This is a genomic window from Roseovarius indicus, assembly GCF_008728195.1.
Taxonomy (GTDB): domain Bacteria; phylum Pseudomonadota; class Alphaproteobacteria; order Rhodobacterales; family Rhodobacteraceae; genus Roseovarius; species Roseovarius indicus.
The window spans coordinates 3,754,453-3,861,760 of the sequence record NZ_CP031598.1; the positions used below are offsets into that span (position 1 = coordinate 3,754,453).

The following is a 107,308-nucleotide window of genomic DNA, read 5'->3' on the forward strand; positions in this document are numbered from 1 at the left end:
CCGCCATCCCCGGGCAGGATTTCACCCTGCGCGACGACGGCTCGATCGATTACGAGCTGACGGTGTCGCCGGTGCGCCCCTCGGCGCTGGCCAACGGCCAGGCCTTCGCCAATGCCATCCTCGGCCCGTCGCACAATTACGAGCCGCCGCACTACACGCTCGAGGACGGCTCGACGGTGACGCCCGACGAGATCGAGGCGCTGCGGGAACTTGCCGAAAGCTGCACGGTCGAAATCAACTGGCAGGACGGCGACATCGCGGTCATCGACAACACCCGCGTCATGCATGGCCGCCGCGCGATCAAGGACGCGGACCGCGAGCTGTTCATCGGCATGGGCCGCGTCTGAGTGAAGTGGTCCCGGAAATCCGGACAGCTCAGCGGCTGAACCAAGGCGTATCAAAAATCGGTGGGCCAAACCTTCGATGAACTGGAACGGCGCGGTCTAATCCGAATGGAGAAACGGTAGCACCTTGGTTCAGAAGGATTTGGCAAAGCCGCTCACTGGGCGCTCTGCGAAAGGCCAACCGATGACGGCAGACCGTCTGACCACAGCTTCCGACACTGGACCGAGGAAGAGCAAACCCCCCGCACACATATCGTGCCTATGCGTCACAGAAACCGTGCAGCCGGGTGACGTGAACCACCGTGCGGGCCGTGCACCGTCACAAGAATTGTGACATATCGGCCCGCGCAACCGTCGCAAGAAACAGGACGTGTATGCATTTAGCCATGGGCATTAGCTCTTACCAAAGACTTACGCCCGTTACCAACCGTTACCATTCACGGTTGGTAGCGCGGTCATGCTGCCGTTACGTCCGTTACCACCCCTTACAGGGGGTAACGGCGGCAACGCTGACCCCAGCCGGACGACCGGCAATGACTTCATGGCCCCGTAAGATGATATTGACGCTAACCCACTGAAAACTTAAGAAATGACTATCATCAAGGTGCATAACATATGGCTAAGGTACATGAGATTGGGCAATATACTGTCCACGAGAGTATAGATGGCAAGGGACCCGTTTTCATCACCTTCGCACCGTTGAGGCTGGCAAGTAAGCAAACTCCCTTTGGCGCGGAAATCTTCAAGAAGCATGGGTTAAATTATCTTGCGGTCGTGCCGGAAAGTAATTGCTGGTATCAGCACAGAGAAATCACTGACGTCATTTCACTTCTGGATGATTTGGCAGGTGACCGAAAGCGCATTGGATATGGGTCATCGATGGGCGGCTTTGCTGCCTTGAACTGGTCGGACATGCTCAAACTCGATAGGGTTGTAGCTGTCGTTCCACAATTTTCCATTCAGTCTAACCGGGCGCCCTGGGAGAATAGATGGAGAGAGGCAGCGGCCAAGCTGCAATTTTTTCACGACCGCATTGGTACGTTTGAGATCAACATCCCGGTGAGCGTACATTGCAGCAAAGAGGTGCGGGATCAGCGGCACGCAAGGCACATAGCAAAGCATGCACCTAACATGGAACTGCATCATTATCCCGAGTCACCGCACAATGTTCTTGGATATTTGAAGCAGACAGGACGTTTGTCCCAGTTTGTACGGGATGAAATTCTCAATTGTTGAAGCCTGTAACCTACAACCTGACTTGTTGAGCTCAGGATCAATAGCCAGTTGAGCCTCCCCATCTGAATTGGTCCACCGTCATGGTCAGGAAGGGGAGGACAGAAAATGGCGAACACGCGACACAAGCCAGGGGAAACAGGTCAGAAGCTGAGGCAGATTGAGGTGCCCCTGGATTTGTAGACGCTTTGCCCCCTTACTTTGAGGCGAGGAAGCCGAGATGGGGACAAGCACCTAAAGCGACAAGTTCAAGCGGGACTTCGAACACCAAAAGCATCAATACCTTTCAAGATGTCAGGCGAATTCCCCTCGAACGAAGAAGGTATGGTGCCCCCAGAGAGACTCGAACTCCCGACCTACTGATTACAAATCACTGTCAAGATGAATGATTTCAATGACTTAGCAGTTTTCTAGTGATTTAAGACTGTGTTGGATATCAATAGCTTAGGGAAACTAGTCCGAAAGCAAACTCTCTACAGCATCCACCCGCGCCGACGCCTCAGCTTCGAGCCGCGCAATCTCGGCCTCGTCGCCGTGCGCAACGGCCCGGCTATATGCCCGCTCATCTTCGTCCGACCCGAAGGACGCCTCCGCACGCATGAAGCTGCGTTTCTGCGCCTGGTGCATAGCCGCGCGCTCTTCGGGGGTCATGGCCTTCACACGCTCGGCGGCATCGGCCATCATTTCTTCAAGTGTTGCCATCGGTCGGCCTCCATTACTGAGATTGGCCAAGATCGGCGCCGCACCTGATGCATGACACGCTCTCGTCAAGCTTGGCCTTCATCGGAACGTGGTCGCCACGCTCACACATCGCGCGATGCTTCTTGACCAGATACTGCGGATCGGTGCGCATTGCCTCGTATTCCTGCGGAGTGATCATCGGTCGGCCTCCCCGTAGATCTCGTCGTGTATCCGCTCCACGTCCTCCTTGGTCACGTTTGGTGCGCTGTCCATCATCTGACCGTAGGCGAAGCTGATCCTCTGGTCGCGGATTTCAGCGGCAGTCATTCGACCTCGCCGCCGCGCCATTCTTAGATATTTGATGAGTGCGCGTGAGCGCTTTGGACGGTCTTTAAATATCACGATTGGGCCCCTCCTTAACTGAGATTTAGATCGTGAAACGCCTTAAGAAACTTGCGCTTTGCGGTCTGCGGCGACCAAGGATCAATACTGATCCCAAGGCGCGGCTCCGGCAGGCACCAATCACGGGGTGGGCTCGCCATGATCTGCGCCGCTTCATCCGCGAGAATTGCGCTATCAACACGCTTCACTTCAACTGGGATTGGCCATGTCAAGCCGAACGCCTCAGCGACTGCGCGTTCAACAGATTCTTCTGCCTCCTTGTAGCCACCAATAAACGGCTTCACGGGGCGAGGAACATCAACTAAGTACGCCTCAGATGCGTCATGTAGTAGTCCCCAAAGTCGAAACTCCTTCGGCACATTCCTGGACACAAGAACGGAGTGTTGCGCCACCGAGTAGAACTCACGACAGTGACCAGCATACCGGCACAGGTTCGACAGCGCGTGCGCGATATCTTCAATCTTGACCTCGGACGGCCTAGGGTCCATTGGCCAGAACGCCAACCCGGTAGCCGTTTGCATCCAGTCGCCTCGTCTCTGCTCGCCCATATCTTCTTCTCCTAGTGTGGTTCTGTAGAAATGCCGGCCCAGTGATCCGGCTTCGCCCGCTGCGCGGTTCCGACATACTTTATCACAAGATCGCGCACCCACGAGGTTTTCAGTGTGCCAGTCTCAAGACCAAGAATGCCCTCGGCCGTCTTTACCACTTCGCGCGGCGGCCGCTTCGGGACGGCGTGCCACTCGCGAATGATCGCGTCCGCCTGCTTGTCGGTGTACTGGATTGTCGCGGGCCGGCCGTGTGTCTGCACTACCGGCACGTCCAATGTGCGCGGCTTCTGCCGGCGAAACTCTGAAAGCTTCGCATCGCTGTCGCAGATGACGGGCTCGTGACCGATGACCTGGAAGGCGATGCCCCCGCCCTCGGCAGCTGACAGGATCGAGGTCATGTCGCTTTTCTTCATCAGGCCAGGCTGGGCGAAAATCACGGTGTCGCCATCGCGGATCGCGAGGCCGGGATACTTCACAAGAAACGGCAGATCATCAGGCGCATAGACCTGTTCGGCCCCCGCCACGAGAAGCGATGCGCGCTGCTCTTTCGTCCCGAATCCAACTTTCATGGGCGGACGATAGCCGGGTTTTTCTACAGGTTGCAGCATTTTCTACAGTTTCCGAATTGACTTGTAGAAAAGGTACTGTAGATTGTAGATAAGTCAACTGTAGAAAAGTAGAGGACACTCAGATGCCGAAGACACACGCAGAAGCCGCCACTGAGCCGCATGCCACTGTGCCGCTCTCAACGCTCCGCTGGTGGCGCGAGTTGGTTGACCTGAACCCAGCCGATCTGGCTCCCCGCCTAGACGCTCAGATCGAGCGCCTTGAGCAATCCAAGTAGAGGGAACCCAAATGCCTGACCAATCCCGAGGACTATACAATAAATTCCACGTCGAGCGGACGGACGGCAAGTCCGCCCCCGGTGAGGAGCATGACGGCTGCGAGTATTTCGTGCTGGACATCACGCATGACAAATTCGCCCGCGCTGCCCTGTCCGCTTATGCCGATGCCTGCGAGGCGGATTACCCGCTTTTGGCCCGCGACATTCGCGCCAACTATCTCGATTGAATCAGAGGACGGTCCTGCAATCAGGGCCGACACCCGTGTTCTTCGCAGGCTATCAGCGTTTCCGCCAGCCATCCCGCGAACGGCCGTTCATTCTCGATCAGGTAGTCGACAGTGCTTTCGTCAATCTTGGGCGGCTGGCGCTGCACGTCCTTGAACTGCGCCGGGCTGCCAGGCCGTTCCTCGACATCGAACCAGTCAGCGCAGCCAGTCAAGAAGCACATCGCGCAGGCTATCGTCGTCCATCGCGTCCACATCGTTCCGTCTCCTGTCGCCTTCCTCAAGCGTCTGTAAGCGCCCCTGAGCGCCCTCAACAGCCTCGCGGGCCTCATGGTCCCGCACGGCGTCTGAACGCAGCCACGCGGCGCCTGTGGCGGCGAGGGCCAGCATTCCGGCCACCACCCCCGCCAGTACTATGCCGCGTGATACGCCCAAGGCGCTGGCGAGCTGGGCAATCAATGCCAGCCCCGCCAAAGCAGGTATGCCGCAAAGGCGATGATCGCCAAGACGGCCGCAGTCTGGGCGACGGGCGCCAGATCGCCAAGCAGTTGGGTTGCGGCCGGTACGTTTTCGATGGCCACGGCCGTGGCGGCCGAAGCGACGGCGCCGGTGGCGGCTTTTACCGGCGGCTTGCGTGTATTTTCGTTGGGCAGATTGGTGGCCGTTTGCTTCCAACGTGTGCCCCACTCCCGACGCGGCCCCATGTCGATGTGCATGAAGCCCGAGGCCGGATAGAAACCGAAGCCCTGGAAGCCGACGGCGCGGGCAGCTTCCTCGAACCGGATGGGATCGTGATTGTCCATCCTGATGTCAAAGGCTTCTCCCAGCATGTGCTTTGAGTGCTTTGCCCCACCAACTGCGCGATTGTGTTCCGGGCTCCGATAGGCGCTTACGACAATGAGCGGCCGGCCGAGCTGATTGCGCAGCTGCTGCAGCATGTCCATTGCCCGCGTGTTGAGCTTCAGCTCGCCCTCGCGCTTGCTCGCCATTTCCCGCGGCGAGAAGTTAGCCCAGGGCCATTCATCTTCCGGCCATTGGGTGAAGTGGTCATAGGATTTCAGCATGTCAGCCTCCTGTGCCGAAGATCAGTTGATGAATTTGCTCACGAAAAAAGAGCAAGGCATTGATGATGACGAGCCCAACAAAACTGAAGACGGTGAACGCTGGGCGGGCTGCGCCACGCCAGGGTGCGTTCTGGGTCATCTTCCTTGCCTCAATAGCTGCTTGATATCCTCGGAAATGATGTCCAGCTTGCCGGTGATCTCCGCCTTGTCTTCGGCACGGCCCTTTTCCAGCCGAGCCACCTCCTCGCGACGCCGATCCTCTTCGCGCTTGATGTCCCTGCTGTTGAGTGCACCTCTTGCCTCGAGGCGGAATAGCCACCCGAGCGATACGACCGCCGCTGCGATGACATGCCAGAATTTGCTGATGAACTCTTCCATATTAAAGCGTCTCTTCGAAGCTGAGCAGGGGAATGCGGATCGTGTCGGGCACGTCCTGGTATCCAAACCAGTTACGCCAGACGCTCTTGACGCCGGTATCAAGGTAGAACGGATGCCGCGAGCCTGACCAGTTGTCGCCGTCGTTCAGCTCTTCACTCCGCCCGAGCGACACGATTTCGGTGCCGGCGGAGCCTGGGTCGCTCGCGAGGGTCAGAGTAAATTCCAAGCCCTCGCCATTCCCGCCGCTTTCCGTTCCTACCGACACCGTGTCGATAGTTTGTTCAACGCCATTGTAGAAGAAACGGAAGCCTTTCTGGGCAATGGCAGGCATTTCGGAAGTCGGAACCTCTTCGATCTGAACAAGCTCAATATCATCGTCGCCTGTCAGCCTGATACTGGTTGAGTTGACCGTCACAGTGACGGTATCGCCCGACCGGGACGCCGTGACCGTAAACCCCGGTGCCTGGAACGTGCCCCCGAGCTTGACCGTTCGGTAAGCAACGCTCGCCGCGTCTGCCGTCATCATCTTGCCCGGCCTGCCAAGGTGAACATTGTCCTTCTCGGGGTAACAGGCCATGTTGGTGAACAGGATCACGTTGCTGTCGCTTTGCGCGAGGCTCCGCTGTTCCTCCGGGATGCCCTCGGCACTCCCCAATATGCCGCTGTCCTTGTTGCCAACCTGGAACATGAACCAAAGCGGGTCGCCGGACTGGCCGGTTTCCGTCTTCAGATCGGCAATCATAGCCGTCTTGATCGCAGCCCACTTCGAGGCAAACAGGTTGTTGTCGGTCTCATCGACGCCGTTGACGCCGTTGGTGCCTTGGAAGGCCCAGACCGCATCCACCTCAAGGTCACGACCGTAGCCTGACGCAAGTGTTTGGATCGCTCCGGCCGCGGTGATCACGTTGTCGTAGGCGTTGGTTGCCTCTTCGAAGGCGACTGTCGCTTCACCGCCTTCCGCAACGCGAAAGCATACGGTGCCCGGCGTGCCTTCAAGGTTCATTGCGCCGTACCGTCGTTCAAGGTACTCGGTCGCAATAGCAATAAGGTTGATCGGGCATTGCTTGTTGGCGATCAGGTCGCCGTCGTCCAGAGGTTCCAGCCCTGTCAACTCCGCGCCCGTCGAAACGGTCGTGTCGAAGAAACGCTCGCCGCTGGTTGTCAAGATGTGGTTTGGATACGGCTGGCCTTTGAACGGAGGGACAACAGTGCCGTCCTCCATATTGGTCGTAAGGTCTTGCATGTGGCTCTCACCGTAGCCCATGAAGAGCCTAAGCGGGCGCGCATCGTCCACAACCGCAGTATCATCCGATCCGACACGGGCCTGTTTCACCTGAACGGTGCGACCGTCAGCATCGCTCGCCAAAGCGTGTACATAGTCGTGGCCGGATCGGATATTGAAATACCGCCCGTTGTCGTTCCCTCGAAAGCTTGTCGAAATCCCTTCAATGCTGCGGTGCAAATCGAGAATATTGACATACCGGGTCGCCCCGCTATCGCTCTGATCCTGCACGATCATTTTATCCGCAGCGCCAAGCTCAGACACTTGCGTGAGCGTGTCGATCAATATCTTGGCGTTTGCCGCAGTCATGACCGAATTGATTAATGTGAGAAAGTTCGCCTTTCTGGTGACGCTCCCATTGCTGGCGTCCAAGAACAGCAGAACGTCGGAAACGCCGAAGGAGCTTTCCAGCGTTTGTCCGTCGATGAACGCCTTCATATATGCATCGCTTAGGATCGCGTTTTTCAAACTGAGGAAGTTGACGGTTTTAGGGTCGGAGCTATCGCTCGCGTCCAGGAACGTGAAGCGGTCAGACACGCCAAGCACCGTTTCGGCTGTCAGGCCATTAATGATGGATTTCAAATTCGTGCTGGTCATGAGCGCATCGCGCAAAGCCGCGAAGTTCACAGACCTTGCCGCACCTTCGCTCGCGTCTCGAAATACGAACTTGTCTGAAACCCCGAGAGACGTTTCGGCGTCTTGAGCGTCAATTAACTCTTCAAGATCAAGCGCGGCGAGGATCGTATTTTGTAGCGTGGCAAGTGTTACACGTTTGGGCGTATCCAAGTCGTCCGCGTCGAGGACCGTAAATTCGTCAGAGGCCCCAAGCGTTCCGTTCGCCGTCATAGATTGTATAAGATTTCGCAGCGACGCTATGGTCAGCAATGCCGGTGCGGCTTCTGCTTTTCGCGCCCAATGCTTGGCCGAATACTGATCGGTTTCGACTTCAACGTCTTCGTCTTCTTCAGCCCATTGTTCGGCCTTATCTCGCGCAACTGCTGCGGCTGCGGCAAATGCTTGCGCGCTCGCAATATCGCTCGCAGCAGGTCCAGATTGGAAGCGATTATCTTTCCAGAGCAATGTGACGTCATCTTTTCCACTCAAATCAAGCGGGCGATGGGCTGTGGTCGTGCGCAGCGACCGACGTGACCAATACAACGCTTCTTGCACCGACTGCACGGTGCGGTCCATCTGGACCTCAACGCCCCTCTCACGGCTGTTGCCGCCGCTCCAACCCTGCTCGATTGGCGTCTCACGATAGATCCTCAGTGTCCGGCCATCATGCGTCGTCGCCGCACCTGCGGATAGTGTCAGGTTGCCGCTGTCACCGCTTTCTGCGCTGAGAGAAAAATCATCACTGTCCAACGCCGTTTCGACGCCCTCGATCACGACGAAGGGGGCAACGGCGTTCTGCGTGAACTCGTGGTTGATGGCATAGGGTCCGGTGCCGCTGACGGTGTATTCCTCGGGGCCGGGATAAGCTTCTGTGGTCATTGACCGCCTCCAAGTGCGTTTGAATAATTGGGCCAACGCGAGGGCAGCACCTCGCCGCGCTTCCACCAAAGCGATGTGCCGTAATCCTGCTCGGCGCGGCGGGTCGCGCGGCGAAAGGCGATGTCGGCCTCAGGATCGAGCAAGAGCTGCAGCTGGTCGCCTACCCAGGCATCGAAGGGACGACGCAAATACCAGAGGCTTGACGCCACCGGCGTGTTGAAGCGAACGAAGTTGGCGATGTCGCGACCAAGCAAAAGGTCTTCACCTTGCGCGGCTCGACTGACGTTGCTGGAAATCGGAACCGCGATGTCAGCCACCAGTCCCGCAACCGGCCCGGCCAGGGTTTCCGGAATGCCGCCGCCGAACCGGTTGGTGCCGGCCGCGAAGAAGTCGCCGAAGATGCCGAGCCCCCCGCCCTGCAGGCCGGCCGCCGCCCAGAATTTCATGTTGTCCATCGGCCGTGGGTCGCGTCCCTTGGCCAATTCCTTGAGCTGCACCGCAACAGCCCCCATCAGCGTGAGACTGGCGCCGAGTTTGACGGCATAGGCGACGCGGGCCAGCGGTGTGGGTTGCGCCCAGAAGCGGCGCATCTGGTTGATCATGAGCGACATGGCGAAGCTCTTGAACATGACGCCAGACCGGGCCAGCTCGCCCAAGAACGTGCCGGGCTGCGCGGTGTCCTGAAAGGCCACGCGACCGGCGAGGTTCACCGAGGGGATGGCGAATTCCTGCTGTTCCTCGAAGATCGCCTGCAGGCGCATCGCCAACCCCTCGGCCTGGTCGCGGGGCAGCTTGGTCTGGTGTTCCAGCCACCATTGCGGCGACAGGAAACTCGCGCCGTTGGGCGCGGTCATGAGGCTGGCGGGATCGCGGAGGATGTCCCATTCGGCGGCGGTGATGCCCCGCCCTTCCAGAAGCGCGCGCAGCTTGGGATCAACATCCTGCAGCGTGCGGCCGGCATTGGTGGCCAGGTAACCCGACAGCTCCATCTTGAAGGCCGTTCGGCCCATGTCGGTCCAGAAGTTGAGGCCCGACGCACGCAGGGTGAAATCGGCCAGTCGGCGGGTGACCTCCGGCGAGAAGGTTTCGCCGAGATAGCGTGCGGCGCCGGCGCCGGTGGTGGCCAGGGTGTCGGCCACCCATCCCATCTGCGCGGCCGTCTCGCGGGTGGCCGAGCTGGCCATCAGCTCGACATGCCGGGTCAGGATGCGGCCGCCCCCCATGCCGATGGTCTGCGCGGCAATCTCCATGGTCGCCGTGTCGGTGACCGACGACGCAAGCGCGGAGCCCAGCTTGGTCGCAACAATGTACTGGCGGGTTGCGCCGAAGAAAGCGGCAGATGCTTCGTAGCCTTTGGCGGGCATGTTCGCGGTGCCATCAGCCTGCGCCAGCATCGCCTTCGTGCGCGTGATCGAGCGCTCTGTTAGCTTGTCGATATCGTTCTTGAGGCCAAGAATGTTGCGGTTCCGCTGGCCTTTCGCATGAAGCTCCTGGGCGCGCTTCTCGGCGGTCTGCGCGGCGAACTCGAAACCGGCATTTGGGTTCGGCCCCAGCACGCGCATCAGCGCCACGTCGCGCGCCAGCCCGTGCAACCCGCCCACGGCCGACGAAAACGGATCGCCGGTGCCGAACGTCTTGTTATAGGCCAGCCAGTCGCTGCCAGATTTGAAGTGCAGCACGCGGGCCTCTGCGCGCTGGTTGTAGAGCGCCTTGCCGGTCGCCATCATCTTGGGATAGCGGTTCTGCCAGCCCATCGAGGTGACGTTGCCGTAGATTTCATCGAGCATGGCGCGCGCATCGGCCAGATCGCCGCCGGCGAGGCGCTGGCCGGGCTGGGCGGCGAAAGGGCGGCCGGTGCGCTTGTTGACGATCCGCGACCAGTCGAGCGGCGAGGTCGCGCCGTCGTCGCTCAGAAGGCTGCGGCGCCACGCGTCCTTGCCGGCCTTCCGCATCGCCATCGGATCGTGCGTGTGCATGATCCCGTAATCAGACAGCTCGCCGATGTCGCCGCCGCGCGCGTTGAACTCGCGCCGCATGCGCTGCTGTTGGGCGCGCACCGCGTCGGCCAACTGCTTGGCCTGGGCGTTGCCGGTCGCCTCGGCATGCAACTCGCGGATCACGTGATCCAGAAGCTTGGGATCCCGACTACCGCCACGTTTGCGAATGCCCGTTTCTTTCAGGAAGTCGCGAATGCCGCTGTTGATCGAGGTGATGTACGCGCGCTGCAGTGAGGCCACGCTTTCGCCGGTGTAGCCCGATCCCTCGACATACTCGACCATGGATTGCAGGTGCAAATCCGGCCGGTCGCTCTGCGCCAGAAGGGCATGGATGCGGCGCATGGTCTGCAGCTGGTTGGTGACGGCATGAAACCGGCTGTGTTTGGCGCGGCGGGTGGCCTCGCCCAGGTCTTTCTTGGCGAGCATCTGCGCCTGCGCATCGGGCATCACGGTGCGATACCGATCGTAAAGCTCGGTATAGACGTTCTTGGCCGCCTGCGCCTTGGCTTGCGCCGATGCGCCGTTGAGCTGGCCCGAGTTGACCGCCGCGTCGATACAGTCGTGCATGTTAGCCATGATCGCCCTCCCGGTTGGGACGAAGCCGCCTTGTCTGCGACGCCTCTTTCGCTTGTGACAAGGGGCTTCGTCCCGCCGCGCGCAGCGTCTTCGCGTGAACTACACGCCGCGCGCGGAACTTGGCCCGGGCGGTCATGCGTCCGCTCCCCGGGCAATACAGGCCGACACGACGGTATCGAGCACGTCGTCGGCATCCAGATCATCCAGCATTTCGCTTGCCATGACGGTTTCGCCGTTGCCCAGCGGAACCTCGAAATCGCCATCGGCGAGCAACTGGCCTCGGGCGGTTTGCGCTTGCGTCGGGGCAGCTTCCGGCGCGTAACCATCCTCAAGCGCGCGCTCAATTGCAGACAGCTTTGTTTCAGCGTCTATGTGACCCGATGGCTTCCCGTCCTCGCCAAAGGTGGTGACACGCCATTTCCCGGGCCGATCTGCAGCGGGTGAAATCAGGGCCGCGCCGTTTGCAGCCCGCATGCGAACCGGCTTGTCATCCTCAGCAAGCCGCGCGGCCGTCGCTGTTCGTTCGGCCCGTCGTTCGCGGGCCTCGGCAAGCAACTGCCGCACATCTTCTTTAGGCGGAGTGCGATCTTTGGCCACCGCCTCGCGCAGATCGTCCTCGGCTGTGCGCGCGGCCTCAATGGCGTCCTCGCTCATGGCCCCGTCGGCATAGGCGCCTTCAGGCACGGTGTCGCGCACGTCTGGCTCCGGCTGGCGCGACTGGCCGCGTGGCCGGCCCAGGTCATCGCCCAGATCGGCGAAACCCTCGGCATCGAGGGTGCGCAGCACGTCCGGCACGGTGGGCGCCTGGTCGAACAGGCCGGCATCGGTGCGTCCGACCTTGCGCGCCTCGGCGGCGTAGCGGTCGAGGAAGCCGGCGATCTTGCTTTTCGGGGCGGCCTTACCGTCTTTCCAGAACATGCCAACCAGCGCCCGCGTCAGCGGCGACACGGCCCCTTCGATCAGGTCAATCTCGTCCAGCAGCTCGGCCAGCACATGGCCGGTTTTGATCCCGTCCGCATTGGCCATGCGCCTGGCAGTGGCGATGATCCGCATGGCCTCGGTGACATGGCCGGTGATGTCGAATTCTGGCTTCACCTGGCCGTCGGCCACCTCGCCCGTCAGCCGGGCCCAGCCGGGGGCGGCCTCGAACAGCGCATCGAGAAGGCTGCGCAGCTCGGCCGCATCCTGTTCGGTGAAGCGCCGCAGGAGCTCGGCATCCTGATAGGCGCGTGCGAACAGGGCGCGTTCCAGCGCCTTGCGGCCGTCGGCATTCAAGCGGCCTTCGGGGGTGGTGAAGGCATTGCGTTCGGTACGGGGCAGACGGTCGAGGGCGGCGCGGATGAAATCGCCGTTGCCCGGATCGGTCAGGGGCAGGCTCGGATCGAGCCGCGACAGGGTGCCGGCATCGAGCATGGCCGCCTCGGCCCGGGCGCGCTCCACGGCCGTCATCCGGGCCACGCCGCTGTCTTGTGCCTCGACCACGAAAGCGCGCCGGGCGTCATCATCCATCTGGCTTGTGCGCCGTGCGACCAGCACAGGATCACGCACCTCGTCGGGTATGTCGAAGCCGGCGGCCTCGATCTGCTGGCGGTACGCATCGGCGCGGTCAGGGTGACGCTCATAGGCGCGCTCGATGGCGGCGAACCGGCCGTTGCCACTTTCAACGATGTTGTCGGGGCCAACGATAGGGGCGCCGCGGTCGGCGGTAGGGGCCGGCATAAGAAGCACTGGGTCGAGCGTGGCGGCGATGTTGGCCACCTGCTCGTCAGAATTGCCCAGGGTGCGGTCACGGGGCTGCAGGTCGCCGCTGGCGCGCTGCAGAGTGGAGCGGTCAACCACTTCGTACTCGACATCGACGCGCGTGCCGGCAGCGGTGCGCACCTGGCCGGTCTGGGTATAGCCCGCGCGGGTGGTGGTATTCACCGGCACATAGTCTGTCGGCGCCACACTACCCCCGCGCGGCACGGCGCCGCCCTCGTACTGGTCGATCACGGCACGGGCATGGCCGATGCGGCGATTGAGGTGGGGAACGCCGGGACGCTCGAACAGGGTTGAAATCAGCTCGGCGGCTTCCTCGGCCGACCGCGCCTGTCGGATGCGCGCCCAGGCGCTTGCCTCGGACGTGTGAAGCTCGTGAAACAGGAAGTCGATTTGCGTGTCGATGTCGGCCGGGTCTTTGCCCTGCGACTGGGCAAAACGATTGAGGGCGTGCCGGCGCGGCCCGTTCCATTGCCATAGACCAAAGGCGTTGCCACCGTCGCCCACGGCGCGGGGGTTCAATGCGGTGCCGCTCTCGACCATTGCATTGCCGAGCCAACCGGCCGCGATATGGGGCGACAGGCCCCGCTCAAGAAGGCGCCCGAAAATGTAGCCGGCCCGGTTTGTGCGCGGGCTGGCGTTGCCGGTCAGCGAAAAATCAAAATCCGGCACCGTGGGCGTGTCCTGCTCGCCAGCGCGGCGCTGGCCCTCGCGGGTGCCGTCGGCGTCCAGCTCGTCGCGCAGGATGGTTTCGGCCTCGGCGACCGCGTCTTCATGCATGGCCTGTGGCATGCCCTCCGGCTTGCCAGCCTTCCGCACGCGCTGGCGCACCTTGTAGGCTTGCGCTCCGCGCACGATGGCAAGGAAGCCGGCGCCCAACACACCGCTGGCCAGCGCCTCGGTGCCAATACGAGACAGCGCGTCGGGCTTTGGCAGGTCCAGCTCGTCAGCAACAGCGTATTCACGCGGCAGGTTGAGCCCCGCCGCGACCCCGCCCAGCACGGTTTCGGCCACGAAGGTGCGCAGGATACCGCCCTGCACGCCCACGGGGGCCAGGGCAAGGTTGATCGGGTCGACCAGATCGCGGGACAGGCCGCCAAGAAAGCCGCCTACGCCGGGGCCGTCGATGGCAATCAGGTCGCTTGCTTCGCGGTACTGGTCTTTGCGCTCGGCCGTGATCTGCGCCTGAAACTCGTCTTCGCTTGCCGGCATCTTGGCCAGCGCCGGATCACCGGCCGGGCCAAGTTCCTTGATGGCGCGGACTTCCTGCAGGAGCTTTTCGCGGTAGAGCGCGTGCCGGTCGAGGTTGACGCCGGCGGTCCCGTGAAGCCGGTTGAATTCCTCATCCATCCGGGCTTTCGCCTCGGGCGGCAGGGCATCGTAAATGTCATTCTGCGCCTGCGCTTCAAGCCTTCGGGTATAGCCCCAGCCATCGTCTTCCAGCGTGCCCATACGCCACATTGCGGCGAAGCGTTCTGCTTGGCTCGGCACTTCCGTCGTCGCCGTCATGCCGTTCACTTCCGTGGGCGGGCCGGCATCCGGCTGCTTCTTGCTTTCGTCGGTTTCTGGCAAGGTCAGATCGGTCACGGCCGCCTCCCCTGCACAAGCTTGCGCAAGCTGAATTCGTACCGCTGGCCGTTTTCGTCTTTCAGGGCAATGTCCTGCCCGCCGACACGACGTACAAAGGTGTAGCGGTCAGTTGGGCGACCACCAACCCAAATCGGCACGATCTTCGCGTCACTCAGAACGACATCGGCATCCATTCCCCCGAAGTCCGGGGCGGCGCCGCTGAGTGAAATTGCGGCCAGTCGCGAGGTATCCCCCGGAATGACCGACCCGCCCATTTCGATATGGCCCTGATCGTCGCGGCTGCGCTTGTCCGAGACGGAACCGTAAAGGTCGAAAAGGGCTTGATTGACATCATCACCGCGCACGCCCGGCGGCAATGGAACCTCATGCTGATTGAACGCGCCCGGCGGGTTGATCGTGGCAAGCCCGCCCAGCTGATCGCCATCGCCGCCCAGGGCGCGACTGATGGCCTTGCGAGCCTCACCGCTGTCAACGCTGGTGCTGTCCGCGATGGGGTTGCTTTCCACGTAAAGGGCCTCTGCCGTGGCCATGATCCGGGCTTCCAGCTCGGGCTGGTCGCGAAACTGGCCGGCCGTCACGTCGGTGAAAGTTTCGCGGAATTTCGCCTCGCTCGGCCGGGTGGCGGTGCCGTCCTTGATGCGCTTCTGAGCGGTCAGGATGTCTTCGACCGCATCGGCCGGCGCCCCCCAGCCAATCAGCGTGGCCGCATGGGCGACAACCCGGTCGCCGGTCGCTTGCATCAACACCCGCTCGGCATCCGGTCCCAGCTGGCGGGTGAACCCCTCCACCAGCATGCGGCGCTGGGTCGGATCGGCCTCGTCATCCAGCTGCGCCTTGATCGCCTTGCGTTCGTCAGGGTCCAGAATGACCGGCTGGGTGGTGTAGCCGTTTTTCCGCATCCAGTCGGAATTGCGCCGGCGGCCGGCAAGCCCTGCCTCGAACGCCTTCTGCCCCTCGTCAAGCGGCAGCTCGGGCACGTCAAGGCCAATGTCCTTCATGTGCTTCAGCGGATTGGTGTCAAGCGCCTTCTGCTTGTCGGCCAGAAGGTCTTCCAGCACGTCCAGGCGTTCTTCCTGGTAGGGGTGCCGAACCTTCTTGCTGCGCTCAACCTCGATGGCGCGCTGCAGGGCGGCCGGGTTCATGAGGCGATAAACGGTTTCGTCTTCATCGAGCGAAACCCGGGCCTGCGCCTTGCGCAGGGCCAGCTGCACGTCTTCGTCGTCCTTGGCGAGCTGGGCAATGCCCGGATCGTCCAGAAGGGCGCGGTCGGTCGGATCGAGACGTTCGGTGTTGTCGAGGCTCGAAATCCTGTCGAGGTTATCGACAATGCGATCCCGATGTTCCTCGGCGGCCTTGTCCGCGTCTTTCTGTGCCTTCTCGGCCGCTTTGCGCAGGGCGTCCGTGGCGGTGTTGCGCATGCGCGCTTGGGTCTCGGGCGCCAGACCGGAAAACTCGCCGGCCTCCATCCGGTCGAGAAAGCCGGCCGGGTCGTCGTTCAGCACCTGCAATGCTGCAGCTCCGTCCAGATCGCCGCGAACGTCCTGGCGAAGGCGTTCTGCCTGCTCGGCGTTGATGACCCCGTTTTGCAGAAGGCCCGCAATGTGGTCGTCGGCCGTCTGCGCCAACGTGGCCCGGGTATCGGCGTCGGCGTTCATGGCTGCGCGCGATGCCTCGTACATGTAACTGTCGAAGGTCGCCATGCGCTCAGACATGCGCAGTTCGAGATTGCGCTTGCCGACGGCGAAAGTATTGGCGTTAGCCAGTTGATCGAAGGTCAGCTCGAAGTCGGGCACGTTGCTGGGGTGCAGCACTTCCGATTGCCCGCTTTCGCTGCCGAGGTATTTCGCGCGCAGATTGCTAACACCCTGTTGCCAAGCGGTATCTGCCTGATCCGGGTCGCCGATTTCCTCGACCTGCAGGCGCAGATCGTTCATGTCGCGGGTCAGATCGACCTGCGCGCGCTTCTTGTTGCGGTCGAGCTTTTCCGCCCCGAGACGATAGAGCGCATCACCAAGTTGACCAAGCTCCTGACCAGCCGTGTTGACGGGTTGCTCGACGGTGCGGGGTGCGCGGCCCGGGCTGGTGCCCGCCTGGGGAAGGGTGAGCGTCATGCCAAAAGCTCCGGCCAGAGGTCGGGGGCGCGGTCGAGAAGACCGCCCGCGGCACTGAGGCCACCTTTAAGCAGGCCGATGCGGCCACGCGACCGGGCGGCTTGTGCTTGCGCCGTCAGCTCGGCCCGCTCGGCAAGGCCGGTCTGGCGCACCGACTGCGAGGCAAAGGTCATTTCCTTGGCCGCCGACTGACCCAGGTAGACGGCTGACGGACTGGAAAGATCGACACCGCGAGCAACCAGCTCAGCACGTTGCGCGGCAATCTGGCGCGTGAATTTCTTGCGAACGCGCTGATCCTCGATGGAATTCAGGATCGCCTTTGTGTTGCGCTCGCGCTCAAGCGCATCGGCGGTCGCCTCTCCTTGCTGGTAAGCGGCAAAGCCGGTTGCCAGCGTTCCGGCAACCGACGCGATGGTGCCGATGGTCTGCAGCGTCGTCGCACCTGCCGCAGCGGTAGCACCGGCAGCGGTAGCACCGGCGCCCCCCAAAGCGGGAATTGCTGCGAGTAGAGCGGGAACGCACATTACGGGCCTGCCTCGTCCATGTTTGGAATGATCGCGGTGACGGTCATGGGCTTGAGGCCGTCGGGGATGAACTCGAGAGCGACTTCATCCGCATGCCCGGTAGATACGTCTATGCGGCGCAACCCGGTTTCGGCTTTCACTTCGTCTGAAAGGAAGCTCTCCCCGAAGATGTCCTGATAGGAACCGATCTGTTCGGCTTGCCCCCATACCTTTTCGATACTGCGGACGGTGCCCCCAGCCGTCTTGTGGAGGCCGAGCCCGGTTTCGCCTTCAAGACGTCTGAGACGGCCGCGTGTATCGCCATTTCGGCCCTGTGCCTGCAATGGCAGGGTGCGCGCTCTGTGTGTGCCGTCGACCAATCCGATGACGGCCCGGCTCACGCTATCGGGAAGATAGACATAGCCGCCGGGCTGAACCGTCAGCGGGCCGAATTGCCCTTTATCGGTCCAGGCATAGACCGCCTGGCCAATCAGATGCGGAACGAAAAACGTGTCGTCGGCCGGGTCAGGCTCGAAAACGGCGCTGGCATAGGCGTGGTTGAAATGCGTGGCGGGTACAGCCCCCAGCATTGCCGGCCGGTTGTTGGCCAGTTCCTCGACATAGCGCACCGTCTCCCCGTCGATTTCGCGGCGCACGATGAGCGTGACGACATCATAGGTGCCGTCGGCACTCACGGTCACGTCCATGTCCTCCACGAAACCACCCGCCAGCGGCACGGGTGCCATGCCCAGCACGTCCTGTTCGGGATCATATGCAAGACAGGCCAGCGTGCCATCGGAACGCCTGATCCAACCATGACGCTCAGGGACGGACTGCCACACGATCTGCTCGAAGGTTGCGGCGCCCAGGTGCTGCGAAGGCAGCGACAGCTCAACAGGTTTCTGGCGATCTGACTGGAAATCGTATCGGATCTCAAACAGACGGGTCTTGTCTGCACTGATGAAGATGACGAACCCGTAAGGCACGATAGGTTCTGTCGGGGCGGCCCCGTCGCTCGATGCAAGGTTCGTGTCGAAGGTCGTGGGACCAAGGCCCTTGGTGCTGTCGTTGGAAAACGCAATATAGACCTCGCCGGCACCGCCGATGTAGATGCCGCGCAAACCGGCTTTCAGCCAGCTGATTTCATTGCGAGAGCGATCGCCGGAAATCTCGTAACCGAGGGCGCCATCCGGCAAGTCGCTCGGTTCAAAATCTGTCAACAGCCCGATGGTTGACCCCCAAAGCAAGCGCGGCTCGGAGGGCGTGTTGGCCAGGAACATGCGGCGGCGATGAAGGGCGAGCCGCGACGGGTATCCGAACCGTTGCGACCACGCACCGCGCGCCCAGCGATAGGTTGGATCGTCGGTGCAGGGTTTCGGAATGGCCAGCGTTACCGTGCCGGTGATATTGCGGGCATCGGTTACGCTGTCGATCCGCAAGATACCGGTATCCGTCGAACGAAACGCCCACTCGATCCCGTCGACGCCATAAGCTTGTGTGCCCTCGGTGTGCGTGGGCGGTGTTAAACCCGTTGAGGCTCCGGCAACGCTTTCGTAAATCTTGTCGTCATAGCGAAAAAATTTGTTGGCCGCGGTGCTTTTCTGGCCCACCCAAACCGGCACATCCTTAAAGTCGAGGGGCTTTACAAGGAACAGCGAGCCGACATCATCGGCGGTGAAGATGTCGGCATTCGCAGCGATTGTCACTTCGTCATCGACATTGATCTCGTCGGCGGCGCCGGTCGCCGTTACCTGGACCGTGACGTCCTTGTCGAGGTTTTGATTGCGAAATGGGCCGTTGACGAATTCCGTCGCCCCGATTTCCCAGTCATCGAGGGCAAGGCGAGACAGCTTTTGCACCGGCCTCTGCCCATCGGCAATATAGGTCAGGTCAGCATCCTGCACCCATTCGAGCGCGCCAAGATCGGCTTCCTGAAACGGCACGGCAAGCTCGAAAGGGCTCGCGCCATCCATCACCAGTTGGCCATAACGCCAAACGCGCATCAGCTCGTCGGTGAATTCCAGTGACAGGCTGTCGTTCCGGGCAAACTGGAAGGGAAGCCGGCGCGCCTTTTTGTTGTCCTTGGTCGTGCCGCGAAAGATCGTTCCGGGCGCGCGAGTAAAGGCGCCTTGGCGCAGAGGCAAAAAGCCGATGGATTTTTCCAGCCCGGTCTGAAACCGCTGGAAGTCGGTGCGTTCGCGAAGGAGCGGGTCAAGCTCGGCGCTGGAAAACGCGTTCTGCAAGGGGCGCGATTGTGTCACCAGATCGCCTCCGTCGCCCAGTCGCCAGAATTCGGGCGCCCGTCGATGCGTGTCGAGCTGGCCGTGTGGGCGTCGTTCGTTTTGGCAGCGCTGACGGCGTCCGCCACGGCGGTCTGCAGGCGCTCTTGCTTGGCACGCGTGGTCACGTATTTGGGCGCCAGAAGCAGGGCGAGCTGACCGGCAATGGCCGTCTGAAACATGCGCGGAAGATACTTTTCCTTGTTGTTGCGGAACGTGTAGCGGACGGTGACGGGCGGCTCGGTGTCCAGCCGGATCATGCGCTGATCCTGTCGCCAGCGAACGCAGGACGAGACATAGACCTTGCGCAAGGCCAGACAGTCATCTGGCAACTGAACCGTATAGGGCAGCTCGGGATCGGCAATGTCGGGTGGTTTCGGGTCGTATTCGGCGAGGCTGACAACACGACGGGCGAATGACCAGTCATATCCTTCGAGCGTGGTATCGAGCGCCGCGTCGTAGACGGCCGCGGCATCGTTGGCCTTGGGGCTGTCATCGCCAAACGACGTCGGCGGGGTGACTTCCATGAACAGGAACGCCTGCCGCAGCACGTAGTCAATGGCAATGGCGTCGGTCATGGAAGGCCCCTCGGGTCAGATAGGCCCGGGGCCGCGACAGGAGCGGCCCCGGCGGCGGTTAGCGGCTATCGAGCGAAACGATGCGGAACGGCATCGAGCCGGCGCCCGTGGCCCCAGCTTCAGCATGGATGTAAATGCCAATCTCGCCGCCGGGGTCTTCCGACATCCCAAGTGCCTCCCACCACGTCTTCCCGTGGTTTGCATCGCCGACGGCAAAGGGCGTGACAGTGTTTTCAGTGGCAAGCGTCTGATCGACCAGCGCATCGGTGTCTTCGCGCGTGCCAATCACAATTTGCGCGAAACCCCAGTTTTCCACGTCGAAGAACGTGTCTTCGTGAACGATTGCATCCGAAGGCACGTCGGCCAGGTGATACATGGAACCGCTGCTGTCGCTTGATGCGTTGGCGACGGTGCCTGTCAGCGCACGGTATTCGCCCTGTTGGGCGGCAGGCGACGGCGGTTCGCTGGTACTGTCCAGATAGTCATGGATGAGGTTGGATTTTCCTTCGACAACGGCCATTTCCGGCCCTCCTGTCTTGTTCGTTGGGGAAAAAGAGCAGGCCTGCTATTGCCGGCCTGTCAGGATCAGCTTTCGGAACAGCGGATGACCCGAACGCCGCCATCTTCGACACGCACGCAATCCACGAAGACCGACGTGTAGTAGTAGGGCAGGTTCTGCTGGCTGGTGTCGTTCCAGATTTGCCCTTCGACATCCTGCCAGAAGCCGCAAACGATATTCCGCTTCGACCAGACCGGACAAAGACGGTAGCCGTTGCTGTCCGTCGGCAAGCGGTTGGTGGCGATCCACGTAAAGCCCATCAACTCGGTCGGTTTTCCGCTCCTCAACTGCTCGACAGCGAAGGCGTTAAGCGACTGGTTGGTGGCGGCGGCAATGCCGATCAAGTCGTCAACCTGCTTGGGGGTGATGGCGGCATAGAAAGGATCATCGTCCTCCATACCGAACTCGGCCTGGTTTAGGTCGAGCTTGACCTTGCGCAGCTTGTCGAGCGACAGGCCATTTCCGCCCGAACCGTAGTTGTAAGCGATGAAGTTGCCGGTCGGCAGCGGCGTGGTGGACGTGCCGCGCTTGCCTTCGGTCGCCACCCCCATGATGCCGGAATTGGCAATTTTGAAGCCGGTGTTAGTTTCCTCGATCCCCAGAATGGTGTCGAAGACGCCGCGCTCGACGGTGATCACGCTGTCGCGAACCAGGTGGCTCGTCGGGTCCATCGCCATGTCGAACTTGTCGGCCTTGTCGATGATGTCGCCGTCATGGATCACTTCGGGCCGTACCAGCCACCTGCGCGAGCGATCCGCGCGGTTGCGCGGATTGGACCGGTCGTAGGTCGAACCGCGAATGTACTTCTTCTTGCCCAGGAGATCGGCAACGGAATGCGCCTCGCCGGTCAGCCCATTCATGATGGTGACGGCCGGGCGCAGTCGGTTTTTCCGCTGCTGGGCCACCGATTGCACGTTGTCGCTGTAAGTCAGCTTGTGGTGGTCTTCCACCTTTTGGGAATAGGACATTATTGCCCCTCCGTTTCCAAAAAATCAGCATGTGGTGAGATTTCGGAGGGGTCGCCCGGCCTGATACCGGACCCACACCTAGCCTTGTCGGGGCCTTTGGCGCCGGGACTTACCCGGATCAGACGGACCCAGAAACCGGGGTCGCCCGTCGACAGCGATTTGATCCCCAGTTTCGTGCGAAAGTCAAGCCTTGACACGAATTATGCCCCACGATGCGGGTTCGTGGGGCATATCTGCAAATTTATTTCGGTGAAGTTAACTGGTGGCAATCTTCGTGAGCTGCAGTTTGCGCTGATGAAGGCGGTCAAACTCCGCATCGGAGCCGTTTTCCTGTTTGCGCTTCATAGCCTGCATGTACTCACTGTCGGCCTTCTTCATGGCCTCAATCTCCGACCTTGCATCAGCCGGTGTCATGGCAAGGGTGCTGCCCTTGGCATTCAAGCCACCAGCGTGATCCTCGCCCAGCATTTCGCCGATCTTTGCGAAGAACCGGATGGTATTGGCATCGCCCGTCTTTGCCGAAAGGACCGACCGCAGGTTTTCCATCTGCGTGGCGTCCATGCCGATCTGCTCGGCCATGACGCTCGACGCCTGTTGCGCCAGTGAAATCCTGCTGTTCAGCTGGTCGCCCCAGTCCTTCTTGAGGTCATCCATCATCGCCGCCGTCGCACTCTGCAGCTCGCTCTCGGCCCCGCTCAGCATACCGGCCACCTTGCCGGCATAAAGCTGTGTCATGCGTTGCAGGGCCTTTGTGGGGATACCTTCCTCGTGGGCGATCTTCCGGGCCTCAGCCTCGAAATCCGTATCCCATTCCGCCTCTTTCGGCCAGTCTTCTGGGGGCTTGATGTCGTACTTCTCCGGCGCTTCGGGAATGCCGAACAGTTCGCCGTTCTGGCGCAACCACTCGCCCACGTCCTGCCCCTCGCCGGGCTTTTCCATGAGCTGATTGACCCCCTTGCCAAGTTTCGCCTTGGCGTTCTTCTCCATGCCCGCCAGCGACTTCACGGCATCGAGGGGATCGTCGACGGTCAGACCAAGCGCTTTCAGCTGCGACTGGGTGTCGGTGTCGAACCGTTTGTCTTCCCACCACTTTGCGTCGCTTTTCGGCGGGTCAGCCGGCGGGTCAGCCGGCGGATCAGCCGGCGGATCAGCCGGCGGGTCAGCGGGCGGATCGGCTGGCGGATCAGCCGGCGGGTCAGCGGGCGTACCACCCGGCGGGTCGGCGGGCGCCCGCACGAGCGTCTTCCAAAACAGTTCAATCGTCATAGTCATCCTCCATTAGCTGATTGAGGTCTTCGTGGGTCAGGCCCCCAAGGGCCAGTATTTGCAGGGCCAGCTCGCGCCGGCCCTCGTCGCGGCCGCACTGGTACAGGTCGCGTGTCGGTGCGTGCGGCTGGCCATTGACAAGCTGCACCGGCGGGGCAGCGAAGACGCCCCCCAGGTTGGCGATGTCGACGGCAAATTTCGGGTTGCGGGCCATGATGGCGGTCATGCGCAGGCCCATGCTGTGGGCCGAGGCCCGCGCACCGGGATTACCCCGGAATGCGCCGAACAGGCCCTGCAGGACGCCAATGCGGTGAAAAATCATGGGACTTCTCCTGTTGCTTCGGAACGTGCGATGGCATTGGCAATCGATGTGGCACGGTTCCGGCAGTCGCGCTGGCCGTGGATCAGTGCGATGACGACATGTTCATCCTCGGCTGCCAGCTTTCCGTTGAGATATCCGATCAGCGCGCGTTCCAGCCCCTCCTGGTCATGCAGCGCGTCGGCGATATCCTCGGAACGGTCGAAAATGATCTGATCCAGCATCATGCGCCCTCCCCGTCGAGCAAGGACCACGGCAGCACGAGGCCCCGTGTTACCACACCGCTCAGCGAACGCGCGGTGGTGTCCGGCGTCACGCCAGGAAGCGCCAGCAGCGCCGCCTTGTGCGCTCTCGCACCCCAATCGGTGCCCTCGAAAAGCGCCAGGGCGAAATTGGCGACGAACAAACCATCGGGCAGAACGCGCATACCGTCATCCGCCAGAACGCGCCCGGCAAGCTCGCTGCCCTCGCGCGCTTTGCCGATCATGTCGCCCACCTGGTCGAGAAGATGGGCGAGGCAGGCGCGCCCTTGTGCGGGATCTACCGCGGGCGACGTCGGCCCGTCCGTCAGCACGGGCAACGGCGAGCGATCCCAAAGCCGGATCGCCGCCCGGCGGCCGCGCGTCAGCCGCGCCTCGCGCACGGATTGCAGCCACAGCTCGGCCTCGCGGAACGTCATGCCGAGAAAATCACCGTCTCCGGCAACGTCGGACGAGCGAGCGCCCGGAAGCTCGTAGCGGCCATGCCGGCGGATCGCCGGCAGAACTTCGGCGGTGATCCACTTGCGGAACCGCTTGGCTTGCTCTTTGCGGCTGGTCAGGACGAGGGCGTAGAGGCCGCTTTCGTTGATGAGGTTGGTTGGGCGGTGATTACCCTCGATAGTATCTAGGGTAACTTCGTCCTCATCGAGCCGTTTTACCACGTCAGTTGCGTTCTGAATTTCCAAAACGCGGCAGACATCGGCTGCTACGAACCACGGGTCTTCACCGCGCATCACGACACGCACGGCCTGTTCTTCAAAGTCGAATGGGATAATCTCGGCGCTCATGACTGGCACCTCCTCAGGATCGAGTGAACCCGACCACTGGGGTGCAAATCCCGGGTGGCCGGACGAACAGGGTTTGCACTACCGCCCTGAGGAGCGGCCCACCTTGCGGTGGCCCCATCCGCCCGACCATAGAAAAAGCCGCGCATGGGTGGCGCGGCTTTCGGGCGCCTCAGGGTTGACGGGGTGCAAATCCCGGCAAACCGATTTCCGATCTGCACGGAAAGGTTGCCAGATGCGGTAGCGAGTGTCAACTTCAATGAGATTAATCTGCCTCGGAGACCTTTATGAGACAATTTTCTATCCCGTTCGCCGCGCTCGGCTTTGCGCTCACAATCAGCAGCTGTGGTCCCAGTGTGGTAAGCCTCCCTGTTGTCGGAAAACTTAGCAACGGAGAAACTGCCCAGGGCAGCGTCCTGCTGGACCTTTCGACGAAGCGCGGCGAGTTCGACATGGTGACGTTGAGCGGCCTCAGCTGCGAAGGCACCTACAACACCAGCCTTGCTGTCTCCACAATCACAATTCCAGTAGCGTGCAACAACGGCAGCAAGGGACGAGTGATCGCCACGCGCGATGCTTCTGGTGTCGCAGGCACCGCCATCGGAAGGCTCAGCAATGGAATGACCGGTCGGTTCTTGTTCGGAAACGTCAGTGCGCAGATGCAGGCTGACTTTCTCAACGAATGAGTGGAGTTTAGGATGCGTTCGTTGATCTTTATCGCCTTGCTTTTTGACGCCACAGCCGCTCGCAGCGCCGAGATCATCCCTTCTGGTATTGGCAATGTCGAAGAAGCAATGTTTACAGATTACCTTTTTTATCAAGGAATTTGCGATGAACACCTTCCAGGGCTCACAGCGGAAACCGGTTGTGCCTTGAGAGATCTCATGGGTTTTTATCTGAACTGGGCTGGATGGTGCACCGTTCCTCACGTTTTTTATGATGTTGGCTGGTTTCCGTGCGCGGATCGCTCTTTCAGATTTTCCCGCCCCGGGGTTCAGGAGTAGCATCATCAACCACCCCCTTCCTGCCCGCCGCCCTGCCCGGCCGTTACGGCTTGCGCGATGTCGCGCGCGCCAGCGCCACCTGTCTTGGCCAGCTCGGCCATCTGCTGGGCCTGCTGGGCTTGCAGCTCTGCTTCATACGACTGCTGAGCCTGCTCGCGGCTGACCAGCAACCGCTGCGGCAGCGTCGGGCTGGCCTCGTGCAGGATTTCGGCATAGTCGTGGGCGCTGATCCGGTGCCGCAGCTCGGGCTTGATTTCCATCATGGGCGCCAAGTCAGCCATGTATCGCCGCACCGCCGTAGCCTCGCTCGCGCGCAGGGCCAGCGCCGCCGCGCTCTGATAGCGGATTTGCAGTTTGGCATCCGACGGTGTGCCTTCGGGCACTGGGTCGATCTGGCCGGCCTTGAACAGCATCATGTAGCGCCGCTCGAACTTCCGGGCCGCGTATTCCTCCATCACCCTGTCGGCATGCGGCGCCCAGTTGCGCAGGCGCGCTTCCTCGATCACGGCGTTTTCTTCGTCGCTGATCCCGGTGCGGCCGGTCAGGCTCATGACGGAGTAGTAGAACGCCTCTTTCACTTCCTCGACCTTGGCGCGCTTTTCCTCCTGGGTGAGGCCGATGTTGCGCACGAAATCGAGCGTGCCCACCTGTTGCTGACCGTTGCGCATGGCGCCATAGATCGCCCCACCCGGCCGCCATGTCCCTTCGAGCGGTGCGACGTTCCGGTCAGGCAGAAGGCGGGCCGGGTCGGCCGCCCATTGCGCGGCTCGGATCGTGGCGTCTTCCATGTTGTGATTGGTCCGCGCGCTGGCCAGTGCCACGTATCCCACGCCCGTGCCATAGGTCATGCCGGTATCCACGTCCCAGCGGGGGTAGTAGAAGGGCATTTGGTCGTAGCCGCTTTCGCGCAGAAGGGTGTTTTTTTCCTCGCAGACATGCCGCGACAACCACCGCTTGCCGCGCGGCCCCAGCCCGCCCGCTGCGAAATTGTCGTTTCTCAGGACGTGCTGGTAATAGACTTGCTTGTCGGTCCCACCCTTTTCCAGTTGCTTCTGGATCGCCTCGGGCAGGGCATCCTTGCCGAAGAAGCCGGCAGCCTGCCGTGCGGTCAGCCGCATGCGCCGCACGGCCTCGACCACCCGCCCGAAATAGTCGATGTCGACCACCACATCGGCCAGGCTGACGGTCACGTCGATGAACCGCCTGGTATCGCGCTCAAGCTCGTCGTAGCCGGCCGCATTCCCGAAACAGGCGAGGTCGCCATAGGCCTGGTACGTGGCCGGGTAAAAGCTGGACATTGAAGGGCTGAAACTGTTGTGAACCTTGCGTGTCTGGCGGTCGAGCCAGTCCGCGAAGGGCGGCCACTTGTTCAGATCCTCGTCGGGCGTCGTCAGGCCGCCCCAGCGGGTGGCCGGGTTGGTAATCCCGGCATAGATGCCTGCCGCGAAATTGCCCTGCGCGATGATGGGCGCACTTGACAACGGCTTGACCAGCTCGCGGCTGGCCGGGTCGGACAGACCGAACCCGCCCCGCTGTGGCCGGAACAGTTTCGCGATGGTTTCCCAGTCTCGCTCGGACGAGCTGCGTTCGGATTTCAGCTCGCCCCACCGGTCGACGGCGGCTTTCGCGCGCTCATCTTGCTCCATGATGGGCTGATGTTTCATGCCGGTGCTCCCAGTTGACGGGTGGACGGGATGCCGCGCGCGCTGGTCAGCACCGCATTGGCGGCCCCACCGCGCCGGCGGCGCAGAAGGGCCTCGGCATCGGCCGCCGCGCTTTCCTCCTGGCTTGACTGGTTGGCGAGAATGGGCGTGCTGGGCACTTTCGGTTTTTTGAAGATACACATGGTCTTACGATCCTTGTCGGTTGGGGTTGATCCACGCGAATTGAGTGAAGACGGTGCGGCCGTCATTCCCGAAACCGGGCATGTCGGCTTCGCGGACAAAACCGCAGTGGCGCAGGAAGGCGGGCGCCGTGGGGTGATCTTTCCAGCATCGGGCCTCGATGCGACGCACGCCCCATTGATCGCAGAAGCCCGGCATTTCAGCTCTGATGCGGGTGCCGGCCCTGGCCAGCGCGCGACGGAAGGTGAGATGATTTCGCGAAAGAAAGGCTGCCTGTGCCACGCCAGCCTGCCCGGTATGGGAGACCGCCAACACGGCGAAGGGCTTGCCCCCCCGGCTTTCGTCCTTGACCACGAGCGATAGAAGCGCGTGCGCCTGTATTCCGCGCCAATCGCAGAAAATGTCAAGGTGATCCGCCGCACGGCCGCGCACAAGCTGGGCCTCAATGTGGTCATTCACATCGAGGTGGCTCAAGACGGCCATGCCGGCGAGATTGTCGAAGGGGGCAAGCTCGATCATGCGTGGTCAGCCCTCCGCCGCGGCGACGGCGCGCCGGGCCTTGTTCGCCCAGATTTTCAGGGCCATCTGCCGGGTGCTTTGCGGCCGGGTTTTCAGGCCACCGATGGTTGCCACCCAGCGGCCGCTGCCCTTCGGGCTCTCGTTGAGGGTCATGCCGTGATCATCCTTCAGCTGCTGAATGAACCACTGCGGGATTTCGTGATTGAACTCGGCGATCTGCGCGGCGATGCTCGCGAAGCGCTTCAGTTGCGGCCCGGAAAACGTCTTCTTCCCGGCCGGCTTGGCCTTGGTCTTGGTCATAGTAATCCTCCATAGGGGTCAGTGACATCGTGTCGGAACGACAGGCCGCTGTTTCTGTCCGACAAGGGCGGCCCGCCATTGTGGCCCATCTGGCCACGTCTCTTGTCGTCCATCCGGTCCATGTACGGGCTCAAGCCATCCGCGCGGTGCTGACCCAAAAGCAGGTACTGCAGCGCGTCCATGACGTTGGCCTCGGTGTATTCCTTTTCGGGAACCTTGCGCTTGTCACCGTGGCGATCGGTTTCATCTTTCCAGACGTACCGAGCCTCAAAGCCCCGGATCAGGAATTTGCAGCTGGGGTCGACCAACAGGCCGGGCTGCCCCGCCTCGATGGGGGCTTCCAACGCCGCGCGCACGGCTTCGAGCCTCGGCTGAATGCGGTTTGTGCCAATGGTCTGCGGGCGGATGATGAACCCCGCCGCGCGACCGACCAACAGGTTCCAAGTGTCGTTTTCTTCCGCGGCGGTGCTTGAACCATGCTCGCCGGCCATGTCGCCCCAGCCGGCCTCGATGCCAAGCCCGGGCCAGCGGTCCTCGATCATGGCGGCCAAGCGCTGGCCGAACACATGCGCCATCAGGCGTTCTTTCGGGAAGTGCAGCTCGCCCAGGATACGCCAGCGCATCCAATCGGCCAGTTGAGCCACGACAGCCGCACCCTTGAAGCCTTGGTCGAGCCCGACCAGAAGCGGAAGGCGAGGATCTGGTTGAATGGTTGCCTCGGCGACATGCAGGCGCCGGCTGAACTCGCGCAAAAAGACGGGTTCCCCGACCCGCATGTTCGTGACCTTGTTGTAGACAAGGCGCTGCACCATATCGCCCCGGCCGCTGGCCTTCATCGTGGCGATCTGGCGGGGATAATAGCCTGGGGAAAGGTTCTGCAGGTTTTCGCATCCTGCCTCACCGAAACCCGGCTGGTTGGTGAAGTCGATGATGATCGGTCGGACCTGGCCGGGCTCCCGTCCCTCGCGTTTGGCGGCCGCCATTTCGTCCTGTTCCATCGCCTTGGTCAGCTCGCCGGTCAGCTCCTTGCGCTTTTCCTCGTTGTGGAAAATGTCATGCGTCCAGTTGTCTTCCTCGGGCGCGTTCATGTCGCCCACGACCTGGCCGTAGCTGCGCAGCTGCGGCGGCAGGCCCGCGAAGTGCTGCCGGCCGGGCCAGCGGTCGATCCGGCCGATACCGACGGTCAGAACGTCGACGGGCATGGTATCGCCTTCGTTCATCACGATGTCGGTCGTTTGAACGCCCCGCATCGAGGCGATGATGTTGTCGCCGAAGGCCATGAACTCGGCGATGAATTCGATCTTTCCGTAATCGTCCTCGAACTCGATTACGTGGGTGACAGGATCGCCGCGGCCGCCAGACCACGTGCCAAGCTCTTTGGGGAAGACTTCGAGATAGCTTGGAATGCTGGTGGACCACAGCTGCCGGTAGGTTTCGCGGATGAACAGCACCTTGTAGCGCCGCACCCCGTCGAGCACCGAGCGGGGCATCATCACGGCCCGGCGAAGGCGCGATTTCATCAGCGTCGTGGTTTTCCCGCTGCCCACCGGGCCTTGGATGAAATGCACGTCGGCATCGGAGGCGTAGAACTCCATCGCCAACGGCCCCGGGAATGTAGGTTCCTGCAGGTCATCGAGGGGGTTGCCAGTGGCAAACTCGCCGTCTAAGCTCGCCAGTGCCTCTTTCGCGCTCAGACTTCCCCAGTCCGCGCCGCCACCCGATGCTGCCCCCGACCCCGTGTCGGGCATCGTCAAGACGCTCCCCCGACCCCATTGCCGCATGTCAGGTGTTACGCGCATTTCCGAACCTCCGGTTGCCCTAAATTCATCAATGGGGTCGGAGCCAGGGGCAGTAGGAACCGGGCGGGCATCCCCCCCCGGGGGGTCGCGCGCGAATTGCGCGCCGGCGCGGGCGACCGCGATGGCGCGAGGGCGCGACTGTCCGACTGATTTTCAATCAGTAGGCACGACGGTATTTTTGCCAGTGTTTTCAATCGCTTGCCTCATCCGTCCGATTTTCAGCGTCCGAATTACCGTTTTCGGTTTCGCTAAGCTGTTGTTTTCGCTCATTTTCTGCCGCCACGTCCGCAGGCATCATCCAGTTTGGATTTCGGGCGGGTTGCGGCGTCACATTGCGGGCGCTGGCGGCCGGATCGGCGGGCGCTGACTGGGCGCCGGGCATGACGACAAAGACCGGCGGCCGGCTATCCTCGTTGCCGGCCGCCTTGGCGGCGACATAGGGCAAGATCGCCTCGGCCGCGCGCAGGATCGTGGCATATTGCCCCTCGAACACGCTCAGCCGCTGTGTGGGTGTCGCCTTGTCCGGTGATCCCTTCACCTTGGCGGCGCCATCGTAAGCCCATGCCAGGATGCGCTCGGTGCGCTCCATCGCCAGCGTGATGGCGTCATCCCGGCTGCGCAGCCCCGCGACCTCGGCCACCACGTCCTCGGGCATGCGGCAACCCTTCGAGGCCAGCCACTCGCGCAGCTGCGAGCTGCCCTTGTTCTTCGCACCCTTCGGCCGGCCGATCTGCTGGGGCGCGTCGACCTGCTCGGCCTCGCCCGGAACGCCCTCGGGCCGCTCGTCGGGCAGGAAGGTCAGCTGATGGCCCATATCGCGCTGCCGCTCGATCCGCTCAGCCGCTTCGCGGGCTTCCTTCTGCCATTGGTGGTCAGCTTTCGGCATAAAAACCCCCTTTTTTATTGTTTTTCAGAGGGTTAGGCCAAGCCACAACGGCGCCACAACGGATTTCAGGGCCTGTTGTGGCTTGCGTTGTGGGCAAAAGGGCAATGATTTCAGATAGATAGTATATATCCACAACGGCACAACGGATATAGATAGATAGATAATCGTGCGCGCGCGCGGGCGTGCGCGCACATGTAGGGGGGCGCATTTCCGCGTTGTGGCGTTGTGGAATTTGATAAGTGTTTGTTTTCGTGGGTTTTTCGCCCACAACAGAGGCCACAACAGGGGGTGTTCGTTTTGTTGTGGCGTTGTGACCCGCACCCGTCGCTGCGCGGCCCTGAACCGCGTTAATCATGGCATAAGACCGGGTGCGGGGAAAGCGCGAAGAAAGACGGATTTCCAGTGGGTTACAGGGTGCGGGCGTCATTTGAAATCTTCCAGATCGTCGGAGGGTGGCGGGGCGCCGTCTTCGCGCGCGTGATCCATCGGCAGGGACAACAGGCCCGGAATGGATTTCAACGGCATATAGACGCCGCGCGATGTGATGCCGGCCAACGTGTTGGCGCTGTCTGACGGCATCGCTTCGGGCACACGCTTTGCCGACTGCTGCCAAACGCCATCGGCCCAGTCCGAGCCGTGGAATAGCTCCCTGAGGCCCTGCACCGGCTTATTCATGATGAACAGGCGGGCGCCGTGCTGCTTGTCGTCGTAGACGCGCAAACCGACGCTGGCGAGCATCTGGTTTGCAATCTTCTGGCGCTCGCGCTTTTCGTAATTGCCCTTATCGTCGCCCGAATACAGCTGCTGCTTCAATCCATCCGGCGCGGCCGGCAAACCTGCCGCGGCCATAACCCATTGCGCAATCGTGTAGCGCTGACCCTTCCGCCACGGGTCGAACACCTGCGACATCAGGCGCAGCAACATGGCCTCGGCGTCGTTGGTCGTGTCGCTGCGGTCGGCGTTCACTTGGAATGCGACCTTCTTTGCCCAGTTGGCGCGGGCATCCTCGGGCGCCACGTCGTCGGCCTCGGCCATGTCGGCCATTGCCATGACAGTTGCCCAGTTGTCCGCATCGCGGCCGGTGACGCCGGCGGCCTCCAAGCTGTGGCGCCACTGGGCCAGCCGCTCGGGCCAGCCGGGCCACCTTCGGATAAGCAAGGCTTTAAGACGGGCGCCACGGGCGCGCCATGTGCGGGGGTCGAGCCCCAGACCCTTGGCGCCCTTCTGCAACGGGTTCATTTCCAAGCGAATGAGGCGCTGCACGTCCTGCGATTTCATGACGCCGGGAATGAGTATCGAGGAAAACAGGAACGCGCTATACACCTTCCCGCCGACGCCGCTTTGATCCGCGCTACCCCTGAACCATTGGCCACCACTGGCGGCGACACGGGCCAACATGATGATGTCGCGTTCCTTGGTGCTGCGCTCGTCGCCGGGTTCGAGCTCGTCAACGGCAACGGGGCGGCTGGAATGTCCGAGCTGGCTTGTGATCCCGCTTTTCGTGGCGTCCGTCGATTGTACAAGGCCGTCGTCGCCGTGCAGGTAGCGCAAGAGCTTCTGAAACTCCGACTTGCCCGACGCGGCCGGCGCCAGCAACCAGAACACCGGGCGCCAGTCGAGAGCGCCGCCCAGCATCTGCACGCCCAGCAAACCAAGCGCCGCCTGCGTATGCAGCGCCGGCTGGGTCCAGTTCCAGCTTTCCAAGGCTTCCCGAATGGGCGGGGCAGGATCGGCGAAACTGTCGCCCATAGCAGGGTGCGGGATGGGCGAGGCGGCCGGATAGATGCGGCCGTCGATCCGCCCAGGCGCGCGCAACTCGCCCTGGTGCAGCACCTTGTCGCCCATGTGGTACACTAAGGCCCCGTCGTCGTCGGCCCATGCACCAACGCCGCGAACGCTGTTGTCGGGGTTGAATACGCCGCATTCGCTCGCGGCCTCCCATAGCACCATCGACGCAAAGGCATGGTCGATCTTCTTCGGATCGCGGTCCCAAACGGCCGGGTCGCCCTTCTCGGCCGTGTTGATCCAGATCGGAAAATTCCAGCGAAGCTTGTTGATCTGGTGGCCAAAGATGCTCTGCAGAAACTGCACCTTGATTTCCTTCGAGCGTCGCATCTGCCCATTCACATCGAGGAAATAGGCAAAGTCGCCATTCACGCCCAAGGGGGTAACTGGGCAATCGTCGAAGATTTCCCGGCGCCGGCGGCCCTGCCCTCCGCCATCGTCGCCATTCTCGGCGCCGGGCGCCTCTGGCGCATTGGCGAGCTGGTCGGCCAGCTCCGCTTCCGTCGGCCTGTTCAGGTCTGTCATTTTTGCCTCGCCTGTCCCTCAATCCCGGCTCTTGCGTCCGGCGTCATGCCGCGTTTGCGACAATCCGATTGGCCTCGATGGCCAGGTGTTCCAGGTAAGATTTGCGAAGGTCGCTGTTGGCTGTCCCGAAATAGGATCGGTTCATTCGCAACCTGGTCATGGCACCAGCCTTGCGGGCGATGTTCTGGGCTTCCCACCGATCGGCGTAGTCAACTGGGTCGCAGAGCAAGCTGCAGATCGTACCCAGATGGTCATAGGTGAGGTAGCTGTCGGCGCCGAAGAACAGCACCCAGTCGCCCGAGGCGGGGCTGGCTTCGACGCGGAAGTTCATGACAACCGCCCCTCATTTTTCAACGCCACCGCCTCAGCCAGGTCGGCTGCGTCGGACATGTCGCGGGCGATCTTGCGCGCAACGTGGGGGAGCAAGCAGGCGGCGGCGTATGGCTCTCCATCGTCGTCGTAGAACCAGACATGCACCGACTGACAGGGGCAATCCTGCGTGCAGTTCATTACCTGCAAGGTCGAGGCGTGGGGCAGATCATCAGTCATCGGAAAATCCGCTCCCCCTCCATTCGGCGCAACGCGTCGAGCATGGTTTCGCCGGGGCGCAGATCATACCCACAACCGATGGTGCCGCCCTTCCATGAGCCCGTGCGCTCGCCCACCTCGCCGTCAAACTCGACGTCGATGCTTTCCTTGATCCAGAAAGGCCAGCCAAGAGACTTGAACGCTCGCCATGTGAGGACGTGGCGGCGCTTTGAAACCGTGGCAACCCGCTCTTGCACCGTTCCGTTTTTCAACGTGTAGGTGTACGGGTGATGCTCTTTGTAGGGCTCGGCCTCGCGATTGAAGACATCGACCCAAGCGCCCTCATCGTCTGGGCCAATTTGCTTTTCGTGCTTGGGTAGCTGCATTTCATAGGCCAGCGTGTGCCAGTCCCACGGCCAATCGAACGACTTGCGCCGCAACCCCCAATGGAACGTCAGGCCAAACTCCTTGGACGCATAGGCAGACCATTGTGGACCGTCCATTGCCGGCCAGGGATGGTCGATAACGCCAAGCGGAAGAACAACGGTCAGGCGCCAGAACTTCAGGAACAGCATCCTGTCGCCCCTGTCCTCGTCGTTCGAGTGGACATGGACCCCGCCGCCAAAATCCCAGCCGTGCTTCGAGGTGCTGATTTCGACGCTTTGGCCGTTTTTCAGCCAGCCGCGCCAAAGACCGGGTTCCGATGATGTGTGCTTGAAGATCATGCGTCTTCATCCTCCTTGCCGACTTCGTCCTCGTCCTTTTTCACCAGCGCCAGTTTCAGCGCGTCGTTCAGATCCTTTCCGCCGAACGAGTTTTGCCAAAGGCGCACGTCCCGGCCCTTGGCGCGGTGGGCGGCAATGGCGCGATGCAGCGCCTTGCGGGCGTCCTCGTTTTCATCGAGGTCGGCGACCAGCGTGATGCGCGCGACATTCTCAGGCAGCTGCAGCTGGGCCAGGTTCCCCAGACTGACGGCCGCCAGCACGCGCGCCTCGGGGTTCAACAGCACCATCGACAGCGCGTCCTCGATCCCCTCGGTGACGAATACGTGGGTATTCTTCGGGCACTGGGGCAGGCTGGCGGGCTTACCGCCGCGCGGGCCGATCCCGCGCCAAAGGTTCACGGCCGCGCCACCATACTGGCCCAGCACCTTCTTGGGCTGGCGCACGCCGGCCTTTGCCCACTGCCCCGCCGCGTCAAGGCCCAGATAGGTGCGATGCAGCGCAACCTGCTGGCCCTTAGCGTTGCTGATGATCGCCGCCATCGCGGGCAGCTTCGCCTCGATCACTTCCCCGGTTTCCGGGTCTTCGTCGTAGTAGCTGCACTCGGGCAGATAGCGCAGGGCGCCGGGTTGACGGCCCAAGCGGGTCAAGTCGATGCCGCGGCCTTTCAGGTAGTAGTCGACGGGCGTGCCCCGCAGATGCTCTTGCCCACTGAGCCAGATGGCCAGCGCGGCCTTCGATTTCCGGGCCTGTTTCTCGCGCTCGTCGCTCTCGCGTTGCCGGCGCTGCACGTCCAGCCGGCGCTGGCGTTCCTTTCGCTGCGCCTCGGTTTCCGGGTTTTGGGTAGACAGGCCCAGAAATCGGCGAGCCTCGGCCAACGCCTCGCGACGGGTGCAGCCAAGGCTAAGCTCGATCAGGTCGATGAGGTCGCCACCCTCACGAATAGCGTAATCGTTCCATCGGCCACGCTTGGCGCCGGCCAGGTGAACGCAGAAGCTGCCGACGGTGCGATCCGCGCGGCCGGGGTTCAAGGTGAAGTAACGCCCCTGCGCCTTGTACCAGCCGCCGCGCGGGGGCGCGTAATGCTCCGCCACGTCCTCAACCCGGTCGTTGAGCATGTGCTTGATTTCTTCCAGGCTGTAGGTTTGGCGGGGCATGTCGTCAGCTGTCCGCTGCAATTTTCTCTTGGTGGATGGTGCTGCGGCGTTCGAGCGACAGCCCCATGCGCCACTTGTGAAAGGTGATGAGTTGCTGGCGGGCGTCATGTGTAACGCGCAGATGGGGGCCACTGCCCGGCGTCGTTTTCAGTATCCTGTCGGCCGCCTTTCGCAGCGCCAGCGCATGGGGGTGGATGATGTTGCGCGGTTCGGTCACACATTTTTCCATCGTGTCGCGCAGAACCGTTTCCCAGCCTTCCTCGGGCGCAATGCTCAACAGGTGGATGCTCAGCGCGTGCGCCAGCGCGTGATCGGTCGGCGTCATAAGCGCATCCCAGCTTACTTCGATGTCAGCCATGCACGTCTTTCCTGTCCTGGCCCGGGGGCACCGGGACGTTTGACTTTTCGATGAAATCTTCGAGGCGCTGGCCCAGCTTTTTCAGCTGTTCGGCGTCGTGGTGGTGCAGCTCGTACTGGGTGACGAACCCAAGAACGGCGCGGCGCAGCGGGTCGTTGCCATCTTCGAGGTTGCGCTCGGCCACCATGCGCAGCTCGTCAACGTCGGTCTGCGGCAGGTCATTGACCTTCGCTTGCAGCGCGACCTGGAAGGCCGCGAGCTTGACGCTGACAACCGGGTCATAGGACACGGGCCACCTCCGAAACCTCGGGGGATGCGGGCCGCCGATGAAACTCGGGAAACTCCGACGGCCCGCCCCACTGCCACCCCGGGATGCTGCCTGCTGAGGACGGGGTGACATGCTCGATATTTGAATGGCGCGGGACGGGGCAGGTGAGCCGCCCCGCGCCAAACTTCCGTACGCGCACAGGTTGCGCACAGGCAAGCGCGCGCCCATTGGGGACAACGCGCGCGGAAACAGGGCGAGCCGGCTCCGGCAGGGAGGTTTGGCTCCGCCCGCCCATCACTCGGCCGCCATCCCGTCGACCTTGCCGGGCGTCTGCAAGGCGGGTTTCAGGCGGTCGCGCAGATGCTGCGGCATGGTCTTCCCCATGCCCTCGACCAGCTTGTCGATTTCTTTCCAGTCCGCACCCCAAAGCAGATGGTCTGCTGTCAGCGGGATTTTTCTGGCCGCCGCATGGGCGTGAATGCGGCGCATCGCGTGATGCGGAATGTCGCCGGCCGCACGGTACTGACTTTCGCGACGCCAGTTATAGGGCGCCTTGTCATTCAGCCCCGCGATTTTGCCCAACTCCCCAATCGGGGCAACAAGGCATTCAACCACTTCAATTGGTGTTAGGTGCGTACTCATGACACAACCGATAGCGTTGAGCCCTAGATGTTGCAACTAAAATTTTCAGTTAAACTGACGTGATTTGTGAGTGCGTGGTGCTTACTTGGCGAACGGTGGATGACAAGTGGTTCAAAAAACGTCAAAAAGAGGTTGGCGTCACCGCCGAGGATATTGCGCGGGAAATGGGGCGGACACGCTCCAATGTCTCTCACATTTACTCAGGAGACCAGCGTATGTCGCTGGATTGGGCTCGCGCGTTTGCCAAGGTGCTGCAGGTTCCCCTCGAAGAGGTGCTGAAGCGCGCCGGGGTGAGTGAGCCTGCCGAGGCTCAAAGGCTCACACCCGGTTTTTCGGAAAGCGATGCCGCACCATTTGTTTCTGATGGGTCGGCAGCAGATAATGCCCGCAAAATTGCCGCACTTCTAGGGGGCGACAAGCCAGGAGTTGACATCTGGACCGTGCGAACGGATGCCCTGATGCTGGAAGGTTACCGGCGCGGTGATCTCATCCTGGTTGATACCCATCAGAGCGAAAGATGCCGGGCCGGGGACATGGTAATCGCACAACTTTACAACTGGAAATCGGGATCAGTGGAAACAGTGTTGCGGCTTTTTGAACCACCCGTTTTGATTGCCGTGAGCGCGACCGTTAGCGGTGGCCGAACCCATGTGGTTGATGGCAATAATGTCGTGATCCGCGGAAAGGTGATTGCGTCATGGCGGACGAACTGACCCCTCCACGAACGCACAAAGAACAGCTTGAGCTTGAGGCGATCTATACTCGCACACAAAACGTCGTGAGGGTATTTGCCTTTGCATCACCGTTTCTTCTGTTTTTAGCCTGGGAATGGCTTGCTCGAATGCTCGGATACTCCGGCACGCTTATGTTTTTGTTTATTATGCAATTTTTCCTCATGGCGTGGCTTCCGGAGCGACCGGCGTATTGGCTTGCCGAAAAGAAATTCTACAAGAAGAACAGCTCAAACTAACCTCATTGGTTAGTAAAACTAAAATTTTTAGTTGACAGTGCGCACCGCGCACCCATAACTCTTGTGCCAGTACAGGCAACAGGAGTTTAGACAGGTGACACAGGCAAGAAACCAATCGCCCTTCTCGATCCCGCACACGCGGGCGGGCAAGATCACGGATGAAACTCTGGATCAAATAACGGCCATCGCCGAGAAGGCCCAGAAGGGTATCGAGCTGTCCCACACAGAGGCATGCTTGATGCTGCTGACCGCCCCGCAGGTCTGCTTCGAGCTGCGCCAGCGGCGCGCGGCGATGGACTTGATCAGCGACTGCACCGATCTGGACAACGTGAGTTTCATTCACTGCGACCGGGCGCCGGCATGAGCGACGGGCAGGACATCACGCTGCGCACCATGACGGCCGACGAACTGCGGGGGTTTAACTATGCGCTTGATTGCATGGAGACATGGGCGCGGCAGCTCGAAGCCGGCGCAGCCGACATACCCGAGACGGGGCCGACCGTCCCGCTCGGTGTGCAGATCGTGAATTCCGCTCGCATGACGCGCGACCTTACCCGGGCAATGCGCGCCGGGTTCGGGCCGCCACCGCCGCCCCGAATTTAGTTTCCGACGGGGCCGTTCGGGCGCACCGATCTGCTCGCCGCCCGCCCCAGCCACCACTCCGACCCCCGCCAGCGAACGGCACGGCGGGGGCAACGAGGTCTAGAGCATGGTAGCTACTGGCATTTTGGCGGGGCTGTTTGTCGTTTTCATGGTGGGGGTCTACGCCGTCGCATCTGTTTTTGGGGCGATGGACGACACCCAGCACGATCCGCAAAGTTACGACACGGAATTCGACGTTTCGATCCGCAACTGGGCACAAATGCAAGATCGGTGGTCGGAATGACGGTTTTCATTCAGGCCCCCGAGGTCGCACGCATGGTCGGGTTTTATTCTGCCGATGCGTTTCTGATGAACCGCCATCGCCTTGAAGACGAGGAAGGCTTTCCGATGCCGCTACCTACGTCGCGGCGGCCGCTGAAATGGCGCCGCACGGAAGTGCAGGCGTGGGTCGACGGCATGGGGCGGCCAAAGCCCCATCTGCCGGACACGGCCGGCATGGGCGCCAACGTCGTGCTGCTGGCGGAAGCGAGGCGCGGCTGATGTGCGGCTTCATCAGCATTCACGGTGCAGCTCAAGCCGCTAAAGCGGAATACGACCGGCAACGCATTGAAGCTACGGTGCTGTCGCCGATCTTCGCGGCGGTCGAACACAAGGGCCGCTGGCTCCCCGTCTATGAAGGGCGCAGCAATATTCCAAGAGTGGAAAGGAAGGGGGCGTGATGGACGAAACCATCGCTAAATTGCTGGCAGCCGCATCACAAGCGCAAGGTGCAGCTGGGGACATGATCGAGGCGGTGCGCGAAGGAAGCATTACGCCGCATGACAATGTTGGCTCGGGAGACACCGCGACGATCCTGGCCGACGGGCTGCGCATTCTGATCGAGCTGACCGAAAGCGATACCGGGTCCGCCGGCCAGCTGCACGGCGCCCTGATCCGGTTCCTGGAGGATCGCGTATGACCGACACCGACGCCACCCTGGCCGACGATTACATGACCAAGCTCCCGCTGGTGATGAAGGCCAAGGCCAAGCTGATCGCGCGCGGCCTGACACGCGGCCGAGCACGGTGCAGCTGCAGCCCCAAGGGCACCCGCACGCTGCGCGTCAGGATCGCCGGCCGCAAGAACCACGCCCGCGCGGCCTGCGAGGCGTGCGGCTTCTGGCTGGTGGAGTGAGCGGGATGGCCCTGCCCTACAAGACGCGCGAGACGATGCGCGTCGTGCAGGCGCCGAACGTCTATGCCGGCGAAACGTGCGACCAGCACGAACCGCGCTGGATCGGATCGGCCGAGGGCGACAAGGATGGAGCTGGTCCGGTCGGGCTCGAAGATGCCCTGATGCTGAGCGCAACAACCTTCCCGCCCGGAACGATAGTCACCATCCACGAGCCCGAATGCCCGCAGTGCCACACGGTGCCGACATGGATGGGTGGCCGCTGGGAATGCGAATGCGACCTCGACTGGCGAGGGTTCGCGGAAGACCACTTTTCTTGAGAAGGAGCGAACAGTGATCCACCTTAACCACTCCGTAACCGGTGGCCAAATCGGCGCCGAGCTGGCGAATGACGAAGAAGAACTTGCCTATGCCCTGGTGGCCATCGCCGAGGCCGGGCCGTCGGATACCGAGATTGCAGACCATCTGCACGGCAGCGACCGGGAGGCCGTCAGAGATTTCTGCAATGCCCTCGCGATCACGCTGGCCGACGATTGATCAGAGGGCACCTGGATTATGAGGAACCGCGCGCATCTGCTTGAAATTATCCGCGAAGAACAGAGGCGCGGAGAGGCCTGCCCCTGCGGCGGGTCAAACGAAATGTGTGGGTGTCAAAACCGACCGAACCGGAAAGAGCCATGCGGCGAGTGCCATCTGCAGCCAGGCGAAACGTGTGACATTTGCGGCGCGCAAGAACTGGCAAAAGGGTCGGTATGACGCACCCGGCTTTTCACTCAATTTCAGATGCCATTGAGGCGCTTGAAGCTGCACTGGAAAGCGCGAACCTCACCCTCATTCAGCGACAGGTTCTTTCCGACATGCGAGACGATCTGCACGGAGTGAACGAAATCGACACGTTTTCCGACGTGTGCAAATTGGCGATCTTGCGCGCCCAACGTGGACATTTTTTCTAGAGGAACGCTCTGATGCCGAAACCCATCCGCGAAAAGGTCAAGGGCCTCCGCCAGCGCGAGCGCAGCGATGGCACCTGGCGCGTGTGGTGGGAACCCACGGGCGCCGAAAAGAAGCTCGGGCTGGAAGCCGTCAACCTCGATGCCGACCGGCCGGCCTGGTCGATCCGCGAGGCCGAGGCCCAGAACAGGGCGGTGCGCCGGGCGCTGAACGGCGAAACCACCAAGGCCCGGCAACAGACGGCGCGCACCATCGACGCGCTCATCGAAACCTATCGCGATCACAAGTGGTATCAGAAGCGGGCGGCGGGCACCAAGCGCGGCTATAAGACCCTGCTGAATGCGATCAGCAAGAAGTGGGGCGGATACAAGGTCAGCGATTTTGACAGCGACGTGATGCAGGCGTGGCATGACACGCTGGCCGACAGCTCGGGCGCCAACTACGCCACCAAGATGACCGTCATGATGTCGATGTTGTTCAAGCTGGCCGAACGCCTTCGCTGGCGTCCCAAGGGCTCGAACCCCTGCATCGGTCTGGAACGCGAGAAGGCAAAACCCCGCTCCCGCTATGCCAGCTGGGAGGAATTCGACGCGCTCCTGGCCGCGGCCGAGGATCTGGGTATGCCCTCGCTCGGCGCGGCCGTGGCGCTGTCTTTCCTGCAGGGCCAGCGCCAGACGGATATCTTGGCGGCGCGCGTGTGCGAGTTTGTGCAGGTGTCGATGGTGCTGCCGAGCGAGGATGAAGATTTCCCCCGCAAGGTTTGGGTCTGGGATTTCAAACGCTCGAAGAATGACAAGGACGGCACCGTGCCGCTGCATGACGAGGCCGTGGCATGGGTCCAGCGCATGGCCGACCTGCGCAGGGGCGCCGATGATCCGCTGCTGGTCGATGAGCGTGTCGGCCGGGCCTATGACCTCGATCTGTTCCAGCACCGGTGGAGCGACCTGCGCGCCAGGGCGGCCAAGGCGTGCCCGTCGCTGCTGGCGGCAGGCCAGGTACTGCAGTTCCGCGACCTGCGCCGCTCGGCCAGCACCTGGGCGCGGATCGGCGGCGCGAGCCACGAGGATGTGGGCGACCTGCTGGGCAATACCGTCGCTGATAACCCGGTGCTGGCGGCCACCTACATGCCGGCGAACTTCTACACCGCCGCCCGCGCCGTCAGCGCGATCCGTCGGCCAGGATCGAAAGAAAGGAAGAAAGCGTGACACCCATTCAAACAATCGTCGCCCATCTAGCCAGCCTGGAACCTATCGCTAGCTCGACCGATGCCAAGCGCGATCTGGAAGAAGCGGCCAAGGCCATTGATGACGAACTGCAATATCTGCGCCAAGAAGTGATCCGGCTGTCGAACCCGGGAGCACGGTGATGGAAATCCGCGGCGCCGGCTGCAGCTGGGCGGTTTACGACGGGGATCGTCCGATAGCCAAGGCCAGCCACTACGACGTGGCATGTGCCAAGGCCAATCGGCTGGAACGCGAACGTCATCTGAGCGTGCGCATCTGCCTTGGCTGCGGTTGCGGCTTCCCCTCGACGGGGCCAGGTCATCGCCGTTGTGATAGCTGCCAGAAACAGCGTCCGAATTCGGACGGTTCGGACGCTCGGACGCACGAAAAGCCCGTTTCCCTAAAAATGCCTTTTGAACAGTGGGTTAATGGTGCCCCCAGACGGATTCGAACCGCCGACCTACTGATTACAAATCAGTTGCTCTACCAGCTGAGCTATAGGGGCTGAGGCTGCGGTCGAGCCTCGTGCGTCCGGGCGCGGGGCGGCCGGGCTGCTTCGCCCTAATGCCAAAGCTCTGGCGCGGATGCAACTGCGAATGAGCGTCGGCGGGCGGCCTGCTTCACATTCCGGGTGCGGCGGGGCTAAGCTGGCGCGAACCGATCGCAGGGGCAGGCAACGGATGCGGATACTCGTCCATCCCGGATTTCACAAGACCGGCACCACCAGCGTGCAATACGGGCTGGATCGCAATGCCGCGGTTCTGGCCGACCGGGTGCGCGTGCTGCAGGCGAACGACTTCCCCAAGGCGATCACCGCCGCGCGGCGGCACACCGCACAGCCGGCGCCGCGGCGGCTGCGGAATTACGCGTCGGGGTTTGCCGAGGCGGTGGCGCCGCTCGACCCCGCCGATGCGCGGCCGCTGCTGATCAGCTCGGAAAAGCTGCTGGGCTGGATCCCGGGGCGGCGCGAGAACTGGGGCTATGCCGACACGCCGGATTTCATGGAACGGCTGGCGGATGTGCTGATCGGGCATTTCGGCGAGGCGGCGGAGATCACCTTCTGTTTCACCACGCGGGCCGCCGAAGACTGGCAGCGCAGCGTCTACTGGCAGAACCTGCGGTCGATGCGGATCACCGAGGATTTCGAGACCTACCGGGCGCGGCTGGCCGAAGGCGCGCAGCTTGACGCGGTGGTCGCGGCGGTGCGGGCGCGGCTCGGGGGCCGGGCCCGGGTGATGGCCCGGCCCATCGAAGAGTTATCGGGCGAGCCGCAGGGGCCGCTGGGCGCCATCCTGCGGGAGCTGGGCGTTGCGGCCGACGACCTTGTGCCCTTCAAGTCGTACAACATGCAGCCCGCGGGCGCGGCGGAGGAGCTGTTGCGCCTCAACCGGTCGGATCTCGACGATGCCGCGCTGACCGAGACCAAGCGCAAGCTGCTGCAGGACTACCAGGAGGCCGGGCTGACCCGGCAGGCGGCGGAGCGGTCGGGCGGCGGCTGAGCGCCCTGCCCTGCCCGCGACACTCCCCCGCGCAACACCTCGCGGCCGAGGGGTCGAAAGCTGTTTAACTGCTTGCAAAACCCTCTATATTGGCGACCGATCACAAAGCCGGGACAGGATATTTCATGCAGGTCGTTCTTCACGCAGGCGCCCATGTGACCGACGAGGACAGGCTGATCACCTGCCTTGTCGACAATGCCGGGATGCTGGCGGCGCGGGGCACCATCGTGCCGAAGCCGGACGATTACCGCATCCTTCTGCGCGACATCGTCAACGCCGCCACGCAGAACGGGGTGAGCCCCGAGGCGCGCGACGTGATCCTCGACGCGGTGCTGCCCGGCGAGGAGGAGGCCGAGCGGGTGATCCTGTCGAATGACAGCTTCTTCGGCACGCACAAGATGGCGGTGAAGCGGATGTTCTACCCCGCCGCCTGTGCCCGGCTCGAGGCGATGCGGAAGATCTTTCCCGACGACGAGGTCGAGCTGTTCTTTGCCGTGCGCAACCCGGCGACCTTCATGCCGGCGCTGCTGGCGATGACCAATTTCAACACGATCGACGACGTGTTCCGGGGCTATGACCCGTTCAGTTTCCGCTGGTCGGAGCTGTTCGAGCGGATCCGGGCGCAGGTGCCGGACATTCCGATCACCGTCTGGTGCAACGAGGATACGCCGCTGATCTGGGGCGAGGTGGTGCGCGAGATGGCGGCGCTCGACGCGACCGTGGGCTTCGAGGGCGAATTCTCGCTTCTGTCCGAGATCATGACCGAAACGGGCATGAAACGCTTCCACGCCTATATGGGCGAGCATCCGGGGATGAGCGAGATCCAGAAGCGGCGGGTGATCTCGGCCTTTCTCGACAAGTATGCCGATGAAGAGGCGGTCGAGGAGGAATACGACATCGACGGCTGGACCGAGGACAAGATCAACCAGCTGACCGATATCTACGAAGACGACATCATGGCCATTCCGCAGGTGCCGGGCGTGACGATGATCACGCCCTGAGCGACGGGGTCAGAGCGTCAGCAGCCCCCGCAGCACCGCCAGCGCCAGCGTCTCGTCACGCGAGCCCGCACGCATCTTGCCCGACGCGCTGGCGATCACCCGCAGCACGTCGGCCTCGCTCAGCCCGACCCGTTCGGCGATGTCGTCCTCGGTCATGCCCTGGGCAAGCCGCGACAGGATTTCGGTCTCGCGCGGGTCGAGCAGCTGCCAGGAGGTGCCGAAGGCCCGGCCATCGGGCGTGCCCGCCCCCGGCGGCTCCATCCGGCAGGACAGCATCGCCGCCACCGCCGAGAAGGCCCGGTCGGTGCCGGGGCCGAACAGGTGCGTCGGGTCATCCTCGCAGCCCAGCACCAGGCACTTGTTCTCGGTGCCCTGCGTCCAGCTGTGGGTGATCATGTAGCGGTAGCCATAGCCCATCATGCTGCCATGCAGCTGACGATAGCGGCTTCCCGGGGGGCCGAGCCTTTGCTGGAATTCCACGTCGTAGAGGCGCGGCGGCTCGCCCGCCATCGAGGCCTTGAGCAGCGGGTCGACCTCGTGCAGCGCGTCGCCCGCGTATTCCTCGAGCCAGGCGGGGTTCATGGTGCTGCGCATCCAGGCGATCGAGCCGGTGCCGGTCAGGAAGACACCGGCGTTGACCGACTTGGCCCGCAGCCGGGTGGCCACCGCGCTGATCGCCTCCCAGGCCGCGTCGGCATCGCGGGCCTCGGCCAGCTTGTCGGCCGTGTCGATCAACAGGTTCGCAAAGCGCGTCGTCACCATTCACGTCTTCAAATCACTTGCGGCGCCCGGAACAAGGGGCCGCGTGCCCTTTGCGTCACTCTAAAGGCCCGGTGCGCGGTTGTGCAATGCCCCGGCTCCGGGGGGTGCGGCGCGTCTGCATGTCGGGGCACAGGACCGGGGGGCGGCCCGATCGTCGGGAGCGGGCGACGCCGGGCAGGACGTGCAGCTTTTCGAGCGGCCCCGCCGGGGCCGCTGAAACGCGCGCCGTCAGGCCATGCCCAGCGCTTCCTTGTACATCTCGAGCACCGCCTCTTCCTCGGCGATGTCGTCCTTGTCGCGCTTGCGCAGGGCGATCACCTTGCGCATGACCTTGGTGTCGTAGCCCCGCGCCTTGGCCTCGGCCATCACCTCTTTCTGCTGGTCGGCAAGGTCTTTCTTCTCGATCTCCAGACGCTCGAACCGCTCGATGAACTGGCGAAGCTCGTCAGCGGTCACACGGTAGCTGGCATCGGTATTCACGTCGGTCATGGCATCCTCTCCGCTTGGGCCGGGCCCTTTTCCTAATGGCGGGGCGAGGACCCTGCAAGGGCCAACCGCGCGCCCCGCGGCTTGCGCGCGGGGCGCGGGTGCGCTAGGCGGCACACTGCCCATGGATGAACCGCGAAAGGAGCGTGCCGATGGACGTGCTGATCTGGATTGGAGCCGGCGTTTCGGTGGCCGGGCTTGCGGGGCTCGTCTGGTGCATCCTGCGGATCCTGAAGGCGCGGAAGGCCGGCCTGAGCGACGAAGAGCTGCGGGCCGAGTTGCAGAAGGTGGTGCCGATGAACACCGGCGCCCTGCTGCTGTCGGTGCTGGGGCTGATGATCGTGGTGATGGGCATCGCCCTCGGCTAGGCCGCGCCGGTCAGAAGAAGCTGCGCCCGTTCTTGACCATCTCGTCGAGCAGCGAGGTCGGAGACCAGAGCGCGGGGGCAACCTCGCGCAGGGGGCGCATCGCCCGCACGAGCCCGAGCAGGCCGCGAATGTCCGACTGCAGCAAGGGCCCGCCGCTTGAGCGTGCCATCCCGAAGCCGCGCACCATCACGAGATCGGGGTCGGAGCGGCGCTGAACCGCGCGGGTCTCGATCAGGCGGGCGGCCTCGTTCACCAGGGCGGCGTGAAGCGCGACCGCCGGGTCGGTGCCGGGCCATGCGACAGCCTGCGCGGCCTGCGCCTCGCGCCATCCGGCGACCCAGTCGGCCAGCCCGGCGTCGGGCTCGAGCGACTGCCCGGCGGGCACGTGGAAGGCCAGCGCGCGGGCCGGGTCGGCGCCCACATCGATGATCCGGTCGGACAGGATGCGCAGCGGGGCGGGCGAGATCTGCCGCGCCTCGAAGATGCGCCGCATCCGGGCCAGCGTGCTCTGGGCGCCCAGCTCGTCGATCAGGCGGAACGGGCCGTGGCCCAGGCCCAGCCCGCGCGCCGCCGCGTCGATCTGCCCCGCCGGCACGCCGCCCGCCAGCATCACCAGCGCCGCCCCGAAAAGCGCCGCGCCCATCACGTCGCTCAGGAACCCCGTCGCCTCCGACGACAGCAGGACCGAGCGGCCGTTATTCGAAAACGCGCGATGCACCCCCGCGGCCAGCCCGGCCGGGGTGTCGGGGGGCGTGGCCACCTCAACGAGCCGCGCCGCCGGCCCGCCCAGCGGCAGGCGCAGACGCACCAGCCGCCCCTCGGCGCCGGTGCTGCTGGCGCGAGCCGCCGCGCTGGTATCGTCATCGAGCAGCGCCCACACCGCCGGTTGCCCCGGCCCCACCGGCCGGTCGAAGGACAGGGCGCCGAGGTCGAGCACCAGGTCCACCGCGCCAAGCCCGTCGGGCGTCTCAAGCACCGAGAGGCGCGCCAGCCGCCGGTCGCGCGTCGCTTCCGCCAGCTTGCCCGACCGGACGGCGTGATCGAGCCCGGCCTGCACCTCGTCGATCACCTCTGCGGCCTTATCGGTTCCGCCGGTGAAGACCTGCACCGCCAGGCCCGCCGACAGGCAGACCAGCGCCAGCCCGGCAAGGCGCGGGCCCGTGCCGACAAGCGCCGCCGTGCGGAGCTGCGGCGCCGTCTCGGCCAGCTGTTTCGGCAGGGCCGCCGCCCGCCGCTCGGCGGTGAAGACATGCCGGATGCCGCGTGCCTCGGGGCGCGCCAGGCGCTCGGCGAAACGCTCCTGTTCGAAGATCAGGCCCTGCTCGAACGGCAGAAGCTGCGCCGCCTCGACACAGGCCAGGATGTCGGCCTCGGCCGAGCCGTCGTCGCGTATCCGCGCGGCAGCGGCGGCGATGGCCGACTGGTAGGCCCGCGCATCGGCAAGCCCCTTCTGGCGGTCGCGCGTGCGGCGCCAGGTGCCGCGGTCGGAGAGGCCGCGGGCCAGCACGACGGCAGCATCGAGCGGGGCGGCGTCGACAATGCGGTCGAAGACGGGGGCGAGCCGCGCGTCGGTCACCTCGACCGCGCGGCCCGAGAGCATCAGCTCGAGCGCGGCCTGCGCGCCGACCAGCCGCGGCAGCCGCTGGGTGGCGCCGCCGCCGGGCACCATCGAGAGCGTCACCTCGGGCAGCGAAACCCGCGTGCCCCGCTGCGCCACGCGGCCATGGGCCGCGAGCGCCAGTTCGAACCCCGCGCCGAAAGCCGAGCCATGCAGGGCCACGACCACGGGTTTCGAGGCGTCTTCAATCGTTGTGCAAAGCTCACCGAGGGGCGGGTCGGCGGGGGCGGCGCTGAACTCGCCCAGGTCGATCCCGGCCGAGAAGCCGGCCCCCGCCCCGTTGAGCACGATGGCACGGATGGCCGGGTCGTCACAGGCGGCGTGCAGGCTTTCGATCAGCGCGGCGCGCAGCCCCGGCACGAGGGCGTTGCCCGGCGGGCGGTCGAGCGTGAGCACGGCGACGCCGTCCTGCACCCCCTGCTGCACCTGCTGCGTCACGCGAAACCCCGCCTTCACCCCGGTTCATTCCAGCGCGATTAGACCGGACAAACCCGGCCCTTGCAAGGATTGCGCGTCTCGCGCCCGCCGATCAGACGGGCAAGTTGTCGAACTGCGCCTCGATCGCATCCGCGGTCAGATCTTCGTGCAGGTCGCGGATGCCGGCCGGAACCTCTTGGCCGGCCTCGTGCATGCGCCCGATCAGCTCGTTCAGCTTCGGCAGGAACTTCTGCCGGCTCTCGGGCTCGGTCTCGAGAATGCGGTCATGCAGGCGGTTCAGGTCTTCGGTCAGCGGTGTCATCGTCGTCCTCCCATCGGTTTCGAAATCTGTCAGGCTCACCTCTTGTGCCACTGGGAAAACCGCACCCGCCCCGGGGTGCGGTGCATTCAGGCGCCGGCCGCGCAGGTGCGGCAGAGCGGCGTGTCGGGCAGCGTTTCAAGCCGCGCCTCGGCGATCTCCTCGCCGCAGCGCACGCATTCGCCGTAGGTGCCGTCGCGCATCCGTTGCAGGGCGGCGCGGATACGGGCGATCTCGGCCTCGCCGCTATGGCCCAGCTGTTCGAGGACTTCGTCGCCCTCGCGCTCGACGGCGTTTTCTTCCCAATCCTTGGAATGGGGCTCGTCGAGCTCGGTTTCGATATGGTGCAGCCGGCTGTCAAGTTCGCCGAGGCGATCAAGCAGCGCCTTGCGGTACAGGGTCGTGTCGCGCATGTTTATCCTCCGTTAACTGGCGTACCCTGTCACGGCATGTCGTGATCGTCCTTGACCCACGTCAACCCCCGCGATTGAAACATATGCAACAGACTGTATATGTCGTACCGAAAGGGAGACCCAGATGTCACCGGATATTACCGCATTTTTCGACGATGCGACCAACACTATCTCATACGTTGTGCGCGATCCCGCCGGGAGTGCCTGCGCAATCATCGATTCCGTGCTGGATTTCGATTATTCCTCGGGCAGAACCGACACGGCCTCGGCCGACCGGATCATCGCCCATGTCACGGCCGAGGGGCTCGACGTGCAGTGGCTGCTGGAAACCCATGTGCATGCCGACCACCTGTCGGCCGCGCCCTACCTGCAGGAGAAGCTGGGCGGCAAGATCGGCATCGGCGACAAGATCCGCGTGGTGCAGGACACCTTCGGCAAGGTCTTCAACGAGGGCACCGAGTTTCAGCGCGACGGCTCGCAGTTCGACCGGCTCTTCGTCGAGGGCGACAGCTTTCACATCGGCCAACTGCGCGGCGACGTGCTGCACACGCCGGGGCATACGCCCGCCTGCCTGACCTACGTGATCGGCGACGCGGCCTTCGTGGGCGATACGCTCTTCATGCCCGATTTCGGCACCGCGCGCTGCGACTTTCCGGGCGGGTCGTCGGAGACGCTTTTCGCCTCGATCCAGAAGATCCTCGCCCTGCCGGACGCCACGCGCATCTTCGTGGGCCATGACTACAAGGCGCCGGGGCGCGACGAGTATGCCTGGGAAAGCACGGTGGGCGAGCAGAAGGCGAAGAACGTGCATGTGGGCGCGGGCCGTGACCGCGACAGTTTCGTCAAGATGCGCGACGAGCGCGATGCGACGCTGGCCATGCCCAAGCTGATCATCCCGTCATTGCAGGTGAACATGCGCGCGGGGCGGATGCCGCCGGCGGACGAGCAGGGCGACGTGTTCCTGAAGGTGCCGGTCAACAAGCTCTGATCATTCCAGGTCGGCCAGCGCCGGCAAATCCGAAAGCCCGCCTGCGCCGGGCAGGTCGGGCAGATCGGGCAGTGCGCCTATCTCGGCCGAGGGCAGGTCCTGCAACCCGGTCAGGGTCGGCGGGTCGGTTGACGAGAGGCTGGCGAGGTCGGGGAACTCCGGTGCGCCGCCCGGATCGGGCAGCGGCATATCCGGCAGGTCGGGCGTGGCCTGTGCCCGGGCGCCCGGGGCCTGCGGGGCGTCGTCGCCCCCTGCCCCGTTGAGCCGCACCGCCCGCATGCCGTTCATCTGGCCCAGCCGCACCTGTGCCGCGACGTGACCCGAGGCCGCCACAAGCTCGGTCTTGCCGATGGCCGAAGCCCTGACCGGCAGCCGCATGCCCGGCTTCAGCGCGCAGACCTCGGCCAGCGACAGCTGCACCCGGTCGAGCACCGCGTCGAGCGTCACCGGCACCTGCATCGCCAGGTCGCCAAGGTAGAAATCGGCAGCCTCGCCCGCCTCGCCCGCGCCCGGCTCGGGCCGGGCCAGCACGGATGCCGGCAGGATCAGGGTCAGGATGCCGGTCTTGGCGCCGCCGCCGATATCGACCGTCATGCGGAACAGCTCGAAATCCGCGGCCTCGAGCGCCAGCAGCAGACCGCGCGCATCGCCGACCCGGTCGCCATAGCGGAACGCGATCGGCCGGTGGCCCGGCGCGGCCTCGTCCAGCTTCTCGTCGAAGCCGGCCAGCATGGCGTCGACCAGCGGCGCGGCGATGGCGGCGTCGGTGCCGGTCATGGGCCGGTCTGCCGCGGCGCCCGGGCGCACGCGGCCGGTGGTCTGCACCTCGACCAGCGCCTGCGCGAATTGCAGGTCGAGCAGCGCCGCGCCCCGCGCGCCGCCCTGCCCGTCAAGCAGCAGGATCAGGTCGTCCTTGCCCGCCTCCTCCTTCAGCTGGGCATGGGTGAGGCGGCGTTGTTCCAGCGTGGCCACCGTCAGCTCGAGGCTGAACAGCCGGTCGCCGCATTTCTCGAGCGACAGGCGCAGGGCCTTCGACGGCGACATCGCCCGCGCGTCGAAATCCTCGCGCGCGCTCAGCGCCTTTCGGTGAATGACCGACTTTCTTTCCTCGCTCGACATCTCTTCCGCCGCAGTCCGGGCCCGCAATGGCCACGGGGGGCACTCTAGCCGCCGCATCCTTACCATGACGTTTACGAAACCGCTTATTGCGCCGCCTGCACCGTCGCGCCTTCGCGCACCGGCAGCACCACGCGGAACGCCGCCCCCTCCTGCCCCGGCAGATAGGTGATGTCGCCGCCCAGCCGGCCCATGATCTCGCGGCAGATGGCAAGGCCGAGCCCCGCGCCGCCGGCCTGGGTCTGGCCGATGCGCGAGAATTTCTCGAAGATCATCGCCTGCTGGTCGGTGGGGATGCCCGGCCCGTTGTCGATGAAGTCGACCACCAGGTTGCCGTTGTCGAGCTGCGGCCGGATGGTCAGCTCGGGGCTCGGCGCCTCGCAATATTTCCCGGCGTTGGAAATCAGGTTGATGAAGACCTGCGCCAGCCGGTCGAGATCGGTGTGCAACACGATCTTCTCGGCCTCGCGGCGGCGGCGGATGCGCAGGCTGTCCTGCACGCCCGCGGCCGAGATCGCCCGGTCGAGCATGTCGGATAGCTGCCCCGACTGGGAGTTGAGCACCACCTGCCCGTTTTCCAGCACCGACAGGTCGAGCAGGTCGTCGAGAAGCCGCGTCAGGCGGGTGGCCTCTTCGAGGATGATCGAGGCGTATTTGTTGCGCTCTTCCTCCGACAGCCCCTCGCTGTCGCGCAGGATTTCCGAGAACGCCCGGATCGAGGTCATCGGCGTGCGCAGCTCGTGGCTGATCTGGCTGAGGAAGGCGTCCTTCTGCACCGAGATCTGCGTCAGCTTCTCGTTCGCCTCGCGGAGCTGGCGGGCAGTGCGGGCCTGTTCCTCGGTCTTGGCCTCCAACTTGCTGGAATATTCCATGATCTGCGCGGTCTCGTCGGCCACCGCCATCAGGTCTTCGACCGACACGGTGGCGCGGCCGACGATCTGCGAGATCATCGCGTGCGCCGTGGCGGCACCGACCGAGCCCGACAGCTCCCGTTCCAGCGTCTGCAGGAAATCCGGCGTCGGCTCCGGCAGGTAGCCGGCGATGCCCTGCTTGCGCGCCTCTTTCGAGAACATCGCCTGCGCCTCCGACGCGCCCATGATCCGCTGGGACATGATCAGCAGGTCTTCCGACCGCGCCAGCCCGCCCGACCAGCTTCCGGGCGTCTGCGAGTGCTGGAAGACGTTGACGAACTGCGCCCCCTGCAACCGCTCGATGGGCTTGGGCAGGGTCAGCAGCGAAACGGTGATGAAGGTGCAGGCGTTGAGCAGCAGGCTCCACATCACGGCGTGAATGACCGGGTCCATCGCCTCGGCCCCGAACAGCGCCTGCGGGCGCAGCCAGCCGATGCCGAAGGGGCCGTTTTCAAAGACCGCCTGCGGCATGATGCCGGAGGCGCCGAAGCTGGGCAGGAAGAGGCAGTAGAGCCAGAGGATGAAGCCGACGCTGAGCCCCGCCAGCGCGCCCGAGCGCGTGGCGCCGCGCCAGAAGAGACCGCCCATGAGCGCGGGCAGGAACTGCGCCACGCCAACAAAGGAGATGAGGCCGATGGCGGCCAGCGCCGTGCCCCCGCCCGACAGGCGGAAGTAGCAGTAGCCGAGAAAGAGGATCACCGCGATGGAGAGGCGCCGGGCCAGCAGCGCCACGCTGCGCACGTCGCCCGAGACCATGGCGCTGCCCCCGGTGAACCACAGCCAGATCGGCATGACGATATGGTTCGACACCATGGTCGACAGCGCAATGGCCGCCACGATCACCATCGAGGTGGCCGAGCTGAACCCGCCGAGGAAGGACAGGATCGCCAGCCCCTCCTGCCCGTTCCTGAGCGGCAGGGTCAGCACGAAAAGGTCGGGGTTCGACCCTGCCGGCATCAGCTCGAGCCCCATCACCGCGATCGGCACGACGAAGAGGCTCATCAGCATCAGGTAGGCGGGAAAGGCCCAGGCGGCCATGCGCAGGTGATCCTCGTCCTCGCTTTCGACCACCATCACCTGGAACATCCGCGGCAGGCACATGAAGGCCGCCGCCGACAAAAGCGTGAGGCCCACCCAGCGGCTGCCCGGCACCTCCCACCGCGCGATGGGCGATGAGTCGATGCGGGCGAGGATCTCGTCGACGCCGCCGGCGAGGCCCCAGACCACGAAGACGCCCACCGCCAGCAGCGCGAAGAGCTTGACCACCGCCTCGAGCGCGATGGCCATGACAACGCCGTGGTGGCGTTCGTTGGCGTCGAGGTTGCGTGTGCCGAAGAGGATGGTGAAGACCGCGAGGCCCGCCGCCACCCAGAAGGCGGTGGATTGCTGGCTGGGGTGGCCATCGGTAAAGGGGTCGGCCTCGGCAAAGGTGGCAAAGGAGAGGGTAACCGACTGCAATTGCAGGGCAATATAGGGCGTGAGGCCGATCACCGCGACCAGCGTCACGAACACCGCCAGCGTGTTCGACTTGCCGTAGCGCGACGAGATCAGGTCGGCGATCGAGGTGATCCGCTGGCTGCGGCCCACCCGCACCATCTTGCGCAGGGTCCACCACCAGCCGATCATCACCAGCGTCGGCCCGAGATAGATGGTGACGAATTCCAGCCCCGAACGCGCGGCGAAGCCCACCGCGCCATAGAAGGTCCACGCCGTGCAGTAGATCGACAGCGACAGCGTGTAGACGATGGGCGAGCGCAGCCATGTCCCCCGCCCCAGCAGGGCCGCCCGGTCGGCGCCGAAGGCCACGGCGAAGAGGAAGGCCACGTAAAGCAGGCAGACGAGAACGAGGACGTTCAGCGTGACCATCAGGGGCCCCCGTCCTCGTCCGCGCCGTCATCGTCGGCCACCAGGAACCGGGCCAGCACGCCCGACAGCACGGCCAGCCCGAACCAGACGACGAAGAGATAGGTCATCACCCAGGCCGTGCGCGACCCGTCGGGCGCCGCCTCGAGGCCGACGGCCCGCGTGTCGCCCCCATGCCAGAGCAGCGGCACGAGAAACAGGATGCCGCCGAACACCGGCAGAAGCCGGGCCCCGTCGGCCACCCGGCGGCGCCTGTAGGTGCGCCGCTGAACGAAAACGGGGGTCGTCTTGCGGCTCACGGCCCCACCAGATCGCGCACCGCCTCCAGAACTTCGGCGTTGGAAAACGGCTTGGTCATGTAGCGGCTGGCGCCGGCGCGCTGCGCCATCTCGCGGTCCTTCTGCTGGCCGCGCGCGGTCAGCATCAGCACCGGCGTCGCGCCCAGCTCGGCATCGTCGCGGATTTCCTGAAGGATGTCGAAGCCGCTCTTGCCCGGCAGCATCACGTCGAGGATCACGAGGTCGGGCCGCCTGTCGCGCACCGCGTCCATCGCGTCATGGCCGTTCGAGTGGGTCTTCACCTCCCACCCGTCCCGGCTCAGGATGAAACTGATCGCCTCGATGATGTTCCGCTCGTCCTCTATCAGGATCACCTTTTTTCCCATTCAATCGGCCTCCCCCTCCGATTGCGCCGAAAGACGGCTGCAGTTCACTATCGACAAGTTATGCTGGCCTGTCAAAAGCCGCGGCCAAGGATCGAGGGCTCGCGCCGCGCCTCGCAGCCGCTGAGCGGACAGACCTGGCAATTCACGCCGACCTCGCGCACCGCGCCGGCCGCCTCGCGGCCCGGATCGGGCAGCAGCAGCATGTGCGGGCGGTAAAGCGCGGGGCGGTCGAACCGGGCCGGCGCCACCTCCTCGCTGACCGTCAGCGCCAGCACCCGCGCCTCGCCCTGCCGCAGGCGCATTCGCACCGGCGCGCCGGGCTGGGTGAGCAGCTGGTAAAGCGGCCAGAGCGCACAGGCCGCGGCCGAGCGCGGCATGGTGAAGCCCAGCGCCGGCTTGCGCAGCATCAGCGTGCCCGACCCGTCGCAGACCACCAGCCCCACATGCCCCACCTCGGCCTCGGGCATCATCGCGAGACGGCGGAAGACGGCGGGCATGTCGGTCTCCGTCTCGGTCGCGATGGCCGCGGGGTCGGTGCCATGCGCCGCCACCGCCGCCACCATCACGTCGGCCGGCAACCTGCGGACATCCCTGACATATTGCTCCAGCACCGTCTGGGCGAGGCTGCGGGCGGCCTGGGTTTCCAGCAGGTCCGAGCGCTCGACCACCGAGGGGATGCGCGCCGAACCGCCCGCCCCTTCCAGCATCGGAAAGTGAAAGCCGTGCTGTTCGAGAAAGGCGTGCAGCTCATCCTGCGGCGACATGATTTCCGACTGCGCGTCGGGCGCCTCCTCGAGATAACGCACCAGCGCCTCGGCCCCTTCGGCCAGCCGCTGGCTGTCCTCGTTGATGTTGCGGTGAAAGCGGTTCTGCCATTCCGGTTCGAGCGACTTGGTGTCGGCCAGGATCGACGCGGTCGAGCGGATCGCGGTCACGGTCGAGATCACCTCGTGCAGCGAGGCCGCGAGCTGCGGGTCATGCGCCAGCCGGTCGGTCAGCGCCTTGACGGTGCTCTCCAGCTCCTGCCGCTGGCGGGCCAGGTCGGTCATCAGCCGCGCCCAGCCCGGGAAGCGGCCGGCGAATTCCTCGGCCCGGTCGGCCTCGGCCCCGGCGCGGCCTTCGGTCTCTGCGCGCGCCGCCGCCTCGCGCAGCGCGGCAATGAGCGTTGCCTCGGCGCCCTCCGACAGCAGGCCGGGCGCCACGCCCAGCACCTCGGCCAGCTTGTTCAGTGTCTTGCCGCCGATTCTCCTGCGGTTGTGCTCGATCAGGTTCAGGTAGGAGGCCGATATCCCGGCCCTTTTCGCGAGGTCCGATTGCTTGAGCCCGTTGATCACCCGTCTTTCGCGGATGCGACTGCCGATCATCGAGGATTCAGCCATTGCGTTTTTTCCCATTGAATCGCGCGACTTCCGCAACGTCATACAAAAATATTTACAAAATTCCGAACGGTTTTGTCCATTTATTTACAAAAAAATCGTTTCGCCAAAGCCAGTTGTTGCGACATTTTCTTCCACCCTGCGATAATCGCTTTGCACATTTGTGTGAACCGGGGGCGCAGAGGAGGCCCCTCGGTCAAGTTCATTAACGGGAGGATATCAATGTCCAAATCGACTCTGACTCGTCGTGGCCTGCTGAAAACCAGTGCAGTTGCTGGTGCCGGCGTTGCGCTGCCGACGATCTTCACGGCTTCGTCTGCCGCGGCCTACATGAACGAGCCGACCGGCAGCTCCGTGACGCTGGGCTTCAACGTACCGCAAACCGGCCCCTATGCCGACGAGGGCGCAGACGAGCTGCGCGCCTACAAGCTGGCCGTCAAGCACCTCAACGGTGAAGGCGACGGCGGCATGATGAACACCTTCAGCTCGAACGCGCTGCAGGGTAACGGCATCCTGGGCAAGAAGGTCGAGTTCGTCACCGGCGACACGCAGACCAAATCGGACGCGGCCCGCGCATCGGCCAAGTCGATGATCGAGAAAGACGGCGCCATCATGATCACCGGCGGTTCGTCCTCGGGCGTGGCTGTCGCCGTTCAGGGCCTCTGCCAGGACGCCGGCGTCATCTTCATGGCCGGCCTGACCCACTCGAACGACACCACCGGCAAGGACAAGAAGGCCAACGGCTTCCGTCACTTCTTCAACGCCTACATGTCGGGTGCCGCGCTGGCACCGGTGCTGGCCGCGCAATACGGCAACGACCGCAAGACCTATCACCTGACCGCCGACTACACCTGGGGCTGGACGCAGGAAGAATCGATCATCGCCGCAACCGAGGCGCTTGGCTGGGAAACCATCAACACGGTCAAGACCCCGCTGGCCTCGACCGACTTCTCGTCCTACATCGCGCCGGTTCTGAACTCGGGCGCCGACGTTCTGGTTCTGAACCACTACGGCGGCAACATGATCAACTCGATCAACAACGCCGTGCAGTTCGGCCTGCTCGACAAGGAAGTCAACGGCAAGAAGTTCGAGATCGTCGTGCCGCTCTACTCGCGCCTGATGGCGCAGGGTGCGGGCGAAGCGGTCAAGGGCGTCCTGGGCTCGACCAACTGGCACTGGTCGCTGCAGGATGAAGGCTCGAAAGCCTTCGTGCAGTCCTTCGGCACCGAATACGGCCGTCCGCCGAGCCAGGCGGCACACACCACCTACTGCCAGACCCTGCTTTATGCAGATGCCTGCGAACGTGCCGGCACCTTCAACCCCTGCGGCGTGGGCGAAGCCCTCGAAGGGTTCGAGTTCGACGGGCTGGGCAACGGCCCGACCCTCTACCGTGCCGAAGACCACCAGTGCTTCAAGGACGTGCTCGTGGTGCGCGGGAAAGAGAACCCGGAAAGCGAATTCGACCTTCTCGAAGTCGTCGAAGTCACGCCGGCCGCACAGGTCACCTACGAACCGGATCACCCGATGTTCGCCGGTGGCTCGCTCGGCGAGTGCAACCCGGGCGCGTAACCGCCCCGGCCCCCCGGCCGCCAACGCGCGGCCGGGGCTTTCATCCGACATCTCCGGATACACCCAAACCTATGTAACCCACGGGTGGGAACAATGGACGCAATCATTCTGCAAATTCTCAACGGGCTCGACAAAGGCTCGGCCTATGCGCTGATCGCGCTGGGGCTGACGCTGATCTTCGGCACGCTCGGTGTTGTCAACTTCGCCCACGGCGCCCTGTTCATGATCGGCGCCTTCTGCGCCGTGACGGTTCAGCGCATCCTGAATCTCAGCGTCGAGACGGTCGACGAAAGCCGCACCGACTTCCTCGGCAACCCGCTGAAGGTGAAGACGCCTTACGTCGAAAACTGGTTCGGCCCAGAGGTGGGGGCGACGATCATCGACTGGTCGGTGCCGATTGCGATCCTGTTCTCGATCCCGATCATGCTGCTCATCGGCTTCATCATGGAGCGCGGCCTGATCAAGCACTTCTACAAGCGTCCGCATGCCGACCAGATCCTGGTGACCTTCGGCCTGGCGATCGTTCTGCAGGAAGTCATCAAGTATTTCTACGGCGCCAACCCGATCCCGACGCCGGCACCCGACGCGTTCTCGGGCAGCATCGACCTCGGCGTTCTCGTGGGCTTCGACCCCAACGCGATCATCTACCCCTACTGGCGGCTGATCTACTTCGCCTTCGCGGCGCTGGTCATCGGCGGCGTCTTCGCCTTCCTGCAGTTCACCACCTTCGGGATGGTCGTGCGGGCCGGCATGGCCGACCGCGAGACCGTGGGCCTTCTGGGCATCAACATCGACCGCCGCTTCACCATCATGTTCGGCATCGCCGCCGCGGTGGCGGGGCTGGCGGGGGTGATGTACACCCCGATCAACCCGCCGAACTACCACATGGGCATGGATTTCCTCGTGCTCAGCTTCGTGGTCGTCGTCGTCGGCGGCATGGGCAGCCTTCCGGGCGCCGTGCTGGCCGGGTTCCTCCTGGGTATTCTCGAAAGCTTCGCCTCGACCACCTGGGCGACCACGACGATCCCGGGGATCAACCAGATCATCATCTACCTTGTCGCCATCATCGTTCTGCTGACCCGCCCGCGCGGTCTGATGGGACGCAAAGGCGTGATGGAGGACTAACCCATGCTGGGACTCAACAAGAAAGACTTCGGGCTTTTCCTGATCGTCATCGCTCTGACGGTACTGGCGCCCTTCATCCTGAACCCCTTCCCGACGAACAGCGCCATGGCGCAGTTCAACGCGGGCTACCCCGACCTGATGCAGCGCTTCGTGATCTTCGGCATCTTCGCCATCGGGTTCAACATCCTCTTCGGCCTGACCGGCTATCTCAGCTTCGGTCACGCCGCTTTCCTGGGGGTGGGCTCCTACTCGGCGGTGTGGATCTTCAAGCTGTTCACCTACAACGTGCTGCCGGCCATCGGCCTGGCGGTCATCCTGGCGGGGCTCTTCTCGCTGCTGATCGGCTATATCAGCCTGCGGCGGTCGGGGATCTACTTCTCGATCCTGACGCTGGCCTTCGCGCAGATGTCCTTCGCGCTGGCCTACTCGGTGCTGTCGAACCCCAAGTTCAACCTGACCAACGGCGAAACTGGCCTTCAGGTCTATGCGGATGACCCCCAGATGTTCCACGGGGCCCACCTGCCCGACCTGCCGCACCTCTTCGGCTGGTCGATGCGGGCGAACAACCAGATGAGCTTCGGCGGCTGGGACTTCAACTTCAACGTCGGCTACTATGTCTGCGCCGTCTTCCTGATCCTGGCCTTCTACCTGGCCGTCCGGATCTTCCGCTCGCCCTTCGGCCTGATGCTGCGGGCGGTGAAGTCGAACAACACGCGGATGACCTATACCGGCCTCAACGCGCGCCCCTACGCGCTGGCGGCCTTCGTGATCTCGGGCATGTATGCCGGTCTGGCCGGCGGCCTGATGGCGGCGGTCGACCCGCTGGCGGGCGCCGAGCGGATGCAGTGGACCGCCTCGGGCGAGGTGGTGCTGATGACCATCCTCGGCGGCGCGGGCACCCTGATCGGTCCGATCCTGGGCGCGGGCTTCATCAAGTATTTCGAGAACATCTTCTCGAAGATCAACGAATCCGTCCTGCACAGCTGGTTCTCGTTCCTGCCCGACGGGCTGGAGGACGTGCTGGTCGCCTTGGTCTACCCCTTCGTCGGCAAGGGCTGGCACCTCACCCTCGGCATGCTGTTCATGCTGGTCGTGATCTTCCTGCCCGGCGGCCTTGTCGAAGGCGGTCAGCGCCTGATGAAGCTCTTTGGCAGAAAGTCCAAACAGGACGCCAAGGGCAAATCCACCCAATCCAGCCCTGCTGAATAAGGAGACGGACCCATGGGAATTCTTGAGGTCAAGAACGTCAACAAGCGCTTCGGCGGTCTGCAGGCGCTGGGAGACGTCAACCTGAGCGTCGAGGAGAACTCGGTTCACGCCATCATCGGGCCGAACGGGGCCGGCAAGTCGACCCTGCTCAACTGCCTCATCGGCAAGCTGATCCCCGACACCGGCTCGGTCATGTTCGACGGCCAGTCGGTGCTGGGCCGCAAGCCCTACGAGATCAACCAGATGGGCATTTCCCGCGTGTTCCAGACGCCCGAGATCTTCGGCGACCTGACCGTGCTGGAAAACATGATGATCCCGATCTTCGCCAAGCGTGACGGCGCCTTCCGCATGCATGCCATCGAGAACACGCTGAACGAGAAGAGCGTCATCGAACAGGCCGAGCACATGCTGGAAAGCCTGAACATGGCCGACGCGCGCCATGATCACTCGGCGTCGATGTCGCGCGGCAACAAGCGGCGGCTGGAAATCGGCATGTGCCTGGCACAGAACCCGCGGCTTCTGCTGCTCGACGAGCCGACGGCGGGCATGGCCCGGGCCGACACCAACAACACCATCGACCTGCTCAAGCAGATCAGCGACGAGCGCGACATCACCATCGCGATCATCGAGCATGACATGCACGTGGTGTTCTCCCTCGCGCAGCGGATCACCGTTCTGGCGCAGGGCACCCCGCTGGTCGAGGACACGCCCGACAAGATCAAGGGCCACCCGAAGGTGCGCGAAGCCTACCTGGGCGAAACCGCCTGACCCAGATTCCACCGGCGCCCCGGGCCTGACCCGGGGCCCCGCCCCCAACCAAGAGGTCCCGGATCAGCTCCGGGACGGGAGGACCCGAACCATGAACGTCAAACCCGACTTCTCGAAAGGCAAGAACTACGCCGAAACGGCGCCCGCCTTCCTGTCCGTCTGGGGCATGCAATCCTATTACGGTGAAAGCTACATCGTGCAGGATATCAGCTTCAACGTCCACGAGGGCGAGATCCTCGCCCTGCTGGGCCGCAACGGCGCCGGCAAGACCACGACGCTGCGCTCGATCGCCCGGATGGACAACCCGCAGGTGAACCACGGCGAGATCTGGCTGGATCACCAGCCGCTGCACACCATGAACAGCCACCAGGCGGCCGTGTCGGGCATCGGCCTCGTGCCGGAAGACCGCTGCATCATCCCCGGCCTGACGGTCGAGGAGAACCTGCAACTGGCCCAGATCGCCCCGCCCATCGGCTGGTCGCTCGAACGCCTCTACGAGCTCTTCCCGCGCCTGGCCGAGCGCCGCAAGCAGGAGGGCGTCACCCTCTCGGGCGGCGAACAGCAGATGCTGGCCGTGGCCCGGGCGCTGGCCCGCGACATCAAGGTGCTCCTGCTCGACGAGCCTTACGAGGGCCTCGCCCCCGTCATCGTCGACGAGATCGAGAAAACCCTGCGCATGATCAAGGAGCAGGGCATGACAACCATCATCGTCGAACAGAACGCGGTGCGTGCACTGGAACTTTCCGATCGCGCTGTTATCCTCGACACCGGCGGTATCGTCTTCGACGGCACCGCGGAGGAGGTTCTGGAGAACGAGGAGCTTCGCAGCGAATACCTGGCCATCTGAGGCCTGAGCGCCTGCCCCGTGCAGTCATATCCTGCCGGCGGGGCGGGCCGTTTCCACACGACCAGATTTTGACAAACTAAAGGGTCCGATATGTCCGAACACAAAACTTATCCCCCCGCTGCCGATTTCGTGAAAAACGCCCATGTCGACGCCGCGAAATACGAGGAGATGTACGCGGCATCGATCAACGACCCCGACACGTTCTGGAAGGAACACGGCCAGCGGGTCGACTGGATCAAGCCCTTCACCAAGATCAAGGATATCGACTTCACCCTCGGCAATGTATCGATCAAGTGGTTCGAGGATGGCCAGCTGAACGTGGCCGCCAACTGCGTCGACCGCCACCTTGACAAGCGCGGCGACCAGACGGCGATCATCTGGGAGGCCGACGACCCCGAGGAGCCGTCGAAGCACATCACCTATCGCGAGCTCTCCGAACAGGTGAACAAGCTCTCCAACGTCTACAAGGAGCTCGGCGTCGGCCGCGGCGACCGCGTCGTGCTCTACATGCCGATGATCCCCGAGGCGGCCTATGCCATGCTCGCCTGCGCCCGCATCGGCGCCATCCACTCGATCGTCTTCGCCGGCTTCTCGCCCGAGGCGCTGGCCGCCCGCGTCAGCGGCTGCGAGGCCAAGCTGATCGTCACCGCCGACCAGGCCCCCCGCGGCGGCCGCAACACGGCGCTCAAGTCGAACGTCGACAAGGCGCTCGAGATCAGCGGCGACACCAAGGTCCTGATGGTCGAGCGCACCGGCGCCGATGTCGACATGAAGGACGGCCGCGATTTCGCCTATGGCCCGCTGATGGAGAAGGCCTCGGCCGAGTGCGAACCCGAAGCGATGAATGCCGAAGACCCGCTCTTCATCCTCTACACCTCCGGCTCGACCGGCGCGCCCAAGGGCGTGGTGCACACCACCGGCGGCTATCTCGTCTGGGCCGCCATGACCCACGAGATCACCTTCGACTACCACGATGGCGACGTCTACTGGTGCACCGCTGACGTGGGCTGGGTCACCGGCCACAGCTATATCGTCTACGGGCCGCTCGCCAACGGCGCGACAACGCTGATGTTCGAGGGCGTGCCCACCTACCCCGACGCCAGCCGCTTCTGGCAGGTCTGCGAAAAGCACAAGGTGGCGCAGTTCTACACCGCCCCCACCGCCATCCGCGCGCTGATGGGCCAGGGCAACGAGTATGTCGAGAAATGCGACCTCTCCAGCCTCAAGCTGCTGGGCACCGTGGGCGAGCCGATCAACCCGGAAGCCTGGGAGTGGTACCATAACGAGGTCGGCAAGGGGAAAATCCCGATCGTCGACACCTGGTGGCAGACCGAGACCGGCGGCCACCTGATGACCCCCCTGCCCGGCGCCCATGCCTTGAAGCCCGGCGCGGCGATGAAGCCCTTCTTCGGCGTGAAACCCGCCGTGCTCGACCCGCAATCGGGCGAGGAGATCACCGAGAACCCCACCGAGGGCGTGCTTGTCATCACCGACAGCTGGCCCGGCCAGATGCGCACCGTCTGGGGCGATCACGAGCGGTTCGAGAAGACCTATTTCTCCGACTACAAGGGCTATTACTTCTCGGGCGACGGCTGCCGCCGCGATGCCGATGGCGACTACTGGATCACCGGCCGCGTCGACGACGTGATCAACGTCTCGGGCCACCGGATGGGCACGGCCGAGGTGGAATCGGCCCTCGTGGCTCACCCGAAGGTCTCGGAAGCCGCCGTCGTCGGCTACCCGCACAACATCAAGGGCCAGGGCATCTATTGCTACGTCACCCTGATGTCAGGCGAAGAGCCGTCCGAAGAGCTCCGCAAGGAGCTGCGCGACTGGGTCCGCAAGGAAATCGGCCCGATCGCCTCGCCCGACCTGATCCAGTGGGCCCCCGGCCTGCCGAAAACCCGCTCGGGCAAGATCATGCGCCGCATCCTGCGCAAGATCGCCGAGAACGATTACGGCGCGCTCGGCGACACCTCGACCCTCGCCGACCCCGGCGTGGTCGACGAGCTGATCGACAACCGCATGAACCGCGAGTGAATTCCCTGTTGCCGGGCCGCCTCGTCGGCCCGGCACATCTCTCTCGGGCCGGTGCACGCGCGCCGGCCTTTTTTTGTGCGCCCGCACAGCGGGTTACCCCGCCCCAGGGCCCGTTTCCGACACGCCGTCGCAAACGGGCTTGACGGCAGCGCCCCCGCGCCACGAGGGTGCCCCCATGGCCACATACACACCCGACACCTGTCATGCGCCGTCGCGCACGGCGCACGGCATTGCCTGCGTCCTGCTCGGCATGGTCCTGTTCGTCGGACAGGATGCCTTCATGAAGACCCTGCTGCAGACCTATCCGATCTGGATGCTGATGTTCGTCCGTTCGAGCGTGGCCGTGCTGGTGCTCGTGCCGCTGATCCTGCTGCTGGGCGGGCCGCACCGGCTGACCTCGCCGCTCTGGCGGCTGCACCTGTTGCGCGCGGCGCTCTTTGCGGTGGGGTTTGCGCTCTTCTACACCGCCTTCCCCTTCATGGGGCTGGCCGAGGTCACCACCATCTTCTTCTCGGCCCCGCTGATGATTGCCGCGATGGCGGCGGTGTTCCTGAAGGAAACCATCGGCATTCATCGGATCGGCGCGCTGGTCACGGGCTTCGCCGGCGTGCTCATCGCCATGAACCCGGGCAGCGACAGCTTCACCTGGGTCTCGATCCTGCCGCTGCTCTGCGCCGTCTTCTATGCCGGCTCCCAGATTCTCGCCCGCCAGATCGGCGAGCGGGAATCGAGCCTCACCGTCGGGCTCTATACCCTCGCCTTCACCGGGCCGATCCTGCTGGCGATGGGCTACCTGATGAACGCCACCATCGGCTTTGGCCCGGAATTTCACCACCTCCGCTGGGCCTTCCCGGCCGAAACGGGCGCCGACCTGCCCGTGCTGCTGATGCTGGGGCTGGTCGGCATGGCGGCCTATATCCTGCTGTCGCGCGGCTACCAGGTGGCCGATGCCAGCATCATCGCGCCCTTCGATTACAGCTACCTGCCGATTGCCGCGCTCATGGCCTTCGTCGTCTGGGGAGAGGTGCCGGCGCTGACCACCATCGTGGGGATGGCCCTGATTGCCGCCAGCGGGCTTTACATCGGCTACCGCGAGCTGCGCGCCGCCCGCAAGGGGAACGACCCCGTCTACGTGGCCGAAACCGTCACCGCACCGGGAAGCACGCCGCCGCAAAAAGTTCCCGACGATCAGACATGGCCCTGACCGTAAGCGGCAATTTGCCGGAACGGCATAAAATCGCTTGCGGGAAATTGCCGCCCGAAAATCTGCTCCTTCCCCTCGCGTCAAACATGCCTAGCTTCCAATCAGCGAAATCGCGGCATGTCGCCGCAAAAGACCCGGAGGTTACAATGAGAAAGACAGTTCTCGCCCTTGCCCTTACAGCACCCGTCGCCGTAGCCGGCTGCATGACGCCCCAACAGGAACGCCAGGTCGGCGGCGCGCTGATCGGTGGCAGCCTCGGCTTCATCACCGCGAAGGCCCTTGATGCCGACAGCGACTGGACCGTCGTCTCGACCCTCGGCGGCGCCGCAGCCGGTACGCTGGTTGCGCGCAACACCGCGAACAACCAATGCGCCTACGCCACCGGCGACGGCCGCTATCGCCGTGGTCCGTGCTGAGGCACGCACGTCGCCCGCGCGGGCGTTGACGCAGATTAATGCACGCCCCCCGCGGGGCACCCTATCAGGGAAAAGCGGGCCGGATCATCCCGGCCCGCTTTTTCGTAGGAGGACGTGATGAAGACCGCAATCCTTTCCCTCGCCTGTGCCGCGTCGCTCATCCTCGCCGGATGCGCCGACATGACCGACGACCAGGAACGCCAGGTCGGCGGCGCGCTCATCGGCGGCAGCCTGGGGCTGATCACCGCCAAGGCGCTCGGGGCCGACAATGACTGGGTGGCCGTCACGACGCTGGCCGGCGCCGCCGCCGGCGCGCTGGTCGCCCGCAACACGGCAACCGGCCAATGCGCCTATGCCCGCGGCGACGGCACCTATTACCGCGCGCCCTGCCGCTGAGGCGCCCGGGCCTCAGCCCCGCCCGCGATAGGGCGGCACGCCCTGGTCGGGAATCCAGACACCCGCGGGCATCTCGCCCGTCTGGTAGAAGACGTCGATCGGAATCCCCCCGCGCGGATACCAGTAGCCCCCGATCCGCAGCCATTGCGGCTCGAGAAACTCCACCAGCCGCCGGGCGATCGACACGGTGCAATCCTCGTGGAACGCCCCGTGATTGCGGAAACTGCCCAGGAACAGCTTGAGCGACTTGCTCTCCACCAGCCACTCCCCCGGCACGTAATCGATCACCAGATGGGCGAAATCCGGCTGCCCCGTCATCGGGCAGAGCGAGGTGAACTCCGGCGCCGTGAACCGCACGTTATAGGCCACGTCCGCCTGCGGGTTCTGCACCCGCTCCAACTCGGCCTCCTCGGGGCTTTGCGGCATCGTCGTCGCCCCGCCCAGCTGTTTCAGCCCCTTGTAGATCTCGTCGCTCATCGCATCATCCCCTCAGACGCCCCGCTTGTTGCCCCACAGCATGACATGCAGCTGCGGCAGCACGCGCGCCCCGTACCACTTGTCTTCCACCACCTTGTCCACCAGCCAGCGCATGCGCTCGTCGATGCCCTCCTGGTCGACCGTCGCGCTGTCATCCTCGGGTGGCGGCGGCGTGTGGTTGCCCGGCTGCAAATAGATCGGCAGCTCCCGGAACCGCTCCGACGCCTCGCGCGCAAAGGCGTAATCCGCCTCGTCGAAAACCACGATCTTCAGCACCGTCGGCGCCGCCTTCGCCGTCCGCACGCAATTCGCCACGACCCGCCAGTCGGTGCCCATGCCCGACGACGGCGGCTTGGGGCTCAGCACCAGCATCTGCAGATCGGCGAACCACGGCTTCACGACCGAGCCCTGCGTCTCCATCGCAAAGCTGTAGCCCTTGGCCTTGCCCTGCTCGATCAGCCGGTCGAGCGGCTGCGTCGCGGGGTTCCCACCCGACAGCGTCACCATGATCGGCTTGCCCCCGGTCAGCTTTTCGATCTCGGCCAGGATGTCCTCGGGCGGCATGGCCTTCCACGTATCCCGATACTCCGAATCCACCGCATGCAGGCTGTCGCACCAGGAACAGCGGTAATCGCAGCCGCCGGTGCGCACGAACACCGTCGGCTGCCCGATCAGCGCCCCCTCGCCCTGGATCGTCGGCCCGAAGATCTCGGACACGCGGATGGTGTCGCGCGTGGTCATGGGCGGTACTCGGCCCATGTCTTGGGCGTCTCGCTGACCTTCACGGCCGCGGTCTCGGGCCACCGGTCCGCGCACCAGTCATGAAAATGCTTCGCCAGCCGCTCGGCTGTCACCATGTCATCCCCCAGAACGTCATTCAGGTGCCGGTGATCGAGCTCGTCGTCGATATACCGCTTCAGCGGCCCCAGCTCGTGATAGTCGCGCACGAAGCCATGCGCATTCAGCTCCGCACTCGCCAGCTCCACGACGACCACGTAATTATGCCCGTGCAACCGCGCGCATTGGTGATCGGACGGCAGATCCTTCAACTGGTGCGAGGCCGAAAAGGCGAATTCCTTGGTGATCCGGTACATCAGGCCCGCTCCACCGCTTCGCGCCAGTAATCCGGGTCGGCATAGACCGTCGGGTCCTCGACCCCGGCAATATCGAACGCCTCGCGCCGCTCGACACAGGTGCCACAGCGCCCGCAATGCACGGCGCCGCCCTTGTAACACGACCATGTCTCGGCAAAGGGCGTGCCATGCTTCGCCCCCTCACTCACGATATCCGCCTTCGAGATGGTGACGAACGGCGTGTAAAGCTGCACCTCGGCAACCCCCTCCAGCGCATGATTTTGCATCGCCTGAAACGCGTCGATGAACCCCGGCCGGCAATCGGGATAGATGAAGTGATCGCCCCCATGCACCGCCGCCGCCACCGCGTCGGCCTTCTCGGCCGCGGCCATGCCGAAGGCGATCGCCAGCATGATGGCGTTGCGGTTGGGCACGATGGTGATCTTCATCGTCTCCTCGGCATAATGCCCGTCGGGCACGTCGACATCGTCGGTGAGGGCCGACCCCGACAGGGCGGCGCCCACGGTCGAGATATCCACCACCTTGTGCGGCACGCCCAGCTTGCGCGCGCAGGCCGCCGCGTATTCGACCTCTTTCACATGCCGCTGCCCGTAGTCAAAGGACAGCAGGCCCCGCAGGCGGTGTTCCGCCGCGACCTTGTACGCGAGCGACACGGAATCGAGCCCGCCCGAGCAGATGACAATCGTATCCATGGTTGTGACCCTTGTTTTGTTATGCGGGTAGGCTGCGACCGCAGGGCGGCTGACTAACGCCGCGCGTCATTGAATGCAAGGGGAACGGGGCGCCGGGCGGACCGGTCGGCAAGAAACACCGACAAAATACCGACGTTATACCGACGCGATACCGACGTCGCGTTTCCGGGCTATTGCGCCGCTTCGACCCGTACCGGATCGGCGCTGGTGCCGTCCTCCAGGCTTTCGTGCAACAGCCAGTCGCGCATCGCCGCGATGCGCGGGTCGTCGGCCCGTGCTTCCGGGTAGGCCACCGAATAAATCACCACCGGCTCGGTCTCGATATCGAAAAGCCGCACCAGCCGCCCCTCCTCCAGCGTGGCCCGCGCGATGGCATCCCATGCCAGCGACACGCCCTGCCCCCGCTCGGCCGCCGCCAGGTTGATATCGCAATTGGCGTTGAACTCTCCGCCAAGGCTGTCTTCCGACGCCACCACCCCCGCCGCACGGAACCACTCGGCCCAGCAATCAAGCTCCTGATCACGCAAAAGCGGTTCCTTCAGCAAATCCTGCGGGGCCTCGATCCGTGCGGCCACTTCGGGGCTCGCCACCGGATAGCGCACCGTTTTCAGCATCGGAAGCACGTGGCAGCCGGGAATCGGGCTGTCGAGCCAATGCACGATCAGGTCGGCCTCGTTCCGGCTGAAATCCGTGTCCGGCGCCCCGGCGGCCGTGGTCACCGACAGCGCCCCCCGCAACGGGCACCGCTCCAGCCGGGGCACCAGCCAGCGCGCGTTGAACGCCGCCGTCGCCTGCACCCGGAACGGCCCGGCCTTGGCCCCCGCCGTCGCCCGGCCCGTGGCCGCGACGAGATCGCCGAGGATGCCCGTGAGCGCCTCCGCATAGGCCTCCCCCGCCCGCGTCAGCGCCAGCTTGTTCGCCGCCCGCACGAAGACCGGCTGGCCCAGATGCTCCTCAAGCGTTTTCACCTGGTGGCTGATCGCAGACGGCGTCACGCACAGCTCCTCGGCGGCGGATTTGAAGCTCAGATGCCGTGCCGCGGCCTCGAAGGCACGGATGGCGGAAAACGGGGGAAGCGGGCGCTGGGTCATGGGTGAATGCGGTTCATCTGCGGGTGAGGAACGATCCTTTGAGGCTTTCTTTACCCAAGGTTAGCATGACTCCCACGTTCAGCAAAATTTTACGGAGGGTGCCATGCAACCCCTGCCCCGGTTCGCGCGATCGCGGATCGCCCAGATGGCTATTGCCCTGTGCCTGGGCCTCGGCCCAACCACCACCCACGCCGCCGAGCCGCGGCCCGACTGGCAGCTTGCTACCTCTCTGCCCGACCTCATCCATACGCTCGACCACTGGCTCGACGCCGAAAGCCCCTACCCGGCCCGCGAGACCGCACCGCGCATCCGCCTGATTTCGCCCCAGCAGGCGCGGGCCATGTCGAATGGCGGCGGGCGGCTTGGCTCGACCCGCCGCGGCCTCTACGACCCTGACACGCAAACCATTTTCCTTGTCCGCCCGTGGTCGATGCGCAACCCGCAGGACGTGAGCGTCCTGCTGCACGAACTCACCCACCACCGGCAGGCCACGGCCCGGCACTGGTACTGCCCCGGCCAACAGGAACTGCCCGCCTACCGGCTTCAGGCGGCATGGCTGGCCGAACGGGGCGAGAGCATTTCGATCAACTGGATCGCCGCCAGCCTCGCGGCAGGCTGCACGCCCGACGATTTCCACCCCGATTAACCTTTCGTTAACCAGGATTCGCCCCGGGGCTTCCCATGCCAATGGAGCGACACTCGGGCCGCGGCGTCACAAGACCCGCGGCCCTTTTTTCACGCACCGGTCCTTCCGCCCGGCGCCAAGGCTGCCTAAGCTGCCCCCAAGTCAAAGGAAGGACCGCCCAATGTGCTCTGAAACCGGCTCGGCCAAACCCACCGTCATGATCGACAACGCCCGCGTCCGCGTCACCGAATGGCGCTTTGCCAAGCCCGGCGACAACACCGGCTGGCACCGTCACGAGTACGACTACGTGGTGGTGCCCCTCTTCGACGGGGTGCTCGAAATCGACCTCGGCAATGGCGAGCGGGTCACCGCGCCCATGCAGAACGGCGTGCCCTACTTCCGCGAGCTGGGCGTCGAGCATGACGTCATCAACGGCAACGACTTCGAATGCGCCTTCGTCGAGGTCGAGCTGCTCGAACCCAAGCCCGAGGCGTAACGCCTACTGCGTCGTCCACCCGCCATCGACCGGAATGGCCGTGCCCGTCACGTTATGCGCGATCGGGTCGCACAGCCACAGCGCCAGCGCGCCCATTTCCCTGGGGTCCGAGGTGCGCTTCGACGGCTGCTTTTCCGACAGCAGGTCGGCCACCGCCGCCGCGCGGTCGCCGCCTATCTCCTGCGCGCGGGCCTCGATCTGGGGGGTGATCAGCGTCGTCTCGGTCCAGCCGGGGCAGATGCAGTTCACCGTCACGCCACCGCTTTCCTTGCTGCCGGCGGCGGCATATTCCAGCGCCGCCACCTTTGAAAGCCCGATGATCCCATGCTTGGCCGCCACGTAGGGCCCCTTGTTCACCGACCCGATCAGCCCCTGCACCGAGGCGATGTTGACCACCCGGCCATAGCCCCGCTCGGCCATCAGGGGCAGCGCGGCCTGCATGGTGTAGAACGCCGCCGACAGGTTCACCGCGATGATCGCCTGCCACATGTCATGCGGCATGTCGGCCAAGGGCGCGGTGTGCTGTATGCCCGCGTTGTTCACGAGGATATCGGCCCCGCCCCAGTCGGCCACGGCCTGCATCAGGTGGGTGATCTGCGCCGGGTCGCGCAGGTCGCCGTGGAAGAACTCCGCCTCCGGCGCGCCGAGGCTCTTGAGATGCGTGCAGACCTCCTCGATCTGCGCGTCGCCCGCGATGCCATGCACCGCGATCCGCGCACCGGCACCCGCCAGCGCCTCGGCCACGCCCAGCCCGATGCCCTGCACCGAGCCCGTCACCAACGCCGTTTTCCCTGTCAGGTCAGTCATTTGCCGTCTCCTCCTCCAGCATCTTCCGCAACTCGGTCTTCAGCACCTTGCCGTAATTGTTCTTCGGCAGCTCCGGCACGGCGACATAGGCCTTGGGCCGCTTGAACCGCGCGATATTCTCGCGGCAATGCGCATCGAGCGCCGCCTCGTCCAACGCACCGTCGCAAACCACGAAGGCAACCACGTCCTCCCCCCATTCCGGGTCGGGCCGGCCCACCACCGAGACCTCGCTGACCGATCCGTGCATCAGCAGGCATTCCTCCACCTCGCGGGGGTAGATATTGGTGCCCCCCGAGATGATGACATCCTTCGAGCGATCCTGCAGCGTCACGTACCCGTCCGCATCCATCGTGCCCACGTCGCCGGTCATCAGCCAGCCGTCCTTCAGCGTCTTGGCCGTGCCTTCCGGGTTCTCCCAGTAGCCCGGCATCACCACGTCGCCGCGCGCCATGATCTCGCCGGGCTCGCCCACGGCACAGGGGTTCCCCTCCTCATCGCCGATCATCACCTCGACGCCCGCCTGCGCGCGCCCGACCGACCCCAGCCTTTCCCGCCAGCGCGGATGCGTGCGGTCGGCCACCTCGGCCCTTGTCAGCGAGGTTATCCCCATCGGCGCCTCGCCCTGCCCGTAGATCTGCAGGAAGACCGGGCCGAACACCTCCGTCGCCTCGACGATATCGGCCACGTACATGGGCCCGCCACCATAGACGATGCTGCGCAGCCCCTCGCCCCTGACGCCTTGCGCCTTCGCCGCCTGCGTCATCCGCTTGATCATCGTCGGCGCGGCGAACAGGTGCAGGTTGCCAACGGTCTTCGCCAGCTCGAAAATCTCACCCGGCTCGAACCCGCCCGAGACGGGGCAGACGTGCCGCGCGCCCATCAGCACATGCACGGGAGTGTAGAGCCCGGCTCCATGGCTCATCGGAGCGGCGTAAAGCGTGGCATCCTGCGGCGTCACCGGGTCGACGCTGGCCAGATAGGTCAGCGACATGGCGGCCAGCATACGGTGAGTGATGATCACCCCCTTGGGCCGCCCCGTGGTGCCGGATGTATAGAAAAGCCACGCCAGATCGTCCTGCGCCCGCGGCGCCGGCGCCTCGACCGGCGCGGCCGTCATCGCCCCGGCAAAGCCCGCACCGGTGGTGTCGACCACCTCTGCCTCGACCCCGGCCTCGCCCAGCGCCTCGGCCAGGCCGGGCGTGGCAAAGCACATCTTCGCCCCCGAATGGCCAAGGATCCACGCCGCCTCGCGCCCGTGCAGCTTGGCGTTGATCGGAACCACCGCCGCCCCGGCATACCAGACGCCATAGAACGCAAACAAAAACTCGGGGCAGTTCTTCATGAAGATCCCGACCCGGTCGCCCGGCCCGATGCCCTGTTCGGCCAACCACCCGGCCAGCCGCGCCGCGCGCTCGTGGAAGCCGGCGTAATCCGTCACCGGTTCGGCCCCCTTGAAAATGGCCGTTTCCCCCCCGCGCGCCTGCGCCGTCCGCATCAGCCACAGACCGATGTTCATGGATCTCCTCCCTCGCATGTTTCCGGCGCCACCAAACCACCGCCCCGCCCGGCAATCAATTCCGTAGAACCACGCATGCCCGCTTGGCCTTCCCCCACCGCCGGGGCATAGTGCGCGCATGGACATCAAGGACATGGCTTTCGACCACGCGCCGGTGGGGCTGGCGGTGCTCGAGAACCGCATCATCCGCCAGTGCAACCGCCAGTTCGCCGCCATCTTCGGCGGTGCTCCGGAAGAGTATGCCGGCATCCCGCTGGCCCATTACTACCCCTCGATCGAGGATTACCGCCGCATCGGCGAACGCAGCCTCAAGGCGATGCGCGTCACCGGCACCTATCACGACGAACGGGTGATGAAGCGGCGCGACGGCGACCTGTTCTGGTGCCGGGTGCGGGGCCAGTCGCTGACCCCCGACGACCCGTTCGCGCGCGGCATCTGGTCGTTCGCCGACCTCTCCGACGAGCGACCCATCGTCGAGTTGACCCAGCGCGAGCGCGAGGTCGCCATTCTCACCTGCCGCGGCCTGACCTCCAAGGAGATCGGGCTCGAGCTCGACCTGTCCTACCGCACGGTCGAGGTTTACCGCGCCCGCCTGCTGGAAAAGTTCCAGGCGCGCAAACTGGCCGAACTGGTGGCAAAGCTCTCCGGCATGCCGCTTTGACGCCGGCAATGCCGCCCGCCCTGCCCCCACGTCAGCAATTTTTCGCGTTTCCTCTCGCAATTTCTTCCGCCTTGCCCCACCTTTACACGCAAAGCGCCGCTTTTCTCGCCCTTCGGGTTCCCCTATAAGCGGCAAAAACATGCGACCGTTGAACGGTTGCTTCTGGTCGAGGACTGAGATGGCGAACAAAACCCACGACACCGATGTGGAATTCATCCGCGCTCTGGCGGAACTGCTCAACGACAACGACCTGACCGAATTGCAGGTCAAGCGGGAATACGGCGACAATGACAGCCTGAATGTCCGCGTCAGCCGCAAGACCGAGGTGGTCACGCAGGTGGCCGCATCTCCGGCCCCCGCCGCCCCGGCCCCCCACGCGCCGGCAGCCCCGGCAGCGTCCGCCGCGGCCGACACCGGCCCGGGCGAGGACCCGGCCAGCCACCCCGGCGCCGTGACCTCGCCGATGGTCGGCACCGTCTACATGCAGGCCGAGCCGGGCGCCCCGCCCTTCGTCTCGGTGGGCGACAAGGTCTCCGAGGGCGACACCGTGCTGATCGTCGAGGCGATGAAGACGATGAACCACATCCCCGCGCCCCGCGCCGGCACCGTCAAGCGCATCCTCGTCGAAGACGGCGCCGCCGTCGAATACGGCGCCCCGCTCATCATCCTCGAATAAGGCCGCCCCCATGTTCGACAAGATCCTTGTGGCCAACCGGGGCGAGATTGCCCTTCGCGTGATCCGCGCCGCCCGCGAGATGGGCATCCAGTCGGTCGCCGTGCACTCGACGGCGGATGCCGACGCGATGCATGTGCGCATGGCCGACGAAAGCGTCTGCATCGGCCCGCCGCCGGGCTCCGACAGCTACCTGTCGATCCCCTCGATCATCGCCGCCTGCGAGGTGACGGGCGCCCAGGCCATTCACCCGGGCTACGGCTTTCTCTCCGAGAACGCCAATTTCGTGCAGATCGTCGAGGACCATGACCTGACCTTCATCGGCCCCACGGCCGAGCATATCCGCATCATGGGCGACAAGATCACCGCCAAGGACACGATGAAGGACCTCGGTGTTCCTTGCGTCCCCGGCTCCGAGGGCGGGGTGCCCAACGTCGATGCGGCCAAGAAGCTCTGCGCCGAGATCGGCTACCCGGTCATCGTCAAGGCCACCGCCGGCGGCGGCGGCCGCGGCATGAAGGTCGCCCGCGATGCCGCCGGGCTCGAACAGGCCTTCCTCACCGCCCGGTCCGAGGCCAAGGCCGCCTTCGGCAATGACGAGGTCTATATCGAGAAATACCTCACCACGCCGCGCCATATCGAGATCCAGGTCTTCGGCGATGGCAAGGGCCGCGCGGTTCACCTGGGCGAGCGCGACTGCTCGCTTCAGCGCCGCCACCAGAAGGTCTTCGAAGAGGCCCCCGGCCCCGCGATCTCGGCCGAGGAGCGCGATCGCATCGGCAAGATCTGCGCCGACGCCGTGGCCCGCATCAACTATGCCGGCGCCGGCACGATCGAGTTCCTCTACGAGAACGGCGAGTTCTACTTCATCGAGATGAACACCCGCCTTCAGGTCGAGCACCCGGTCACCGAGGCGATCTTCGACGTCGACCTCGTGCAGGAACAGATCCGCGTCGCCGAAGGCTACCCGATGTCCTTCACGCAGGAAGACCTGCAGATCAACGGCCACGCCATCGAGGTCCGGATCAACGCCGAGAAACTGCCCGAATTCTCGCCGCGCCCCGGCAAGATCACCCAGTTCCACGCGCCGGGCGGTCTGGGCGTGCGGATGGATTCGGCGCTCTACGACGGCTACACCATCCCCCCCTATTACGACTCGCTCATCGCCAAGCTGATCGTGCATGGCCGCGACCGGCAATCGGCGCTGGCCCGTCTCAACCGGGCGCTTGGCGAGCTGATCGTCGACGGGGTCGACACCACCGTGCCGCTCTTCCATGCGCTCTTGCAGGAAGAAGACATTCACACCGGCGCCTATAACATCCACTGGCTCGAAAAATGGCTGGAAACCAACCTGCGCGGCTGACACCTCTCCCCCGCGCGCCCGGCCTGCCGGCCGCCGCGCCCCCAGCTTCTTCTGGCCTGAAATATCCCGGGGGAGGCGTTGAAATCCCCGGGGATTTCAACGTCGGGGGCAGCGCCCCCAAACCCGCCCGGGTGCAGCCATGAAGGACGAAGGCGCCGTCCTGAGCCCCCAGCTGATCCTCGGGGCCTACGCCTCGGGCATCTTCCCGATGGCCGAATCGCGCGACGACCCGGAAATCTTCTGGGTCGACCCGCGCCGCCGGGGCATCCTTCCGATCGACGGCTTCCACATCTCCCGCTCGCTGGCCCGGCGCATGCGCCGGGGCGGCTACGAGGTGACGCTCAACGCCGATTTCGACGGCGTGGTCGCCGCCTGTGCCGATCGGGAGGAAACCTGGATCAGCGGGGAAATCGCCGGCCTCTACAACGCGCTGCATGCGCTTGGCCATGCCCATTCGCTCGAGATCCGGCACGACGGCCGGCTGACGGGCGGTGTCTATGGCGTGGCCCTTGGCGGGGCGTTCTTCGGGGAAAGCATGTTCTCGCGGCGCACAGATGCGTCGAAACTGGCGCTGGCGCATCTCACGCACCACCTCGGCGCCTGCGGCTTCACGCTCTTCGACACGCAGTTCATCACCCCGCACCTCGCCTCGCTCGGCGCGGTCGAAATCTCACGCGCGCGCTATCGCGCCCTGCTGCACGATGCCTTGGAACGGGATGTGTCGATCCTGTCCACGCCGTTCGACCCGGCGTCTCACCCGGCGGTCTTGCAGCGCAGCACCCAGACGTCATAGCGCGGATGCTCCAGCGCGTTGAGCGCCGGGGACGAGGCCACCATCCAGCCGGAAAACAGCTCGGTCTCGCTGGCGGTATCGGTGATCGTGAGGAAGGCGAACGCATCGCCCGCCGCATCCCCCTCGGGATAGCGGCACTCGTTCAGTTGCACGGTCAGGCGGCCATACTCGGTGCTCTGCCCGCTTTGCAGATCCATGTCGGTAACGCTCGCATTGACCTTGTCGAGCCCACGCAGCACGGCGCCCGTGCCGATTTCCACGGCATTTTCCTGCGCCGTGGCGGCCAAGGCCAAAAGGCCGGCCAGCACGGCGCCCGTCACGATCCGGATCATTCGGCAGAGGCCTCCTCGTCGCCGGCCACGAATTTCATCAGCAGGCTGACAAGGCTGACCGACCCTTGGGTGAACTCGATCTCCGAGCCCGGCTCGAGATAGAAGGGCGAGCCGCCCGGCAGGATCTCGACATAGTTGCCGCCCAGCAGCCCCTCGGAAGAAATGGCCACGGCGCTGTCCTCGGGCACGTCGATCCCCTCACGCACGGAAAAGACCGTCGACGCGCGATAGGTCTCCGCGTCGAGCGCAATCTCGGTGACCCGGCCCACCTTGACCCCCGCCAGCCGCACATCGGTGCCGACATTCACGCCATCGGCGCTGCGGAAGCTGGCGCTGAGCGCATATTCCGGCTGGCCGCCGGAAAACCCGGTGACCTGGCCCGCATAGACCATGAAGCCGACCGCCACCGCCAGGACGGCGCCGCCAACCAGAACTTCCGTCGTGTGTTCCGTGGACATGCGTTTGCCTTTCCTCGACCCGGGGGGAGGCCCTTATTCCGGGCTCCACGCCTCGTAGTCGCGCCGCACGGCCGGTTCGGGCTTCCGAATCGATCCCGCGGGCGCATAGGCCAGCGCGGTGCCGGTGAGGTTTTCCTCGTGCGGCTTTTCCCATTTCTTGTGGGTCAGCGGCTTCTCGGTCGGCGGTTCTTTGTAGGTATAGTGCAGCCAGCCATGCCAGTCGGAGCTGACCCGGCTCGCCTCGGCCTCGCCGTTGAAGATCACCCAGCGTTTCTTATCATCGTGGTTGCGGTAGAAGATGTTGCCCTGCTCGTCTTCCCCCACCTTCACGCCCTTGCGCGAGGTGTAGATCAGCGTGTTGAGCGTGGCCCCGTTCCACCATGTCACGGCGCGCAGAAGCGTGTTGATGAGCCCCATGAAACCCTCCGGTGATGGTTCCCTCCGATATGGCGCATATGAGGGCAAAGGTCCAGTGCCCAAGGCCGGGTTTTCCGGCCCTGCCCGGCGATTGGGCGGCTCAGTCCAGAACCACGATCCCGGTATGCTTCGATTTGTGCTCGGGCTCGACATGGATGGTCACGCGGGTATCCGGCACCGCCTTGCCGATCGCCTCCTCCACCCGGTCGCAGATCTCGTGCGCGTCATAGACGGTCATCTCGGCGGGCACGACGAGGTGGAATTCGATGAAAGTCACGCTGCCGGCATGGCGCGTTCTGAGGTCATGCGCCTCGACCGCGCCGCTCGCCTCGGTCGAGATCACGTCGCGGACAAGAGCCAGCGTCTCTTCCGGCACCGCCTCGTCCATCAGGCCGCTGAGCGATGCCTTCACCACGCGCGAGCCCGACCACAGGATGTTCACCGCGACCAGCGCCGCCATCAGCGGGTCGAGCAGCCACCACCCGGTCAGCATCGCCATCAGCACACCCGCCGCCACCCCGGCCGAGGTGACGACATCCGTCCACAGGTGCTTGCCATCGGCCACCAGCGCGGGCGATTTCAGGGCCTGCCCCCGCCGGACCAGCACCGCCGCCCATACCGCGTTCACAACCGTGGCCGCGCCGTTGATCAGCAGCCCTTCGAGCGGCGCATCCAGCGCCCGGGGGCTGAAAAACCCGTCATAGGCCTCGCGCAGGATGAAGAGCGCGGCGATGATGATCATCACCCCTTCCAGAACGGCGCTGAAATACTCGGCCTTGTGATGCCCGAACGGGTGGTTCGCATCCGGCGGCCGCGCCGCGACCTGGATCGCCACGAGCGCGGCAAAGGCCGTGGCGAGGTTCACCGTGCTTTCCAGCGCGTCCGACAACAGCGCCACCGAGCCAGTGATCCACCATGCCAGCACCTTCAGGCACAGGACGATACAGCCGATCACGAGACTGCCCAGTGCCAGTTTCAGCGCGTCAGACATGGCGTTCCCCTTCGTTCGCGATGGCCATACAGGGGGAAAGATGAACGCTCAAGGTGTTGAATTCGCTAATGATAATAACTCTCATTCGCCCCAGCACCCGGAATCGAAAAGGCCCCGGCGATTGTCTCGTCGGGGCCTTTCGAAATCTCTTCCGTGTAGCAAACGCTTAGCCGGCGCTGGTGCCTTCCTTCTTGGCATCCGCGTAGATCATCAGCGGGGCCGCGTCGGATGTGACGGCCTCTTCGTTGACGACCACTTCCTCGACGCTCTCCATGCCCGGCAGCTCGAACATCGTGTCGAGCAGGATGTCTTCCAGGATCGACCGCAGGCCGCGTGCCCCGGTCTTGCGGGCAATGGCGCGCTTGGCAATGGCCTTCAGCGCGTCGTCGGTAAAGGTCAGCTGCGCATCTTCCAGCTCGAACAGGCGCTGGTATTGCTTGACCAGCGCGTTTTTCGGCTCGGTCAGGATGGTGACAAGCGCCTCTTCGTCGAGATCTTCCAGCGTCGCGATCACCGGCAGGCGGCCGACGAATTCCGGGATCAGCCCGAATTTCAGAAGGTCTTCCGGCTCCAGATCGGTGAAGACCTCGCCGATCCCGCGGGCATCCACGTCACGCACATCGGCGCCGAAGCCCATCGCGCTGCCCTTGCCGCGCTGCGAGATGATCTTGTCGAGCCCGGCAAACGCCCCGCCGCAGATGAACAGGATGTTGGTCGTGTCCACCTGCAGGAATTCCTGCTGCGGATGCTTGCGCCCGCCCTGCGGCGGCACCGCGGCGACCGTGCCTTCCATCAGCTTCAGAAGCGCCTGCTGCACCCCCTCGCCCGACACGTCGCGGGTGATCGAGGGGTTCTCGCTCTTGCGGGTGATCTTGTCGACCTCGTCGATATAGACAATGCCGCGCTGCGCGCGTTCGACGTTGTACTCGCTCGACTGCAGCAGCTTGAGGATGATGTTCTCCACATCCTCGCCCACGTAACCGGCTTCGGTCAGCGTGGTCGCGTCGGCCATGGTGAAGGGTACATCCAGTATTCGGGCCAGCGTCTGCGCCAGCAACGTCTTGCCGCAGCCAGTCGGGCCGATCAGCAGGATGTTCGACTTCTGCAACTCGATATCGCTTTTGCCCGAGTTGTTCAGCCGCTTGTAGTGGTTGTGCACCGCGACCGAGAGAACCCGCTTCGCCATCGCCTGGCCGATCACGTAATCGTCAAGAACATCGCAGATCTCGCGCGGCGTCGGAACGCCCTCGCTCGACTTCAGGCCGGCGCTCTTGGTCTCTTCACGGATGATGTCCATGCACAGCTCGACACATTCGTCGCAGATGAACACGGTCGGCCCGGCAATCAGTTTTCGCACCTCATGCTGGCTTTTTCCGCAAAAGCTGCAGTAGAGGGTGTTCTTGCTGTCGCCGTTGGAATTATTCGCCATTCGTAACCTTTCGGGCCGCGCCCCGCCGACTTCGGAGGCGTCCCCGCCCCATATCTTCCGTTCGCTTTCACGCCAGCTTAAGACAGAGCCACCCCCACCTCAATGTGAAAAATGGCCCTGCCCCTTTCGCCGGCATTCCCGCCGATCACTCGTCGTCGTCGGGCCCCTTGACCCGGTTTTCGACGATATCGTCGATCAGGCCCCAGGCTTTCGCCTCGCTGGGGTCCATGAAGTTGTCACGCTCAAGCGCGTCCTCGACCTTCTTCAGGGTCTGGCCGGTATGCTTGACGTAGATCTCGTTCAGCCGCCGCTTCAGCTTCAGCGTTTCCTCGGCGTGGATCATGATATCCGTCGCCTGGCCCTGGTACCCGCCGGAGGGCTGGTGCACCATGATTCGGCTGTTGGGCAGCGAGAAGCGCATGCCCTTGGCGCCCGCGGTCAGCAGAAGCGAGCCCATGCTCGCCGCCTGCCCGATAACCAGCGTGCTGACCTTGGGCTTGATATACTGCATCGTGTCGTAGATCGACAGGCCGCTGGTGACCACGCCACCGGGGCTGTTGATGTACATGCTGATTTCCTTCGACGGGTTCTCCGCCTCGAGGTGCAGAAGCTGCGCCACGATCAGGCTCGACATGCCGTCGTGAACCGGGCCGCTGACGAAGATGATCCGCTCCTTCAGGAGGCGCGAGAAGATGTCGTAGGCGCGTTCGCCCCGGCTGGTCTGTTCCACGACCATGGGCACGAGCGTGTTCATGTATACTTCGAATGGGTCTTTCATAATCCGCCTGCCTGCTTGGGTGTCCGATCCTTAAAGGATCAGGTGCTAAGAGAGTCTTAGTGGTGAGCCTAGGGCGCTGCAAGTGCCGCCCGGCAAATTCGGATGGCCCGTCGGGCGGCCACGCCCCCGGCCAGCTGGTCAAACGGCAGGCATCCTGTGGCAATTTCAGCCCATTGCCGGCGCATGGCTGCACATCGGTTTTGCACATCGCCCCCGAACACACTAGATAATGGCCAGCTTTACGAAAAAGACACGATGGCACTTCCAATACTTGATGAATCGCTCAGCGCCGAAGACAAGGCGCAGATGGCAGAAAACGCCCAGGAGGCCGCAAATTTCCTCAAGGCAATCAGCCATGAGGGGCGGCTGATGATCCTGTGCCATCTCGTCACCGGTGAGAAATCGGTGACCGAGCTGGAACGCCTGCTCTCCGCCCGCCAGGCTGCCGTGTCGCAACAGCTCTCGCGCCTGCGCATCGAGGGGCTCGTCGTGCCCCGCCGCGAGGGCAAGACGATCTATTACAGCCTCGCCGACGATCGCCCGAAAAAAGTGCTCGAAGTTGTCTACGACCTGTTCTGCGGCAAGGGCGACTGACGCCCGGCCCGGCACGCACCCTCTGGCATCTGCCGCCGCGATCCGGTTAAACCTGTCGCACCTCCCCTCCTTCACCGGAATGATGACCCCATGAAAATCGCCACCTCCGCCTATCCGCTCGATTTCCTCGCAAGCTGGGCCGACTACGCCGCCAAGATCGAAGGCTGGGTCGCCGAAGCCGCCGGCAATGGCGCCGAGCTTCTGCTCTTCCCCGAATACGGCGCGATGGAGCTGACCACCCTGGCCGGCGCCGAGACCGCGGCGCATGAGGAGAACTCGATGATCGCCGTCTCAGACCGGATGGACGACGCCAACGCGCTGCATGCCGACCTGGCCACCAAGTACAAGGTACATATCTGCGCGGCCTCGGCCACGGTCTACGACCCCGCCATCAGCCCCCGCCCGGTCAACCGCGCCCACTTCTTCACCCCCACCGGGGCGATGGGCCACCAGGACAAGCAGATCATGACCCGCTACGAACGCGACGGGATGGACGTGGTCGGCGGCGGGCCCCTGCACCTCTTCGACACGGCGCTCGGCAAGATCGGCATCCTGATCTGCTACGATTCGGAATTCCCCCTCTTCGGCCGCGCCCTGCACGATGCCGACCTGATCCTCGTGCCCTCCTGCACCGAGGTGCTGGCCGGCTATTCCCGCGTCCGCATCGGGTCGATGGCCCGCGCGCTGGAGACCCAATGCGTCACCGTCATGTCCTCGACCGTGGGCGAGGCGCCGTGGTGCCCGCATGTCGACGCCAGCATCGGCATGGGCGGCGTTTTCGGCCCGCCGGACACCGGTTTCCCGCAAACCGGCGTCATTTCGGAGGGCACGCTGGGCCAGCCCGGCTGGACCTATGCCGAGGTCGACCCGGCCGCCATCGCCCATGTCCGCGCCGACGGCGGCGTTCTGGGCCGCACCCACTGGGCCGAACAAGACGGGCGCGACACCTTTGTCACGGCTGAACGGCTGCGCTGATAAAACCCTTGAAAAAAGGGGCAAATAGGATCATGTAAGCAACGTTCCGCGAACTGGCGGGGCGATCAACAATGGAGAAGTCATGGCCAAGGAAGATACGCTCGAATTTCCCGGTGTCGTGAAGGAACTCCTGCCGAATGCGACGTTTCGGGTCGAGCTTGAGAATGGCCATGAAATCATCGCACACACGGCAGGGAAGATGCGCAAGAACCGCATCCGTGTTCTGGCTGGCGACAAGGTGCAGGTCGAGATGACCCCCTACGATCTGACCAAGGGTCGGATCAACTACCGCTTCAAGTAAGCGTCTGAAAATCAATGAAACTCATCCTCGGATCGGGCAGTCCGCGGCGCCTTGAGCTATTGGCGCAGCTCGGGCTGTCACCCGATGACGTCCGCCCGCCCGAGATCGATGAAACACCCCTCAAGGGTGAGTTGCCCCGCCCCTACTGCGTGCGCATCGCGCGTGAAAAGGCGGCGGCTGTCACGGCCGATGCCGACGACACCGTGCTCTGCGCCGATACCACCGTCGCGGTGGGCCGGCGCATCCTCGGCAAACCCGAAAACGAGGCTGAGGCGGCGGAGTTCCTCCGCCTCATGTCGGGCCGCCGCCACAAGGTCATCACCGCCGTCGCCGTGAAACGCGGCGACCGGCTGTGGGAGCGCGATGTCGTCACCGCCGTGCGCATGAAGCGCCTCTCGGAGGACGAGATCGCAGGCTATCTCTCCACCGGCGACTGGCAGGGCAAGGCGGGCGGCTATGGCATCCAGGGCCCCGCAGGCGCGCTGATCCCGTGGATTCAGGGCTCCTTCACCGCGGTCGTGGGCCTGCCACTGTCCGAGACCGCTAACCTCCTGCGCGCCGCGGGCCACCCGATCTGGAAAGGAACGCCATGAAAGGCACCGTCATCGCCCTTGGCACCGTGAAGGGCCGCGACGCCGCCGCCCTCATCGAGGACGGCCGCCTCACCGACCTGCTCATCGACAGCGACCGCCCCCGCCCCGGCGCCATCTACCGCGCCCGCGCCGACCGCCCGATGAAGGGCCAGGGCGGCATGTCCCTGCAATCCCCCGACGGCCCCGTCTTCCTGCGCCAGGTCAAGGGGCTTGCCCCGGGCGAGCCGATCCTCGTGCAGGTCACGGGCTATGCCGAGCCGGGCAAGGCGGTGCCGGTCTCCTCCAAGCTCCTGTTCAAGAGCCGCTACGCCATCGTCACCCCCGAGGCGCCCGGCCTGAACGTGTCCCGCCAGATCCGCGACGACGACATCCGCGACAACCTCCTCGTCATCGCCCACGAGGAAATGGGCGGGTCCGACATGGGCCTGATCCTGCGCTCCTCCTGCGCCGAGGCCGACCCCGACGCCATCGCCGAGGATATCCGCGCCATGGTGGCCCTCGCCGAACAGGTCACCGCCGACCGCGCCGGCGAGCCCGAGAAACTCACCGAAGGCGACGGCCCGCACGAGCTCGCCTGGCGCGACTGGGTCATGGAGGCCACGCTTGCCGACACGCCCGATGCCTTCGAGGCCCACGGCGTGCTCGACGCGCTGGACGAGCTTCAAACGTCCCTCGCCAAACTCACCGGCGGCGCGTCGTTCTATATCGAGCCCACCCGCGCGCTGGTGGCGGTCGACGTCAACACCGGCGGCGACACCTCCCCCGCCGCGGGCCTCAAGGCCAACCTCGCCGCGGCCAAGGACCTCCCCCGCCAGCTTCGCCTGCGGGGCCTGGGCGGCCAGATCACCCTCGACCTCGCGCCGATGGGCAAGAAGGACCGCCGCCAGTTCGAAACCACCCTGCGCGCCGCCTTCCGCCAGGATGCCACCGAAACCGCCCTCGCCGGCTGGACCCCGCTTGGCCATTTCGAGCTCCAGCGCAAACGCGACCGCGTCCCACTCTCCGAGGTGCTCTCATGACCTGTCCGATCTGCGCGAATCCCACCGACAAACGCTACCGCCCCTTCTGCTCGAAACGCTGCGCCGACATCGATCTGGGCAAGTGGATCAGCGGCGATTACGCGGTGCCCTCGGACGACCCCGAAGACGCCGAGCGCGCCATCGACGAGCTCAACCGGCCCGACAGCAAACCACACTGAAATTGCCGCGAATTCCCTCTGGACACCCCAGCAAACCTCGCCTAGAACGCCTCCACCCGAACGGCCCCGCCGTTCCCCGTGCCCGGGTAGCTCAGGGGTAGAGCAGTGGATTGAAAATCCTCGTGTCGGTGGTTCGATTCCGCCCCCGGGCACCATTACAACTTCCAAGATAGTCCAGCGACGTCCTAAAGGTCCGATAAATCAATAGTTTCTGCTATTGGTTGTCCAGCATGTTCCGCGTTTGTCCGCCTCAAGCCAAGAAACATGGGGGTAGAATTCGGGGTGCCAAATTGCTAGTATTTGGCATGCCTCTGACCGATATCGCCCTGAAAAAATTGAAGCCTTTGGACCGCCCTTACAAGAAGGCCGACTCGAATGGTCTCTTCATTTGGGTAAAACTGCGCATTCCGGGCTTCGCGGACAGCCATTCCAACGGCACGCGGACAGTCATTCCGGGGTGCGCGGACAAAGTTCGCGCGGGATGCTGAGCGTTTGATTTGACATCTCAGGTGTCGGTTTGTTCGTCAACGGTTTTGGTCGCGGGGGCATCGCGGGTCTTGCGCATCGACGGGCCATCGAGAGGCAATCTGTGCGCATTGTGGATCAGGCGATCCAGGATAGCGTCCGCGAAAGTCGGTTCGTCGATGATGTTGTGCCAGGCATCGACCGGCAGCTGGCTTGTGACCAGCGTTGCGCCGGACCCGTATCGATCCTCGATGATTTCCATCATATCCCGGCGCTGTGGCGCGGTCATGCGTTCCGGCCCCCAGTCGTCGAGAATGAGCAAGTCCGCTTTGACAAGCTGGCGGAACATGCGTGGGAAGCGTCCATCGTCATGCGCCAGTTGCAGTTCCGAAAACAGCCTCGGCAGGCGCTTGTAGATCACGGTGGCGTTGTCGCGGCAGGCTCTTTGTCCCAAGGCGCAGGCCAACCAAGTTTTGCCGACCCCACAGGGGCCGGTGATCAGCAGGTTGCGCTTTTCCTTGATCCATCGGCCAGCGGCGAGCTGTTGGAACAAAGCCTTGTCGAGGCGGCGCGCGGCGCGGAAATCGACATCTTCGACGCAAGCGCCACCGTGACGAAGCTTGGCGGCGCGCAGCCGGGACTGGAACCGCTTGGTCGTGCGGTTCGCCACCTCCCGGTCGATCAGGAGGCCGAGCCATTCGGCATGGCCCATGTCGGCGGCGCTGTCCTGGGATTGCAGTTCGGTGAAAGCGTCCGCCATGCCGTCCAGCTTGAGCTGGCGCAGCAGGTCGTGGGTTGGATGATCAAGCATGTGTATCCTTTCTCAGTGGAAATAATCGGCGCCGCGAATGTTGGGGTGGGTGATCGCCGGTTCCTCTGCGGGCCGATCCGGGGCCCGGCGATATCTCTTGTTCTTCAGGATGGATTGCAGGGAGCCGTAGGAATGGGCGCCGATGGTGAGCGCGTAATTTGCGGCCGCTTCAAACTCGGTTGCCGCGTATCCCTTGGACAACCGCAGGATGCCCAGGCAGGCGCGGAACCCCTGCACGGGGTGTTTGCGTTCGCGCATGATGACCTCGACGAGGGATGCCGTGTTGGGGCCGACCTTGGACGCCCACCGGCACAGGCGCTCCGGGGTCCAATCGGCATAGGCTCGGTGATTGGACGGCATGTGATCCATCACCGTAGTGTGCTTGCGGTTGCCCGATGTCCGGACATGCGAGGCAACGCGCTGATCTTTATGGAATATCTCGATAGTCCGACTGGTGATGCGCGCCCAGACCTCGGCCTTCAGCAGGGTGTGGGGCACCGAGTAATAATGCCGGTCGATCTCGACGTGGTAGTCGAGCCCCACCTTGCGGCAGCGCCATTCCGCGAACTCGTATGGCTCCAGCGGAAGCGGCTGGAGGGCGTGGCGTTCGATCTGTTCGAACAGCTCCCGGCGGCTGGCCCCGAGATGACGGGTGCGCCGGTTGTTGAAGCGCTCCAGAAGCTCCCGGATCGCCGCGTTCAACTCCGCCAACGAGGAAAAGCGCCGGTTCCGCAGCCGCGCATGGATCCACCTCTGCGCGAGCTGCACGGCCACCTCGACTGTGGCCTTGTCGCGAGGCTTGCGCGGGCGGGCCGGGATGATGGCGGTGTCGTAATGTGCCGCCATGTCGGCGTAGCTGCGATTGATTTGTGGATCGTGGAAGCAGGCCTTGGTGACCCCGGATTTGAGATTGTCCGAGACCACCGTCGTGGGCACGCCGCCCAAGAATGCGAAGGTTCGCGTGTGACTGCCGATCCAGTCGGACAGGCCTTGTGTCCAGGTGGCTTCGGCATAGGTCAGGTTCGACGCGCCGAGGGCTGCGACAAAGAACTCGGCCTGGCGCACCTCACCAGTCTCGGGGTCCACTATCTCGAAGGTTTGCCCGGCGTAGTCCACGTAAAGCGCTTCGCCCGCCACATGATGCTGGCGCATCACCGGGGCCAGCCTGCCCTCCCAGCGGCGGTAAAGCTCGCAAAAACGGCTGTAGCCATAGCCCTTGGGATGCGCCTCCCGGTATTCCTCCCAGAGCAGCGACAGGGTCACTCCGGGCCTGCGCAACTCGCTATGCACATGCGCCCAGTCCGGCTTCGGGTAGGTGGTAGCTGCATCTGGCGGTGGGACCGGGAACAACAACGCTTCCAGCGCAGCATCCGTCAGATCATCCGGCAGCGGCCAGGACAAACCCGCCCGCGCCGCCCGGCCGACATACTCGCTGACCGACGTACGGCCGACGCCGATGCTGTCGCCAACCTCCCGGGTCGTCAGGCCGCTTGCGCGCAGCCTCAAGGCTTCTCTGATCTTCCTCATCGGCAATCTCGCCATTGGGTCCCTCCCGCTCTCAAAAGAGCGAAAGGCTACCCGCCACGTGATTGCTCAGCACCCCGCCAAAGGGCTCCGCGATCTTGTCCGCGAACCCCGGAATCTTGTCCGCGCTAAATCGGAATGCTTGTCCGCGTCAGATTGGAATCCTTGTCCGCGCTACCCCGGTGCGCGCATAAAACCAAACGGATCGAAGCACTGGCATTTCAAGTACCGTTTATTGGGAAAAGAAAAGCTGATGTCCTACGGGCCGTACCCTTTGATTTCTTTGAAGGAAGCAAGGGACAAGCGCGACCGAGACAAGAAGCTGCTCCTCGAAGGGATCGACCCAGCCTCCGTCAAGAAGGAACGAAAGCTCGCTGCCGAAATTGCGGCACGTGGCCGGTTCGAAGTTCTGGCGGAGGAGCTGCTGGACAAGAACAGGCGCGAGGGCAAGGCCGAACAGACGATCAAGAAGAAGTCATGGCTGCTCGACATGGCTAACGAAAAGCTTGGCAAACGGCCGATCATGGAAATCACGCCCAGTGAAGTACTGGCCGTTCTCAAGAAGCAGGAGCAAGCTGGAAATCTGGAAACCGCCAGTCGCCTGCGATCGACCATCGGCGAGGTGTTTCGCTACGCCATTGCAACGGGTGTCACTGCAAACGACCCGACAGTGGCACTTAAGGGGGCGTTGGTCCGGAAACGTGTGAAGTCACGTGCCGCCATCACAGACAAGAAGCAACTGGGGAACCTGCTGGTCGCCATAGAGGAGTACACCGGTTACCGGGTGGTGAAATTGGGGCTCCGGCTACTGGCAATCCTTCACGTGCGCCCGGGCGAGTTGCGCTTGGCCAAATGGGACGAGTTTGATCTCGAACACGGCAAATGGACTATTCCGGAAGAGCGCATGAAGTCGAGGATGGAACATGTTGCGCCCCTGCCCTCGCAAGCCGTGCAAATACTTGAAGAACTGAAGACCCTCTCTCATCCTGATGCGCTGGTGCTGCCGTCACAGAGCCTGAAGGTGAAGCCGCTGAGTGAGAACACCTTCAATCAGGCGCTGCGAAAGATGGGGTTCTCAAAGGACGAGATGACGGCCCACGGGTTTAGGGCCACGTTCTCCTCTCTTGCGAATGAAAGCGGCCTCTGGAACCCTGACGCGATTGAGCGGGCCTTGGCGCACATTGAAGGCAATGAGGTTCGCCGTGCCTATGCACGCGGCGCGTTCTGGGATGAGCGCGTAGAGATGGCCCAATGGTGGGCCGACCTCCTTGATGAGTTGCAACGGGGTGCAAGCTGAAGAGGCGTCTGTTCCAGTTGCGCAGGCTGTTGGCCCATTTAAAGCGCTGGGTGTGTTGAGATGACTGAGGCCGCCGACTTTGACCGATAAGCTGTGACAGCAGGTGTTTGGTGCGCGTCAGTGGAGCTCTTTATTCAGCTTTTTTGGGCTAAGACTGCAACGATCTGCCAGTAAATCCACTAAAAAGACTTGCGTCTGCATAATAGCAGCATATATGCAGGGTACATGCGGAAATATTGGAGGATTTAAATTGGATATGCAGATCACGGCGACGGCGAGTGCAGTAGCGCGCCTTCGAGCTTCACTTGGAGCTACGCAGTCAGAGGTCGCAAAGATCGCGGGAGTAGATCAGAGCCGCCTTTCGCGGATGGAAAAGGGCGAAGTTGTCGCGCCAGAGGAGATCAGGCGTGTGCTCAACGCGCTAGTCGAGCTTGGCTCGGAAGATGCGAAAGGGTTCATTCGCTTCATAGACTTTGAATGGAGCTTCATCGAGCCACCTTCGTTCTGGAACCCTGAGCGAGCCTCGCTTGAAATCGCTGAAGAGACACTGGCGAAGATTGAAGAATTTCTCGGGGACGACGAACAGCCTTGGCCTCTTCGCCGCCAACTCGAACGTCGCAAAGGCGATCTTCTTCGTGCATCCAGCTTCCTGACCCGTCTGAAGCACAACATTGCTTTTGTCGGCGATATCGGCGTCGGAAAGTCCACCGCAATCAGTTTCGTATTCGACCTTCTGGTTCCTGAAAAGGCTGAAGACCGAAGCATTAACAGGCCCGTCCTTGAAACGGGGGCAGGTGGAACGACCATCTGCGAAGTTCACATAAAGAGTGGGCCGGAGTTTGGTCTGTCAGTAATCCCAATGGATGAGGCGGACTTGACCGATCTTGTCTCCGACTTCTGCGCTGCGAAGTGGGCTACGGCTCATCGCAACGAAGGTGATACGTTTGAGACCCCGGCGGTGAGCCGCGAGGTCGAGCGCGCGATCCGAAATATGTCTGGCCTTGTTCGAAAGCGGACCATGGTGGAGAGCAAGCCAACCTACCACGACCCAATTCACGAGCTGATCCGCAATTGCCAAGGAGAGGACGAATTCCGCGCCCGCATACTTGGGAGCATGAACCTGCCGGAAAGAACGAATACGGAAATCTGGTACGAGAGCGGCACTCGAAAGCACCCCTCTGAGTGGATGCGCGAGACCTTTCGTGCAGTGAACAACGGCAGAATGGCTGATGTCCCGCTTCCAAGAAGCATTGCGCTAATTGTTCCTGATTTCGGCAAAGCGTTCGGAGAGTTTGAGATCACTGTTGTTGACACCAAGGGTGTCGATGACGTGGCGGTTCGTGAGGACTTGGATCACCGTCTGAAGGATCCCCGCACCTCCGTTGTGCTTTGCTCGCGCTTCAACGATGCGCCGGGTACGAGCGCGAAGGCCCTTCTTCAACACATGAAGCAGACTTTCTCCGAGCGGTTTGATACCGGGAAGGTGTCCATACTTTCGCTTCCGCGATCAGGTGAGGCGCGGGAAATGAAGGATGACATGGGCGACCAGGCGTTGAGCGACGAAGAAGGCTACGAATTCAAGAAAATGCAGGTCTCAGGAGAACTCGACGCGGAAGAGATGTCCGGCGTTTCAGTGCTGTTTTTCAATGTCGAAATGGACAAGGCATCGCAAGTCCGTGAGGAGCTTTTCGGTCAGCTTGAACGAATGCGAACAACTGTGTCAGAACGCCTGTTTGATCTCTGTGCCGCAGCGACCGAAATTATTGAGAACCATGAGCAACACGCGGTCACTGCGGCAATTGAAGAGGTCGCCCGGCGGCTGAACACCTTTCTTCGAGGTAACGGCAAGCTTGGAGCAAGAGAACGGCACGCATACGAAGAGGCGTTAAGCACCGTACGAGGCGTACGCTACGCCTCGACGCTATGGGCGGCGACGCGGCGAAGTGGAGAATACTATGGCCTCAACATCGTTCACCAAGTAGGAGTTGGGTCAGCACGCGATGCACGTCTCCGGTCGCGAGATTGGTTTGCCAAGATAGAAGGTCACGTCAACGAGTTGACGGCTGACGAGGACCTTACACTTGCGAAGCACTCGATTGAACAGATCGGCGCGGTAGCAGATGCTTCGCGTCGGGCCTTCCTTGAGGGTGCTCAGCAGATTGCGATGGAGATTTATCGAGCGCCACTAACACAGGACCCGGTATGGTCTGACTGCTCCTCTGAATGGGGCAGGGGGCCTGGCTTCAAGGGCCGTGTCGAGTCTCACCTCCAGGCATGGTTTGATGATACACGGCCTGAACTGAAGGAAACTTTGGACGAAAGACTGAATGCGCTCTGGGAGCGTTCGGTAATAGCGCCCCTCATGCAGCTCACTGAGGAGCATGAGCCTGAGGACGGCTCCGACCCGGAGCGAGAAAATGTCTTGGCCTTTCCATCAGCTGCTTCAGCCTAATTTTCTGCGGTCCGGCCCACAGGCCGGACCCAATCAAAACGTTTGGGGGATCAGCAAAACTCATAAGTTGCTGTCGATGCCGGACACGCCAACTTCTGACCAACTAACTTGATCAGACGTTAGAGCAGTATCAGAAAACGGCTACAAATTCCGAATTTTCGCTGTTAAATCTGAAGGTTAGATTTATCTGGTGAAACCGATTTTCGACATTGGAGCTTAGCGCGTCTGAAACGCGCAGGTTCGGAGACGCTAACCCCGTTGAAGTCTATCTTGCATAGGCCATTTTAAAGAGGCGAGTTTTGTCTGGCGTTCGCGTGCTGTGCATTCACTTGCTGGAATGAGTAAAGAAGGCTCTGAGATGGGACCCCTACTTCATGAACTGCATCGGGTTGCAGTAATCAAAATGTGGAATTGAATTGAATGAGTGATGAACCCGACGTTTGTATCGACTTGGAAAGATGGGCCCGCGCCAAATATTGGACTTGGGAAGAAGTCGAATACTTATTCGTCGGCCTTGATTACTGGAAAGTCAAAAAGATCGAACCGGATGTCGAATTGGACCTTAAAGACGAGAAACGTAAGGCCGTAAAAGATGCTTTGCAGTTTCATTTTCGAACTGAAGATGTGGCTTACCGAGTTTCTCCACAGGAGGCCCTAGAGATTGCGCGCCGGGCTGGTCTTGATGTGCCTGAGGCGCCTTCCGCTGCGGTTACAGCATCAGAAGAAAATTCCACGCATTCGCCGGGCAAACTGAGTTCCGGTGACAGCAACAAATACAACAAGCTGCTGAAAATGCTGTTCGCGATAGCTGTGGTGCAGTTTGGTTACCGTCCAAGCTTGAACAGGCAAACGGCAGCTTCGGAGATCGTGAGGCTCGGTGAGCAGTTGGGCATCAAGTTTGATCGTGAAACCGTTCGAGCCCGTCTCGGCGAGGCGTACGATTTGCTGGATGAAAAAGAGTCAGCAAATGTCTTGGAATATTTTGACGAATGAGTGCGAATTTGGAAAAAGTCTAATTCGCTTAGCGAATTCGCCCAAGGTCACTTGAGGGCGAATTACGACAACACCGTATACAAACTACGGAGTTGTTCAATCATGTCCAACAGCATCACAACGAAGCGTCTCCTCCGAGTGCAGGAGATCATTGCGCCCAATGGTCCGATCCCCGTCGGCAAATCAACTTGGTGGGAAGGCGTGAAATCGGGTCGTTTCCCGCAGCCCATCAAGCTTGGCCCCCGTATCACTGTCTGGCGGGAGGAAGACATTGAAAGTCTCCTCGCGAACGGGGCTGAAGACGGCGTGTAGTCCACGCAACCTGTTTTATTGAATGGAGCCAAGCAATGATGAACTCGAAGCGCAAGAAGGTGTTCTTCAGCATCAAAGAGGTGGCCGACACGCTCGGGGTCAATGAACGCACGGTCCGCCGCTGGATCACGGTTGGTGATCTTTCCGGCCACCGGGTCGGCCGTCAGTGGCGTATCAGCTTGCAGGATATCGAAGCATTTCTGAGTGAACGATACAGCCGTGCGCACGCCACGTCCGCTAAAGTCCTGTTCTGGAACGTCTAATCCAAATGTCGGGAAACTGTGTTCACTAATTTTGGCTACAAATTCACAAGCACGGTTTCCCGAATTTCCGCATCTGTCAGCCTATGTGCGCATCCGTCCAAACCTGTCCTGCGCCACGGCAACCTGAAAAGGTCACCCCAATGAACCAACCCATGATCGAAATCAACGTCGGCCCCCGCAACTTGGCTGAGGTTATCCATCGCCTTGAAGACAATACCAAGCTGGACGCCACCAAGCGACGGGATCTGATTTCCGCAGTCTCTTGCGCGGCGAACCTGATCGGCCGTCAGCCCTTCGAACTCGAAGCTGACGTGCCCGCACTGCGCGATGCCCTTTTGAAGGTTCACCCCAAGCAAGCCGGGATTACGGCCAAGCGGCTGTCGAACATCAAATCCGATCTCGGACTTGCTTTGCGCCTCACTCGCGCCGCGCCCCGGCAACGGCGTAGTGCAGACCGTACCGATGCCTGGTTGAGTTTTCTGAACAGCGCGAGCATCAAGCATCAGAGAAACCAGTTGTCCCGGCTTGTGGATTACTGCTGCAGTCATTGGCTCGAGCCGGATCAGGTCAACGACGACGTGATGAGCGCGTTCGAAGCTCACCTTGACGCCAGTATTCTGACGAAGAACCCGAAAGAAATCCGCAAGGATACCAGCTACGCTTGGAATGCGGTCATCAAACAGAACAATCTGTCGTTTACCCCTTTGGTGGTGCCCAAAGCCGACCGTTACATTGCGACGCCGCTGAACCAGTACCCGGTTTCGCTGCGGGCCGATCTCGCAAAATATATCGACCGTCTCCGCCACGCAGACATCATGGATGAGGAGGGCCCGGACAGGGCATTGAGTGAAACCTCCCTCCGCAACATTGAAGCGCATGTTCGCCAGTTCTTGGACGCCGCCTGTTCGAACGGTTTCGACCGGACCGACTTCGAAAATCTGTCGCACACTTTGCGGCCTGACGTTATGAAGGCAGCCGTCAACAAAATCCAGGAGCGCCAAGGCGGCCAGCTTACCGCAACGACACGCAACATTCTCTCGACCCTTCAGGCCATCGCCAAGTACCACGTGAAGGCACCGGATGAGATCGTCAACTTGATCCGAAAAGCCAAGTCCAAGATTGGCGATGTCCAGATCGGGATGACCGATAAGAATATGGAGCGGCTTGCGCAGTTTGATGACCCGCGAAACATCGCCCGGCTCGTCACGCTTCCCAACGAATTGATGCAGTGGGCGCAGGAAAACTCCCCCCATAAGCGTGCTCCGCTTCGCGCGATGCATGCCGTGGCGATCAGTATCCTCCTGGTGTGTCCTTTGCGGATCAAGAACATCTCGATGCTGGACATTGAGCGGCACCTTACGGTGCACCGCGATGGAAAGCACAAGCTTTACACGTTGCATATTCCGGCCAGCGAGATGAAGAACCGTAACCCGATGGATTTTGTCTTGGGAGAGCAGCCCTCTCGTCACCTGGAAACGTACCTGTCTGAATTCAGGCAGCACGTGTCCAATGACCCGGGGTCCGCTCTGTTTCCCAAAAAGTCAGGAGGGGGTCCTCGGACGCCGGACAACCTCGGTCCGGACATCTCGCGGCTGATCTACCGAGAAACCGGCTTGGTAATGAATGCGCACCTGTTCCGGCACTTTAGCGGCATGATGTATCTGAACCACAATCCGGGCGAGTTCGAAACCGTGCGTCAGTTTTTGGGGCACAAGAAACTCGATACGACGATGGCGTTCTATGCGCGCTTCAGCAGCAAGGCTGCCGTGAAACGGTATGACGAGGCAGTGTTGTCCAAATGGCGGGGATGCGAAAATGACTGATATCCCGCTGGTTCTGAAATTCGACAATTGGCCTTTGCCTGACAAGGCTCTCTGGTCTTATCTGTTCGAGGAAGCGGACCTTTTTGACGACACCGGGCAACTGGCACATTGGCGTTCGGGTTCGCAGCAGATGTTGCGTCAAGCCTATGGCCAGTGGCTCTCCTTTTTGGCACGCAATCACGATCAGGCCTTGCTCGAAGTGCCACTCACGCGGGTGCGGCCTGATTTGATCGGGGAATACATTAAGGAGTGCCAGCTGCGCCTTGCGCCGCGAACGGTATACAACCTCGTAACGGATATCTGCATATTGGCGCGAGCCGCCGAACCCAAACACGATTTGGATTGGTTGCACCGGGTTGCAAAACGTCTGGCCCGTAAGGTGGACAGCGCCAACTTGAAGAAGCCTATCCCACTGACGGCGGACCAAGTTTTCGATTGGAGCCTTCGTCGGCTGGCGGAGGTCCAATCTGACCCTGCCCTGTCAGAGAAGAAGCGGGCTATCCATTTTCGTGACGCGTTGCTCATAGGCTTTCTCATTGCACGCCCGGTTCGCAAAGGTGCATTGCTTGCAATGGACGTAGACAGGCACCTCTTAGTGAAGCCGCACGGCTTCGCGCTGCATTTTCCCAAGGAGGACATGAAAGACGGCAGAACTCGTGACTACCCGTTCCCTGAAAAGCTGACTACACAGATGAAAGAATACCTAGACGTCCACAGACCGGTCTTGTTGGGCGAAAACGATGGGACCGGGCTTTGGATCAATCAGTACGGAAAACGTTTCGCCTATGAGGGCTTCACGCGCATGTTCGGGAAACTTACGGAGACGCACCTTGGTTTTCCACTGCGGCCCCATGCATTCCGCCATATCGTCGCAACGTCCATCGCCGAGCTTGACCCGGCACATGTTGGAATCATCCGGGATATCCTTGGACATTCTACACTTGATATGGCTGAGAAACACTATAATCGCGCCTCTCAGGTGTCGAGCTGCAACGCTTTGCAGGCCCTTCACAGTAGGATAATTGTTTCGGTGAAAGGTTAGTGCCGCTCGGATCCCGATTTGGCTAAAAATGTCACCAAATGTAGAAAGTAGAAGTTTTGCCATCTAAACGCTCCAAGAGAAAGCAGCAGCCAGAATATGTCCTTGCTATTCGAAATTATGGTGCCAGCCCTGCCACGCTTGAGAGTGCAATCGAAACTTTAAGTTCGGCTCAACTTGACCACTTCCTTCAGTGGAACTATCGACGTTATCGGCATGAAAGGATCTTTATTGGCCTTCGTCCAACGCGCCCACAACGTCTCGGTCGCTGGCGCGCTACTGAAATTAAGAGTGTGGGTACAGCTTTGTCTTGGGCAACCGCGATGTCCAGGCTCTTTGCTGAGGATATTGAGCTTAACAACACTCTTACAATGCGCATTCACGAGTTGGGACGTGATTTTGATGCGATATTCGAAGAACTTGATTCTAAGTATTACAGTAAGGCAATTAGTTTAACATCACTCTCTTCTATGCTGTTTTCCAGAGCTCAAAGTAAGGGATTAGACGATCAGAAAAGCTGGATATCCGACGCTCTCCTTGTAAAATCTTCAACTTTCAGCAACGTGCTTTTTTATTTCAAGGGCATCGCATCGGAAGGTGGGCGTGATCCTCTGGACATAATGGACACATTGCATACCCAACTCTTCAGTCACATTGAAAATGATGGCTTGGCCATGGCAATTTACATTTCAACCTTGCCCATGCCGATATCGCTTGAGGCCTTCAGGGTAATAATGTGTTATATCTCTGGGGAAGCGGCAGTTGACCAATACGAAATGGCAGTCAACGCGGTGACTTCAAGCTTGCTGAGCAACGTTAAAGATTTTCATTTTGAGGTACGGCAGCTGCTAAAGCTTATGGAGCGCTGTGGAGACTGGCGCGCGAAGGCAATCGAAAATCTTATAAACAACAGTTCATCAAGTAAAATTAGCGTACCGCTCACCTGTTTGCAATCTGTGCGCCTTCTTCAGGAAAATACTGGAACAACTGATCCTGCCAGAATTACAGATCGAGAATTCCGCACCCAGCTGGCTGACTGTTTCCTCCTTTCCTCAAATACTCCAGACGCATATTTGGCACTGTCTCATTACATCACAAGATATGCTACAAACGTCGACGAGTATTTGCAGGGGGTGTCTAAGCGCGAAGTTGCAATACAGTACTTCGAGCGAGAAGGACACCGTATTGGGACACGTACCGCTCTATCCTTAAACTTTGACGCTTTGGCCTGCCAAACGAGGCGTGAAAAAGATCTGATCGAGCGCCGAGAGCTCTTCAAGCTCGCATGCCTACTAGGAATTTCGGAAGAAAAGCTCCTCGAGCTTTTGTTACTCCTTTACGATGAAACACGAGGTAATCAGGCAGTTACGACGTATTTCCCAGTTGATCAGTTGTTAGATATAATTACAGACGACGACGTCGCAGAAATTGCAATCGACCCCAAAGTAGCGTCCGCCCTAGCGTCCATTTCGGACACCATGGGGGAAGATGGAATAAGCTTGCAGTTTTTGGCAGTCGACCAGTACCTCGAAGCAAATGGGGTACGAAAGCCTAGTGAAATTGAAGAGATAGACGAAGATGTCGAAAACTTCCTTTACGAAGCCTGTAGTATTGAGTGCATTAAGCAAAGCTTAGAGTTTGAATCTAGTTCCGAGGTGGAGGAAGAGCGCCTTCGGATTCTTTACAACCTGAGAGCACTTAAATCAGCGAGAGAGCAGCAATATGAGGCCGACATTCATAAGATTGTTGGTCAACAAACAGTTGACGAGCTTCTAAAGCGTTATGAAGTGGGAAAGATTCACTGCGATGAGCGAGAAATAAAAATTTGGGCAAGAGAGACTCTTACCGCGAGATACATTAGATTGAGAGACTACATCGGAGCGGGGATGCTACCGGTAGAGCGCGAGTCTGATATCGAATTCATTTCGCACATTTCAGAGGGTCGAGCGGGATCATTCGTGTTCAAAGTCCCGAGTAGTGATGCTTACAACATTGCTCGCTCAATTATTGAGGAGCTCCTGCAGAAATACTCACTGGACCCTCGACATGGAATTGATTCGTATTTGAGCTTGGGCATGAGGCATGGTGCTTTGATCGACCATCTAAGAAGCCCATTGTCTAGCAACCAAATGATTACATCCAAGACAGTTTCTGGATATGAACCCTCTGAATACTGGAAGCACACTTTTGCGCTGAGCGGTGATCCTGATATTGGGGAATTGGTCTCTGAAAAATTGATCGAGTTTTCAGAAAAATATGACAAAAAGCTGAAAGCTCTTAAAGATGATCTAATCCAGGTAAAGCGAACGGAGAAGCCAGAAGGCATTATCGATTTGGATTGGAGTGACGGAGAAATTCTGGCATTCATGCCGACTTTTATCCGACTGGAAAGTCTGGATGAAACCTTAGATGAGTTCTCGCAATACTATTGGCAGTTGACAGAGGCCAGACTTGCCCCCTCTCGCCGATACATTCTCAACGAAGTCAAAGCAGACCTCTTTAAGCTTATCACAGAGCTCGAACAGGAGTTACAAGATGCTTCAGGATATCAGCGACTAGGTCCTTTTACTGATCAAGTAATGCGCGCTAAAGACGAGCTTAGCTCGGCGCTGGAGGAGCTTGCTACTTGGCACAATGTGGCAAAATCTACAGATAAAGAGCCGATCTCTCTGCCTGACATCATCTCGGCATCTGAGAAGATCGCAAGAAGGCTACATCCGTCGTTTGAACCGACCGTAACGATTTCTGGAGACAAGGAGGTGAGCCTTTCGTCATCTCTGAATATACTAATTGAAGTCTTCAAGGCACTATATATCAACGTTTGCGTTCATTCAGGTGTAACGCGTCCAAAAGTAATTATAGAGATCTCGTCTGAAGACCCCAAAGCGCTCATTGTCACATTCAAGAGTTCTTGTCGCGACACGCATGGTGCTCAAGCGGCTGCGGAGATGGCCCAAGAAAGAATAATGAGTGGCGAGTACGAGGACAAGCTTTCCACCGAAGGTGGCTCAGGTTTGCCGAAAGTTGCTAGAGCGACGGTGAGCGATGGTAAACCTCAAACAACGGTTTGGGTTGATAAAGACAAGCGACTGTTTTGCGTCAAGATGTCTTTCGTACTAATCAATTTGAACGGGGATCCATGAGAACGCTTTTGGTGGAAGATAATTTCAATAAACGAAAGTCTATATCGGAATTCTACGCTCGGGAGTTCCCAAAGGACGAGTTGTTTTCTGAGGACTCCCTAATTGGAGGGCTTCGGCATGCGAGAGACTCGCACCCAAACCTAATACTTCTAGATATGTCTCTTCCTTACCACTCAAGCGGAAAGCAAGGCGCAGGCACAGCCGATATGAGAGCGTTTGCTGGCAAGGAGTTTTTGCGAAGGGTGCGAAGAATGCGCTTTGACACAAAAGTCTTAGTTGTCTCAATGTTCGAAACCTTTGGTCTGGCCCCAAACATCACCACACTGACCGATTTAGATGCTGAGATGAAAGACAAGTATCCACAACTTTACTTCGGAGCAGTCCATTTCTCGCCAACTGATGAAAATTGGCAGGAAAGTATTCGAGAATTTAGGTTGTCCATGGAAGGCGAATTATGAAGATTTTGCTTGTCGATGACGACAACGCTAAGGTTGTTGAAGTTGCAAAAGTTGTGGAAGATGCAGGGATAGATACTTCTGACATTGACGTTGCAACAACCGCAGCCACCGCTCTCAAGTTCCTTGAAGCGAAAACTTACGATCTATTGATTGTTGATCTCGTTCTTCCAAGACGTGTCGGTGAGCCTCCTATTGCCAACGGAGGGGCTCAGTTGGTGGAAAACGTCCATCGATCAGATAGGGTTCGCATTCCAGAGTTTATCGTCGGCCTTACCGCCGATAGCGAGGCCCTAGCGAAGTCACGCATGTCTTTTTCAAACCTCCTTTGGAGTATAGAGCTTTCAGGCCACGATCAGTCGCAATGGAAAGTGAGGCTACAGCAGAAATTGCAGCACTTGCGCAGTCGGGAGCAGCAGCGTGAGCCAGTTGGTTTTGCGGGAGTTGACTGCGATGTGCTCTTTGTGTGTGCATTGCCAGAACCCGAGCTCTCGGAACTTCACAAGGCATCTAACGCGAAGTGGGAGCAATGCACTTTTGAATTCGACTCGAACCTTTACTGGAGGGCGACGCTAGAGACTGATGGCAAGACGATTAATGCCTATAGCACCAGCCTACCCCAGATGGGATTGGTATCAGCTTCTACTACAGTTTCACAGGCGGTCCGAACCCTCAGCCCTGAGCTAGTTATCATGTCGGGGATCTGTGCCGGCCGCAAAGGAGATTGCGAACTTGGAGATGTAATCGCTGCAAGCGTCACTTGGGACTACGGTAGTGGAAAATTTATAGAAGAAGAGGATGGGGTTTTCTTTGAGCCGGCGCCTGTCCATGTTCTTGTAGATGCAAAGGTTCAAACATCCATAACGAGTATTTGCGCGAATGTTGAACTAATCAGAGAATTCTACGTTTCCTGCCCGGGTTTTCGTCCTCCACATCCATCAAAAATGCACTTTGGCCCTATGGCGTCTGGAGCCGCTGTTCAGAACTACAAAGAGTTCTTCAGCGGCGTTGCGGACCAGAATAGAAAAATTCTTGGTGTGGACATGGAGGCTTTCGGTGTTGCTTGGGCATGTCACCAAAGTGTCGCGCCCTGTCCCAAATGGCTTGTAGTGAAAGGGGTGGCCGATTTCGCCGATGGCTCAAAAAACAATGAGTATCAGTCGTATTCCTCATTCATGAGTGCGAAAGTCGCTATCGAAGTAGCCTTTCAGACGCTGCCAGCTCTTTGATGAGGCTTCGGCCGCATTGCCTTAGCGTCTGAACCGCCCTTCGGTATTCCCCCCACGCGAGCCTCGGGAGCCTCCCGCCGGTCAGTTTTGTGGCAAAGAGGGGGCTGGCAACCTGCGCCGCGTAGTCTCGGAAATCAACATTCGGCCTCCCCGAAAGTTTCGAGGAGAATCTGGTCGCAGATCAATTACACTAACATGCGCCCCCGAGGGCCTCAAAATGTGTCCACCTGTTCCAGAAACCTTTTTAGAGAAAGCCCAGATGAGTGGTCCATTAACAAAGGTTAGATAGCAAGAGCACGTAAAATGACTCTGCAAAAAAACTGATTGGATTCCCGATTGTCATAGTTAGGTTCCAGTGGTGCAAACAGGGGTATTTACATAATTTACTGCACCACAAACCATTGTTTTCAAAAAACTAGTGATGCCTTTTTGTTGCCGCCCCCGGCACCACTTCCTCAGCTAAGACATTGGTTTTGCTCCAGCTTTTAACAGCTACTAGGAGCCGTAGACCATGTCGGAGACCATTTCACGCCCCTTCACCTTCGTGAAAGACGGGATTTTCTACTTCAGCCGCCGCATATCGAAAGAACTGAGATGCCACTACACGTCATCTCGAATAGCGTTTTCACTTCGTACGAGGTCAGCAAAAATCGCGGAAACGAGGGCGAGAAAAGGCTGCTGATCGACTTGATGAGTACTGGTATCACCTGAGATCGCTCGCCACCGAACTCCCCGGCAAACACATGCTGAGACAGGAGCGAGTGGAGGGGTCTGGTACCAATGTCCAACCAGCTGACGTGTCTCCGTCATCTGTACTTCTGTCAGAAGCTGTAGGAATTTACCTGCAGCTCAAAGGCAAGGGTCGCCCTGAGACCTTCCACAGAGCCGCTGAAAGGGCATGTGGATATGTCATCGATACTTGTGGCGACAAACACCTCGGCGCTTATACCAAAGCAGATGCAAATGCCTTTCGCGATGCGCTGATCGCTCGCGGTCTCGCTGGCACCAGCATCACCCGAGTTTTTGGCACCGTCAGATCGGTGACGAATTTCGCCGCGAGTGAACAGGGTCTCTCGCTGAACAACCCATTTGCTGGAGTGTACTACGACCGGACAGCAGGCGTGTCAGATCGCATCTCGGTTCCGACAGATGCCCTCGCCAAGGTGCAACGTGAGTGCCGCGTCATTGACGATGACCTCCGTTGGCTCGTGTCGCTCGTGTCGGACACAGGGATGCGCTTGGCCGAAGCAGCAGGGCTGACCAAGGAGGACATCACTCGGGAAGCAGATGGCTCGCTATTTGCTCGGGTGCGCCCACACCCTTGGCGGCGCCTCAAGACGAAAGGCAGTGAGCGCGATGTTCCTTTGGAAGGCGAAGCCCGTTGGGCTGCAGAACGCTTTCTTGCACAGGAGAACTCGTCCACTTTCGCATTTCCTCGGTACAACAAGACAGACACGACGAACGCCAATGCCGCCAGTGCTGCATTGAACAAACGGATGAAAGAGTACGTGCCTGAAGGATGCACCATGCACGGCTTCCGTCACGCCATGCGCGATCGCCTGAGAGCCGCTGAGTGTCCAGCGACATCGTGGACCAGATCGGCGGCTGGCAGACAGATGGGATTGGCCATGTGAGGTGCCCCTAGTTTCCTAGACACCTGCCTGGTTCAGTTTCTGCTGCCTGATTTCGAAGTCAACGGTCGACAGCATGCCGTTGTTCGTATGCTTGCGCTTCGGGTTGTAGAAGAGTTCGATATATTCGAACAAGTCCTGCCTTGCCGCTTCTCTGGTGGGATAGGTGCGACGTTTGACGCGCTCCCGTTTCAGCAACTGGAAGAAGCTTTCGGCGACCGCGTTGTCATGGCAATTGCCGCGTCGGCTCATGCCGGGTTCCAGGTTGTGCTGGCGGAGAAACGTTTGCCACTCCCGACTGGTGAACTGGGAACCTAGATCGGAATGCACCATGATCTGGTCAGTGGGCTTTCGGCGCCAGACGGCCATCAATAGTGCCTGTAGGGCCAGGTCCGTGGTCATGCGGGACTGGGCGGACCAACCGACCACGCGGCGCGAAATCAGATCGATGGCGACGCATAGGTACAGCCAGCCTTCATGGGTCTTGATGTAGGTGATGTCGGTCACCCAGACCTGATCGGGCTGAGACGCATCGAAGCGCTGCTCCAGCCTGTTCTCGGCGACTACCGCAGGCTTTCCGCCATATCGGCCGGGACGACGCTTGTAGCCCACCTGAGCAGTGATCCCGGCCAGCGACGCCAACCGGGCACCACGATTCTCCGAGATGAGTTCACCCTGGTCTCGCAGATCGTCGGTCAGCTTGCGGTAGCCGTAGACCTTGCCGCTGTCGGCCCAAGCCTGTCGGATCAGCTCCGTCTGACGCCCATCCTCCTGCGCACGATGGCTTAACGGTACCTTAAGCCATGCATAGAACCCGCTGAAATGGACCCGCAGCACCCGGCACATGGCCCGGACGCCGAACTCTGCGCGATGCGCCGGGATGAAGGCGTACTTCATTGGGACCCTCGCGCGAAGTACACCGTTGCCTTTGTTAGGATGTCGCGCTCCTCGGTCACCTTGGCCAACTCGCGCTTCAGCCGCCGGCTCTCAGCTTCATGATCCACGCCGGGCTTTGGAACCGGCTCCGCGAACGGCTTCAGCCACTTGTAAAGAGAATGCGTGCTGACGCCCAAACGCTGCGACACCTCTCGAACCGGATACCCCCGCACGGTGATCTGATGCACCACGTCCCGCTTGAACTCATCACTGTAATTGCTTGTCCCCATGTCGGCCTCCTCGCCTAAAAGTAAAGGGGGCAAAGCGTCTACAAATCTAGGGGCACCTCACAGACCCAACAGTGACTGTGCACTGTATCGACCCTTGGGAGCACGCGGCATGGATGGACAAGGTGAAAGCCGAGTTCGACGCACCCGATCTGAGCCCGGAGGTGTTTGCCGAAAACGTCAAGGATTGCCCGAACATAACTCAGCACAAAGGATATTCCCCCAAGGACTTCCTCGACTGGTCTGAGCCTGTGGATTTGTTCTTTGACGACGCCGTTCACACGAATCCGATTTTTCTGGAGAACCTTCAGCACTGGGGGAAACTGGTCAAATCGGGCGGGATCGTCTCAGGACACGATTTCGACCCCAACCATTACGACATAATGACCGAGGTATCGCGGCTCGCAAAACGCTGGAAAACCGAGCTTCACGTCCTTGGCGCGGTGTGGTGGATCAAGAAGCCGTAAGTGGCGTCCTCAGCTGATTGGCCACGCGAGCGGAACGCACATGGGATTCACGGCTACGACCGGCTTGGATTTCGCACCTTCGCTTGGAGGAGTCCGCGCGCTGCTCCACTGGAAAGCGGCATGATCCTGCCATAAAAAGCGCCACGTCGTCGAAAGCAGTCGATCTCCGGGCAGGAATTCAAAGATAACCGGTGATCTTTCCACCATTCGCCATTGGTGGTGCAGATTTGCTTGCTTTAGTATGTCTGTCACGTCATGAGTACTCTCGTTTACGAGACCGTCGACGGCATTTGCAAGAAACAGGTGATTGTTTGTGGAGAATCATCCGATCAGCAATTGGTTGGTAAACCGTGCATTCCCCTTATGGTCCGGCAAAGGGCTGGACAGGTCGAGCGGCCTTGCCTGGGAAGCGCTCGATCACGACGGTCAGCCCCTCGAAGACATGACCAAGCGCCTTCGCGTGCAGGCGCGTCAGGCCTATTGCTTTGCGACCGGCGCCGCCCTTGAACCCGGGCTGGCCGATCTCGGCGACACCGCGCGCGCCCTGTTCGCGACCCTCCTCGACAAGGGCATCCACCGCGACACCGGCCACCTGGCGGCGCAGTTCCATCCCGACGGCACGATCCGGTCGGCGCCGAACGATCTCTATGACGTGGCCTTCGTGTTGCTGGCGGCCTCCGCCCTGATCCGGCTGGGCTACGACATGGCGCCCGAACTGGCCCAGGCAGAGGCCATGCTGGCCCGGCTCAAGGCGCCCAAGGGCTGGCACGAATGCGGCACCGGCGCCGGGATACGCCGCCAGAACCCCCATATGCACCTCTTCGAATGCGCGACCGCGCTGTACGACGCGACCGGCGAGCCGCGGTTCAAGGCCATCGCCGACGAATGCCTCGACCTCTTCCGCACCGTGTTCCTGCAACCCGACGGCTCGGTCTTCGAGCGCTTCGAGCCGGACTGGCAGCCGCGCGTCGCCGATCAGGTGGTCGAACCGGGCCACATGACCGAGTGGATCTTCCTGATCGACGCCTACGAAGAGGTCACCCGCCAGGACACCGGGGTCGATCTCGCCCGCATCTTCGACACGGCCTGGGCGGCGCGCGATGGCTCGGGCGCCCTGCCCGACCACTCGGTTCCGCGGGCCACGACGCGCCGCTGCTGGCCGCAGACCGAGCTGCTCAAGGCCTCGATCGTGCTCGAGCGCCGTGGCCATGCCCTGCCCGGTGGCGCCGACCCGGAATCGATCCTCGCCATGCTTCGGCGTGACTATCTCGACGTGCCGGTCACGGGCGGCTGGTATGACAAGCGCACCACCGATGGCGACCTGGTCTCCGACATGATGCCGGCCTCGACCTTCTATCACATCCTGGTCGCCGTCCGGATGTTTCTCGAACGCGAAGAGGCGCTTGCCGCCGAACCGCCCGCGCTGAGAACGCAGGCGTGACGACACCCGCCGCACATTGCGCCGGACACGCCGCGCCTGTCACACCGTCGCGGCACGGGTAAGCCGACCTTTGGTTGCCGATGAGAAAAGGCGGGCGCTCGTCCACGTTCCCGACCCGCGGAAAGGCGGCCTTCCGGAACCGCTCCTGAAGGCGCTGTCAAACTCCTTCGATTGCCGCGCTGGTACGCTGACAGACGCGCTCATCCTTCCCGATGACGGGTCCGCGCCGCCCGTGGTGCTGCTCCACCGCGTCGATGGCCTGCCCGCGCCGGGCGCAGCCGGTGACCTGCCGCAGCGGCTGAGGCGCTTCGTCCGTGCGGGCGGCGTGCTGGTCTGGTCCGACCCGCACATCACGGCCGATGTGCCCTACCCCTTCCGGTCGACCGACGAGACAACGCTTCGCGAGCTCACCGGTCTCGCCCTCGTCCTTCATGTGGGTGACGAGGCCATGAAAGCGCGGCTCGTATCCGAAAAGGCCGTCTCGCCGCACAAGATCATCGTCCAGCCCCCAAGCGAGCCCGGCGCGCTCGCCGCCGCGATCGCCCGGCGTGTCGAGATCGCCTCGCGGTCCACCCCCGTCGAGATCGCTTTCGAGGACGAACCGCGTCAGGCCCTGCTCTGCGGGCGTCCCTTCCCGCCGTCCGCACCCGGCCGAACCGCCATCCTGATCCTGAACTACTGCTCGCTACAGGATACCGTGCGCCTCGTCGCCTCGCTCGAGGCGTCGGGCGATCAGGATTTCGACATCTACCTGATCGACAATGCCTCCCCGGACACGTCACGCCATGAGCTGGCCGCCCGAGTCCCGCGGGCCCACGTGATCAGCCTGCCGGAAAACCTCGGCTATGCCGCGGGCAACAACGCCGCGATGCGCCTGATCGACGGTATCGGCTACGAATTCCTCTGGATCCTGAACCCGGATATCGTCACCCCCCCGACGCGCTCGAAAAATTCGTGGCCGCCGCGGGGGCCCACCCCGAGTGGTCGATCTTCGGCCCGGTCATCAGCCGCAGCAGCAACCCCAGCCGCGTCGCCTCTGCCGGCTGTTCGATCTCGAAAGAGAACGGGGTCTCGATCACGCAGGTCAATGCCCGGGCCTACGCGGCTAAACTGCCGCCCGCGCCCTACCGCGCCGATTTCATCACCGGCGCGGCCATCTTCCTCCGCCGAAGCGTACTCGCCGAGATCGGCCACCTGCCCGAGCGCTACTTCCTCTATTTCGAAGAAACCCAATGGCTGCTCGAGGCGGCGCAAAAGGGCCACCCCAGCATCGTCCTGCCGACCATAAAGCTGGTGCACCACCAGAAATCCCACGTCGGCGGTCTGCCCGCGCCCTACTACCTCTACTACTTCATGCGTAGCGCCCTGCTCTTCGGCCATGCGATGGAGGGGTATGACGCCGATGCAATCCTCGACAACCTGCGCGACGGCTTCCTGCAAAACTGGTTTGCCCGGATCAGCGAAAACGCGCCCGACAAACTGACCTTCTACAAAGGCCTCGTGGATCAGGCGATCGCCGACGGGAAGGCTGGCAGAAGCGGGCGGGTCGACCTTGAGGCGATCGAGCAAGTTGCCAAGCGCAAGGAGTCATAGAGGGCACGCGGTCGGGTCGTTACGCTAAAACGGGATCCGAAGCGACTCAGACCATTCAGCCTGTGGCTAATCAAACCGTGTATCCGAGTGCGCGCGTGGGCTCCGCGAAACGTTCGTTAAACCTTTCGAGCATAACATCCGTGAACTGTGTCTCCCATTGTGCGACGGCTCCATTCGTAACGTGAGAAGGTTTGTTTTCCTTCAGTCCGCCGAACAGCGCATTCTTCCAAAACACCTCTCTGCCAATCTTTACTTCTTCATCGGTAAAACCAAGCCGATCCAGCAATCCACCGAAGAAGGTCGTTTCGTAGTCCTGAATCAAATCTTCGTACTTTACCGTTTCAATCGTGGAATCGAATTCGAAATTGGCCATAGTCATGATTTGCTGACCGCTCGAGTTATCCATTTCAAAGCTGAGCTGGTCTTCGAAGGTCTCCAACGCATTGATGGCCTCTGAGTAGGTCTTACCACCGAATTTATCCGATGGCCGGTGAAGCCACGGTTCGTCAGAGCGAGTATGGTATCAGGCTGCAGAGAGTATCAGGTCCCTGGGGTCGCGAACCACGCGGAACCCTCTCAAACCACTAAAGTGTTTGTTCGGCAACTTTGAGTGACTTTCGAAAAAAACGCACAACTTGCCCACGGCCTCAGCCTCTTTGATGCTGTCGCGCATGATGACTGCGAGCTTGGCCTTGTCGTTCCCCCATTTCATCACATGATTGCTGGCGTTGTAAAAATTGCCATTGGAAACAGCACGCATCAAATGCGTGAAAACTTTCCTCATCCAGACGGTTCCGGACTTGTGGTATGTGCCGACGAAAACATGGTTTTGCATAAGAGCATACATGTCTATGACAATGTTTGCCGTCAAGCCTTCAATACTCTTCGGAACAACCTTGCTTCCACCGGACAAGGCGGGGCGGTGTACCTCTGACTTTGCGTCAAGACACGCACGCCAAAGAATGGGTCCAGGCCGCCGGTAAGAAACCTCGAAACCAATTTGTTTGACAGTGCGTATTTCATGGACACTTGGCGAGCCAAATCTCTCCGCTGACTGTTACGACAGCTATTCATGTGGGCTTTCCCTGCATGAGCGTGGCCCGATTCAAGCATTGTGCGCTCTTTGCCGCTACATCTTTCCTGACATTTTGCATGCCGCGTTCTAGAAGTACGGTTAGTAGATGAAAATGACCTGAAACTGCCCCATGCCCATCGCCACAATCTCTGCAAAACTGGTCTACTTCGCGCATGTCCCCCGCTGCGGCGGCACGTCGGTCGAGAACTACCTGCGCGGCCGGTTCGGGCCGCTCGCCCTGCTCGACCGACAGTTCATCGCCGATCCGCTGCTGCGCACGTGGTGCCGCTCCTCGCCCCAGCACATGGAAGCGGCGGTGCTCGACCGTCTCATCCCGCCGGCCTTCTTCGCGGCGACATTCGCGCTGGTGCGCCACCCCGCCGACCGGCTCGCGAGCGTCTTTCGCTTCCAGCGCGACATCGAACGCACGATCGACCCCGCCACCGGCTTCACCACATGGCTGGACGGGCTGCCCAAACGCCTCGCCGAAGACCCGTTCCACCTCGACAACCACCTCCGCCCGATGACCGATCTTGTCCCCGCCAACGCGGTCATCTTCCGGCTGGAGAACGGGATGGAACCGGTACTGACCTGGATCGACGAGCTTGCTGGCGACACGCGCGGCGCCCGGAAGATGCCAACGGCCAACAGCCACGCCGACCGGCTCGCCGCGCAGGAGACCGAGCCCCTGCCCGCCCCCGAGCTGACCGACGATGCGCTTGATATCATCGCCCGGCTCTACGCGACGGATTTCGAGCGTTTCGGCTATGATCCGGAAAAAGCTGAACTCTCGCCTGCCGCGGCCAACCCGCCGGCCTGAGGCGGGCGCCCGGTCACACCTGCCGCGCCTGCGCGACTTCCATGACCGACAGGCAATGCCGCGCCGGCTCCTGCGCAGTGGCCGCGGCGCGGTCGCCCGGCCGTGCCAGCGAAGCGCCGACACCCTCGGCCCCGGCCGCCGACAGCTCGCGCAGCAGGCGCGTCGTCAGCCGCAGGCTTTCCGTCCAGGTGTTCTCGGTCAGGATCACCTCGTGCTTTTCCAGCAGCAGGTGCACATAGCCGACCGCCGCAACCACCGGCCGGTCGACACCCGGCAGACCCGTCAG

General features: G+C 62.3%; 129 protein-coding genes, 2 tRNA genes and 1 pseudogene (2 of these 132 running past the window's edge). 63 read left to right on the forward strand and 69 right to left on the reverse strand.

The features are described 5' to 3' along the window. Nucleotides 1-347: the end of a TauD/TfdA family dioxygenase gene (locus tag RIdsm_RS17995; RefSeq protein WP_057819933.1), read on the forward strand. It extends 514 nt beyond the left edge of the window; 347 of the gene's 861 nt are visible here — the last part of the coding sequence; its start codon lies beyond the left edge, outside the window; its stop codon occupies nt 345-347. Between the two features lie 612 nt (nt 348-959). Further along, on the forward strand, nt 960-1,580 hold the full coding sequence (locus tag RIdsm_RS18000) for an alpha/beta fold hydrolase (protein ID WP_057819931.1): 621 nt from the start codon (nt 960-962) through the stop codon (nt 1,578-1,580). 450 nt (nt 1,581-2,030) lie between these two features. Here RIdsm_RS18000 and RIdsm_RS18005 read toward each other — a convergent pair whose 3' ends face one another. From RIdsm_RS18005 to RIdsm_RS18015, 5 genes are all read right to left on the reverse strand, one after another. After that, nucleotides 2,031-2,279: a hypothetical protein gene (locus RIdsm_RS18005; RefSeq protein ID WP_074940770.1), complete on the reverse strand. Its 249-nt coding sequence runs from the start codon at nt 2,277-2,279 to the stop codon at nt 2,031-2,033. 13 nt (nt 2,280-2,292) lie between these two features. Then, complete coding sequence (locus tag RIdsm_RS30210; protein ID WP_160325883.1) at nt 2,293-2,457, reverse strand: hypothetical protein; 165 nt, start codon at nt 2,455-2,457, stop codon at nt 2,293-2,295. After that, complete coding sequence (locus RIdsm_RS30765; RefSeq protein WP_268874613.1) at nt 2,454-2,585, reverse strand: hypothetical protein; 132 nt, start codon at nt 2,583-2,585, stop codon at nt 2,454-2,456. The genes RIdsm_RS30210 and RIdsm_RS30765 overlap by 4 nt, the downstream gene beginning before the upstream one ends. Nucleotides 2,586-2,674: 89 nt before the next feature. Further along, nucleotides 2,675-3,208, reverse strand: a complete 534-nt coding sequence (locus tag RIdsm_RS18010; protein ID WP_057819928.1) for a hypothetical protein — start codon at nt 3,206-3,208, stop codon at nt 2,675-2,677. A gap of 11 nt (nt 3,209-3,219) precedes the next feature. Then, the gene (locus RIdsm_RS18015; protein ID WP_143100569.1) at nt 3,220-3,816 is read right to left on the reverse strand and encodes a hypothetical protein; all 597 of its coding nucleotides are present in this window, start codon (nt 3,814-3,816) and stop codon (nt 3,220-3,222) included. Between the two features lie 247 nt (nt 3,817-4,063). On the opposite strand from RIdsm_RS18015, the gene RIdsm_RS18020 reads away from it, so the two are divergent. After that, nucleotides 4,064-4,279: a hypothetical protein gene (locus tag RIdsm_RS18020; RefSeq protein ID WP_074940768.1), complete on the forward strand. Its 216-nt coding sequence runs from the start codon at nt 4,064-4,066 to the stop codon at nt 4,277-4,279. 20 nt (nt 4,280-4,299) lie between these two features. Here the strand turns inward: RIdsm_RS18020 and RIdsm_RS18025 are convergent, their stop codons facing one another. The 18 genes from RIdsm_RS18025 to RIdsm_RS18110 form a co-directional block, all read right to left on the reverse strand. Beyond that, complete coding sequence (locus RIdsm_RS18025; RefSeq protein WP_143100568.1) at nt 4,300-4,491, reverse strand: hypothetical protein; 192 nt, start codon at nt 4,489-4,491, stop codon at nt 4,300-4,302. Then, complete coding sequence (locus tag RIdsm_RS18030; RefSeq protein WP_143100567.1) at nt 4,475-4,735, reverse strand: hypothetical protein; 261 nt, start codon at nt 4,733-4,735, stop codon at nt 4,475-4,477. Before RIdsm_RS18030 ends, RIdsm_RS18025 begins: the two co-directional genes overlap by 17 nt. Next, nucleotides 4,732-5,340, reverse strand: coding sequence for a YcbK family protein (locus RIdsm_RS18035; RefSeq protein ID WP_057819921.1), 609 nt, complete (start codon nt 5,338-5,340; stop codon nt 4,732-4,734). The genes RIdsm_RS18030 and RIdsm_RS18035 overlap by 4 nt, the downstream gene beginning before the upstream one ends. Before the next feature lies 1 nt (nt 5,341). Beyond that, nucleotides 5,342-5,479 carry a hypothetical protein gene (locus RIdsm_RS30215; protein ID WP_160325882.1) on the reverse strand — a complete coding sequence of 46 codons (138 nt, stop codon included), beginning with the start codon at nt 5,477-5,479 and terminating at the stop codon, nt 5,342-5,344. Next, the gene (locus RIdsm_RS18040) at nt 5,476-5,718 is read right to left on the reverse strand and encodes a hypothetical protein (RefSeq protein ID WP_057819919.1); all 243 of its coding nucleotides are present in this window, start codon (nt 5,716-5,718) and stop codon (nt 5,476-5,478) included. Before RIdsm_RS18040 ends, RIdsm_RS30215 begins: the two co-directional genes overlap by 4 nt. A 1-nt stretch (nt 5,719) precedes the next feature. Next, nucleotides 5,720-8,494, reverse strand: coding sequence for a hypothetical protein (locus tag RIdsm_RS18045; RefSeq protein WP_057819917.1), 2,775 nt, complete (start codon nt 8,492-8,494; stop codon nt 5,720-5,722). Then, nucleotides 8,491-11,067 (reverse strand): hypothetical protein, encoded by a 2,577-nt coding sequence (locus tag RIdsm_RS18050; protein ID WP_057819915.1) that lies wholly within the window; start codon nt 11,065-11,067, stop codon nt 8,491-8,493. The genes RIdsm_RS18045 and RIdsm_RS18050 overlap by 4 nt, the downstream gene beginning before the upstream one ends. 132 nt (nt 11,068-11,199) lie before the next feature. Continuing rightward, on the reverse strand, nt 11,200-14,412 hold the full coding sequence (locus RIdsm_RS18055; RefSeq protein ID WP_057819914.1) for a phage tail tip lysozyme: 3,213 nt from the start codon (nt 14,410-14,412) through the stop codon (nt 11,200-11,202). After that, nucleotides 14,409-16,526, reverse strand: coding sequence for a hypothetical protein (locus tag RIdsm_RS18060; protein ID WP_057819911.1), 2,118 nt, complete (start codon nt 16,524-16,526; stop codon nt 14,409-14,411). The genes RIdsm_RS18055 and RIdsm_RS18060 overlap by 4 nt, the downstream gene beginning before the upstream one ends. Next, a complete protein-coding gene (locus RIdsm_RS18065; protein WP_057819910.1) occupies nt 16,523-17,050 on the reverse strand; it encodes a hypothetical protein in 528 nt (175 codons plus the stop codon). Before RIdsm_RS18065 ends, RIdsm_RS18060 begins: the two co-directional genes overlap by 4 nt. Beyond that, nucleotides 17,050-19,272 (reverse strand): phage tail protein, encoded by a 2,223-nt coding sequence (locus tag RIdsm_RS18070; RefSeq protein ID WP_057819908.1) that lies wholly within the window; start codon nt 19,270-19,272, stop codon nt 17,050-17,052. Before RIdsm_RS18070 ends, RIdsm_RS18065 begins: the two co-directional genes overlap by 1 nt. Before the next feature lie 14 nt (nt 19,273-19,286). Next, nucleotides 19,287-19,886, reverse strand: coding sequence for a phage connector family protein (locus RIdsm_RS18075; protein ID WP_057819906.1), 600 nt, complete (start codon nt 19,884-19,886; stop codon nt 19,287-19,289). 58 nt (nt 19,887-19,944) lie between these two features. Further along, complete coding sequence (locus RIdsm_RS18080; protein ID WP_057819904.1) at nt 19,945-20,406, reverse strand: hypothetical protein; 462 nt, start codon at nt 20,404-20,406, stop codon at nt 19,945-19,947. A 65-nt stretch (nt 20,407-20,471) separates the two neighbouring features. Beyond that, nucleotides 20,472-21,413 carry a phage capsid protein gene (locus RIdsm_RS18085; RefSeq protein ID WP_057819901.1) on the reverse strand — a complete coding sequence of 314 codons (942 nt, stop codon included), beginning with the start codon at nt 21,411-21,413 and terminating at the stop codon, nt 20,472-20,474. A 255-nt stretch (nt 21,414-21,668) separates the two neighbouring features. Continuing rightward, a complete protein-coding gene (locus RIdsm_RS18090; protein WP_057819899.1) occupies nt 21,669-22,679 on the reverse strand; it encodes a hypothetical protein in 1,011 nt (336 codons plus the stop codon). Beyond that, nucleotides 22,669-23,001, reverse strand: a complete 333-nt coding sequence (locus tag RIdsm_RS18100; protein WP_057819897.1) for a hypothetical protein — start codon at nt 22,999-23,001, stop codon at nt 22,669-22,671. The genes RIdsm_RS18090 and RIdsm_RS18100 overlap by 11 nt, the downstream gene beginning before the upstream one ends. Beyond that, nucleotides 22,998-23,222 carry a hypothetical protein gene (locus tag RIdsm_RS18105; protein ID WP_143100566.1) on the reverse strand — a complete coding sequence of 75 codons (225 nt, stop codon included), beginning with the start codon at nt 23,220-23,222 and terminating at the stop codon, nt 22,998-23,000. Before RIdsm_RS18105 ends, RIdsm_RS18100 begins: the two co-directional genes overlap by 4 nt. Then, nucleotides 23,222-24,046: a BRO-N domain-containing protein gene (locus RIdsm_RS18110; RefSeq protein ID WP_057819892.1), complete on the reverse strand. Its 825-nt coding sequence runs from the start codon at nt 24,044-24,046 to the stop codon at nt 23,222-23,224. Before RIdsm_RS18110 ends, RIdsm_RS18105 begins: the two co-directional genes overlap by 1 nt. 284 nt (nt 24,047-24,330) lie before the next feature. Between RIdsm_RS18110 and RIdsm_RS18115 the strand changes: the two genes are divergently transcribed. Then, complete coding sequence (locus tag RIdsm_RS18115; protein ID WP_057819890.1) at nt 24,331-24,729, forward strand: hypothetical protein; 399 nt, start codon at nt 24,331-24,333, stop codon at nt 24,727-24,729. 12 nt (nt 24,730-24,741) lie between these two features. Then, on the forward strand, nt 24,742-25,047 hold the full coding sequence (locus RIdsm_RS18120) for a hypothetical protein (RefSeq protein WP_143100565.1): 306 nt from the start codon (nt 24,742-24,744) through the stop codon (nt 25,045-25,047). A 5-nt stretch (nt 25,048-25,052) separates the two neighbouring features. Here RIdsm_RS18120 and RIdsm_RS18125 read toward each other — a convergent pair whose 3' ends face one another. The 15 genes from RIdsm_RS18125 to RIdsm_RS18195 form a co-directional block, all read right to left on the reverse strand. Further along, nucleotides 25,053-26,711, reverse strand: coding sequence for a portal protein (locus tag RIdsm_RS18125; RefSeq protein WP_057819888.1), 1,659 nt, complete (start codon nt 26,709-26,711; stop codon nt 25,053-25,055). Continuing rightward, a complete protein-coding gene (locus RIdsm_RS18130; RefSeq protein ID WP_057819886.1) occupies nt 26,708-26,893 on the reverse strand; it encodes a hypothetical protein in 186 nt (61 codons plus the stop codon). Before RIdsm_RS18130 ends, RIdsm_RS18125 begins: the two co-directional genes overlap by 4 nt. A 4-nt stretch (nt 26,894-26,897) precedes the next feature. Beyond that, nucleotides 26,898-27,410 (reverse strand): hypothetical protein, encoded by a 513-nt coding sequence (locus RIdsm_RS18135; protein ID WP_057819884.1) that lies wholly within the window; start codon nt 27,408-27,410, stop codon nt 26,898-26,900. 6 nt (nt 27,411-27,416) lie between these two features. Then, nucleotides 27,417-27,710, reverse strand: coding sequence for a hypothetical protein (locus RIdsm_RS18140; RefSeq protein WP_057819882.1), 294 nt, complete (start codon nt 27,708-27,710; stop codon nt 27,417-27,419). Next, a complete protein-coding gene (locus RIdsm_RS18145) occupies nt 27,707-29,458 on the reverse strand; it encodes a hypothetical protein (protein ID WP_143100564.1) in 1,752 nt (583 codons plus the stop codon). Before RIdsm_RS18145 ends, RIdsm_RS18140 begins: the two co-directional genes overlap by 4 nt. Nucleotides 29,459-29,699: 241 nt before the next feature. Beyond that, a complete protein-coding gene (locus tag RIdsm_RS18150) occupies nt 29,700-30,395 on the reverse strand; it encodes a hypothetical protein (protein WP_057819878.1) in 696 nt (231 codons plus the stop codon). Beyond that, nucleotides 30,382-30,822 carry a hypothetical protein gene (locus RIdsm_RS18155; protein ID WP_143100563.1) on the reverse strand — a complete coding sequence of 147 codons (441 nt, stop codon included), beginning with the start codon at nt 30,820-30,822 and terminating at the stop codon, nt 30,382-30,384. Before RIdsm_RS18155 ends, RIdsm_RS18150 begins: the two co-directional genes overlap by 14 nt. Beyond that, nucleotides 30,819-32,705, reverse strand: coding sequence for a hypothetical protein (locus RIdsm_RS18160; RefSeq protein WP_057819877.1), 1,887 nt, complete (start codon nt 32,703-32,705; stop codon nt 30,819-30,821). Before RIdsm_RS18160 ends, RIdsm_RS18155 begins: the two co-directional genes overlap by 4 nt. Before the next feature lie 43 nt (nt 32,706-32,748). Further along, nucleotides 32,749-33,036, reverse strand: a complete 288-nt coding sequence (locus RIdsm_RS18165; protein ID WP_057819875.1) for a hypothetical protein — start codon at nt 33,034-33,036, stop codon at nt 32,749-32,751. Continuing rightward, nucleotides 33,033-33,254 (reverse strand): hypothetical protein, encoded by a 222-nt coding sequence (locus RIdsm_RS18170; protein WP_057819872.1) that lies wholly within the window; start codon nt 33,252-33,254, stop codon nt 33,033-33,035. Before RIdsm_RS18170 ends, RIdsm_RS18165 begins: the two co-directional genes overlap by 4 nt. Then, the gene (locus RIdsm_RS18175) at nt 33,251-33,958 is read right to left on the reverse strand and encodes a hypothetical protein (protein ID WP_057819870.1); all 708 of its coding nucleotides are present in this window, start codon (nt 33,956-33,958) and stop codon (nt 33,251-33,253) included. Before RIdsm_RS18175 ends, RIdsm_RS18170 begins: the two co-directional genes overlap by 4 nt. Further along, nucleotides 33,955-35,112 carry a DUF7146 domain-containing protein gene (locus RIdsm_RS18180; protein WP_057819868.1) on the reverse strand — a complete coding sequence of 386 codons (1,158 nt, stop codon included), beginning with the start codon at nt 35,110-35,112 and terminating at the stop codon, nt 33,955-33,957. Before RIdsm_RS18180 ends, RIdsm_RS18175 begins: the two co-directional genes overlap by 4 nt. Nucleotides 35,113-35,116: 4 nt before the next feature. After that, nucleotides 35,117-35,470 (reverse strand): hypothetical protein, encoded by a 354-nt coding sequence (locus tag RIdsm_RS18185; protein ID WP_057819866.1) that lies wholly within the window; start codon nt 35,468-35,470, stop codon nt 35,117-35,119. Then, nucleotides 35,463-35,759: a hypothetical protein gene (locus RIdsm_RS18190; RefSeq protein WP_057819864.1), complete on the reverse strand. Its 297-nt coding sequence runs from the start codon at nt 35,757-35,759 to the stop codon at nt 35,463-35,465. Before RIdsm_RS18190 ends, RIdsm_RS18185 begins: the two co-directional genes overlap by 8 nt. Nucleotides 35,760-36,032: 273 nt before the next feature. Continuing rightward, a complete protein-coding gene (locus RIdsm_RS18195) occupies nt 36,033-36,380 on the reverse strand; it encodes a hypothetical protein (protein WP_143100562.1) in 348 nt (115 codons plus the stop codon). 95 nt (nt 36,381-36,475) lie between these two features. On the opposite strand from RIdsm_RS18195, the gene RIdsm_RS18200 reads away from it, so the two are divergent. The 11 genes from RIdsm_RS18200 (at nt 36,476) to RIdsm_RS18245 (ending at nt 39,660) form a co-directional block, all read left to right on the forward strand. Beyond that, nucleotides 36,476-37,093: a helix-turn-helix domain-containing protein gene (locus tag RIdsm_RS18200; RefSeq protein ID WP_074940758.1), complete on the forward strand. Its 618-nt coding sequence runs from the start codon at nt 36,476-36,478 to the stop codon at nt 37,091-37,093. Continuing rightward, nucleotides 37,078-37,350, forward strand: a complete 273-nt coding sequence (locus RIdsm_RS18205; protein WP_057819859.1) for a COX15/CtaA family protein — start codon at nt 37,078-37,080, stop codon at nt 37,348-37,350. The genes RIdsm_RS18200 and RIdsm_RS18205 overlap by 16 nt, the downstream gene beginning before the upstream one ends. Nucleotides 37,351-37,444: 94 nt before the next feature. Then, nucleotides 37,445-37,714: a hypothetical protein gene (locus tag RIdsm_RS18210; protein WP_057819857.1), complete on the forward strand. Its 270-nt coding sequence runs from the start codon at nt 37,445-37,447 to the stop codon at nt 37,712-37,714. Next, the gene (locus RIdsm_RS18215) at nt 37,711-37,953 is read left to right on the forward strand and encodes a hypothetical protein (RefSeq protein ID WP_057819855.1); all 243 of its coding nucleotides are present in this window, start codon (nt 37,711-37,713) and stop codon (nt 37,951-37,953) included. Before RIdsm_RS18210 ends, RIdsm_RS18215 begins: the two co-directional genes overlap by 4 nt. Nucleotides 37,954-38,059: 106 nt before the next feature. Further along, entirely contained in the window at nt 38,060-38,236 is a 177-nt protein-coding gene (locus tag RIdsm_RS30220; protein WP_160325881.1) for a hypothetical protein, read from the forward strand. Then, entirely contained in the window at nt 38,233-38,493 is a 261-nt protein-coding gene (locus tag RIdsm_RS18220; RefSeq protein ID WP_057819853.1) for a hypothetical protein, read from the forward strand. The genes RIdsm_RS30220 and RIdsm_RS18220 overlap by 4 nt, the downstream gene beginning before the upstream one ends. Next, nucleotides 38,493-38,672 carry a hypothetical protein gene (locus RIdsm_RS18225; protein ID WP_057819851.1) on the forward strand — a complete coding sequence of 60 codons (180 nt, stop codon included), beginning with the start codon at nt 38,493-38,495 and terminating at the stop codon, nt 38,670-38,672. The genes RIdsm_RS18220 and RIdsm_RS18225 overlap by 1 nt, the downstream gene beginning before the upstream one ends. Further along, on the forward strand, nt 38,672-38,911 hold the full coding sequence (locus RIdsm_RS18230; RefSeq protein WP_143100561.1) for a hypothetical protein: 240 nt from the start codon (nt 38,672-38,674) through the stop codon (nt 38,909-38,911). Before RIdsm_RS18225 ends, RIdsm_RS18230 begins: the two co-directional genes overlap by 1 nt. Next, on the forward strand, nt 38,908-39,126 hold the full coding sequence (locus RIdsm_RS18235) for a hypothetical protein (RefSeq protein WP_057819849.1): 219 nt from the start codon (nt 38,908-38,910) through the stop codon (nt 39,124-39,126). Before RIdsm_RS18230 ends, RIdsm_RS18235 begins: the two co-directional genes overlap by 4 nt. A gap of 5 nt (nt 39,127-39,131) precedes the next feature. After that, on the forward strand, nt 39,132-39,443 hold the full coding sequence (locus tag RIdsm_RS18240; protein ID WP_057819847.1) for a hypothetical protein: 312 nt from the start codon (nt 39,132-39,134) through the stop codon (nt 39,441-39,443). Nucleotides 39,444-39,456: 13 nt separating this feature from the next. Beyond that, nucleotides 39,457-39,660: a hypothetical protein gene (locus tag RIdsm_RS18245; protein WP_057819845.1), complete on the forward strand. Its 204-nt coding sequence runs from the start codon at nt 39,457-39,459 to the stop codon at nt 39,658-39,660. A 242-nt stretch (nt 39,661-39,902) separates the two neighbouring features. Here the strand turns inward: RIdsm_RS18245 and RIdsm_RS30390 are convergent, their stop codons facing one another. Further along, on the reverse strand, nt 39,903-40,067 hold the full coding sequence (locus RIdsm_RS30390) for a hypothetical protein (RefSeq protein ID WP_217625272.1): 165 nt from the start codon (nt 40,065-40,067) through the stop codon (nt 39,903-39,905). Nucleotides 40,068-40,088: 21 nt separating this feature from the next. On the opposite strand from RIdsm_RS30390, the gene RIdsm_RS18255 reads away from it, so the two are divergent. Together RIdsm_RS18255 and RIdsm_RS30225 are read left to right on the forward strand one after the other, a co-directional pair. Beyond that, entirely contained in the window at nt 40,089-41,279 is a 1,191-nt protein-coding gene (locus tag RIdsm_RS18255) for a tyrosine-type recombinase/integrase (protein WP_057819841.1), read from the forward strand. Then, nucleotides 41,276-41,440: a hypothetical protein gene (locus tag RIdsm_RS30225; protein WP_160325880.1), complete on the forward strand. Its 165-nt coding sequence runs from the start codon at nt 41,276-41,278 to the stop codon at nt 41,438-41,440. Before RIdsm_RS18255 ends, RIdsm_RS30225 begins: the two co-directional genes overlap by 4 nt. A 286-nt stretch (nt 41,441-41,726) precedes the next feature. Here RIdsm_RS30225 and RIdsm_RS18260 read toward each other — a convergent pair. Next, nucleotides 41,727-41,802 (reverse strand) — tRNA-Thr (locus RIdsm_RS18260). Between the two features lie 175 nt (nt 41,803-41,977). Between RIdsm_RS18260 and RIdsm_RS18265 the strand changes: the two genes are divergently transcribed. Continuing rightward, nucleotides 41,978-42,796 carry a hypothetical protein gene (locus tag RIdsm_RS18265; protein WP_057819839.1) on the forward strand — a complete coding sequence of 273 codons (819 nt, stop codon included), beginning with the start codon at nt 41,978-41,980 and terminating at the stop codon, nt 42,794-42,796. A gap of 125 nt (nt 42,797-42,921) precedes the next feature. Continuing rightward, nucleotides 42,922-43,797 carry a hypothetical protein gene (locus tag RIdsm_RS18270; protein ID WP_057819998.1) on the forward strand — a complete coding sequence of 292 codons (876 nt, stop codon included), beginning with the start codon at nt 42,922-42,924 and terminating at the stop codon, nt 43,795-43,797. Nucleotides 43,798-43,806: 9 nt separating this feature from the next. Here the strand turns inward: RIdsm_RS18270 and RIdsm_RS18275 are convergent, their stop codons facing one another. Together RIdsm_RS18275 and RIdsm_RS18280 are read right to left on the reverse strand one after the other, a co-directional pair. Continuing rightward, nucleotides 43,807-44,559 carry a LuxR C-terminal-related transcriptional regulator gene (locus RIdsm_RS18275; RefSeq protein ID WP_057819837.1) on the reverse strand — a complete coding sequence of 251 codons (753 nt, stop codon included), beginning with the start codon at nt 44,557-44,559 and terminating at the stop codon, nt 43,807-43,809. Nucleotides 44,560-44,787: 228 nt separating this feature from the next. Then, nucleotides 44,788-45,048: a DUF2312 domain-containing protein gene (locus tag RIdsm_RS18280; RefSeq protein WP_057819835.1), complete on the reverse strand. Its 261-nt coding sequence runs from the start codon at nt 45,046-45,048 to the stop codon at nt 44,788-44,790. 149 nt (nt 45,049-45,197) lie between these two features. Here RIdsm_RS18280 and RIdsm_RS18285 point away from each other — a divergent pair, with 149 nt between their 5' ends. Next, on the forward strand, nt 45,198-45,413 hold the full coding sequence (locus RIdsm_RS18285) for a hypothetical protein (RefSeq protein WP_057819833.1): 216 nt from the start codon (nt 45,198-45,200) through the stop codon (nt 45,411-45,413). 10 nt (nt 45,414-45,423) lie between these two features. Here the strand turns inward: RIdsm_RS18285 and RIdsm_RS18290 are convergent, their stop codons facing one another. From RIdsm_RS18290 to RIdsm_RS18300, 3 genes are all read right to left on the reverse strand, one after another. Next, complete coding sequence (locus tag RIdsm_RS18290) at nt 45,424-47,469, reverse strand: enoyl-CoA hydratase/isomerase family protein (RefSeq protein WP_057819831.1); 2,046 nt, start codon at nt 47,467-47,469, stop codon at nt 45,424-45,426. Between the two features lie 91 nt (nt 47,470-47,560). Beyond that, a complete protein-coding gene (locus tag RIdsm_RS18295; RefSeq protein WP_057819829.1) occupies nt 47,561-47,770 on the reverse strand; it encodes a hypothetical protein in 210 nt (69 codons plus the stop codon). A gap of 86 nt (nt 47,771-47,856) precedes the next feature. Next, nucleotides 47,857-48,180 carry a TraR/DksA family transcriptional regulator gene (locus RIdsm_RS18300; RefSeq protein ID WP_057819827.1) on the reverse strand — a complete coding sequence of 108 codons (324 nt, stop codon included), beginning with the start codon at nt 48,178-48,180 and terminating at the stop codon, nt 47,857-47,859. A gap of 124 nt (nt 48,181-48,304) precedes the next feature. On the opposite strand from RIdsm_RS18300, the gene RIdsm_RS18305 reads away from it, so the two are divergent. Then, nucleotides 48,305-49,168 (forward strand): MBL fold metallo-hydrolase, encoded by an 864-nt coding sequence (locus tag RIdsm_RS18305; protein WP_057819825.1) that lies wholly within the window; start codon nt 48,305-48,307, stop codon nt 49,166-49,168. On the opposite strand, the gene RIdsm_RS18310 is transcribed toward RIdsm_RS18305, so the two are convergent. The 5 genes from RIdsm_RS18310 to RIdsm_RS18330 form a co-directional block, all read right to left on the reverse strand. Further along, complete coding sequence (locus tag RIdsm_RS18310) at nt 49,169-50,287, reverse strand: FliM/FliN family flagellar motor switch protein (RefSeq protein ID WP_057819823.1); 1,119 nt, start codon at nt 50,285-50,287, stop codon at nt 49,169-49,171. A gap of 83 nt (nt 50,288-50,370) precedes the next feature. Beyond that, a complete protein-coding gene (locus RIdsm_RS18315; RefSeq protein ID WP_057819821.1) occupies nt 50,371-53,061 on the reverse strand; it encodes a sensor histidine kinase in 2,691 nt (896 codons plus the stop codon). Next, entirely contained in the window at nt 53,061-53,357 is a 297-nt protein-coding gene (locus RIdsm_RS18320; protein ID WP_057819819.1) for a hypothetical protein, read from the reverse strand. The genes RIdsm_RS18315 and RIdsm_RS18320 overlap by 1 nt, the downstream gene beginning before the upstream one ends. Further along, nucleotides 53,354-53,722 carry a response regulator transcription factor gene (locus tag RIdsm_RS18325; protein ID WP_057819817.1) on the reverse strand — a complete coding sequence of 123 codons (369 nt, stop codon included), beginning with the start codon at nt 53,720-53,722 and terminating at the stop codon, nt 53,354-53,356. The genes RIdsm_RS18320 and RIdsm_RS18325 overlap by 4 nt, the downstream gene beginning before the upstream one ends. A 71-nt stretch (nt 53,723-53,793) precedes the next feature. Continuing rightward, the gene (locus tag RIdsm_RS18330) at nt 53,794-55,101 is read right to left on the reverse strand and encodes a helix-turn-helix domain-containing protein (RefSeq protein WP_057819814.1); all 1,308 of its coding nucleotides are present in this window, start codon (nt 55,099-55,101) and stop codon (nt 53,794-53,796) included. Between the two features lie 219 nt (nt 55,102-55,320). Between RIdsm_RS18330 and RIdsm_RS18335 the strand changes: the two genes are divergently transcribed. From RIdsm_RS18335 to RIdsm_RS18375, 9 genes are all read left to right on the forward strand, one after another. Further along, the gene (locus RIdsm_RS18335; RefSeq protein WP_057819812.1) at nt 55,321-56,667 is read left to right on the forward strand and encodes a substrate-binding protein; all 1,347 of its coding nucleotides are present in this window, start codon (nt 55,321-55,323) and stop codon (nt 56,665-56,667) included. 93 nt (nt 56,668-56,760) lie between these two features. After that, a complete protein-coding gene (locus tag RIdsm_RS18340) occupies nt 56,761-57,792 on the forward strand; it encodes a branched-chain amino acid ABC transporter permease (RefSeq protein WP_057819810.1) in 1,032 nt (343 codons plus the stop codon). A 3-nt stretch (nt 57,793-57,795) separates the two neighbouring features. Next, complete coding sequence (locus RIdsm_RS18345) at nt 57,796-59,001, forward strand: branched-chain amino acid ABC transporter permease (RefSeq protein ID WP_057819809.1); 1,206 nt, start codon at nt 57,796-57,798, stop codon at nt 58,999-59,001. Between the two features lie 12 nt (nt 59,002-59,013). After that, nucleotides 59,014-59,769: an ABC transporter ATP-binding protein gene (locus RIdsm_RS18350; RefSeq protein ID WP_057819807.1), complete on the forward strand. Its 756-nt coding sequence runs from the start codon at nt 59,014-59,016 to the stop codon at nt 59,767-59,769. 91 nt (nt 59,770-59,860) lie between these two features. Continuing rightward, nucleotides 59,861-60,616, forward strand: coding sequence for an ABC transporter ATP-binding protein (locus RIdsm_RS18355; RefSeq protein WP_057819805.1), 756 nt, complete (start codon nt 59,861-59,863; stop codon nt 60,614-60,616). Nucleotides 60,617-60,706: 90 nt separating this feature from the next. Next, nucleotides 60,707-62,656: an acetate--CoA ligase gene (gene acs / locus RIdsm_RS18360; protein ID WP_057819803.1), complete on the forward strand. Its 1,950-nt coding sequence runs from the start codon at nt 60,707-60,709 to the stop codon at nt 62,654-62,656. Nucleotides 62,657-62,831: 175 nt separating this feature from the next. Next, nucleotides 62,832-63,860 (forward strand): DMT family transporter, encoded by a 1,029-nt coding sequence (locus RIdsm_RS18365; protein WP_057819802.1) that lies wholly within the window; start codon nt 62,832-62,834, stop codon nt 63,858-63,860. A 146-nt stretch (nt 63,861-64,006) separates the two neighbouring features. Beyond that, the gene (locus RIdsm_RS18370) at nt 64,007-64,276 is read left to right on the forward strand and encodes a calcium homeostasis modulator protein (RefSeq protein WP_057819800.1); all 270 of its coding nucleotides are present in this window, start codon (nt 64,007-64,009) and stop codon (nt 64,274-64,276) included. 117 nt (nt 64,277-64,393) lie between these two features. Then, the gene (locus RIdsm_RS18375) at nt 64,394-64,672 is read left to right on the forward strand and encodes a hypothetical protein (RefSeq protein WP_057819798.1); all 279 of its coding nucleotides are present in this window, start codon (nt 64,394-64,396) and stop codon (nt 64,670-64,672) included. A 12-nt stretch (nt 64,673-64,684) separates the two neighbouring features. Here the strand turns inward: RIdsm_RS18375 and queF are convergent, their stop codons facing one another. The 5 genes from queF to RIdsm_RS18400 form a co-directional block, all read right to left on the reverse strand. After that, the gene (gene queF / locus RIdsm_RS18380; RefSeq protein ID WP_057819796.1) at nt 64,685-65,149 is read right to left on the reverse strand and encodes a preQ(1) synthase; all 465 of its coding nucleotides are present in this window, start codon (nt 65,147-65,149) and stop codon (nt 64,685-64,687) included. Nucleotides 65,150-65,161: 12 nt separating this feature from the next. Then, a complete protein-coding gene (gene queE / locus RIdsm_RS18385) occupies nt 65,162-65,890 on the reverse strand; it encodes a 7-carboxy-7-deazaguanine synthase QueE (RefSeq protein WP_082647501.1) in 729 nt (242 codons plus the stop codon). Beyond that, a complete protein-coding gene (queD, locus tag RIdsm_RS18390; protein ID WP_057819792.1) occupies nt 65,887-66,243 on the reverse strand; it encodes a 6-carboxytetrahydropterin synthase QueD in 357 nt (118 codons plus the stop codon). The genes queE and queD overlap by 4 nt, the downstream gene beginning before the upstream one ends. Then, nucleotides 66,243-66,935, reverse strand: a complete 693-nt coding sequence (queC, locus tag RIdsm_RS18395; protein ID WP_057819790.1) for a 7-cyano-7-deazaguanine synthase QueC — start codon at nt 66,933-66,935, stop codon at nt 66,243-66,245. Before queC ends, queD begins: the two co-directional genes overlap by 1 nt. Nucleotides 66,936-67,105: 170 nt before the next feature. After that, nucleotides 67,106-68,026 (reverse strand): LysR family transcriptional regulator, encoded by a 921-nt coding sequence (locus tag RIdsm_RS18400; protein WP_057819788.1) that lies wholly within the window; start codon nt 68,024-68,026, stop codon nt 67,106-67,108. A 103-nt stretch (nt 68,027-68,129) separates the two neighbouring features. On the opposite strand from RIdsm_RS18400, the gene RIdsm_RS18405 reads away from it, so the two are divergent. After that, a complete protein-coding gene (locus RIdsm_RS18405) occupies nt 68,130-68,672 on the forward strand; it encodes a DUF6647 family protein (protein ID WP_057819786.1) in 543 nt (180 codons plus the stop codon). A gap of 160 nt (nt 68,673-68,832) precedes the next feature. After that, nucleotides 68,833-69,147, forward strand: coding sequence for a cupin domain-containing protein (locus tag RIdsm_RS18410; RefSeq protein WP_057819784.1), 315 nt, complete (start codon nt 68,833-68,835; stop codon nt 69,145-69,147). Between the two features lie 3 nt (nt 69,148-69,150). On the opposite strand, the gene RIdsm_RS18415 is transcribed toward RIdsm_RS18410, so the two are convergent. Both RIdsm_RS18415 and RIdsm_RS18420 read right to left on the reverse strand, forming a co-directional pair. After that, the gene (locus tag RIdsm_RS18415; RefSeq protein ID WP_057819782.1) at nt 69,151-69,954 is read right to left on the reverse strand and encodes a 3-hydroxybutyrate dehydrogenase; all 804 of its coding nucleotides are present in this window, start codon (nt 69,952-69,954) and stop codon (nt 69,151-69,153) included. After that, nucleotides 69,947-71,470: a class I adenylate-forming enzyme family protein gene (locus RIdsm_RS18420; protein ID WP_057819780.1), complete on the reverse strand. Its 1,524-nt coding sequence runs from the start codon at nt 71,468-71,470 to the stop codon at nt 69,947-69,949. The genes RIdsm_RS18415 and RIdsm_RS18420 overlap by 8 nt, the downstream gene beginning before the upstream one ends. Nucleotides 71,471-71,594: 124 nt before the next feature. Between RIdsm_RS18420 and RIdsm_RS18425 the strand changes: the two genes are divergently transcribed. The 4 genes from RIdsm_RS18425 to aat all read left to right on the forward strand — a co-directional run bounded on the left by RIdsm_RS18425 (nt 71,595) and on the right by aat (nt 74,960). After that, nucleotides 71,595-72,131 (forward strand): helix-turn-helix domain-containing protein, encoded by a 537-nt coding sequence (locus RIdsm_RS18425; RefSeq protein ID WP_057819997.1) that lies wholly within the window; start codon nt 71,595-71,597, stop codon nt 72,129-72,131. Between the two features lie 178 nt (nt 72,132-72,309). Then, nucleotides 72,310-72,807, forward strand: coding sequence for an acetyl-CoA carboxylase biotin carboxyl carrier protein (gene accB / locus RIdsm_RS18430; protein WP_057819778.1), 498 nt, complete (start codon nt 72,310-72,312; stop codon nt 72,805-72,807). A gap of 10 nt (nt 72,808-72,817) precedes the next feature. Next, nucleotides 72,818-74,167, forward strand: coding sequence for an acetyl-CoA carboxylase biotin carboxylase subunit (accC, locus tag RIdsm_RS18435; RefSeq protein WP_057819776.1), 1,350 nt, complete (start codon nt 72,818-72,820; stop codon nt 74,165-74,167). Between the two features lie 139 nt (nt 74,168-74,306). Then, complete coding sequence (aat, locus tag RIdsm_RS18440) at nt 74,307-74,960, forward strand: leucyl/phenylalanyl-tRNA--protein transferase (RefSeq protein ID WP_057819774.1); 654 nt, start codon at nt 74,307-74,309, stop codon at nt 74,958-74,960. On the opposite strand, the gene RIdsm_RS18445 is transcribed toward aat, so the two are convergent. The 6 genes from RIdsm_RS18445 to RIdsm_RS18470 all read right to left on the reverse strand — a co-directional run bounded on the left by RIdsm_RS18445 (nt 74,921) and on the right by RIdsm_RS18470 (nt 79,365). Further along, complete coding sequence (locus RIdsm_RS18445; protein ID WP_143100560.1) at nt 74,921-75,292, reverse strand: DUF2155 domain-containing protein; 372 nt, start codon at nt 75,290-75,292, stop codon at nt 74,921-74,923. The two genes, aat and RIdsm_RS18445, sit on opposite strands and share 40 nt — an antisense overlap. After that, nucleotides 75,289-75,750 (reverse strand): outer membrane lipid asymmetry maintenance protein MlaD, encoded by a 462-nt coding sequence (gene mlaD / locus RIdsm_RS18450; protein WP_057819772.1) that lies wholly within the window; start codon nt 75,748-75,750, stop codon nt 75,289-75,291. The genes RIdsm_RS18445 and mlaD overlap by 4 nt, the downstream gene beginning before the upstream one ends. Nucleotides 75,751-75,783: 33 nt before the next feature. Continuing rightward, nucleotides 75,784-76,167 carry an NADH:ubiquinone oxidoreductase subunit NDUFA12 gene (locus RIdsm_RS18455; protein ID WP_057819770.1) on the reverse strand — a complete coding sequence of 128 codons (384 nt, stop codon included), beginning with the start codon at nt 76,165-76,167 and terminating at the stop codon, nt 75,784-75,786. 100 nt (nt 76,168-76,267) lie between these two features. Continuing rightward, the gene (locus tag RIdsm_RS18460) at nt 76,268-77,158 is read right to left on the reverse strand and encodes a cation diffusion facilitator family transporter (RefSeq protein WP_057819768.1); all 891 of its coding nucleotides are present in this window, start codon (nt 77,156-77,158) and stop codon (nt 76,268-76,270) included. Nucleotides 77,159-77,324: 166 nt separating this feature from the next. Then, complete coding sequence (gene clpX, locus RIdsm_RS18465; RefSeq protein ID WP_057819766.1) at nt 77,325-78,587, reverse strand: ATP-dependent Clp protease ATP-binding subunit ClpX; 1,263 nt, start codon at nt 78,585-78,587, stop codon at nt 77,325-77,327. A 145-nt stretch (nt 78,588-78,732) separates the two neighbouring features. Next, the gene (locus tag RIdsm_RS18470; RefSeq protein ID WP_057819764.1) at nt 78,733-79,365 is read right to left on the reverse strand and encodes an ATP-dependent Clp protease proteolytic subunit; all 633 of its coding nucleotides are present in this window, start codon (nt 79,363-79,365) and stop codon (nt 78,733-78,735) included. A 255-nt stretch (nt 79,366-79,620) separates the two neighbouring features. Between RIdsm_RS18470 and RIdsm_RS18475 the strand changes: the two genes are divergently transcribed. The 8 genes from RIdsm_RS18475 to RIdsm_RS30395 all read left to right on the forward strand — a co-directional run bounded on the left by RIdsm_RS18475 (nt 79,621) and on the right by RIdsm_RS30395 (nt 83,514). Further along, nucleotides 79,621-79,959, forward strand: coding sequence for an ArsR/SmtB family transcription factor (locus RIdsm_RS18475; protein ID WP_057819762.1), 339 nt, complete (start codon nt 79,621-79,623; stop codon nt 79,957-79,959). 90 nt (nt 79,960-80,049) lie between these two features. Continuing rightward, nucleotides 80,050-80,934 carry a carbon-nitrogen hydrolase family protein gene (locus RIdsm_RS18480; RefSeq protein ID WP_057819760.1) on the forward strand — a complete coding sequence of 295 codons (885 nt, stop codon included), beginning with the start codon at nt 80,050-80,052 and terminating at the stop codon, nt 80,932-80,934. A gap of 82 nt (nt 80,935-81,016) precedes the next feature. Next, on the forward strand, nt 81,017-81,235 hold the full coding sequence (gene infA / locus RIdsm_RS18485) for a translation initiation factor IF-1 (RefSeq protein WP_005978431.1): 219 nt from the start codon (nt 81,017-81,019) through the stop codon (nt 81,233-81,235). Between the two features lie 14 nt (nt 81,236-81,249). After that, on the forward strand, nt 81,250-81,828 hold the full coding sequence (locus RIdsm_RS18490) for a Maf family protein (protein WP_057819758.1): 579 nt from the start codon (nt 81,250-81,252) through the stop codon (nt 81,826-81,828). After that, nucleotides 81,825-82,847 carry a ribonuclease E/G gene (locus tag RIdsm_RS18495; RefSeq protein WP_057819756.1) on the forward strand — a complete coding sequence of 341 codons (1,023 nt, stop codon included), beginning with the start codon at nt 81,825-81,827 and terminating at the stop codon, nt 82,845-82,847. The genes RIdsm_RS18490 and RIdsm_RS18495 overlap by 4 nt, the downstream gene beginning before the upstream one ends. Beyond that, nucleotides 82,844-83,026 carry a DNA gyrase inhibitor YacG gene (locus RIdsm_RS18500; protein ID WP_057819754.1) on the forward strand — a complete coding sequence of 61 codons (183 nt, stop codon included), beginning with the start codon at nt 82,844-82,846 and terminating at the stop codon, nt 83,024-83,026. Before RIdsm_RS18495 ends, RIdsm_RS18500 begins: the two co-directional genes overlap by 4 nt. Nucleotides 83,027-83,106: 80 nt before the next feature. Next, a tRNA-Phe gene (locus RIdsm_RS18505) sits at nt 83,107-83,181 on the forward strand. Nucleotides 83,182-83,331: 150 nt separating this feature from the next. Then, nucleotides 83,332-83,514: a DUF4102 domain-containing protein gene (locus tag RIdsm_RS30395; RefSeq protein ID WP_177228464.1), complete on the forward strand. Its 183-nt coding sequence runs from the start codon at nt 83,332-83,334 to the stop codon at nt 83,512-83,514. Between the two features lie 17 nt (nt 83,515-83,531). Here RIdsm_RS30395 and istB read toward each other — a convergent pair whose 3' ends face one another. Continuing rightward, nucleotides 83,532-84,302: an IS21-like element helper ATPase IstB gene (gene istB / locus RIdsm_RS18510; protein ID WP_151175226.1), complete on the reverse strand. Its 771-nt coding sequence runs from the start codon at nt 84,300-84,302 to the stop codon at nt 83,532-83,534. Nucleotides 84,303-84,314: 12 nt separating this feature from the next. Beyond that, nucleotides 84,315-85,844 carry an IS21 family transposase gene (gene istA / locus RIdsm_RS18515; RefSeq protein WP_151175227.1) on the reverse strand — a complete coding sequence of 510 codons (1,530 nt, stop codon included), beginning with the start codon at nt 85,842-85,844 and terminating at the stop codon, nt 84,315-84,317. Here istA and RIdsm_RS18520 point away from each other — a divergent pair. The 12 genes from RIdsm_RS18520 to RIdsm_RS18570 all read left to right on the forward strand — a co-directional run bounded on the left by RIdsm_RS18520 (nt 85,759) and on the right by RIdsm_RS18570 (nt 100,466). Then, complete coding sequence (locus RIdsm_RS18520; protein WP_083414365.1) at nt 85,759-87,123, forward strand: tyrosine-type recombinase/integrase; 1,365 nt, start codon at nt 85,759-85,761, stop codon at nt 87,121-87,123. The genes istA and RIdsm_RS18520 overlap by 86 nt on opposite strands. Nucleotides 87,124-87,379: 256 nt before the next feature. Then, on the forward strand, nt 87,380-89,575 hold the full coding sequence (locus tag RIdsm_RS18525; RefSeq protein ID WP_057821888.1) for a helix-turn-helix domain-containing protein: 2,196 nt from the start codon (nt 87,380-87,382) through the stop codon (nt 89,573-89,575). 420 nt (nt 89,576-89,995) lie between these two features. Continuing rightward, the gene (locus RIdsm_RS18530; protein ID WP_143100585.1) at nt 89,996-90,568 is read left to right on the forward strand and encodes a hypothetical protein; all 573 of its coding nucleotides are present in this window, start codon (nt 89,996-89,998) and stop codon (nt 90,566-90,568) included. Between the two features lie 102 nt (nt 90,569-90,670). Then, nucleotides 90,671-90,880, forward strand: coding sequence for a helix-turn-helix transcriptional regulator (locus RIdsm_RS18535; RefSeq protein WP_057821884.1), 210 nt, complete (start codon nt 90,671-90,673; stop codon nt 90,878-90,880). A gap of 35 nt (nt 90,881-90,915) precedes the next feature. After that, the gene (locus tag RIdsm_RS18540) at nt 90,916-91,143 is read left to right on the forward strand and encodes a helix-turn-helix domain-containing protein (protein WP_082647577.1); all 228 of its coding nucleotides are present in this window, start codon (nt 90,916-90,918) and stop codon (nt 91,141-91,143) included. Nucleotides 91,144-91,295: 152 nt separating this feature from the next. Then, nucleotides 91,296-92,966 carry a tyrosine-type recombinase/integrase gene (locus RIdsm_RS18545; protein WP_160325918.1) on the forward strand — a complete coding sequence of 557 codons (1,671 nt, stop codon included), beginning with the start codon at nt 91,296-91,298 and terminating at the stop codon, nt 92,964-92,966. Then, nucleotides 92,959-94,008, forward strand: coding sequence for a site-specific integrase (locus tag RIdsm_RS18550; protein ID WP_057821877.1), 1,050 nt, complete (start codon nt 92,959-92,961; stop codon nt 94,006-94,008). The genes RIdsm_RS18545 and RIdsm_RS18550 overlap by 8 nt, the downstream gene beginning before the upstream one ends. 56 nt (nt 94,009-94,064) lie before the next feature. After that, entirely contained in the window at nt 94,065-97,148 is a 3,084-nt protein-coding gene (locus tag RIdsm_RS18555) for a hypothetical protein (RefSeq protein WP_143100586.1), read from the forward strand. Further along, nucleotides 97,145-97,606 (forward strand): response regulator, encoded by a 462-nt coding sequence (locus RIdsm_RS30400; protein ID WP_074940824.1) that lies wholly within the window; start codon nt 97,145-97,147, stop codon nt 97,604-97,606. The genes RIdsm_RS18555 and RIdsm_RS30400 overlap by 4 nt, the downstream gene beginning before the upstream one ends. Further along, nucleotides 97,603-98,832 (forward strand): phosphorylase family protein, encoded by a 1,230-nt coding sequence (locus RIdsm_RS18565; RefSeq protein WP_057821871.1) that lies wholly within the window; start codon nt 97,603-97,605, stop codon nt 98,830-98,832. Before RIdsm_RS30400 ends, RIdsm_RS18565 begins: the two co-directional genes overlap by 4 nt. Nucleotides 98,833-99,343: 511 nt before the next feature. Next, nucleotides 99,344-99,514 carry a DUF6538 domain-containing protein gene (locus RIdsm_RS30865; RefSeq protein ID WP_338049623.1) on the forward strand — a complete coding sequence of 57 codons (171 nt, stop codon included), beginning with the start codon at nt 99,344-99,346 and terminating at the stop codon, nt 99,512-99,514. Nucleotides 99,515-99,575: 61 nt separating this feature from the next. Continuing rightward, nucleotides 99,576-100,466 (forward strand): site-specific integrase, encoded by an 891-nt coding sequence (locus RIdsm_RS18570; RefSeq protein ID WP_244955839.1) that lies wholly within the window; start codon nt 99,576-99,578, stop codon nt 100,464-100,466. Nucleotides 100,467-100,481: 15 nt separating this feature from the next. Here RIdsm_RS18570 and RIdsm_RS18575 read toward each other — a convergent pair. After that, nucleotides 100,482-101,629 (reverse strand): IS3 family transposase gene (locus RIdsm_RS18575; protein WP_143100588.1). Its coding sequence is split into 2 segments (ribosomal slippage): nt 100,482-101,395 and nt 101,395-101,629, totalling 1,149 coding nucleotides; the frame shifts between segments, so codons are not numbered across the junction. A 113-nt stretch (nt 101,630-101,742) separates the two neighbouring features. Here RIdsm_RS18575 and RIdsm_RS18580 point away from each other — a divergent pair. Continuing rightward, nucleotides 101,743-102,093 carry a class I SAM-dependent methyltransferase gene (locus RIdsm_RS18580; protein WP_151175228.1) on the forward strand — a complete coding sequence of 117 codons (351 nt, stop codon included), beginning with the start codon at nt 101,743-101,745 and terminating at the stop codon, nt 102,091-102,093. Nucleotides 102,094-102,535: 442 nt separating this feature from the next. After that, nucleotides 102,536-103,534, forward strand: coding sequence for an AGE family epimerase/isomerase (locus RIdsm_RS18585; protein ID WP_244955840.1), 999 nt, complete (start codon nt 102,536-102,538; stop codon nt 103,532-103,534). 157 nt (nt 103,535-103,691) lie between these two features. Here RIdsm_RS18585 and RIdsm_RS30545 read toward each other — a convergent pair whose 3' ends face one another. After that, complete coding sequence (locus RIdsm_RS30545) at nt 103,692-103,967, reverse strand: hypothetical protein (protein WP_236553368.1); 276 nt, start codon at nt 103,965-103,967, stop codon at nt 103,692-103,694. A 15-nt stretch (nt 103,968-103,982) separates the two neighbouring features. Here RIdsm_RS30545 and RIdsm_RS30895 point away from each other — a divergent pair. Both RIdsm_RS30895 and RIdsm_RS30550 read left to right on the forward strand, forming a co-directional pair. Beyond that, nucleotides 103,983-104,414 (forward strand): annotated as a pseudogene (locus tag RIdsm_RS30895) (glycosyltransferase); the annotation flags it as partial. 74 nt (nt 104,415-104,488) lie between these two features. After that, nucleotides 104,489-105,127, forward strand: coding sequence for a glycosyltransferase family 2 protein (locus RIdsm_RS30550; RefSeq protein WP_057819007.1), 639 nt, complete (start codon nt 104,489-104,491; stop codon nt 105,125-105,127). A 70-nt stretch (nt 105,128-105,197) separates the two neighbouring features. Here the strand turns inward: RIdsm_RS30550 and RIdsm_RS18600 are convergent, their stop codons facing one another. Then, nucleotides 105,198-105,566: a hypothetical protein gene (locus RIdsm_RS18600; protein ID WP_057819009.1), complete on the reverse strand. Its 369-nt coding sequence runs from the start codon at nt 105,564-105,566 to the stop codon at nt 105,198-105,200. A 171-nt stretch (nt 105,567-105,737) separates the two neighbouring features. Between RIdsm_RS18600 and RIdsm_RS18605 the strand changes: the two genes are divergently transcribed. Continuing rightward, on the forward strand, nt 105,738-106,061 hold the full coding sequence (locus RIdsm_RS18605) for a hypothetical protein (protein ID WP_143100537.1): 324 nt from the start codon (nt 105,738-105,740) through the stop codon (nt 106,059-106,061). Nucleotides 106,062-106,332: 271 nt separating this feature from the next. After that, nucleotides 106,333-107,022 carry a sulfotransferase family 2 domain-containing protein gene (locus tag RIdsm_RS18610; RefSeq protein WP_057819013.1) on the forward strand — a complete coding sequence of 230 codons (690 nt, stop codon included), beginning with the start codon at nt 106,333-106,335 and terminating at the stop codon, nt 107,020-107,022. Nucleotides 107,023-107,035: 13 nt separating this feature from the next. On the opposite strand, the gene RIdsm_RS18615 is transcribed toward RIdsm_RS18610, so the two are convergent. Next, on the reverse strand, nt 107,036-107,308 hold the end of the coding sequence (locus RIdsm_RS18615; protein WP_160325874.1) for a Hint domain-containing protein. Its footprint extends 471 nt past the window's final position; 273 of the gene's 744 nt are visible here — the last part of the coding sequence; the start codon falls outside the window, past its right edge; it ends in the stop codon at nt 107,036-107,038.

Excerpts from the sequence above, each read along its gene's own strand:
- RIdsm_RS18000 (WP_057819931.1), top strand. The coding sequence starts at position 960 with ATGGCTAAGGTACATGAGATTGGGCAATATACTGTCCACGAGAGTATA.
- RIdsm_RS18005 (WP_074940770.1), bottom strand. The coding sequence starts at position 2,279 with ATGGCAACACTTGAAGAAATGATGGCCGATGCCGCCGAGCGTGTGAAG.
- RIdsm_RS30210 (WP_160325883.1), bottom strand. The coding sequence starts at position 2,457 with ATGATCACTCCGCAGGAATACGAGGCAATGCGCACCGATCCGCAGTAT.
- RIdsm_RS30765 (WP_268874613.1), bottom strand. The coding sequence starts at position 2,585 with ATGACTGCCGCTGAAATCCGCGACCAGAGGATCAGCTTCGCCTACGGT.
- RIdsm_RS18010 (WP_057819928.1), bottom strand. The coding sequence starts at position 3,208 with ATGGGCGAGCAGAGACGAGGCGACTGGATGCAAACGGCTACCGGGTTG.
- RIdsm_RS18015 (WP_143100569.1), bottom strand. The coding sequence starts at position 3,816 with ATGCTGCAACCTGTAGAAAAACCCGGCTATCGTCCGCCCATGAAAGTT.
- RIdsm_RS18020 (WP_074940768.1), top strand. The coding sequence starts at position 4,064 with ATGCCTGACCAATCCCGAGGACTATACAATAAATTCCACGTCGAGCGG.
- RIdsm_RS18035 (WP_057819921.1), bottom strand. The coding sequence starts at position 5,340 with ATGCTGAAATCCTATGACCACTTCACCCAATGGCCGGAAGATGAATGG.
- RIdsm_RS30215 (WP_160325882.1), bottom strand. The coding sequence starts at position 5,479 with ATGACCCAGAACGCACCCTGGCGTGGCGCAGCCCGCCCAGCGTTCACC.
- RIdsm_RS18040 (WP_057819919.1), bottom strand. The coding sequence starts at position 5,718 with ATGGAAGAGTTCATCAGCAAATTCTGGCATGTCATCGCAGCGGCGGTC.
- RIdsm_RS18045 (WP_057819917.1), bottom strand. The coding sequence starts at position 8,494 with ATGACCACAGAAGCTTATCCCGGCCCCGAGGAATACACCGTCAGCGGC.
- RIdsm_RS18050 (WP_057819915.1), bottom strand. The coding sequence starts at position 11,067 with ATGGCTAACATGCACGACTGTATCGACGCGGCGGTCAACTCGGGCCAG.
- RIdsm_RS18060 (WP_057819911.1), bottom strand. The coding sequence starts at position 16,526 with ATGACGCTCACCCTTCCCCAGGCGGGCACCAGCCCGGGCCGCGCACCC.
- RIdsm_RS18065 (WP_057819910.1), bottom strand. The coding sequence starts at position 17,050 with ATGTGCGTTCCCGCTCTACTCGCAGCAATTCCCGCTTTGGGGGGCGCC.
- RIdsm_RS18075 (WP_057819906.1), bottom strand. The coding sequence starts at position 19,886 with ATGACCGACGCCATTGCCATTGACTACGTGCTGCGGCAGGCGTTCCTG.
- RIdsm_RS18080 (WP_057819904.1), bottom strand. The coding sequence starts at position 20,406 with ATGGCCGTTGTCGAAGGAAAATCCAACCTCATCCATGACTATCTGGAC.
- RIdsm_RS18085 (WP_057819901.1), bottom strand. The coding sequence starts at position 21,413 with ATGTCCTATTCCCAAAAGGTGGAAGACCACCACAAGCTGACTTACAGC.
- RIdsm_RS18090 (WP_057819899.1), bottom strand. The coding sequence starts at position 22,679 with ATGACGATTGAACTGTTTTGGAAGACGCTCGTGCGGGCGCCCGCCGAC.
- RIdsm_RS18100 (WP_057819897.1), bottom strand. The coding sequence starts at position 23,001 with ATGATTTTTCACCGCATTGGCGTCCTGCAGGGCCTGTTCGGCGCATTC.
- RIdsm_RS18105 (WP_143100566.1), bottom strand. The coding sequence starts at position 23,222 with ATGCTGGATCAGATCATTTTCGACCGTTCCGAGGATATCGCCGACGCG.
- RIdsm_RS18110 (WP_057819892.1), bottom strand. The coding sequence starts at position 24,046 with ATGAGCGCCGAGATTATCCCATTCGACTTTGAAGAACAGGCCGTGCGT.
- RIdsm_RS18115 (WP_057819890.1), top strand. The coding sequence starts at position 24,331 with ATGAGACAATTTTCTATCCCGTTCGCCGCGCTCGGCTTTGCGCTCACA.
- RIdsm_RS18120 (WP_143100565.1), top strand. The coding sequence starts at position 24,742 with ATGCGTTCGTTGATCTTTATCGCCTTGCTTTTTGACGCCACAGCCGCT.
- RIdsm_RS18125 (WP_057819888.1), bottom strand. The coding sequence starts at position 26,711 with ATGAAACATCAGCCCATCATGGAGCAAGATGAGCGCGCGAAAGCCGCC.
- RIdsm_RS18130 (WP_057819886.1), bottom strand. The coding sequence starts at position 26,893 with ATGTGTATCTTCAAAAAACCGAAAGTGCCCAGCACGCCCATTCTCGCC.
- RIdsm_RS18135 (WP_057819884.1), bottom strand. The coding sequence starts at position 27,410 with ATGATCGAGCTTGCCCCCTTCGACAATCTCGCCGGCATGGCCGTCTTG.
- RIdsm_RS18140 (WP_057819882.1), bottom strand. The coding sequence starts at position 27,710 with ATGACCAAGACCAAGGCCAAGCCGGCCGGGAAGAAGACGTTTTCCGGG.
- RIdsm_RS18145 (WP_143100564.1), bottom strand. The coding sequence starts at position 29,458 with ATGCCCGACACGGGGTCGGGGGCAGCATCGGGTGGCGGCGCGGACTGG.
- RIdsm_RS18150 (WP_057819878.1), bottom strand. The coding sequence starts at position 30,395 with ATGCCGAAAGCTGACCACCAATGGCAGAAGGAAGCCCGCGAAGCGGCT.
- RIdsm_RS18155 (WP_143100563.1), bottom strand. The coding sequence starts at position 30,822 with ATGACGCCCGCACCCTGTAACCCACTGGAAATCCGTCTTTCTTCGCGC.
- RIdsm_RS18160 (WP_057819877.1), bottom strand. The coding sequence starts at position 32,705 with ATGACAGACCTGAACAGGCCGACGGAAGCGGAGCTGGCCGACCAGCTC.
- RIdsm_RS18165 (WP_057819875.1), bottom strand. The coding sequence starts at position 33,036 with ATGAACTTCCGCGTCGAAGCCAGCCCCGCCTCGGGCGACTGGGTGCTG.
- RIdsm_RS18170 (WP_057819872.1), bottom strand. The coding sequence starts at position 33,254 with ATGACTGATGATCTGCCCCACGCCTCGACCTTGCAGGTAATGAACTGC.
- RIdsm_RS18175 (WP_057819870.1), bottom strand. The coding sequence starts at position 33,958 with ATGATCTTCAAGCACACATCATCGGAACCCGGTCTTTGGCGCGGCTGG.
- RIdsm_RS18180 (WP_057819868.1), bottom strand. The coding sequence starts at position 35,112 with ATGCCCCGCCAAACCTACAGCCTGGAAGAAATCAAGCACATGCTCAAC.
- RIdsm_RS18185 (WP_057819866.1), bottom strand. The coding sequence starts at position 35,470 with ATGGCTGACATCGAAGTAAGCTGGGATGCGCTTATGACGCCGACCGAT.
- RIdsm_RS18195 (WP_143100562.1), bottom strand. The coding sequence starts at position 36,380 with ATGAGTACGCACCTAACACCAATTGAAGTGGTTGAATGCCTTGTTGCC.
- RIdsm_RS18205 (WP_057819859.1), top strand. The coding sequence starts at position 37,078 with ATGGCGGACGAACTGACCCCTCCACGAACGCACAAAGAACAGCTTGAG.
- RIdsm_RS18215 (WP_057819855.1), top strand. The coding sequence starts at position 37,711 with ATGAGCGACGGGCAGGACATCACGCTGCGCACCATGACGGCCGACGAA.
- RIdsm_RS30220 (WP_160325881.1), top strand. The coding sequence starts at position 38,060 with ATGGTAGCTACTGGCATTTTGGCGGGGCTGTTTGTCGTTTTCATGGTG.
- RIdsm_RS18220 (WP_057819853.1), top strand. The coding sequence starts at position 38,233 with ATGACGGTTTTCATTCAGGCCCCCGAGGTCGCACGCATGGTCGGGTTT.
- RIdsm_RS18225 (WP_057819851.1), top strand. The coding sequence starts at position 38,493 with ATGTGCGGCTTCATCAGCATTCACGGTGCAGCTCAAGCCGCTAAAGCG.
- RIdsm_RS18230 (WP_143100561.1), top strand. The coding sequence starts at position 38,672 with ATGGACGAAACCATCGCTAAATTGCTGGCAGCCGCATCACAAGCGCAA.
- RIdsm_RS18235 (WP_057819849.1), top strand. The coding sequence starts at position 38,908 with ATGACCGACACCGACGCCACCCTGGCCGACGATTACATGACCAAGCTC.
- RIdsm_RS18240 (WP_057819847.1), top strand. The coding sequence starts at position 39,132 with ATGGCCCTGCCCTACAAGACGCGCGAGACGATGCGCGTCGTGCAGGCG.
- RIdsm_RS30390 (WP_217625272.1), bottom strand. The coding sequence starts at position 40,067 with ATGTCCACGTTGGGCGCGCAAGATCGCCAATTTGCACACGTCGGAAAA.
- RIdsm_RS18255 (WP_057819841.1), top strand. The coding sequence starts at position 40,089 with ATGCCGAAACCCATCCGCGAAAAGGTCAAGGGCCTCCGCCAGCGCGAG.
- RIdsm_RS18265 (WP_057819839.1), top strand. The coding sequence starts at position 41,978 with ATGCGGATACTCGTCCATCCCGGATTTCACAAGACCGGCACCACCAGC.
- RIdsm_RS18270 (WP_057819998.1), top strand. The coding sequence starts at position 42,922 with ATGCAGGTCGTTCTTCACGCAGGCGCCCATGTGACCGACGAGGACAGG.
- RIdsm_RS18275 (WP_057819837.1), bottom strand. The coding sequence starts at position 44,559 with ATGGTGACGACGCGCTTTGCGAACCTGTTGATCGACACGGCCGACAAG.
- RIdsm_RS18280 (WP_057819835.1), bottom strand. The coding sequence starts at position 45,048 with ATGACCGACGTGAATACCGATGCCAGCTACCGTGTGACCGCTGACGAG.
- RIdsm_RS18285 (WP_057819833.1), top strand. The coding sequence starts at position 45,198 with ATGGACGTGCTGATCTGGATTGGAGCCGGCGTTTCGGTGGCCGGGCTT.
- RIdsm_RS18295 (WP_057819829.1), bottom strand. The coding sequence starts at position 47,770 with ATGACACCGCTGACCGAAGACCTGAACCGCCTGCATGACCGCATTCTC.
- RIdsm_RS18300 (WP_057819827.1), bottom strand. The coding sequence starts at position 48,180 with ATGCGCGACACGACCCTGTACCGCAAGGCGCTGCTTGATCGCCTCGGC.
- RIdsm_RS18305 (WP_057819825.1), top strand. The coding sequence starts at position 48,305 with ATGTCACCGGATATTACCGCATTTTTCGACGATGCGACCAACACTATC.
- RIdsm_RS18310 (WP_057819823.1), bottom strand. The coding sequence starts at position 50,287 with ATGTCGAGCGAGGAAAGAAAGTCGGTCATTCACCGAAAGGCGCTGAGC.
- RIdsm_RS18315 (WP_057819821.1), bottom strand. The coding sequence starts at position 53,061 with ATGGTCACGCTGAACGTCCTCGTTCTCGTCTGCCTGCTTTACGTGGCC.
- RIdsm_RS18325 (WP_057819817.1), bottom strand. The coding sequence starts at position 53,722 with ATGGGAAAAAAGGTGATCCTGATAGAGGACGAGCGGAACATCATCGAG.
- RIdsm_RS18330 (WP_057819814.1), bottom strand. The coding sequence starts at position 55,101 with ATGGCTGAATCCTCGATGATCGGCAGTCGCATCCGCGAAAGACGGGTG.
- RIdsm_RS18335 (WP_057819812.1), top strand. The coding sequence starts at position 55,321 with ATGTCCAAATCGACTCTGACTCGTCGTGGCCTGCTGAAAACCAGTGCA.
- RIdsm_RS18340 (WP_057819810.1), top strand. The coding sequence starts at position 56,761 with ATGGACGCAATCATTCTGCAAATTCTCAACGGGCTCGACAAAGGCTCG.
- RIdsm_RS18345 (WP_057819809.1), top strand. The coding sequence starts at position 57,796 with ATGCTGGGACTCAACAAGAAAGACTTCGGGCTTTTCCTGATCGTCATC.
- RIdsm_RS18350 (WP_057819807.1), top strand. The coding sequence starts at position 59,014 with ATGGGAATTCTTGAGGTCAAGAACGTCAACAAGCGCTTCGGCGGTCTG.
- RIdsm_RS18355 (WP_057819805.1), top strand. The coding sequence starts at position 59,861 with ATGAACGTCAAACCCGACTTCTCGAAAGGCAAGAACTACGCCGAAACG.
- acs (WP_057819803.1), top strand. The coding sequence starts at position 60,707 with ATGTCCGAACACAAAACTTATCCCCCCGCTGCCGATTTCGTGAAAAAC.
- RIdsm_RS18365 (WP_057819802.1), top strand. The coding sequence starts at position 62,832 with ATGGCCACATACACACCCGACACCTGTCATGCGCCGTCGCGCACGGCG.
- RIdsm_RS18370 (WP_057819800.1), top strand. The coding sequence starts at position 64,007 with ATGAGAAAGACAGTTCTCGCCCTTGCCCTTACAGCACCCGTCGCCGTA.
- RIdsm_RS18375 (WP_057819798.1), top strand. The coding sequence starts at position 64,394 with ATGAAGACCGCAATCCTTTCCCTCGCCTGTGCCGCGTCGCTCATCCTC.
- queF (WP_057819796.1), bottom strand. The coding sequence starts at position 65,149 with ATGAGCGACGAGATCTACAAGGGGCTGAAACAGCTGGGCGGGGCGACG.
- queE (WP_082647501.1), bottom strand. The coding sequence starts at position 65,890 with ATGACCACGCGCGACACCATCCGCGTGTCCGAGATCTTCGGGCCGACG.
- queD (WP_057819792.1), bottom strand. The coding sequence starts at position 66,243 with ATGTACCGGATCACCAAGGAATTCGCCTTTTCGGCCTCGCACCAGTTG.
- queC (WP_057819790.1), bottom strand. The coding sequence starts at position 66,935 with ATGGATACGATTGTCATCTGCTCGGGCGGGCTCGATTCCGTGTCGCTC.
- RIdsm_RS18400 (WP_057819788.1), bottom strand. The coding sequence starts at position 68,026 with ATGACCCAGCGCCCGCTTCCCCCGTTTTCCGCCATCCGTGCCTTCGAG.
- RIdsm_RS18405 (WP_057819786.1), top strand. The coding sequence starts at position 68,130 with ATGCAACCCCTGCCCCGGTTCGCGCGATCGCGGATCGCCCAGATGGCT.
- RIdsm_RS18410 (WP_057819784.1), top strand. The coding sequence starts at position 68,833 with ATGTGCTCTGAAACCGGCTCGGCCAAACCCACCGTCATGATCGACAAC.
- RIdsm_RS18415 (WP_057819782.1), bottom strand. The coding sequence starts at position 69,954 with ATGACTGACCTGACAGGGAAAACGGCGTTGGTGACGGGCTCGGTGCAG.
- RIdsm_RS18420 (WP_057819780.1), bottom strand. The coding sequence starts at position 71,470 with ATGAACATCGGTCTGTGGCTGATGCGGACGGCGCAGGCGCGCGGGGGG.
- accB (WP_057819778.1), top strand. The coding sequence starts at position 72,310 with ATGGCGAACAAAACCCACGACACCGATGTGGAATTCATCCGCGCTCTG.
- accC (WP_057819776.1), top strand. The coding sequence starts at position 72,818 with ATGTTCGACAAGATCCTTGTGGCCAACCGGGGCGAGATTGCCCTTCGC.
- aat (WP_057819774.1), top strand. The coding sequence starts at position 74,307 with ATGAAGGACGAAGGCGCCGTCCTGAGCCCCCAGCTGATCCTCGGGGCC.
- RIdsm_RS18445 (WP_143100560.1), bottom strand. The coding sequence starts at position 75,292 with ATGATCCGGATCGTGACGGGCGCCGTGCTGGCCGGCCTTTTGGCCTTG.
- mlaD (WP_057819772.1), bottom strand. The coding sequence starts at position 75,750 with ATGTCCACGGAACACACGACGGAAGTTCTGGTTGGCGGCGCCGTCCTG.
- RIdsm_RS18455 (WP_057819770.1), bottom strand. The coding sequence starts at position 76,167 with ATGGGGCTCATCAACACGCTTCTGCGCGCCGTGACATGGTGGAACGGG.
- RIdsm_RS18460 (WP_057819768.1), bottom strand. The coding sequence starts at position 77,158 with ATGTCTGACGCGCTGAAACTGGCACTGGGCAGTCTCGTGATCGGCTGT.
- clpX (WP_057819766.1), bottom strand. The coding sequence starts at position 78,587 with ATGGCGAATAATTCCAACGGCGACAGCAAGAACACCCTCTACTGCAGC.
- RIdsm_RS18470 (WP_057819764.1), bottom strand. The coding sequence starts at position 79,365 with ATGAAAGACCCATTCGAAGTATACATGAACACGCTCGTGCCCATGGTC.
- RIdsm_RS18475 (WP_057819762.1), top strand. The coding sequence starts at position 79,621 with ATGGCACTTCCAATACTTGATGAATCGCTCAGCGCCGAAGACAAGGCG.
- RIdsm_RS18480 (WP_057819760.1), top strand. The coding sequence starts at position 80,050 with ATGAAAATCGCCACCTCCGCCTATCCGCTCGATTTCCTCGCAAGCTGG.
- infA (WP_005978431.1), top strand. The coding sequence starts at position 81,017 with ATGGCCAAGGAAGATACGCTCGAATTTCCCGGTGTCGTGAAGGAACTC.
- RIdsm_RS18490 (WP_057819758.1), top strand. The coding sequence starts at position 81,250 with ATGAAACTCATCCTCGGATCGGGCAGTCCGCGGCGCCTTGAGCTATTG.
- RIdsm_RS18495 (WP_057819756.1), top strand. The coding sequence starts at position 81,825 with ATGAAAGGCACCGTCATCGCCCTTGGCACCGTGAAGGGCCGCGACGCC.
- RIdsm_RS18500 (WP_057819754.1), top strand. The coding sequence starts at position 82,844 with ATGACCTGTCCGATCTGCGCGAATCCCACCGACAAACGCTACCGCCCC.
- RIdsm_RS30395 (WP_177228464.1), top strand. The coding sequence starts at position 83,332 with ATGCCTCTGACCGATATCGCCCTGAAAAAATTGAAGCCTTTGGACCGC.
- istB (WP_151175226.1), bottom strand. The coding sequence starts at position 84,302 with ATGCTTGATCATCCAACCCACGACCTGCTGCGCCAGCTCAAGCTGGAC.
- RIdsm_RS18520 (WP_083414365.1), top strand. The coding sequence starts at position 85,759 with ATGCTGTCGCCAACCTCCCGGGTCGTCAGGCCGCTTGCGCGCAGCCTC.
- istA (WP_151175227.1), bottom strand. The coding sequence starts at position 85,844 with ATGGCGAGATTGCCGATGAGGAAGATCAGAGAAGCCTTGAGGCTGCGC.
- RIdsm_RS18525 (WP_057821888.1), top strand. The coding sequence starts at position 87,380 with ATGCAGATCACGGCGACGGCGAGTGCAGTAGCGCGCCTTCGAGCTTCA.
- RIdsm_RS18530 (WP_143100585.1), top strand. The coding sequence starts at position 89,996 with ATGAGTGATGAACCCGACGTTTGTATCGACTTGGAAAGATGGGCCCGC.
- RIdsm_RS18535 (WP_057821884.1), top strand. The coding sequence starts at position 90,671 with ATGTCCAACAGCATCACAACGAAGCGTCTCCTCCGAGTGCAGGAGATC.
- RIdsm_RS18540 (WP_082647577.1), top strand. The coding sequence starts at position 90,916 with ATGATGAACTCGAAGCGCAAGAAGGTGTTCTTCAGCATCAAAGAGGTG.
- RIdsm_RS18545 (WP_160325918.1), top strand. The coding sequence starts at position 91,296 with ATGATCGAAATCAACGTCGGCCCCCGCAACTTGGCTGAGGTTATCCAT.
- RIdsm_RS18550 (WP_057821877.1), top strand. The coding sequence starts at position 92,959 with ATGACTGATATCCCGCTGGTTCTGAAATTCGACAATTGGCCTTTGCCT.
- RIdsm_RS30400 (WP_074940824.1), top strand. The coding sequence starts at position 97,145 with ATGAGAACGCTTTTGGTGGAAGATAATTTCAATAAACGAAAGTCTATA.
- RIdsm_RS18565 (WP_057821871.1), top strand. The coding sequence starts at position 97,603 with ATGAAGATTTTGCTTGTCGATGACGACAACGCTAAGGTTGTTGAAGTT.
- RIdsm_RS30865 (WP_338049623.1), top strand. The coding sequence starts at position 99,344 with ATGTCGGAGACCATTTCACGCCCCTTCACCTTCGTGAAAGACGGGATT.
- RIdsm_RS18570 (WP_244955839.1), top strand. The coding sequence starts at position 99,576 with ATGCTGAGACAGGAGCGAGTGGAGGGGTCTGGTACCAATGTCCAACCA.
- RIdsm_RS18580 (WP_151175228.1), top strand. The coding sequence starts at position 101,743 with ATGGACAAGGTGAAAGCCGAGTTCGACGCACCCGATCTGAGCCCGGAG.
- RIdsm_RS18585 (WP_244955840.1), top strand. The coding sequence starts at position 102,536 with ATGACCAAGCGCCTTCGCGTGCAGGCGCGTCAGGCCTATTGCTTTGCG.
- RIdsm_RS30545 (WP_236553368.1), bottom strand. The coding sequence starts at position 103,967 with ATGAAGGACGAGGGCGAGACCGGTGAGCTCGCGAAGCGTTGTCTCGTC.
- RIdsm_RS18610 (WP_057819013.1), top strand. The coding sequence starts at position 106,333 with ATGCCCATCGCCACAATCTCTGCAAAACTGGTCTACTTCGCGCATGTC.